The sequence below is a fragment of the Lentzea flaviverrucosa genome (assembly GCF_003350445.1).
Lineage (GTDB): Bacteria > Actinomycetota > Actinomycetes > Mycobacteriales > Pseudonocardiaceae > Lentzea > Lentzea californiensis.
Window position 1 is genome coordinate 1,077,396 of record NZ_QQAU01000001.1, and the last position, 115,343, is coordinate 1,192,738.

The following is a 115,343-nucleotide window of genomic DNA, read 5'->3' on the forward strand; positions in this document are numbered from 1 at the left end:
CTTGGGGCCGAACGGGATCGGCAGCGTGAACGACGTCTGGATCATGCCGTCGCCGGTGGTGTCGCCGTAGGGCCGCACGTACCTCTTCGCGTCAGACACCCTGGGCCTCCAGCATCTCGCTCGCGGGGTTGAAGTACTCGGCCGCCTTCTCGACGACGCCGTCCGCGCCCTTGCCCTTGTGCGCCGGACGCTTCATCAGGCCGAACGTGCCGTCCGCGATGGCGTTGAGCAGACCGTCGTCGACGATGCGCGCCAGCAGGTCGACGGCCTCGCCGAGCACCTGGTGCGCGCGCTTGACGATGAGACCGTCCGGCGCGGGCCGGAAGTCCTCGGCGAGGCTGCCCGCCGCGTTCAGCACGTACCGGACGTTCTTCAGGGCCAGGTCGCGGTCCGACAGGAACGGCGTCACGACGGCCTCGGTCATCATGCCGACGAGCAGGATGGACTGTCCTGTCAGGACACCGGCGAGGTTGAAGAACCCGTCCAGCAGATAGCCGTCGAAGACGTCGCCGGTCATGTGCTTGGTCGGCGGCATCCACTTCAGCGGTGCGTCCGGGAAGAGTTCGCGGGCCAGCAACGCGTGCGCGAGCTCGAGCCGGAACGAGTCGGGCACCTTCGGGTTGATCTCGAAGGCGTGACCGAGGCCCAGCAGGTGGTCGGGCAGGCCGGCCTCGTGGGCGAAGTGCTCGTTGAGGAGCTGGGAGACCGTGACGGTGTGCGCGGCGTCGACGGCGTCCGCGGTGGTGAGGTAGTTGTCCTCGCCGGTGTTGATGATGATGCCGGCACGGGCGTGCACCTGACGCGAGAAGCGCTGGTCGACGAACGTGCGGATCGGGTTGATGTCGCGGAACAGGATGCCGTACATCGAGTCGTTCAGCATCATGTCGAGGCGCTGAAGTCCTGCCAGGACAGCGATCTCCGGCATGCAGAGGCCGGACGCGTAGTTGGTCAGCCGCACGTACCGGCCGACCTCCTTCGACACGTCGTCGAGGGCCGCGCGCATGATCCGGAAGTTCTCCTGCGTGGCGTACGTGCCCGCGAACCCGTGGTGCGTGGCGCCTTCCGGGACGTAGTCGAGCAGCGACTGCCCGGTCGAGCGGATCACCGCGATGATGTCGGCGCCCGCGCGGGCCGCGTTCTGGGCCTGGACGACGTCCTCGTCGATGTCGCCGGTCGCGACGATCAGGTAGATCCACGGGCGTTGCGCGGGGTCGCCCCACTTGGTGATCAGCTTGTCGCGCTGGGCCCGGTTGCGGTCGACCGCCTTGAGCCCCTTCGCCACCGCGGACGTGGACGCCTTGCGCGCCGCCGTCAGGTCCTTGCCGGTGGGGATCCTGAACTGGATCTGGCCCGCCGCCGTGGCCTCGGCGAGTTCGGTGAGGGTGCCGAGGTTGTTCTCGCGCAACGCGTGGAACGCCGGCAGCACGACGCCGTGCTCCAGCCCGCACTGCTCGCGCACCGTGTCGATCACTCGGTTCACCCACGGGACGTCACCGGCGCGGTGCGTGGAGTCCGCGCCGGTGATGCCCGCCAGGCGGAGTGTGGCGCGCTCGACGGCGACGGTGGTGTGCGCCTTCGCGAGGGACACCACCGGTTCCGCCGCCCGCGCGGCGAGCTTGCGCGCGGTGGCGACCACCGAGGGGTCGAGGTCGAGCAACGCCATGAGTCACTTCCTCTCGTAAATCGTCCGGCCGTTCAGGACGGTGCGCACGCAGACCGGCGCCGGGCCGGTGAGGTCGGGCAGTCCGGGCACGCCCGAACGGGGGTCGGTGGACCAGCGCTGCACCCGCGCGTCGCTGCCCGCGACGACCAGGTCACCGGTCTCCCACACCGCGTACGTCGCGGGCGCACCGGGCTGCAGGGTGCCGGTCAGGCCGTCGTTCACGCCCGCCGCACGCCAGCCACCACGCGTGTGCGCGGTGAAGGCGGCACGCGGGGAGACGCCGTGGCCGTCGGTCTTGTGGTGGACGGCGGCTTTCACAGCGGCCCACGGGTCGATGGCGGTCACCGGCGTGTCCGAGCCGAAGGCGAGCACGACGCCCGCGGCGGCCAGCCGCGAAAAGGGGTTCAGCCCCACACCGCGCTCGTCGCCGAGTCGCTGGACGTACATGCCGGTGGGTCCACCCCACTCCGCGTCGAACAGCGGCTGGACGGAGGCGACGACGCCCCACCCGGCCAGTTTCTCCGCCTGCTCCTTCGACACCATCTCGACGTGTTCGAGGCGGTGGCGGGCCGACGCGAGCTCAGGCGTGCCGAGTGCCTTCTCCGCGAGGGAGAAGCCCTCGATCACGGCGGTCATCGCGGCGTCGCCGATGACGTGGAACCCCGCCTGGATGCCCAGTTCGGTGCACTTGACCAGGTGGTCGGCGATCTGCCGTGCGTCGAGGTAGAGCGCACCGGACGTGCCGGCGTCGGCGTAGGGCTCGGTCAGCGCGGCGGTGCGGGAGCCGATGGCGCCGTCGACGAAGTGGTCGCCCGCGAGTCCGCGCACCGGAACGTCGGGCAGCTCGTGGGCACCCCAGTAGGCCACCACCTCGGGGCCTTCGGTGAGTGCGAGGAGTTCGCGCAGGTCGTCCTCGCCGGAGATGTCCGGACCGGCGCACTCGTGCACGGACGCGATGCCTTTTGACGCCGCGTGGTTCAGGAACGCGAGTTGCGCGGCCTGGCGTTGTTCGGGCGTGATGGCGGCCTTCGCCGTGCCACGCGCGTGGTGGTGTGCGGCGCGCGAGAGAGGGCCGTCGGCGGAGAAACCGTCGGCGGCACGGGCCTCGTCGCTGATCAGGTCGGAGGAGACCAGGGCGGAGTGCACGTCGATGCGCGACAGGTACACCGTCTTGCCCTGGGCGGCCTCGTCGATCTCGGCGCGCGTCGGCGGGCGGTTCTCCGGCCAGCGCGTCTCGTCCCACCCGTGACCCCACACCAGGGGGCCCTCTGCGGAGCGCACCCGGTCGAGCAGTTCGTCCACAGAGGACGTCTTCGTCAGGTCGAGGCCGGTCAGGAGCAGGCCTGCGGACGTGGCGTGCACGTGCGCGTCGACGAACGCGGGCGCGACGAAGGCGCCTTCGAGCTCGACGACCTCGGCGTCCGGGTGCAGCGCGTGCCCGACCGAGTCCTGTCCGATCCACACGACGACACCGTCCGTGACGGCCATCGCCGTCGCATCCGGTGCGTAGATGCGGCCGCCGACCAAAAGTTGCGTACTCACGTCACGCAGTCTGCCGTTGTTCGAACAGCGCCCGCACACCCGCCCGGGTTCGGACCAGGTCCAACGCGAACTGGGCGTGACCAGGCACATACCCGTTGCCCACGATCATCTCCACGTCCGCCGCAAGACCCTCCGCACCGAGGGCGGCCGCGCTGAACGAGGTCGCCATCGAGAAGAAGATCACGGTGCCGCCGTCCGCGGTCGCGAGGATGGCGCCGTGCTCGCACCCCGGCACGTCCACGCACACGACCGTGACGTCGACCTGCTTGCCCACGGCCTCGGCGACAGCGACCGGGTTGCGTGCGTCCGCGATCACGACCTCGTCCGCGAGGCCGGACTCCAGCACCTGCGCTGCCTCACGTTCCGTCGGCACCAACGCGACGAGGCGCGACGCACCGGCCTGACGTGCGGCCGCGAGAGAGAGGGATCCGGACTTGCCACCGCCGCCGAGCACCAGCACGGACCCACCGGCGTGCTTGCGCACGACACGGTCGGTCAGCGCCGGTGCACCGCACACGTCGAGCACGGACAGCGCCAGCTCGTTCGGCATGTCGTCCGGCAGCACGGCCGCGATCGAGCGTCCGAACAGCACCGCGGTCCCCCGGCACGGCACCTGCTCGTCCTCGCCGTCCCAGTCCTGCAGGCCGTCGTTGATGCGCAGCGGCGTCAGCGTGAGGCTGACCAGCGTCGCGATCCGGTCACCGGCCTCGAGCCCGAGCGGCGACTCCGGCCCGACCTCGAGCACGGTGCCGAGCAGCATGCCGCCCGAGCCGGTGACCGGGTTCTGCATCTTGCCGCGCTCGCCGACGATGTCCAGCACGGCCTGCCGGACCGCCGCGCCGCTGCCGTGCTGCTCCCTGAGCTGCCGGAACGACGCCGCGTCCAGGTTGAGCCGCTCGACCGCGACGATCACCTCGTCGGGGGCGGGCACGGGTTCCGCGTCGAGCCGCCAGGCCTGCTGCGGCAGAACGCCGGCGGGCTCGATGACGCGGTGCAGTCCGTACGCGCTCACGCGAAAATCCTTCGGTCGACGACGCTGTCTCGAAGATATCTTCACGTGAGGCGTCAAGATTGCGCAAGTATCACTCAGACTTCAGGCGGAACCAACGGCAGTCGTAGGGCGCGAGGTCGACCTTGGCACCGATCTTCGCGGGCTTCAGGTCACGACCGGTGAACACGTCCGTGAGCTTCCCCTCGCCGGGGACCCGCACGGTGACCTCCTGGTCCGTGAAGTTGTGCACGGCGATGACCGCGCCGCCGTCGCACTCGGCGCGATGGGCGAACACGGTCGGATCGCCGACGTCGAGCACCTGGACCGCGCCCCAGGCCAGTTCGGGGCACTCGCGGTAGCACTCGACCAGTCGCCGCATCCACGTCAGCAGCGAGTCGGGGTCGTGGCGCTGCTCCCCTGCCGCGTCCCAGTCCATCGGCACCCGGACCGCCATCCTGCCCTCGAGCGACAGGTCCTCCTCCAGGCCGATCTCCTCGCCGTAGAACAGCACCGGCGTGCCCGGCAGGGTGAACAGCAGGCTGTAGACCATGCGGATGCGGCGCTGGTCGCCGTCGAGCATGCCGGGCAGCCGCCGGCGCAGGCCTCGGCCGAAGAGCTGCATGTCAGGGTCAGGGCCGAATGCGTCGAAGACCTCCTGGCGTTCGTCCAGCGGCAGCTTGTCCAGGGTCAGTTCGTCGTGGTTGCGCACGAACGTGGCCCAGTGACCGTCACGCGGCGGATCCGGGCGTTCCTGCAGGGCCTTGGCCAGCGGTCCGGACGACTTCCGGGCCAGGGCCAGGTACATGGCCTGCATGCCGACGAAGTCGAAGCACATGGTCAGCTCGTCGCCGACGCCCTGGCCGTAGAAGGCCATCGTGTCCTTGTACGGCAGGTTCACCTCGCCCAGCAGCACGCCCTCGCCGTTGCGGCGGTTGAGGAACGCCCGCAGGTCGGTGAGGTAGTCGTGCGGGTCGGGCAGCGAAGCCGCGTCCATGGGGTCGTTCTGCTCCAGCAGGAACGGCACGGCGTCCACGCGGAAGCCGCTCAGGCCCAGTTCCATCCAGAAGCCCATGATGCGGGCGATCTCGTCGCGCACCTCGGGGTTGGTCACGTTGAGGTCGGGCTGGTGCTTGTAGAAGCGGTGCAGGTAGTACTTCCCGACCTCCTCCGAGTACTCCCAGAGGCTGTTCTCCTTGTCGGGGAACGTGATGCCCTGCGGACCGTCCTCCTGGGGCTCGTCCGCCCACACGTACCAGTCGCGTTTCGACGGGTCGTGGAACCACGGGTGCTCGTCGGAGGTGTGGTTCACGACCAGGTCGGCGATCACGCGCATGCCGCGGTCGCGTGCGGCCCGCACGAACTCCACGAAGTCGCCCAGCGATCCGAGGCGGGGGTCCACGCCGTAGAAGTCGGTGATGTCGTAGCCGTCGTCACGTTCGGGCGTCGGGTAGAACGGCATCAGCCACACGCACGTCACACCCAAGGCGTGGAGGTGGTCGATGCGTTCGGTGGCGCCGCGGAAGCCCTGGTCGGAGAACGTCTCCACGTCGAGGCAGTAGAGCACGGCGTTCTTCCACCAGACGTCGGACGTGCGGATCACGCCTTCACCTCCGGCAGCACGTGCTCACCGAACGCGTCGATGAACGGGATCAGGTCCTGGCCGACGTGGTGCAGGTAGATCTCCTCGAACCCCAGCGACGCGTACTCGTACAGCCGCTCGGCGTACCACTTGAGGTCGGTGGACACGTCGACGACCTTGGCGACGTCTGCCGGAGTGACGTGCTCGGCGACGACGTCGAAGTGCTCGGCCAGTTCGAGGTCCCAGCACACGGGCGGCTGGAACACGTTGCTGCGCCACTGGTCGTGCGCGATCGCGATGGCCGTCTCCTCGTCCTCGGCCCAACTGAGGTGCATCTGCAGGTGGAGCTTGCCCTTACCGCCCGCGTCCCGGTAGGCGCCCGCGACCTCGCGCAGCCGTTCGGGCGGCGCGTTGACGGTGATCAGCCCGTCGGCCCACTCGGCGCACCAGCGGGCGGTCGCCGGGCTCACCGCGGCACCGATCAGCAGCGGTACCTCGTCGGGCAACGTCCACAGCTTGGCCCGGTCGACCGTGACCAGGCCGTCGTGGCTGACCTCCTCGCCGGACAACAGCGCGCGGATCACGTCGACGCACTCGCGCAACCGCGCTGTCCGCACGTCCTTGCGGGGCCAGCCGTCGCCGGTGATGTGCTCGTTGCTGGCCTCACCGGTGCCGAGCGCGGCCCAGAACCGGCCGGGGTTCATCGCGGCCAGCGTGCCGATCGCCTGAGCGGTGATCGCCGGGTGGTAACGCTGCCCCGGCGCTGTGACCACGCCGAACGGCAGTTCGGTGGCCTGCAGTGCCGCGCCGAGCCAGGACCAGGCGAACCCGGACTGCCCCTGGCGCGCGCTCCAGGGTGAGAAGTGGTCTGAGCTCATCGCCGCGCCGAACCCCGCCTCTTCAGCCCTGCGCACGGCGGTCAGCAGGTCTGCGGGGTGTATCTGCTCGTGTGACGCATGGATGCCATAGACCGTCATGGCACTTCAGGTACCCAGTCGAAAACTTCGGGAAAGCTTTGAACCGGCTCCGGACGGCGGCCGTGTTGGATGCAGCACCCTCACCGCGGAGGAGGAACGGCGATGTTCAACGAGACCCGGGTCGGCACTGCCACCGTCGTTGAGTTCATTCGGCCGGACGGCTCGGTCGAGCCGATGAACGTCGACTTCCAGTACCGATCAGACGATCCGCATGCCGTGACCATGCGTTTTCAGGCGCGGGACCAGGAGTCGACGTGGCTCGTCGGCCGCGAACTGCTCGCGGACGGCCTGCTGTCGCCGACCGGGCTCGGGGACGTGCGACTGCGGCCGGGCGACGGCGACGTGCTCGTGCTGGAACTGCTGACCGAGGACTCGCACGCGGTGTTCCACCTGTCCGCGGCCGAACTGCAGCGGTTCCTCGACTCGACCTACGCCGCGGTCCCGGCCGGGCGTGAGGTCCTCGACTTCGAACTGCTGATGAAGGACCTCCTCGGCTAAAGGCGCAGCCCCAGGACCAGCTTTTCCGCGGAGTCGACCACGCGGAAGCCCATGTGCTCCCAGAAGCCGACCGCGTGTGTGTTGTGGTGCCGCACGTGCACATGGACGCCCTTCTCCAGGCGTTCGAGCAGGCTGCGGACGAGCGCGCCGCCGAACCCCTGGCCCTTCGCGCGGGGCAGCAGGTTCGCGTGCAGGTGCGCCGGGTAGTCCCTCGCGAGCATCAGATCGGCACGGGCCGGGTGGTGGATCTGCTGCACGATCCGGTTCGCGTTCGGCGTCAACGGGTAGCGGACGCGCAGGTCAGGCCACCAGTCGCGGTCGCAGCGGTCCTCGAAGGCCTCCGTGTCGGACGCCGCGAGCGCGTACCCGCAGATCCCCTCGTCGTCCTCCGCCACGAAGACCAGATCGGGTTCGAACGCCGCGTACGGGCCGACGTAGGCGTGGCCCATCAGGCGTGGATCGTCGAACAGGTGACGCGCGCCGAGGCCACCGTTGCCGGTGTCGAGGCAGATGTCGTACAGCGCGTCCAGGTCGGCGGACCGGTACGCGCGGATCACCTGAGCTCGCGCCGCTCCGTGATGACGACCGGGCCGGCGTCGACGTCGATCACTTCGCCCTCGACGACCTGACCGGCGCCGAAGCGGCGTTCGTGCTCGAACTTGAGCGCGGCCGCCTCCGCCTTGCGGGCGATCCGCCGGCTCACGAGCCTGCGCGTGGGCGGGAAGAGCAGGAACAACGCGGCGACGTCGCTGATGAAGCCGGGCACCATGATCAACGCGCCGGCCGCCGCGATCAGCACGCCGTCCGCCATCTCCTGGTGGGGCTGCTGGCGCTGGAACACCGACTCGCGGAACGCGGCCATCGTCTGCGCGCCCTGGCGGCGCACCAGCGACAGTCCGACGAGGGTGCCGAGCAGGAGCAACGCGATCATCCAGAGCCCGCCGATGGCGTTGCCGACGGCGACCATGACCGCGATCTCGGCGAACATCCCGAGCAGCAGCAGCGCGAAGAGGGGCATATCCGCTCAACGCACAACAGGCCGTCTTTGCTCCCGACCAGCCCTCCACCAGGCCTTGAGCAGAAATATTTACGGCAGCCTAGCGGTATGACAGGATATCTTCACGCGACCTCGACGCTGAGGAGTACGGATGACCGCGCTGCACGACGCCACCACGGCGCTGGAGCGGCTGGACCGCCAGCCGTACACGTACGTCCGCCGTGAGCTGGTCGAACCAGACTGGCGACGCTTCCCCGGCTGGTCGCACGTGACCGAGACGCAGTGGCGCGACGCCCAGTGGCAGCGCGTGAACTGCGTGAAGAACGTGAAGCAGCTCCGCAAGGTCGCGGGCGACCTGCTGACCGACAGGTTCTACGACGACCTCGCCAAGGACATGGACGCCTTCGCGACGATGTCGATGCTGATCCCGCCGCAGATGTTCAACACGATGGCGGTCGACGCGGACCTCTCCCCCGACGCCTTCACCGAGGCGTTCCTGAACGACCCGGTCCGCCGCTACATGCTGCCGGTCTCCTCGGACCGCGACCCGAAGTGGCCGTCGCACCCGCACTCCCAGCGCGACTCGCTGCACGAGGCGGAGATGTGGGTGGTGGAGGGCCTCACCCACCGCTACCCGACCAAGGTCCTGGCCGAGATGGTGTCGACCTGCCCGCAGTACTGCGGCCACTGCACCCGCATGGACCTCGTCGGCAACTCCACCCCGCTGATCGACAAGCACAAGCTCACGCTGAAGCCCGTGGACCGCCAGGACCAGATGATCGAGTACCTGAAGAAGACCCCGGGCGTCCGCGACGTGGTCGTCTCCGGCGGCGACGTGGCGAACGTGCCGTGGCCACAGCTCGAGTCGTTCCTCATGCGCCTGCTGGACATCGAAACGGTCCGCGACGTCCGCCTGGCCACCAAGGCCCTGGCAGGCCTCCCCCAGCACTGGCTCCAGCCACGAGTGGTCGAAGGCCTGGAGCGCGTCGCGCGCACCGCGTCCCGGCGCGGCGTGAACCTCGCGATCCACACCCACGTGAACCACGCGCAGTCCGTAACCCCCCTCGTCGCCGAGGCCGCCCGCACCGCCCTGGAGGTCGGCGTACGGGACGTGCGCAACCAAGGCGTTCTGATGAAGGGCGTCAACGCGACGTCGGACGACCTGCTGGACCTTTGCTTTGCACTGCAAGGGGAAGCGAACATCCTGCCGTACTACTTCTACATGTGCGACATGATCCCCAACGCAGAACATTGGAGGGTGTCGGTCTGGGAAGCCCAGGAACTTCAGCACGCGATCATGGGCTACTTGCCCGGCTACGCGACGCCGCGGATCGTCTGCGACGTTCCGTACGTGGGCAAGCGGTGGGTCCACCAGCTCGCCGAATACGACCGTGAGCTGGGCATTTCCTACTGGACGAAGAACTACCGCACCGGGATCGAGCTCGAAGACGCGGAGGCGTTGGATCGCCGCTACCCCTACTACGACCCGATCTCCACGCTCGGCGCGGCCAGCCAGAAGTGGTGGACCGACCAGACCTGACAGGTCACGATGGGGCCGTTTCCGGGACGCATTCCGGAGGCGGCCCTGTCGGCATGTTTTGCCTGTTCAGACCCGTCGTGACCCATTAGGTCTCGACGAGAAGGGGCCCAGAAGGGGCCCCAGAAGTCCATAGTGGACACTATGGCAGGTGCACAGTGGACACTGCTAGTCAGCGAATGGTCTAGTACGCGGTGACCCGCGCGTCTGCCATCAAGCAGGGCTCGTTCTCCTGCGATGGACGATCCCGCCCACGGCGAAGCCAGCCAAGATCCCCAACGTCTGACCCATCCGACTACCGCTCATCGCTGCTGTAGGTGCACCAGATCAGCAGCACGGCACAATGGACCAGGTGCTGAAAGCCGTGGGCGAAGGCAGCCAGAAGTTCATCGTGGAGCTGCTCTCCTCCGCAGCGGCGAAAGTGGTCACGGGTGGCTGATGCCGCGTTGCGACCCATTCATTGGTGAACGCAATGAGTGCTCGTATAGCAGCTCAGTCGACAAGCGTCCTGATCTCTATTGAAGACCGTTCAAGCGGTCAGCTGCGTTATTAAGCTGAGTGACCAAGTCCGGGAGGCCGACGAGCTGTTCTGCAGCCTCGCTCAACATGCCTGCACTGTCAGGCAAGCCCCGTAACTGGAACGCAGCGTCGCTGAGCATCGCCGCAGTATCGGGGTCGACGACAGCCCCAGTGCGACGGATCGCCGCCAACTCCTCCTGAAGCTCACGCAGTAGCCGAGCCGCTTCGAGGTCAGTTTGCGCGAGCCGCGCAAGCGTCTCTTTGATCTGGTCGTCACGCCGCTCCATGGCCTCCACGATCACCGTTTCGAAGAGCTCGACGGTGACCGGCGACTGCGCCTGCAAGCTCCGCTGGCCACTCGTCTCCCGATCTGCCTTCCAGTCGAGAAGAAGCTCCACGGAATAGGCATCACCACCGTCTTCGTCCACTACACGGTGGTGAAGGCGGCACAGGTAGATCAGGTTCGGAAAGTCGTTCCGTTCCTTGTCGGTCATCGTGGGGTCGTAACGGGGACCGTCTGGGTTCAGCGCACAGACATGAGCGATGTCGAGCGCCATCCGATACTTGCCGTTGACCAGCCGGAGCAGCTGTTCACCGCAGCCCGGCCAGTAGCACTTTCCGGCGCTGAAGGCGGTCAGTGCTGCCCTCACTGCGGGCGAATAGTCACGGGTGGCCACGCCAAGCCTCCTTCAAGACCGCCACAGCATGCGAGTCAACACACACACCAGCCTGCCAGGCACCATCACAGCATCAAGGGATTCAGCGCTAGGTCACCCATCCGGACGTAACCGCAGATCTACGTTGGAGGCGTTGAAGGGTCCGCCGAGGCAGCCTGTTGCGACTGCGGGAAGCGCTGCCTGTCCCCGCAACGATCGGCCGCATTCAGCGCAGGATTCAGCCCCAGATTCCCGCTGTTTTCGCCGGTCCAGCCTTGGCTGGGCACGCTGGAAGCCCTGCCAAGGTGGCGGATCCCCACCTGTACCAGGCGGGGTCCCAACACAACCTTCATGCCTGTGTTCGCTCAGGGACCTCCTGGAACATCCATGAATCGAGCTCTCCCAGCGTCACGAACGCGATCGGTGATTGCAACGCATACGCGACAGGGCTGGGCCTTCTCGTGACGAAAATCCCCCGGACAACTCTCGGCGGAGGTACTCGCAGAGACGCCGCGACCGCTGAAGATCCCGCTGCCACGGCGTCGACCTTCGACTGCAGCTTCGCGAACTCGCCCTTCGGCTTGGAGAACTGATGTACGGAGCGAGCAATCTCAGCCGACGTGAACACTTCTGCGAGGTCTTTGTCGTCGATGACCCACATCGTGTCGCTGTCGGGATGCATTGCGATGTGATCGATTTCGCCGGGGAGACTTGGCAATCCGATCGTGTGCGCATGGTGAGCCTTGATGCGGCTGCGCACAATGAACCCGTGCTCACGCAACCATTCGTCCACCTCGTCCTCTAGAACCCTGGTGCGTTGCAGTCGCACCTGGTCCAGGGCACTGCGAAGCCTCGGGTACCGCTCCAGTCGGCTGGTCGGCCATGGAAGCAAGCCGTCACTGAGATAGCCGCCGGTCACCCGTCCTGTGGTAGAGGAGTTCCACGGCAGAACGAGCACCGTGTCGTCAGACAGTTGGATCAGTGGTCGCACAAGCAGGCGATGGTCTCGGGCACGGCCCTTCCAGGGCTGGACGCGCTCAGCGGTCAGGTCAGCACGAGTCAGCGTCAACGCGGCAAGAGCTGCGCTCGCCTCGGAGTGATCGACGCCGAGTTGTTCGACCAGGTCGGCCTCCACCTCGGTCAACGACACCACGGCAGTAGGGCTCTCATCGCTTACGGGCCATGCGCTGAGCGCCCTGCACGCGTTCAACAGCGTGGTTGCCGAACAGCCAAGATCGTTGTGCATCGCGGGATCCACTTGAGCAAGAACATCGCTGAAGCTCGGGCCTCGCTCCGCTTCGTTGGCAGGTCGTTGGTTCCTCGCCGAATAGTGCCGGAGACGGGCTGCGTTGAACGCGTCCATGTCGATGGCGGTCGATTCCTGCGGCTGCAGGGTGACCTCGAACCGATCGGACACGTCGGTCACCTCGTTGCTCATTTCGTGCAGCAGCGCGTCGGACCTCGTGGTGGAGTCGACGAAGAGACCCGCCAGTGCAAGCAGGTGAGCCCATTCGATGTCGTCAGGTTCGATCTCGCCTTGCTGCTCTGCGACCAAGGCCAACTCGATCAGTGTGGCGAAAATCGCCGACTGCTGGGCGAGTTCGCTGTCTGCTTCTGGCTCAGGTTCTCCTGCTTCGTTCAATCGGGGAGGCATCTGTGCCAGGTTGCTGCGCTGCCGGCGCTCCGCTTCCCGGGTGAAGGTGATCGCTTCCATCTCGACTGCGGCTCGGTTGAGCACCGCGCTCGCGGAGAAGCGCACGAACTTCTCAGCCATCTGTTCGCGGAGCCACGACAGGATGATTCCGAGTTCGAGCGTTCTGGACTCAGCTCTGTCACGTCGCCCAGGCGCCTGGCCCGAGCCGGCAAGGTGGACACCGAGCATCCTGTTGGCTTGCGACACCGCCCACTCGGCCACGGGTGCCGGCCGTTCCAAGTCGCGTGCCTGGTTCAGCACTGTTTCGGCGGAAATGACGAGGACCCTGTCAGCACCAGGCCATGCTGCGGCCAACGCAGCGACTGCCTGCTGCTTGCCATCGCAGGCTCGCGACCACGCTTCTGTGATCAGCACGCCAAGTCGTTGTTGGATGTATCCGGGATTCTCGACCTCGTGGGCCTGCAACCCCGGAGACCACAGGACGACAAGGTCATCTTCTTGATCGGCGAGCACCATGGGTTCGCCGTCGAACTCCGCGTACTTGTGCAGAACGACTACCTGATTGAGGCCGCAAGCCTTGAGCGCATCGACCGTCTCGACACGCAGTTGCAACATCACGCGGCACGCTGTCCCGAGCATGTTGAGTGCGAATCCGAGAAGATCTGCAGGCACAGCTCCCTGCAAACCCTCTACGACCACAGGTCCGCATCTGGGATCGGCAGGGTCGAGCAGAGCGAGCGCCCCAGCAGTTCTGCCCTGCGCGGAGAAGCTCACCAGGCCGCTCGTCTCGGACGCGATGGACTTCAGCTTCGTCGTTGGTGGAAGTTCGAGCCTGTGCAACGCCCATTCAAGAGGGGCCTGCTCACCCGCGAGTTCCCACTCCTCGTCACCAACTTGATGTGGCGCGACCATGATCCCGGTCGGAGGCAGCCCAGCACGGTGCAAGGCCTGTCCGGTGGCTCTCCACGTCTGCCAGGTGTTGACGAGTTCCCAGCCGAGCATCTCGACCTCAGCGTTCGTCACGACCTGTTCGTGGAAGAATGCCCACAACTCGTCAGCTCGCTCGCAGGTCTTGACCATCCACGCCAAGTCCTCCATCGTCACGAGCCCGACCTGCTCGGTCACACCCAAGAACGTCGCTCCCACCGACGCCGTGACAACGACACGAAGCACCTCCGCATCCGCGGACAGAGTCAGTTCACCAGCATCCGTTCCAACCGTTGCTCCCGGTGCGATCGCGCACAACGCAGCTTCTGCCGCTTGCGTGTCACACATAGGACCGATGTGTGCAGCGACCGCGAACGCCAGCACATGACGTTCACCGAAGTGAATCAACATCACCGGACCTGCCGGCCCTTGGACTACATGCGCTGGGGGCAGGTCCGGCAGAGAGTGCATCAGCTTGCCGAGTTGGGATCGCGCGATCTGCAACCACTTCTGCTGTGCTCGGTAGGACTGCGCGGCGGCATGAACTGCCAGCCGGGTGACCCCGGCTTCGCACGCTTCGGTCACATAGGGCAGTGGGAGTGCATAGCGCACGCCGGCTGGACCAGACACTGCGATCGCTGTCCCGAAGCAAGTCGACGTCATCCCGAGGTCTACTTCGAGCTGTCCAAGGGTGACAGTGCCCCACTCAAGCGCTTTGCGATGTGCCTCAGTCGCTTCCGCCCCAAGAGGTGTCCACGTCAGCACGTCGCGGGCGGCGCGGATTTCGTCAGCGCTCACCTGGGGAAGATCTCCAACTTCCGGCTCACCGCCTGCAGGCCATACCGGCGCAAGACGTTCGACAACGTGTTCGGTGTGCGCCAGGCACACTTCAACCCAGTCGGCAACGCCGAACCCCAGCAAGCGCTCAAGGGTCGGATCGACCGCCTGCGCCACAAGTTCAGCCGTCCACAAAGACGTCACCGGCCGCTCCATCATCCCGGGGTAGAGCCGATACGGCTTATCTCGAAACGTCCTGGTTGCAGGTACCCGCGGATCCCACGGGACCGCATCTTCCAAAGCCGCGAGCGAACCCGCCTGCGCTTCGAGCAGCCTCATCAGGTCCCGCATGTCCCCTGCTGCCTTGCCAGGAGCTCGTCCCTGAAACGTTGCACGCAGCGCCAGCCTCACCGCATGCGCCAGGGTGAGATGCCGGTGCATCCCCAACGGGGACGTCACAATCGCATGCGCTACAGCCAAAGGATCACCGAAGCCGGACAGTGCAGCCACCACCGAACGCTCGCTGTCGCGACGCAAGCGAAGCCGCTCCTTCTCGCCAGACTTCGCCTTGGACCTACTGACAGCCATAAGGCTCGCACTCCAGGTTAGTTTCAGCTAGGACAACGCACTCACGTGCGAACTTCGATTCGAGGCCTGAGGCTCAGGGGCCGGCGGCAGCTTGTTCGGCGGTCCAGCTGCAGCGATGATGTCCGCTGCCTCATCGCTTTCGTCTAGACCGCAGCTAGTCCCCTGGTTCCGTCCGCGGACTCCTTGTAACGCGGTTCCTCGCCGAAGAACTCTCGCCAGCCCTTCGCCGTCTTCAAGTGTCGGACCAGCTTGTGCACGAACGCCTTCGTGTAGCCGTAGTCCTTGTGCATCTCGTCGTACAAGCAGTAGCGCTCGTCTGTGCGCTCGGGGTGTTCCGAGCCAACAGGCGGTCTCACTTCGAGTTTCTGCCAAGCCTTGATGAAGTGGCCACGGTGGAAGATGAACGGCAGTTCGGCAGCAACCTCTTGGACCACGACATTAGGCTTCATGAGTTCCAGGTTGATCACCCCGCGGCGTTGCTCGCGAACAACGACCAGCCCCTTCCTGCCGAGCGTCTCCACCGCGCTTTTTTGATCTTCGGTCATGTCGTCGTACCTGGTGAACTGCACCGGCAACGCGTCTGGGTCACGAGGCACGAGCTCGTTCACGAGCCGGAGCCGCAGCTCGTAGCGGCGGTCGTTGACGATCTCTTCCGACAGGCCCGAGTGGTACTCGGCCATGAATGTCCTCAGCTGTGCTGGCAGCGCGGCTCGCAGCCGGAGAAGCGTGGACTCGCCGGGGTCGGTGAAGCTGCCGATGAACACCGGGAACCGCAAGCTGGTCGCCAGAGTTGTCTGCGGCCCGAACTGCGCCACGAGCTCTTCCTCGTAGTTGAGCAAGTGTGCTTGAGCGAGCCCGCCAAGAGCAGCCTGCAGGCTCAGCTGCGACCGCGACGCATACCGGTGCTCGATCTTGTTGCGCAGCGCGATGAAGAACTCGATGTTGCTGCGCACCGGATCAATCTGCGGCCAACGTTCCGCGACGCACCGAGCCAGCTCCCAGCGCTTCGGTTCACCGTCCACTTTCTCCAGACGCTTCGGCAGGTCGCGTCTCCAGTAGCGGAAGTCGATGTCGTCACGGGTGAAGACGGCGTGCAGCAGATACAGGTAGGCAAGATGCATATGCACGACGAAGCCTTCGAAGGCACGTGCCTCAGCTGGATCGTTGTAAAGCCTGGCGGCCAGGCACGCCTCGGATCGCGAGGCCTCGATCATGGGCCAGAACTTCTTCGGTCGAGGCATCCACGCCTCCCTCGCTCAGCGCTGCCTGTGCTTGAACAGCGCTGGACGAAGCCGGCGCGTTACTCCACACGCCGAGCCGGTGAACAATTCCACCCGATCGGGTCACGACTGGACCCTGCTGCAACTCGCTGGCCGATGGCCCTCATCCGCCACACCGAGTTCATAGTCCTTCGTCGCACGCCCGGAACCTTCTGTCCTGGTACGGAAATGGTGTGAGGAACCTCGTCACCAGATCTAACATCAGGTCTCATGGTGATCTATTCGGATCGAAGCCGAACGGATGCGTCCCCCAAGCGGGAGAGCGAGCCCGAGGCAGAGTTCTACGACCGGATCGCTGGTCCGTACTGGGACCAGGTGCGGGAAGTGATCAACGAATGGTCATCGCACCTGCCAGTGGACGCTCAACCAGGCATCCGTAGCAGGCTTCGGGATCGGAACAACGACTCGAACGTCTTCTCGGCCCTGTGGGAGTTGTACCTGCACGAGATGCTGATCGGCTCCGGTTGCACCGTAGAGGTCGAGCAAGCCGCTGGTGACCGCGGCAAGTACCCGGACTTCCTCGTGACACACGAGGACGGACAATTCGTCCTGGAGGCGGTCTGGACAGTCCAGCGCCTGAAGGGATCGGCGTACAACCCGTTGATCGCATCGCTGCTCGATGCGATCAACACGGTCCCCAGCCCGAACTTCTACCTGGCTGTCACGATCAACAGAACCGGCGCGAAGAAGCCCTCGCAGAAACGCCTCAAGGCAGACCTCGCTCGATGGCTCGAAGAGCTGGATCCGGACGAGTTCATCGCCGACCGCGAGCTGCGCGACGGGGCACGAGCACGCCACACGTGGGCAGAGGCCGACTGGTCCATCTCGTTCGAGGCAATCCCGCGAAGCCCCGAAAGTCGAGGTCTTCCGGGACGAACCATCGGGTTCTATCCAACGATTGCGTGGTTCGGCGGCGAGAGCGAGCTGGTGCTCGACACGGTCAAGAGGAAGGGCACCAAGTACGGCGAGCTGAATTTGCCCTTCATCGTGGCAGTCGGGCACGCTGGCTTCTTGCCCGAGGAGGAGGACGTCAAGACCGCGCTGTACGGAAGCTCTCACGGGCACGCCCGTCGAGACGGCGCTTCGACCTACACCCGACTGGCCAACGGGTATTGGACGGCTCCCCGTGACAACGGCCATGAGCGGGTGAGCGGCGTACTCGTCGTCGACAACCCAGCGCCGCCGACCTGGGCGACCAAGTCCCCCACTCTCTGGCACAGCTCCCATCAGAACTCGATCAGCGCACCGGTGCTCCCAACCTGGAAAGCGGCACGGCTCGTCGACGGCCAAGTTGAACGCGAGCCCTCTGTGACCGAAGTCCACACTGCACTCGGTCTCCCCGCACAATGGCCTTCCGGAGACCCGTTTCCGAGGCCACAACGCCAATGAGCTGACGTTCTACAAGCTGTTGTTCGGCAGGCGGCGTGTGGGTGACGCGCTGTGCGAGGCCCGGCTGACTGCGCGGCTGCGCAGCGGGGATGCCACAACCTGGGCGGCCTATTGCCCATGTACGGCGAGCCAGCCTACCAGCTGCGCGGGAGCAAGCCGCCTTCGGAGGTGCCGTCGACGTTGAGGAACCACGGCTTTGACCATCCACATCGGACTTTAGTCGAGCGGTTTGAAGGACCAGGGTTCGGCAGTGCTCCCTCCCACCTCGATGCCGTACAGGTCAACCTGGTTCGCCTCGGCGTCGCGGCCCCTTGTACGCAGGAACGCGACAAGTTGGTTGAGTGACTCGTCGCCGCGTTCGACGGACGCGCGGAGCAGTCGTTCTGCTTCGTCGTTCTGCCCCAGCGCGACGAGCGCCTCGCGTAGCAGAGCTTCGGTGGGCTGGTCTCGTGAAGGCACGCTGCGCAGGAGGCGTTCAGCGGCCAAGGCTCTTCCCTCTGCCAGGTCTGTGCGCGCGAGGTCGTGGGCGATGTCGACCGCACCGGCACGGGCCATACGGTGCTTCCACTTGGTGGCCTCAGGCTCGCTCATCACGTCTGTCAGCAAGCGCATTGCCGCGAGCGAGCCTTCTTCTGCCAGCTCGATCACTTGGGCCATGGCTTCGTCCGCGCGGCCGGCACGGATCAGGGCGTCGAAGCGGTGGCGCAGGTGGTCTGGATCGTCGAGCAGAGCCGGTTCGTTCCACATCCGCAGGGCTTCGGGCAGGCGTTCGGTGCTGGCCAGGAACGAAGCCAGCGCATCCCGGTAGCGCGGTTCACCGGTTTGGGCGGCCGCTCGGAACCACCGTTCGGCTTCCTCGGACTCACCGTTGTTCATCCGCAACTCAGCAAGACTGTGCTGAGCGTGGCCGTCACCAAGTTCGGCGTCTTCCTGCCACACTGCGGCAGCAGCCACGACATCTCCGTGTTTGACGAGCTGCCTCGCGGTCTTCAAGCGATCGTGCTTCCTCCGCGTTTCCCTATATCGCCTTAGTCCTAGGGGAAACAACCTTCTCCTGAGGGCGAGTTCGTTCTTCGCCGCAACCGTCCCTTCCGCTCTCCACCTCCGCGATTCGTCTGGCTCGTCGACACGAAGAAGGCGTGCCAGCAACAACATCGCACGCCAATCCCCGGCTTCTGCCCATCTCCTCAGGACAGCCGTAGCCTTCGCGTTTTCACCCTTCGCCTGGTACAGGTCCGAGAGCCAGAAGTACTGCAACGGATCGTCGCCAAAGGGCAATGCGAGCTCAACGGCCTCGTCGTACCTCTTCAAGGCGACGAGGAGGCGGAGAGTCGCGGTCAGGGCCTCCGGGTTGCCCGCGTCTCGGGCAGGGCCGAGCCACTGGAGGGCGTGCTCCAACAACCCTCTTTTCTTCAACTGGAGAAGCTGCTCGTGCATGTGGAGAGCCTCTGTTCGCTGCACAAGCCGTTGCCACCACACGATGTCCTCTGGACTCTGCTGCATGGCGAGTGCATGCATGCTCGTGATGGAGCCGAGTGCGGCTGCAGCACGCAGCCATGTCAGGTGATCAGGATGATCGCGTTGGACGACCTTCCACGTCATGAGCTCCGCGCCTTCGAGTTCGCGGGTCACGGGGTGGATGGTCCTGGCCGCGAGGCGCAACAATCCTCGGTGGGTAGCGGAACTGGCGAGCCCGGCACGTTCGCCGGTGGGGCCGAGGTGCGTGAGCATCGCCTCCCACAGCGCGGCCGGCACCACCCGCGAGGGCAGAGACCTGAAGTGCTGCACCAGAAACTCGTGCGCCCGGTAGTGGTCCGCCTCACCCATGTCCAGTTGTTCGCGCGACTTGGTGAGCGCGCTGATGCCGTGCACCGGTGCGGCGGCCAGGGCATCCGCGTCAGCGAACCAGGACGCGCCTGAGGCCCGGTCGTGGCTGTCGAGGTAGGCGGGCGCCGCCTCGCGGACTACGGCCACCGGGACCGGCCCGCCGCCCAGCAGGAGGCTCGCCTGGATAGTGGTGGTGACCAGGGCGTTGGCGACGGCGTTGGCCGGGTCTCGGTAGGCGCGCACCAGTTCCGGGCCGCCCGCGAGTGCCTGAATGACCTTGCCGTCCGTTGCGGCTTTGGCGGCGTAGGCGAGTCGCGGGTCGTGGCGGCCTGCGTCGTGCAGCCGGGTCAGGGCGTCGCCGTCGAACGACTCCGGCACCTCGACTGGGTAGGCGGCGACGAGCAGTTCCCGGGCTGCGGGGTACGGGCCGTTCTTCTCGTTCAGTTCGGACCACCGGTCGGTGAGAGTGGTGCCCACCACGACCAGGCCGCGGATGTGCAGGACCGCGTCCAACGCCTCGACGGCGGCGTCCTCGACGAGGTAGTGGTGGATCTCGTTTAGCCACACCACGGCCGGGTGGTCTGGCATGTGGCGGACCAGATCGTTCGCACTGAGCGGGCGGAACAACGGCAGGTCGGCCAGTTCCGCCCTTACGGCTTCGAACGCGGTCCTGGTTTTGCCGGTGCACGACGTGCCCGTCAGCACGACGAACGGTTCCTTCCCTCGTAGCGCCTTGCGCACATTGTGGTCGTGCGCGCGGATCACATATGGGGGAAGCTTCGTCCGATCCGCGGCCCCGGACACCTCGACAGCCTGGTGGACGCCGAGCCGGGCGGGGCTCCAACCGGAGATCGAGGGTCCGGTCACAGCAACCTCCTGGACAGGGCGGCGAGCAGGTGCGAGTCCTGTTCGGTGAGCAGTTCGCGCAACGACTTCGCCGCTTCCTTGTCCCGTTTCGGGTCGAGCCCGACCTTGGCCGCCGCGCGCGCCCACTCGACGTCGTCGCGTGGTGCCGCGGCACGCAGCCGGGTGACCCCTTGTTCGCCGTCGACCACGCCGAAGAGCTGGGCGGACAACGCCGGCCAGCGCACGACGAGTTCAGCGAGCAGCACCACCGCCTTGGCCTGCACCACCTGGTCCGTACCGCCGGCGGGCGATCCGCCGGCGGACAACACCCTCAGGTAGAACTGCCAGACGGTGAGCAGCCGCTTCGCCTCGCGCGCGGACTGCACCGGCAGGGTGTCCAACCTCTCCTGGACGCGTTGCCGGACGGCCGGGTGGCGTTCAAGCTTCGCGAGGTCGACCGGCGCTTCGCCGGGCTCCTCCTGCCCAGTCGCGGGCTGTGCCGGCATCAGCTGTTGTCGTTGTGGCGCCGCGCCGGTTCTGACCTCGGTGGCGCGAGGTTCGGCCGGTGGCGGTGCCGGAGCAGCCGGTTCCTCGGCGACGGGGATCACGGTGCCGAGGAACCGGGTGACCATGCTCTCCATCGTCGAACGCTCGATCCGCGGCAGCAGCACGGGAAGCTGCACGAGCTTGCGCAGGAACGTCCACCCTGGGGACGGATCGTCGAAGTAGCGGCGCGTCTTCTCCAGCGTGAAGTCCTTCATCACCTGGTCGATCTGCGCGGCGACCACACCCATGTCCAGCCCGAGCACGAACTTCGTCGCCGGGAAGTCCTCCGACAGGAACAGGTTGACCGCTTCCAGCACCTCGCACGCGGTCTTCGGGTTGCACCGGTCGAGGTCGTCGACGAATACCACGACAGAGTGCCGCTTCGCCGCCGCGTCCTGCAGCAACTCGTGGATGTCGTGCTGCAGCAGGTAGAGGTAGCCGGATCGGGCGTGGTAGAGCGGGTCGCGCAACACCGAGTCCGCGCCGGGCTGGGCCAGTGCGCCGCTCAGCACCGGACCGTCCAGCAGCCCGGCCGGGCACCAGTTGGCGGCACGTCCGAAGAAGAACCGCCGCAGGGTGTCCACCACCGCCGCGGCAACCAGGACCGCCGCAACCCACTTCGCCAGCGTCGCACCGCTAGCGACGTGCACACCTAGCACGTCGATCGACCGGTCGTACCGCAGCAGCGCCGCGCCGACGGGCACGGCCACCGACAGAACCGCAAGCTTCACCAGCGGCGACAACGCATTGCGCAGCAACGACCGGCGCAACCGTCCCCGGTCCAGTCTGCTTCCGTTGCGCCGCAACCAGTATCGGGCACGTTCGTGCTCAGTAGCGAACAGCTTTTCGCTCACCGCGTCCAGGATCGACCGTGCCATGCCCGCCCAGACTTGGTCGCTCGACTGGTGCGCCCATGGGTTGAACCACACGGTGATCGGCGAGACTGGAGCGGGAAAGTCTTGGTCTCCACTGCTATTTTCGGGCTTGCGCCACAACAGGTATATCGCGCCCGCCAACGTCAGCCAACGCTTCGCCCAGAGCCGCCGGATCCGTCTCCGCCGCTGCTCCGATGCGGGTGGTGCGGGCAGGTCGTCGAGCCGCTTGCGCACGATGCCCATCAACGACGTCTTGCCCGCTCCCCACGGACCGTCGACCGCGATGACGGACGGGCCCGTGCCGTCCCGGTCGAGCGGCTTCGCCGCAGGTGGCTTCACCATCGTGACCAGTGCGTTGATCCACGCGCCCCGGTTGAGGGCGTCCTCCCGCGCCCACTGGTCGCCGGTGCCTAGGAAGTCGACCGTCGACGCGCTCTCCACCTCGCCGATCTGGTTGCGCCATTCTTCGGCGAGTTCCGGGGAGATCGTCGGGGCGACGACAGAGATGCACATCGAGAGCGCATAGGTCAGCTCTGCACGATTCTGCTGGGCCGCTAACGGCCACAGGTTGAAGGCCCTGCCGAGCAGTTCGACCAGCGGCTTTCGCAACGGTGGCCGAGCGAGGGCCGCGGCCGCCATCCGTTCGAGGAAAGGGGCGAGTCGCCCCGGCGACCCCAGGGCCCAGTTGAACGCCTCGCGCAGCCCCTCCGGATTGTCATGCGCTGCGTGCCCCACGACGAGCTCGTGTTCCAGCAGAGTGGTGCCGTCAGGCGCGGGCAGGACGCTCCACCCGGTGGGCATCGCCCCGTGCAGGCGCAGGTTCGTCAACTCGGCGGTGACGCTTCCCAGTTCGTTGGGCCGCAGCCCGGCCATCGCCGCGATCCACACGATTCGCGCAGCGGGTTTTTCCGGCAAATCCTCGACCTCGACGAGCCTGGTGCGCCAATACCTGGTGACCGCCGCGAAGTAGGCTGCGGGCCAAGCTCCCCACTCCCAATCCCGATCCTCACCACGGTGCAGGCTCGCGGCGAGCAGGTGTTCCAGCGGTGTCTCGGCCCTGGTGAGCGGCGTGCCGTGGTGCGAGCCCTCCAGGTCCCGGAGGTCACGAGGGCTGAGCCGGCGCTGGTTGAGCGACATGATCACCGGCGGTCGTTCCGGAAAGGCGTCGGGCTCGGCCTGCAGGACCTGGTCCCACAGGGTCGACGGCGCCTCGTCCTGTCCCAGGAGCAACACGCGCGTCCGGTCGTGTGCCGAGACGTCCAGGAGCGCGAGAACACGGGCGATCGGAGCGATGTCAGCATGGTCGATCACGACGAGCGTCCGCGAGGCCGAGGACGACAGCACACCAGGGTCTCCGTTAAACCCCGCGTTCCACCCGTCCGCACGCATCTGCGCGCACAGCTCGTTCGCCAGCCTGGTCCGGCCGGTTCCGGGAAGGCCGAACACCATCGCTCCCGAATGCCTGGCCGCAGACCCGCACCAGTCGACGAGCGTCCGCAGTTCTTCGGCCCTGCCGATGAACGGGGCGGGCTGCCTGGTCAGCTCTGGCATCTCACGCGGTCCGGCCACGCTCACTATCCCGCCGATAACCTCGCGCCCGACCGGCCTCGTGAACGGCACCGACGGGTAGCGCCGCAACCGATCAGGGACCGAATCCTCAGCCACCAGCAAGACGATCGACAACCCTTTGTCGCGCCTCGCGATGTCCTCCGCCACCGAGAGCTCGTGGCGGGACGTCTCGTCGCCCAGGTAGTCCGGCGTGACGATGACGATGACGATCGTCGCCAGCCCGATCCTGACGAATAGGTCGTCCGAGGTGGAAGCGGAGATCACCCGCACGGCGTCGTTGCTCTTCTCCACCAGCTGGGTCAACGCCTCGGCGTCCTCCGCGCCGTCCGGCGCGTGGCTGATGAAGATCTCGATGCTCATTGCCCGCCCTCGTGCGATCGCCGCTACAGAAGCTTGATCGCACGGCGGCGGCAGGATGTTGCACGGCCGGACGTCGACCCGCATTCGATTCCACGAGGACGCCTGCGTGCCCACAGGCAACAGTTGGAGGTCCTGGACGATCCGCGCGCCGCGACACGCTGCGCTCCCGCAACCGCCTACGCCTACCGGGTCGCAGGAGACGTGGGCAGGGCGATCCCGTTGTACGAAGCCACCCTCGCCAACAGTGAACACGTCTCCGGGCCCGACCGCCCCACCACCAAGGTCGTACGGCAGAACCTGGACCACACCCGCCGAACCTGATCAACAATCCCGCCATCGCTACTGACGATCTCTGCCTTCGCGAGCATCCGCTCATCGGCTACGAGAGGACACGTCACGGCATCTAGGTGGACCAGTGCCGGTTCTCAGACCGGCGTACGACTACACCCATCGGGCCCGAAGCTGCGAGAGGAGCCTGAGATCCCTGACCTGCGACGATCCAGGACGGCACATCACGACAGGAGTGGCCTGCACTTCTTGTAAGTGCAGAAACGGTACTCACCGACATCACCCGACACCACCGTCGGGGTCCACCCGAGGACTCTTAATCAGCGGGTTGAGATGACCAAATTCCCTGCGACCGCGACACCTCACGCGAATTGCATGCACCGCAGGGCCCAGATCGCCGGATCACAGCATCCCCAATCGCAACCCAAGATCAAGACAAGGCCTGAGACCAGCTAACGTTCATGATCGAACCGCGTTACCAAAAAGGGGCCCGAAGGGGCCCCATGATCAGGATTTGCACCGTTTGCGACGCGTTGCCGCAGGTCACGCTGCCGCCGGGAGTGTCGCCGAATCATGTGCAACATGATCCCCAACGCGGAGCACTGGCGGGTGTCGGTGTGGGAGGCGCAGGAGCTGCAGCACGCGATCATGGGCTACCTGCCCGGCTACGCGACGCCGCGCATCGTCTGCGACGTGCCGTACGTCGGCAAGCGGTGGGTGCACCAGCTCGCCGAATATGACCGTGAGCTGGGCATTTCCTACTGGACCAAGAACTACCGGACCGGGATCGAACTCGAAGACCCCGAGGCGCTCGACCGCCGCTACCCCTACTACGACCCGATCTCGACCCTCGGCGCGGCCGGACAGAAGTGGTGGGCCGACCAGACCTGACAGGCCACGATGGGGCCGTTCTCGGGACATCTTCCGAAGGCGGCCCCATCGGGATGTTTTGCCTGTTCAGACCCATCGTGACTCGTTGGGTCTCGACGAGCAGGGGCCCAGAAGGGGCCCGGCAGGTCCACTGTAGACATACATTGACGTCCACAGTGGACCTCTCTTGCCAGCCAATGGTCTAGCGCACGGCAACGTTCGTCCATGCGGCCGAGACTGCGCCCATCTCGTGCCACGACCGGTCCCACTTGGCGAAGCAAGCGAATGTGCCCGCGACATCTGGCATGGCTGACTCACGTTCAGAGATGCAGAAAACTCGTACCATGAAGGACACCGGCAGGCGGCGTCAGATGCTTGCTCATGCGAGACGCTGACGACCAGCGGGCTTGCTTGCACAAAATGCCCAAGCCCGCGAAGTACCATTCTTGGAACGTTCGAAGCACGTCTATCTAGGACCGGAGGCTTCTCGGTGGTTGGTGTGCGCTGGGAAAACTTCGAAGACAGGCCGGCCGACTTCGAGAAGCTGGCCAAGATGTTGATCATTCGCGAACATCCTGATGCGATCCCCATCGACGGCCGAGGCGGGGACGGCGGAGTAGATCTCCGCTGGGAGAGCCCGGACGGGCTCGTGGTGTTCGAGTGCAAGAAGTTCACAAGGATCACGAGCACGCAGAAGCGCAATATCAAGCGTTCACTCAGCAACGCGGCAAGGCATGACCCGATTCGCTGGGTTCTGGTCGCGCCTGTCGATCCGACACCGGCTCTCTGCGATTGGTTTTCGAACCAACTCGCCGCCGAAGTGCCTTTCCCGCTCCAGTGGCTCGGTCGCACCTGGCTGGACCAGCGAATCGCGGCAAACCCGGACATCCGCCGTGCGACGCTCGACGGCGCACAAGTCGAGGTTTTCAGGGCAGTCGCTGAGGCACGCGCCGAGACCGACTACATGTTGACCGCCTCAGACTTCGTGAGCCGGGCAATGACATTGCAGAACCGAGCTAACGAGCTCTCCCCCAGCTGGAACATCAGGTGGGACACCGAGACGCAACAGCTGATCGCCGCCCCGAAAACAGGAGCCGCTCCTGATGAAGTCCACATCGACTACGAGCTCGATTTCCCGGTCGATGAAGACGCCCAAGCAACCCGTCGGAAGTACGAGGAGGTTGTCGCGTTTGGAGGCACGATCACCATCCCGCCTCGATACGTCACGAGTATCAGCATCGCGGGCCTTGAGGCTCTCGGGCTGGAGCCAGGGCCAGGCTCTCTGACCATCAGCTCGGACGGAGACGATGCAGGACTACCGATGCCAGCAACCTTGCGTATCACTGGCGGCGGCCAGCCATCCACACGCCCGCTTCAGATCTCATTGACCCACAGAGAGAAAGGCACCGAGGGCATAACGCTGCGCGGCATGGACAGCACCGGCCTGTTGACTACTCGGATACTCCTGCGGCGCAGGCGTGGACAGCAGGCAGAGTTCTCGGTACATCTCAACATCGACGACGGCAGCGGCAGCAAGGTCCCGTTGTCAACGATCGACCCGTCGGGGTTGCACCGGCTGTACGAGTTGGCTGCAGGGATTGATGCCGACCGAACGATGGAGATCTGCTTCCCGACCGATCGACTGAGCATTCCCATCACCATGCCGGCTGAGCCCGAGTTCGTGAACTTGCGGAACCTGGTGGGTGACCTGCTTGCCGTGCGCGACGCTCTCGGGCTGGTACTGCCCGTTCCGCATCGGTGGACGCGCTCAGACGAGCGCAACATCCGCTTCGCCGCCCAACTGTTGCGTGACGAACCGGCACCACTGCCGTTCCCCCCGCAGTTACGCTTCACCCAGAACCCAAGTGACCACCTGGAGCTGTCCGACAAGTTGAAGACGGACGGCGTCAGCATGCAGATCAGCGACGAGTCACTCCCCCTCACCTTCAACGGAGTCAGCTTCGAGATCGGCCCTCTCTGGATTCGACTCACCAAGTTGCACCTTGAGGGCCCAGAAGCGTGCCGGGAGACAGCCTTGGCCGGCCGCGAGGTCGAGTGCGTCTTCACGCCGGGCCCTGACTCAGCCGCAGTGGCGTCGCTCTCGCCCTTCAGCCCTTAGAAGCAACGTCTCACGTGATCGATGAGCCAACAGCGAGCCAAGCACGATCAGGTAGCCGAGGCCCAGCACGTTGGTACCGTTGATCGTGCCCGGCAGGCCCTCTGCCAGGAACCGCACGGACAGCAACACCAGTCCGCCGACGGTGAGCTGCCAGTCGATGAGCATCAGGACGTTGACCCCTCTGAACGCCACCGCTTCGTGAGCGAGACGCCAGACGCCATGCTGACCGCTCCCCCGATCGCGGCGAGCACACCGACGAGATCCAGCTGCACCGTGGGCCTTTCAGCTCCAGCAAATCAGCCAGCCATCGAAACGTGACAGCATCGCCTCAGCGTTCGCTGATTGAGGCATGGCAGGTGAATAGGCGGTGCCAGCGTCACTGGCCTGCCAATGGATCACCTCGTGGTCACGCTTCACGGAGTGCCGCCACCATGTCATCTCATCGAGTCAAACCAGCGTGCACCACGTGCGTGATCTGCCAGATTCGTCTGCCTCACAGTTGTTGAGTACTGCGCTTCTGCCCTCCGCAACCACGGCGCAGGCACGTCTGCAGGTGCCGTGAGGACATCACGCACGAGGTCATCCGGCAGCTCTCCCGCTACCTCACCAGATATGAGATTGTTCGGTCCACCAGCGCGAAGAAGTTCGCAGCGCGCAATAGACGGGGTGGACAGCATGCGCCCATGAACGGCATGTGTCGCCGGCCAAGAACACAACTCCAAATCGATCATCTTTCCGAGGAACTCCTCAGAAAGCCCGCTCAGGCGGTCGAAGCTGCTCGGGGCGATGGTGTTGTGCAGCACGAGCAACGCCGTGTCTGCAGAGTGCCTGCTGAGCCGATCCAGAATTGTTCGATCAAGGCGCCGTACGAGATCGATGGCGCCAGTCCTGCTAGATGCGAGCCGGACAGCGTGCAGGTCGGGTCCGGGCAAAGATTTCGTGACTGCGTCGATGTGCTCGAGACACTCCGCCACCACGGTGGTGTCCGCGACAGCCAGCAAACTCAACAGCCAGGTGGCGCGTGACAGGTGGTCGGGGTACCTCTCGAACGCGGAGACCCACCACGAGCGATTGCGCCTGTGGTGACGAACATCGTTGAGGAGCCGACCGTAGTCAGCCTCGTCACCGAGAGGCTCTGAGTCTTTGGTGAGGTCCCCTCCGGTCATGATCCGATCTGCTGGCAGCGCGGCGCCAATGACGGTGATCTCGGCGGCGAAAAGGGACGGGCCATGGATCACCGCCAGCTCCCTGGCGGTGTTACTCCACGCGGAGGTGGTCCCCTTCTGCCCTTTGCCGGTCTTCGAGGCCTCGTACACGCGCTCGTAACGAGCGTCCAGGGCGAACAATTGCTTGGCGTGGCGCAGTCGCGAGTCTGAACCCTGCTGAAGGTGGCGGCGCACGTTGCGGGAAGAGGAGAGCGATGCCTCTTCAACGGCTTTGCGGTGAAAGTGGCGCGGTGCCCAAAGCAACAACAACCAAGCTGCTTCACCACCTCCAACCGTCGGCCTGGCGTCGCTGCAATGTCCATTGAGTACTGCGCGAAGGAGCCGTTGAGACTGAACAGAACCAGTAGCGGCTTGCATCCCTGATTCCAAGGCCGCATGAGCGGCACCAGGCTCATCAAGTGCAAGCGTTGACCAAATCGCGCCGGGGAGGTGCGCTGCGTTCTTCATAGGGCCGCCGAGCGCCAACCATGTGGATTCTTCATCTGAGCCCGCCGCTGCATGGAGGTTCGATTGCCACCACGTGCGCCATAGCTCGTCTTCATCAACTTCGTTCTGGATCAACACATGGGCGACTAGTTCCGCACGTATGCGATTGATTGGTTGCTGAGGGTCGGCAGCGATGGCCTCCCGCAGAGCCTTCACGAGAGCGGATCCACCTCGGTCTGCGGCCATGTCAGGAAGATCGTGCGCCTTGTCCAGCGCGTCGGCGATCAGCCGGACACCCAGATCATCGCTGATCAGGCGAGCAACACGCGCTTGAGTCCGAGGACGGGCGGCAAACACACCGTCCGCCAGCAATGTCCAGATGACCATTCGCGTGTGCGCGATGTGGACGCTAGGTGTAGAGACATCGAAGGGAGGCGAAGACCGCTCGATCTCTTCCTCCAGAACCTCCGCGAGTGCAGCCAGTTCGTTGACAGAGGCGAAACCCGCGTAGAAGCGACACGTGTTGAACCAGTACGGACGTCGCACCAGAGCGCGGAAGACCTCAGAGCCGTCGAACCGTGCCTGCGCTGCTCCGGCGAAGTGGTATAGGTAGCTGGCAGCGAAGTACTCCTGCACTGGTTGGACGTCAAACCGAAAGCTGCCCTGCTCCTTGCTCGTGAGCGCCCAGACTCGATCGGTTACGGCGGTGAACAATGCCTCCACCAGATGTGTGTCTTTGTCGGCGTCGTACAGGTATGCGACGATGGACTGCTTGATCTCCTTGATCGGGAGCTGCCCACTGGCACCGGATGACTCGGCGAGCGATTGAAACTGCCAGCCGAGGTAGGCGGTGACCTCTTCCAAATCGTCGCGGTGCGTCTGCACCGCTGGGCTCTTCGCCGCCTCGCGGTCGAGGAACGTCTGCATGTATGACCGGTACAGGTCCGTCCTGGAGTGCGGAATCGAGTCTCCGCGCTTCTGAATCAGGTAGAGCAAGATCGTGAGCTGCATGGGGTTCTCGGCCAGCTGCGCGATGTGCGGTTCGGCCGACCGTGCTTCGAAGATGCGTTGCAGCGTGGCTCGATCACCCGCGGGCAGCCGGCGTGAGTCCGCCCACTTTCCAAGGTATTTACGACGCAGAGCGGGGCCGAGCGGTTTCAACGCGATGGTTTCAAAACGGTCGGGTGACGGCTCCGCCAGCCCGGAAGAGTTCGGCCTGGTCGTCACGACGACCTGCGGCGCCCACTGGCTACGGGCCAGGCGTGCAGTCAGTTCGTCGATGCGCGCCACGACGTCCTGGCGCACGTCGGCTGATGCCACTTCGTCAAGTCCGTCGAGGACGATGAGAAGGGGGAACCGCGCGATGAGCTCGTGGACATCTTCGACACGGACAGGCATCTCGCCGCTCTTCACCTGCATCAGACGCGCGAGGAACGACTCCAGGGACCGGGCCGTTGCCTTGTTCTTCGTCGGCCGAGCGTCAGGATGAGCGATGTCGAACGGGTCGTACCCAAGAAGCCAGGACGCGTAGTCGCGCAGGTCGACCCTGAGCGGGAGACGAGGCTTGAAATCTGGAAACTTCTCATTCGAGTGAACGGCCCCGTCCTCAGCGCTGGAAAGGAACACCTCGCGATGCAGTTGACACAGGTACTGAGTAAGGGTCGACTTTCCCTGCCCCGGTGCTCCGCGGACCAAGGTCAAAGGCAACTTGGCCTGAAGCAGGTACCTGGCAACACCTCCCAGCTCGCCGCCTTCGCGAAGCTCAATTTCTAGTTCGATGTCCTCAAGCCTTCGAGGCTGTGCGAGACGTTCGGCCTCGACATCGACGTAGAGGTCCTCGAGCGCGTAGGAGTCAAGGTCGACCTGTTTGAACTTGACTTTCGAGTCTTCCTCCCACTGGGTCGCTACGACCTTCCTCACTATGTCGCGCAACCGCTCGTCACGTTCGTGCAGTCGGCTAGCAGTCGTCAGGTAGCGGATCAGGTCCCAACCAGCGAGCATTTCAGCGTAGGACCACAACAACTCCTGCGGTGCCAGATTGACACGAGCGTCGATGTCAGCACGCCACCAGCAGCGCATAGGTATCCCGAACTCGGACGAGTAGTCCATCAGCAGTTCGGCGAGCTGATCCATGCTTCCACTGCCTGGGAAGCTAGTTCCTGCCACCGACGTCATGAGGTAGTACTCGGTCGCACCTCCCCTGACCAGGCGCCGGATGTTGTCGGCTTCCTTCTTCAGCGCGGCCTTCAACCAGGCGACAGGAGACTTAATCGAGTTCGCCGACCACTTGACCTGGTAGATGACCCGGCCACCGTCGGGGTTCTCACGCACCACATCCCGGCCACCATCGGACTGCCCCACAGGCATGCAGGTGACACCGGGGAACTCGTGGGCCACCAGCGCACCGCACATCTGTTGGAAGAGCTTCTCCCCAAGCCTCTCGTAGAGGTAGCGGCCTTGAGCCGCCTCTGGTTTCGACTCGCTCCTCACCGCAGGCGAGTCATACGTCCGGCTGCTGGCACCGAACTGCGGCGCCTCGAACGGATTGGTTTGCAGACGTCGCTGCGGTCGCTGGGGCGGTCTACTTGGCACGAAGGCACCGTATCGCGCCACCCCGACAACGTTTGGCGGCGCCACGGCGGTTCCGTCGAACCTCGCAGAGGACGGGACCTCGCTGCGGTTCGACCTTCCCTGAGACGGTGAGAGCATGCGCAGCGAGAAGGCCGGTGGCTCTTCGCCGTGTTGAACGCCAGCGACTCGGGACCGGCCGTCTGCGCCCGCTCGAAAGCATCCGCGATCGACCACCAGCGCCAGCTTCTCTAATAAATGGCGCTACTACGCGGCAGATGTAAATCTCGCGAACGAAACCCCGGAGGTGGCGAGGCATGCTCCAACGTTGGAAGCCCTGATTTCAGAACTGTTGTCAGCGGCTCCTGGCGTACGAAGGGCGAGTCGGGTTTGATGGTGGGGCGTTCGATCTCAGCTTCGAAGTGTGCTTCCGCGTGGTTGATCGCCTCGAGCAACCCGCTCGTCGTAGCATCCTCGGATGCAGATCGCGGTCGTGGTTCGCGACGCGGACCCGGCGCCGATCGGGTATTACCGCACATCCGGGAGGCATGAGCCACGTGAAGGTCCGACGAGTCAGTCTGCACAACTTCCGTGGCGTCCAGCACGGCACGGTCATGCTTGAGGGGCACTCGCTGTTGGTCGGACGTAACAGCGTCGGAAAGTCCACGATCTGTGAGGCGCTCGACCTGGTGCTCGGACCAGAGCGCCTGTTCCGGCGGCCGGTGATCGACGAGTACGACTTCTACGCCGCGCGGTACCAGGAAGTCGACGCGGTCCTTCCCGAAGTGCGTGTCGAGGTCGTCCTCACGGAACTATCACCTGAAGCGCGCAGGCGTTTCAACGGGCGTGTCCGACGTTGGTCGACCACGACCGCTGACTTCGTCGACACCACCCCTGGTGCCCTCGAAGTCGCCGATGAGGAAGGCATCGAGTGGTGCCTGCCGGTGGTGTTTCTGGGCCGCTTCGATCCAGCGGAGGACGACTTCGTCGGCGGCACCTTCTTCGCTCACCCGCAAGTCGTCACCGACGATCTCACCGACGAACCGGCACAGCTCGGCGGCGGCCTCAAGCCATTCACGCGGGAAGACAAGTGGCTGTGCGGGTTTTTGTACTTGCGGGCCAACCGCACCGGTAGCCGGGCTCTGAGCTTCCAGCGTGGCTCCCTGATCGACACGATCGTCCGCCTCGAGTCGCGCACCGAAGGCTCGCTGTGGGAAAAGGCGCTGCGCGACGTCGGAGCGGTCACCATCGCCGACGACGACTCCGGTTTCGCCAAGATCCGCACCGAGGTACGCCGCCGGGTAGGCCGGTTCCTCACTCTCACCGACGATCCCGACGCCGTAGACCTGCAGGTGTCGGAGCTGACCCGTGAACACCTCCGCGAGGTCTTGCGGCTTTTCGTGGCGACACAGCCCGGCGCGCACGGCGTCCCGTTCACCCGCTTGAGCACTGGCTCGCTGAACCTGCTCGTCTTCGCGCTGCTGACCTACATCGCGGAACTCAAGGGCGACGACACCGTCATCTTCGCCATGGAGGAACCCGAGATCGCGCTGCCGCCCCACGCGCAACGGCGTCTTGTCGACTTCGTGCTCAAACGCATGGGCCAGGCGATCGTCACCTCCCACTCGCCGTATGTGATCGAGAAGTTCACGCCCGAGCAGCTCGTCGTGCTCTCCAGAAACACCGACGGAGCGCTCACCAGCACCAACGTGGTCCTTCCCGCGGACTTCAAACGCAAGAAGTACGGGGACAACCGACGCCAGTTCGCCGAAGCGGTGCTCGCCCGCGCCGTTCTGGTTGTGGAGGGCGCCACCGAAGCAGCGGCGTTCCCGCTTATCGCCGACGTGCTCGACCAGGACGCCACCCTCGACTACCAGCACATCGACCTCGCGGGGGTTTCGCTCTTCGACGCCGGCGGCGACGCCGCGGTGCCTCTGTTCGCGCCGGTGTTCGCCGCGATGGGCAAACCGGTCTACGGCATCCACGACACACCGACCTCGCCGCTGAGCGCCGACGCGACAGCCAAGGCTACGGATTTCACCCTCTATGAGGTCATCCCGCACGCCGGTGTGGAGAAGCTGCTCGTACAAGAGGTCCCCGTCGAGGTTCTGCGGCGCTTCGCCGCGCAGATCCCGGCGCGCGCGGACTTCGACCCAGCTTGGGGGGCGCTCGACCCTGCAGCGACTGACGACGACGTCCGTAAGTACGTGTTCACCGCCCTCAAGGGCCGCAAAGGCACTGAGGGCTACGTCCCGCTGCTGCTCGCCCAGTGCTCGGGTGTCGCGGAGCTTCCAGCGTCGATGGCCGGGTTCCTGCAACGCATCGACACTGACCTGCGCGACGACCCGCCGCCAGCAGACCCAGGTGCCCAGCCCGATGCACCTTGACGACACCCGCAAGGAGATCCTGGCCGCCCACGGGCATCTGCTCATCGAGGGCGGGCCAGGCTGCGGCAAGACCACGATCGCCCTGCTCACAGCTCGCGAGACCGTCCTGACGCTGGCGCCTGAGCAACGCGTGCTGTTCCTGAGCTTTTCCCGGGCCGCGGTCCGACAGATCTCCGACCGCATGCGCGGCTTGCTCGGCAGCTCAGCCCGCGACAAGCTGGAGATCAGGACCTTCCACGCGTTCTTCCTCGATCTCGTGCGCAGCCACGGACGCCTGCTCACCGGCACCCCGTCGTCGTTCATTACCCCCGACCGGGAAGGGCTACTCAAAGCCGACTTCGCGGGCGACTGGGAACAGGAAACACATCGGCTCGCACTCGAGGAGGGCCGGTACGTGTTCGACCGGCTCGCCGGGACCGCGGCGAGCCTGCTGGAACGATCTGCCGCCGTGCGGGTGCTCTACAGCGACACCTACCCGCTGATCATCGTCGACGAGTTCCAGGACACCAACACAGACCAGTGGCGCGCCGTGCAGGCACTGAGTACGAGCTCGCGCATCATCTGCCTGGCCGATCCGGACCAGAGGATCTTCGACCACATCCCCGGCGTGGACGAAACTCGTGTCCAGCACGCCATCGAGTACCTGAAACCGCGCCGCTTCGACCTGTCCAAGGACAATCATCGCAGCCCCGGCGCAGGACTGCTCGACTACGCCAACGCCGTGCTGCGCAACGATCAGGCACAGCCGAGACCTGACAACGTCAAGTCCTACGAGTACTGGTGGCCGTACACATGTGAGACCCGAGTCCATCAACTCCTTGTCGCCCTGCGTACCTACCTGGAACGCACGCTCGGCCGCACGCCCACGATCGCCGTGCTTGCGCCGGCGAACTTTCTGGTCGGCAAGATCTCCGAAACGATCTCCACCGACACCGGGACACCCGAGGGCACCGTGCCCGCAGTCGAGCACGAGCTCAACTGGGACCCCGAACTCGCCGCCGCGGCTGGCTATGTGGTCGCCACGATCATGGAATGGCCCGGACTCGACCGAGCAAGCGCGATCACGCGCACTCTGCGCGCGGTCACCGACTTTTACCGGGTCAAACTTGCCGGCGGCGTCGAAGGCGCCCGCACCACAATCCGGACGATCGAGCGGGCCATCACCGCCTTCGAGGCCGGCGGCACCATCCGCGCCAAGGCGGCGACGAGCATCGTCTCCGCGTTCGACGCCGGAGTCGACTTCGACGGCGCCCCTGTTCCCGACTGGCAGACCGCGCGAGCACGCCTGCAAGGATCCGCAGAACTCCAAGAACTGTTCACCAAAGCAAGGCAACTGCGTCTGTTCAAAGCCACCGACGCGCTGGCGTGGGCGCTACTGGACGCCTGGGACGGCCGCCGCACGTATATCGACGCGGCCGCAACGGTGCAGCGGGTACTAGCCAACGAAACATTGGAAGCATCCCAGCAGGACATCGCACCGGTGAGCTTGATGAGCATGCACAAGTCGAAAGGCAAGGAGTTCGACGGGGTCATCATCGCCGAAGGCCAGTACGGCGCACGCCTGCTGGACACCACATGGGACAGCAAACGGATACACGCAAACCGGCGCTTGCTCCGCGTCGCCATCACGCGTGCCCGGCACATGGTCGTCTTTGTACGGCCAGTCAACGCGGTCCCCCTGATCGGAGATATGTGGGTCGACGACCAGACCACCTAGCCACACAGATACCGTCACAGCCGTTCACGAGGGAGAACTCGGGCACCCGATGTCAGCGGATGTCGCCGAGCAGCGCACGCAACCTGGTGTCCGGTTGTGCAGCCGCGAAATTCACGGGCGGCAGGTCGTCGAAGCGCTTCGTCCTCTCCGGTCCGTGACCCGCTCAACACGGTGGTCATTGGTACTCGACGCGTCTCACGCCGATCATGCAGGGGCCGCGCCTCATCGCCTGTGCCACCGCACCGCAAGCATGATCAGGCTTGGCACGCCTGGGGGTTGTTCAGGAACAGAGCCGCGAGACCAGGTCGGGAAGCGCGACAACCTCGGCGTCGCTGGTCACGTACGCCGGCGGTATGGGTCTTCTTGTGACGAAGAGGGCTGCAACCGTGTAGGGCGGGACGGGTCGCCTGGTCGACCTGACCGGATCCGCCGCACCGGTCGTGCTGGATCGCCCGCTACGCGGACCGGTCGACGAAGTCTACGAACTCGCGTTCCGCCCGACTAGGGATGAACTGGGCGTGACAGCGTCGACGGCACGATCCGACTGTGGGACCTCACCGCACCCAGCGAGCCCGCTGCGATCGGGATTCTCGACGCCGGCGACGGCCTGCCAACCGTGGCAATCACAGCGGACGGCCGCGCCCGGCGGCGGGAGGCCGCAGCGGAACCACCCGTCTGTGGCACACCGAGCCAGACGAGGTGGCCGCGCTGATCTGCACCACCGCCGGCGCACCCGTCACTCTCAGTGCAAGCAACGACGGTGGTGATATGGGCTTGGTTTCGGCGAGCTACTGACCCTGTAGCGGGGGTGAGGGTTCACCCTCGGAAGGTGAAGACGACCGATGCGAATTCTGATGCGCCGAACGTGGAGCTGCACAAGGCCTGGGCAACCATGGAACTCTCCCCGGCGGGCACGAGTCCTGCACCAGCTGGTGCAGGAGGTATACACACGAACTGGGCGAGCACCGGCCCGATCCGATCGGAGCAAGCAGCTCGCGACCGCGGTACCGACCCCGGCACCACGCTGTCTGAGTTGACCGCGCGGAATGTCGTCGCCCTCGGCGAGCAGGGCGAGATCCGCGCCGCCTACCCGTTCTCGCCTCTCCCGACGCGTCACCGGCTCACGTGGAAGGGCGGATCAGGTGCCTTGCGATTTGCGCCATCGACGCATTCGGCATTTCGGCGATGCTCGGCGCGCCGGTCACGATCTCCAGCAGCGAGCACGGCACCGAGCGCACCGTGACCGTGGACGTCGACTATGACGTCGCGCGCTGGCAGGCAGACTCGACCGTCGTGTTCGCCGGCAACCCGAGCGCGCCCCGCCGATAGCTGGTCCGCTGGGCCACCCTCGAAGGCGTTGCCGACCGCGCCACGCCGCAACAGTCACGACCTTCGTGCCCGGTTCCTGCTCAGCCAGTTCTCCCAGAGCCACCAACGAGGTGAGAGCCGAGTGGCCACTTCCAGCGACCGCGATTCGCTTGCTCGCGTACCGCGCCCGTTCGGCGCGAGGTCCGGCACGCGGTAGCTGATCCGAGCGGCCGCCGCCTTCTCCCCCACCCCAGGCACGCCGTCACCGCCCAGCGGGTTAGGCCACTCCAGTTAGGCGATCCCCAGGTGCCGGACGCTTCGATCACCGTCCTAGCCCTCTGCTTAGATGTCGCCACCGATGCGAGGTCATCGTGTACGCCCGCCACTCCACGAACTCGCCGTACTTGCGCGGCGTCATCTACCTCGTCACGCTGGAAGTCCACATTCCTTATTGGACTGTTGCCGACAGCTTCGCGAGGTCCCCACCGCCGCCGAACTTCTGGCGTAGCGTCACCCACCGCACAAAGCCGGAGTTCGCTCCAGGATAGGTCAGCAATCGGTGGACTGAGCGCCACAACCCGATGCGGCTGTCGCTACCTCCGACCACTCGTGCAGCTGGTTCGCGAGCCTTCGTCGTGTTTCCGCACCCCCACAGTCGAACAAGATGGGCGCTGGCATCGCCGACTCTGCACCACGATGTTCACACAGTCGCAGTCTAGGTGTCCCGATCTACTAGGTTCGGTAGAAGTTGAGCAATCGGCCGTGAGAGCTACCACCAGCCTTGCCGACTACGCAGTGCACGCAACGCCGGGTATGCACGCCAGGGACAGTCCATCCACTTCAGACAGCAGGCACGCAACTCCTCTGCGAAACCGCTGGTAAGACCACGTATTACGCGTCCCTTGTAATTCGACTATACGAAGGCTCCATATCCATCTGGTGTACTTCATGAACTTGCGAACTACAGGAGCTGTTGATGCACATAGACTCTTGCGCAACAGATACGCTAGGGAGGTATGGTATTCTGGCCAGTAACGGACACAAGTCCGCCGTCGGCCGGGGGGCGACATGCGAACAAGCACGAACATCATCTATGGGGTCGCGGGATTCACAGCGGGATCGACGACCGGCCTTTTCATCCCTCCGGCGGTGACGCACCGTGCACCACCGGGGTGAAACCGAGCGCTCGTCCGTAGAAGCCCAGTTCAGCCTCCAGGCACGCTCGAATTGTGTCCGCTCGGCGGAAACCGTGCGATTCACCCGCGAACGCGAGATAGACGTGGTCGACACCGCTGTCGGCCAACTCGCCGAGCAAGGCCACTGCCTGAGCCGGCGGGACGACCGGGTCACGCAGTCCTTGCAAGAGCAGCACAGGACAGGTCTCGGCGGAGATGCTGCCGCGGGGCGACCGAGCACGATAGACCTCGGCGCTGCTCTCCAGCGGTCCGATCAGCGCATCGAAGTATCCAGCCTCGAAGTCGTGGGTGTGCTCGGCGAGCGTGACCACGTCCGTGACTCCGAAGTACGCGGTTGCCGCACGGAACACCGCGCCCACGCGCGGGATCGCACTCGTGACGGCGACCAGCGCGGTCCATCCACCTGCAGAGCCGCCTCGCACGGCCAGCCTCTCCCCGTCGGCCAGCCCGAGATCGGCAAGTGCCCGGGCAGCGGCCACGACGTCGTCGGCATCGGTGACCCCCCAGTTCCCGAGCAGCCGGTTCCGGTACGTGCGACCGTAACCGCTCGATCCTCCGTAGTTGACGTCCAGCACACCGATGCCGCGACTGGTGAAGAACGCTTTGGTGAGATCAAGGTCGCTCGTACCGTGACCGGTGGGCCCGCCGTGTGCCCACACCACGTAGGGCGGCGCCTCCCCATCCGGCCCTCGGAACTCGGGGTTTGTGGGCGGATACCGGAACGCGTGCACTGGTTGCCCGTCCGCGTCGATGAACTCCACGGCCTCAGGCACTGGCAGGTACGACACCGGTGGCACGTGATCGGACTCGACTCGGATCAGGTCGTGATCACCGGAGCCGAGGTCGACCACAACGACGCCTCCAGGCTTGTCAGGTGCGTGCGCAATGGCGCACACCGTTCCACCTTCGGCAGAAAGTGCAGGACCGAACGACGTCCAGGTCGTGGGCACGTCCACCAGCTCATTCGCCTTCGCGTCGAGCACGCCCAGACCGAGCTGTCCTCTGCCGTGCAGAACCGCGAGTCTGCCGTCGGACAGTTGTGTGAACGGTCGGCCGCCGAGGCCCCAGAGCGGTTCCGCGAACTCCTCTTCGATCTCGTACACGTGCTCCACGCGACCAGCCAGGTCGACCAGGCACAAGTTCCACCAGCCCGAACGGTCGGACACCACGTAGAGCGACCCGTCGTCTCGCCACACCGGGGCGAGCACCGATTCCCGGGGTCCTCCGAGCAGGATCGACGCTCCGCCGCCGTCGAGGCGGGCCACGTACAACGCGCTGCGGTCCCAAGGCATGTCGGGCCGATCCCAGCCGATCCACGCGAGGTGCGTTCCGTCGGGCGACGGGGTGGGGTAAGCGAGGAAGTCGCTGCCACACATCAGTTCTCGCACTGCCTCGGGCGCCTCCGCGGCAGAACCGTCCAGCGGCACGGCCACAAGCGCCCGACGCGGTGGCCCCTGCGGAAGGTGGCTTTCCCGCACACACCACAACTCCGTCGCGTCGGGGCTGAGCACGAAATCCGCGTAGCGGAGCCCAGCCGGAACCGGGGGCGACGGAGTCAGCGGCACCGCCACATCGGCGGCCGCACTGCGGACGAGGTGAAGCCGCTGAGTCGCGTGGTCAGCGAACGCCACGCTCCACTCGCCAGGCTTGTCACCAGCAAGCGGAAAGTAGGAGAGGCCACCGTACTCATGCACTCGTGTCCGCGCCTCGAATCCGGCCGGCAGCACAGATGCACACACCCCGTCGGGTGTCCTGCGCATCACGGCGGTGCGTCCACCGTCTTCTGGACGGTTCTCCTGCCACCACACGACCCCGCTTCGGAGCGTGGGGTGCGCAAGACGCAGGCGGGAGCGCGCAACTTCGGCTGCTCCGATCGGCGACTCCCACTCGCCATGCGGTCTGATCGATTTCAAGGCCGTGCACCTCTCGCTTCCTCAGCTGCGCAACGTCGAAACCATCGAGATCACGGACGTTCGGTCCAAGGGGAATGGAATGGAAATGAGTCCGCGTCAGGTGGAGATCGTGGAACTGATCGCCGATGGGCTGCAGGACAGAGACATCGCAGAGCGGCTGGGCGTTTCGCCGCGGACGGTGGACTCCCACCTCCAGCGTCTCTACCAGCGCTACGACCTGCACAGCCGGGCCGCCGTAGTCGCCAAATGGTTACGGGAAGGCGGCCAAGCGCAGCCAGGTGGATGAGGACGCGCAGGAAGGCGGACCGGTCCCGGGCCCACCGCTCGGGTGGGTCCAGGACCGGCCAGTCACTAGCGGGCTCAGCAGAGCGCCATCACCGTTGCCTGCACGAACTTGTCACTGGAGAACGAAGCGAGGATCGGGCCAAACGCCTCCGCTGCGGTCTTCGGTGCCGGTGCCGGTGCGCCGACCTGGAAGTCGTGCTGTTCCTCCAGGTTGGCCTTGACCTGCTCACCGGGGCAGTGCGCGCCGCCGTTGCCGATCAGCACCTCGGTCAGCCGGGTCACCATGTCGCCCAGCTTGTGGTCGGACCAGGTGGCCACGGTGCCCTCGTTGTCCTCGAACGCGAAGCGCTCGTAGAGGTGGGCCTCCGCGCGGTCGGTGCCCTGCACCATGAGCATGTACACGCGCCGCTCGACGATGTCGGCCGGCACGGCCGCGAGGTTCGCTGCCACGTTCGCGGGCGAACCCAGGTAGGTGTGCATCTGACAGTCCCACGCCGCCGGGGCGCAGGCCGCGACCGCGGTGGTGAGCGGCGCAGGCTTGGTCTGAGTGGTCAAGGCGGATTCCTCCTTGTGGAATTTCCCAAGACCCGAATTCACGAGCCACAACCGATGCTAGGGACGCCATTTCACATTTGTCGATTGGAGAAAATCCCTGTAGGTAGTTCACCGGTCATCCAGATGCGCCATCCACGAGGGATTCAATTCCACCTCGGTCGCGCATTGACTGTGCATCAGGTCGACTATTAGCGTGCGAATCACGGTTCGCACCGACCAGCGGAGGCGGAATGCGCTCCATGCTCAACCGATATCGAACCGCACTGGTAATCCCGGGTATGCCCCGCGTGATTGCCGCCGCGTTCACGGCGTACCTGCTGTCCGGGATGATGAATCTGAGCCTGTTGCTGGCGGCTCAGCGCATCACGGGCAGCTTCGCCGCAGCCGGGCTCGTTGCGGGCGCTTACGCGGCAGCGTTGGCCTTCGCTGCGCCGTTCTGGGGTCGCCTGGTAGACCGCAAAGGGCCCCGCGGTCCGTTGCTGTGGGCTGTCGGGGCACAGGCCACGATGGTCGCGGTGTTCGTGGTAGCAGGCACGTCGACCTCCGACACCGCGGTGCTCCTCATCGCTGCAGGACTGACGGGCGCATGCACACCGCCGACGTCGACCGTGGCACGACGGGTGATGGCCGCAGTGCCCGATGAGGCGGCGCAGCGCACGTTGTTCGCGTTGTCCGGGTTCATCACCGAGGCCGTCTTCATCATCGGACCGCTGGTCGTGGCCGTCATCGTTCTCGTGGTCCACCCGCTGTGGGCGATCGGGGTCGCAGCTGTTGCGTCGGGCGCAGGTGCGTTGATTTTGCGCGGCTCGACCGCCGCGCGCCGACTCGATCTGGAGATCGTGCAGCGCCCGGCCACCGGCAGCAGCCGCACCGCAGGGTGGAACGCCGCCCAGATCCGGGTTCTCGGAGTGATCGCCCTTGGGGCGGTCGCCATCGGCGGTGTTCAGGTGTCGGTGGTCGCCCACGCACAGGTGCTGGGTACGAGTGAAGGCGTGTTCGTCGCAGCCCTGGCCGTGGGCGGCGTCGTGGCCAGTTTTCTCTACGGCGGAATGGCGGTGCCCGGCTCTCTGCCCGTGCAGCTCGCAACGTTCCTGGCCCTGTACGGCGCGCTGATCCTCACGCTGGCGCTCGCACCGGTCTTCGCGATCAGCATCGTGCTGATGTTGCTGATCGGAGCGGCCACCGGCCCGGCGGACGGCATCGAAGCGATGCTGATCGGGCAGTACACCCCTCCTGCCGGCCAGTCTCAGGCTTTTGCGGTTCTGGTGACAGCGAACTGGATCGGCTTCGCGCTCGGTAGCGCATCGGCCGGTGCGGTCATCGAACGGGTGGGTCCGGCGGCCGGCGTGGTGCTCGCCGGGGCGGCTGCCCTCGTCGCCGCAGCCCTGGCCTTGTTCTCACGTGCACCTCGTGACGCGGCAGCCGCCGCTTGAGTTGCAACCTCAGGAGGTTCACCACATGTTGACCTATCAAGGGTTCTTCGGCGCCCCCAGGGATGTCGCCAAGCTGCTCTACGAACTGCCCAAGGCTGTGGTGGCGAAGCCGTACTACGCCCTGCTGCTGGAGAGCGACGCGGGAGCGGACATCCGGGTGTTCGTGCGCGAGCAGCCGGAGGACGCAGACGGCTCGGTGCGGGACTGGAAAGGTGATCGGTTGGGCGACCTGCCCGAACGGATCGTCCGTGCCTGCTGGGACGACCCCCAGCAGGTGTTTGACATGCTCGACGGGTTCGCGGAGTACGAGGTCCGCACCGGATTGACATGCCCGCCGACCGCGCGTGGGGCGTTCGGGCACCAGGTGCGGCGTCACGAGCCGCAGCCGCAAGTCCGGGCATACGTGATCTCATGACGGAGACCGCCGCCGCGTGGCGGATGCACGTCTTCAGCGGAGCTTCCAGGCCTGTCGCGATGGCGTTGTTCGGCCTGCCCCGGTCCGTTGTGGACAGTGAGTGGTACCTGCTGTTGCTGGACAACGGGGACAAGGTCGGCGTGCACCTGTTCACCAGGCACCAGGACCGAGCGCAGGTCCTGTCTCACGAATGGACGGCGTCGCGCTTGGGCGACTTGCCCACCGCAGTGGAACAGGTGGCACGCGGGAACGGCACGACTGCGGATGTCGAGGCCGTGTTATGGAAGTGGTCCGACCCGGTCACCTCCGGGCCTTCGCTCGCACCCATCTCCGCGCGTGGGGCATTCGGGCGTCCGTTCGACAACCTGCGCGGGGAAACGATGCGAGCAGTCGTCCTAGTCAGGTGACTGGGCGTCGGGAACTCGGCACCGTCAAATTCACGGCCGCCATTGGTCAGTCACCGTGAATCGGTGATGTGGATCGGGCGGCTCGGATCGAGCCGCGAATGTCCGGCCCGTGCGCGATGAGCGGGTCCGCCCGATCCACAGTCTGCGATCAGACCGGCACGGCGGTGATGACCGATTCACTGTCGGGGAAGTTCGCCATTCCCGCTGCCTTGAACCCGGCTTCGCCCAGCAGCACTTCGTATTCGTTGTAATCCCTCAGCCGAGCGCTCAGCAGGGCGAACATGTACAGATCGAGCTGGCGCGGGTAATTGGTGCGGTCCGCTGGGCTCGGCACGTTGCCAACGATCACCAGCCGGCCATCGTCCGGAATGGCTTCGCGGACGCGGAGCAGGATGCGCACGGCGTCCTCGTCGTTCCAGTTCCCGACCACGCGGGACAGGAGGTAGTGGTCAGCTCCGGAGGGCAGCGGTTCGAAGAAGCTCCCCGGCACGACGGTCGCCCGCTCCGCGACGCCCGCGTCGGCGAGCACCGCTCCGGCGGCCTCGGCCACGTGCGGTAGTTCCACCAGGATGCCCCGCAGGTGCGGGTTGCCGGCCAGAACCGCGGAGAGCATCTTCCCCCGGCCACCGCCGACGTCCACCACGTGCCGGGCCTCGGCGAAGGAATACCCGCTCAGCAGGTTGTCGACCGCGGCCGAGGAGGTCATGGCCCGGTCGAACAACGATGCGAAGTCCGGGTTGCTCTTCATGTAGTCGAAGAAGGGCACGCCGTGCGGCACGGCGAACGAGGGCTCCCCGGTCCGCGCGCTGTGGATGGAGTGCGCCCAGGTGCGGTGGAACTCCTCGCGCCCGGTCAACGAGCAAAGCAGTCGGACGCTTTCCGGGTGGTCCTCGCGCAGGACCGCGCCGAGATCGGTCAGCGCGAACACCTTGGGCTGGGATTCCTCGACGACCCCGGCCGCACAGGCGGCACGCAGGAACGGTACGAGCGCCTCGGGGTCAGCGTCGACCTCCTTGGCGATGTCCGCGACGCTGCGCGGGGCGGACAGCACCTCGGGGATTCCCAGGTCGCACAGCACGGTCACGGCCTGGGCGAGCAGGCCGGTGGTCATCAGCTCGCGCACGCGCAGCCAGGCTGGCACAGCGTCGGAGTGGGGAGCCTGGGTCACTTGGTCTTCTCCTCCAGGATCGCGGCGATGCCCGCCACGGTGAGCCGGTCGTGGACGTAGAGCTGGCGGATGGACAGGGTCACGACGAATTGGTCGCGCAGTGCGGACACGATTCCCATGAGCAGCAGCGACTCGCCGCCGAGCTCGAAGAAGTTGTCATCTACGCCGATGCCGTCGACACCCAACGTGTCTCGCCAGATGGCCGCGACGCGCCGTTCGAAATCGGTGCGCGGTGCTACGAAGGGGGTGCTGAGCGGTGGTCTGGTTCGTCCGCTCTCAGTGGGAAGATCCTCGCCTTCCTCTGCGGATCGGACAGGCCTGGACGCTCGCACCGCAACGACGGAGTGGCCGAGTGCGCCGGCGAGGACGTCGCCAAGCGGGGGTGCCGCAACGGTCTCCTCCCAGCGGACGAACCGCCAGGGCAGGCCTGAGCTCGCCGCTGCTTCGACGGCTGCCTGCGCCACGGTCGCAGCGGCTGCCTGCTCGTCGGAGCGTCGGCCTGGAACGTCGACCACGAGCACGGTGCCGTTGGGGCGTCGCTGGTCAACCAGACGTGCGACGTGCTCAAGGTTTCCTGCGATCACCAGCAGACCGGTGTCGTCGTCGGCCGGTGCTTCGAGCTCCTCGACGCCTATCGGCACCAGCGTGCAGCGCTCGGGTCCGAGAGCGGTGGCAAGCGCCTCCACCACCTCTTGCTCGAGGGGCCGATCACTGGGTATGAACCGCCAGTTCCCAGGCAGGTCCGCCGGTGAGGCATCGACAGCGGTGGCGGTGCGAATCCAACGGCAGTCGTCGCGCCAGGCGACCACGCGCTCGGGCCTTCGCGCGGCGAGTTCGAAGACCAACGCCGTCTCGTCCGAGAGGTCGAGATCGACGACGGACAGTCCGATGCGATCCGGACGTTCCGCCAGACCCTGCCAGGCACGAGCCCAGAGTCCTGCAGCACTCTGCGGTTTCGTCACGCCGGACGTCGCGATGACGACCCGCACGGGGCGATCTGGAAAAGACTCCGCTATCCCGTCGAGCAGAGCCGCCGTATCCCGGACGGCGGACAGCTCGTCGCCCGGTGTGCTCGCCATCGGACTCAAGTCCAGCACGGTGAGCGGGCCTTCTGGTACACGCTCAGCCAGCCACGGACCGAGTTTTCCCGCGTCCTGCGGCTCGACGCGGTGGATTCCGTCGCGGTCATCTTCGCCCACGCCGACCAGCAAGAGGTCGTTGGCGGCGGAGCGCACCGCCTCCGGCACGAGATCAGGTTTTCCCTTGCGGCCCAGGAAGATCGCGATCGTGTCTGCGAGCCGAGCCGATTCGGCATGCTGGGCGGGGATTCCGGTTCCCGTCCACACCGGCGTCGTCAAGGGCCCGGCTTCGGCCGTGCCGTGGTTCGCACGGGGAACCCAGAAGCGCCGCCGCTGGAACGGGTAGCCGGGCAGCGGAACCCGGTCGAACGGCTTGCCGCCGCGAGCGGCTCGCCAGTCCACGGAGGTTCCGTGCACCCAGAGCCGCGCCACAGCGTTGCGAAGCACGGTGTCGTCGTCTTGTTCGGCATAAGCGTGGCGGATCGCCTGCACTGCGGGGACATCCGCGCCGAGCGTGTGCTCGACGAGTTTGGTGAGGCCACCGCTGGGGCCGGCTTCCAGCAGGACGACTGGGCCGCGTGCGGCGACAGCATGCAGTCCATCGGCGAACCGCACCGTCCGGCGGGTGTGAGCGACCCAGTACTCCGGATCAACGACCTGCGCGGCAGCCAGCCAGTCGCCGGTGAGGTTGGAGACGATCGCCAGTTGCGGCGGTGCGAAGGTGTACCGGTCCAGAACGCTTCGGAACTCGTCCAGCACGGGATCCAGGGCCACCGAGTGCACGGCGCCGGGTACTCGCAGCCGGTGATGGTCGACGCCCTCACGCGCGAGCGCCCTTTCCAGCTCGAGCACAGCCTCCCTGGACCCGGACATCGTGCACAGGCCAGGACCGTTGATGCCGGACAAGGAGATGCCGTCGGTCAGGAACGGTTCGGCGTCCGCAGCGGACAGGCGCACGCTCAGAGTCGTTCCACCTGCCTTGCGGATCAGCCGCTCCCGTTCGCGCACTAGTGGCAGAACGTCTTCGAGCCGCAAGACTCCGGCGACGCACGCGGCGGTGTACTCACCCAGGCTGTGACCCATGAGCACGTCAGGGGTGATGCCCCACGACGCGAGCAGCCTGGTCAACGCCCACTCGGTGGCGACGATCGCCGGGTAGCCGCACGTGGGCAGGTCGACGTTGCCCCGGTCGCGCTCGCCGCCGGGAGGGTACAGCGCGCCGAGCAGGTCCTCACCGAACTCGTGATCGATGATCTTGGCGCACCGGTCCATCTCCGCGCGGAACACCGGCTGGGTCTCGTAGAGGCGCTGGCCCATGCTCCGGTACTGGGAACCCGCTCCGGGGTAGAGGAACACCAGCTCCGCATTGGTGGCGGTGGCGTGGTGTCCGGCTCCGGTCGACAGTGCTTCCGCCAGTTGGGCCGTGCTGTTCGCAACCACGGCGTGGCGCACGGAGAAGACTCGGCGCCCTTCCTGGAGGGTCGCCGCCGCGCTCGCCAGATCAAGCTGCGGGTCGGAGGTCATGTGGTCGGCGACTCTGCGGCGCAGCTCGTCCAGGGCGCGGTTGGTCGTCGCGGACAGCACGACGATTGACGGTTCCTCAGCAGGAGACGAAGCGCGTGGACGCGGTGCTTCCCCGAGGACGACGTGAGCGTTGGTGCCGCCGACGCCGAACGAGCTGACGCCGGCGTAACGAGGAACGTCTGTTCGTGGCCACGCCACCGCCTCTCCGGCGACGAAGAACGGCGATCGCTCGAAGTCGATCAGCTCGTTAGGCCTGGTGAAGTGGAGCGTTTTGGGGATCAGCTCGTTTTCCAGTGCCAGGACGGCCTTGATGAACCCGGCAACGCCCGCGGCCGCGTCGAGGTGGCCGATGTTGGACTTCACGGATCCCAACGCGCAGTAGCCGGTTTCGGACGTGCCACCGGCGAACGCCTTGGTCAGTGCGCTGACCTCGATCGGATCGCCGACAGGCGTAGCGGTCCCGTGGCCCTCGACGTAGCCGATGTCGCGAGGAACGACGCCGGCCAGTGTCTGGGCGGTGACGATGACGTCACGCTGCCCCTTCACGCTTGGCGCGGTGAACCCGACTTTGCGAGCACCGTCGTTGTTCACCGCCGAGCCGTGCACCACCGCCCGGATGCGATCGCCGTCCCGTAGTGCCTCGGACAGCCGCTTGAGCAGAACGACCCCCACTCCGTCACCGGGCGACATCCCCGCCGCGTCGGCGGAGTACGGCCGGCAGTGGCCGTCGGGCGAGAACGGGCCGTCTGGAACGTGGCGGTACCCCAGCCGGGCACCGGGGTTGATCGACGCGCCGCCGGCCAGGGCCATGTCACAGCGGTACTCCAAGAGGTCCTGGCACGCCGCGTGAACGGCGACCAGCGAGGTGGAGCACGCCGTCTGGACCGCGACACTGGGCCCGGTCAGGTCCATCAGGTAGGAGACCCGGCTGACCAACGCGCTGCTCGCGTTCGCCACCGAGGCGACATACGCGTCGACCGAGCCGTAGCGACGGGCGACCAGCGGGTGGATGTGATCGAGGTAGTAGGCGCTCTGCGAAGCCCCGGCGTACACGCCGACGGATCCGTCGTACCCGCCCGGCCGGTAGCCGGCCTGCTCCAGCGCGTGGTGAGCGCACTCAAGGAAGATCCGCTGCTGCGGGTCGAGCAGTTCGGCCTCGGCAGGTTGGATCCGGAAGAACTCGGCGTCGAACAGGTCGATGTCGTCGAGGACTGACTCGACCCGCACCAGGTAGGGGTCGGTGAGGCCTTCCGGCGCGCCCCCGGCACGCAAGTAGTCCTCGGCTGTGACCGGACGGATGGCGTCGCGGCCTTCCACGAGCATCGTCCAGAACTCGGCGACGGAGGGCGCGGTGGGGAACCGGCCTTCCATCGCGATCACGGCGACCGCCTCGACGGCCTCTTCGCCCGTCATCGACCCTCCCCCGCTGCCACGGGCTGTGACCGGCCGCGGCGTTGGCGCACCGCGCGGTCACGCACCTTCGCCAGTTCTTTGCGTTCTTCGTCGTCCACGTCCGCGCCACCGCCGATGAGGTCCGCGACCAGCCGGACGGTCGGTCGTTCGAACAGCTGCACCACCGGCACGTCCTTACCCAGCTCTCGCCGGATCTCCGCCTGGAGCCGCAGCACCAGCATGGAATGACCGCCCAGGTCGAAGAAGTTGTCGTCCACGCCGACCTGCTCGGTCTCCAGCAACCGCGCCCAGATCGCCGCCACGGCTCGTTGCGCGCCGTCAGCGGGTGCGGTGAAGGCCGTGACTGTCCGATCAGGACCGGCGAGTTCGACCTCGGCGAGAGCCTCGCGGTCGACCTTGCCCGATGCCTTCACCGGTAGCGCCGGCCGAGGCTGCACCACGGACGGCACCATGTGCCCCGGCAACCGGCGACCCAGCCACTCGGCGATCTCAACACCGCCGACGACCGCGTCGCCCACGGCCACATGGGCGACCAAGGTGCCGCCGCGGAACAGCACGACCGCCTGCCGCACCACCGGGTGGCCGGCCAGCTTCGCCTCGATCTCCTCCAGTTCGACTCGGCGACCGCCGATCTTGACCTGGTTGTCCGCGCGTCCGACGAACACGATCTGCCCGTCGGAGCGGTAGCGGGCGAGGTCGCCCGACCGGTACAGCGTGCCGCCGGGCCGGAACGGGTCCGGCACGAACTTCTCCGCGGTGCGCTCCGGGTCGTTCAGGTAGCCCTTCGCGACCTGGACCCCACCGATGTGCAGCTCACCCACGACACCGATCGGGACCGGTGATCCCTGAGCGTCCAGCACGTACACGCGGTTGTTGGGATTGGGGCGGCCGATGGTCATGTGACGCACGTCTTCGGCGCCGTCGAGCACTCGGCAAGTGACGCCGATGGTGGTCTCCGCCGGGCCGTAACCGTGGTACATGCGGGCCGCACAGCGCTGCCGGAACCGGCGGTACAGCTCGACGGTGAGCACCTCGCCGCCACACCACACGTGACGCAGCGCCGTGAACGCCGCTGAGGCATCCTCGCGGTCCACCATCAGGTCGAGCAGTGACGACACCAGGTAGATAAAGGTGACGCCGTGGCGGGCGATCGTGTCCAGCAGCGCTGTCACGTCACCTTCCGCTCCTGGTGGAGCGAGCACGAGACGCGCACCGGCGGCCAGCGGCAGGAAGATCTCGTTGATGGAGATGTCGAAACTCATCGGGGCCTTGTGCAACACCCCGTCCTGGTCGGTGAGCCCGAGCAGGTCGATCTGCCACGGCAGGCGGTTGACTATCGCGCCGTGGGTGATCATCACGCCCTTGGGAGTGCCGGTCGAGCCGGAGGTGTAGACGACGTAGGCGGTGTCGTCGAGCGCAATCGTCACATCAGGTGCAGTGACAGGCCGGTCGTTGACCGGGATCGCGATGTCCACGACGACAGGCGGGCGGCACGTGCCGTACAGGGCATGTGAACGGTCGGCGGTGGTGATGACGACGGCCAAATCGGCGTCGCTGACGATCTCGCTGATCCGCAACGGCGGCCAGTCGGCATCAAGCGCGATGAAGCCGCAGCCTGCCTTCAGCGTGGCGATCATCGCCACGATCGACTCGGGCGAGCGGGGCAGCAGAACACCCACGAGCCCGCCCGGCTTCGCGCCCTGCGCGACGAGTTCGTGAGCGAGCTGGTTGGCTCGCACGTCCAACTCGCCGTAGGACAGTCGCCCGCCGTCCCACACCAGCGCTATCGCCTCGGGTGTGCGCTCGGTCTGCTCAGCCAGCAGCGCGGTGAGCGTCTTGGCTGGAAGGTAGCCGCTGTGATCGGTGGCGTTCCATTGCTCGACGACCGTGCTTCGCTCGGCGTCGGTGAGCACCGGAAGCTCTGACACGACCCGCTCGGGTGCGGCGACCGCCGCGGTCAGCAGCGTGGTCAGATGCCCCAGCAGCCGGTCGAGCGAGTGCTCGTGGAACAGCCGCCCGGACCCGGTCGCGGTGACAACAGGCCCGGACGGCCGGGTCAGCAGTTCGATCGCCAGGTCGAAGCGGGCGGTGCCGTTGAAGACGGTGAACTCGCTCCAGTTCAGTCCGGGGAACTCGACGCCGCGCAAGATGTCACCGCGCTGCGTGAACATCACGCTGAACAGGCCGGTGCCGTCGGTGGGGCGCGCGGGCCGCAGTTCCTCGACCACCGCGTCGAACGGGACTTCCTGGTGGTCGAAGGCATCCAGGCACGACTGGCGCACGCGCTGGAGCACGTCCAGGAACGTCGGGTCACCATCGATTTCAGTGTGGACGAGAACCGTGTTCCCGAAGTTGCCGACCAGGCCTTCCAATTCCCGCTGGGACTTCGGGACGACGATGGTGCCCACGGCGGGGTCGCGGTCGGGCGCGTACCGGTGCAGCAGTGCTCGCAACGCGGCTAGAACGACCATGAACGTCGTGGTGCCGGTGTTCTCGGCCAATGCGGTGACCGCCGTGCCCACATCGGCGGGTAGCGCGATGCGACGTCGGACACCAGTGGCCGAAGGGTCGCCGCGCACTCCGTCGGTCGGCAGCAAAGCCGGGCCGGGCCACGGTCGAAGCGCGCGTCGCCAGTGCCTGAGCGAGTCGGCGAAGTCGCCGGTCTGCTCGCGTTCCCGCTCCCACGAGGCGAATTCGACGAATCGGGTCGCGGGCGGCCTGCTCGTCGAGTCACCGGCGTAATGGCGTGCCGCAGCGCTCAGCAACGGCTCCCAGCTCAAGTCGTCCAGGGCGATGTGGTGCGCTATGAGAACCAGGACGTGGTCACCTGGCCCGATCCGCACGAGCAGCAGGCGCAACGGGCACTCGGTGGTCAGGTCGAACGCTTCTCCGCCGTGCCGGCGCACAAGATCGTCCACTGCGGCAGCGAGGTCCTCTGCGCCACGGGACAAGGCCACCGCGGTGAGCGTGACCTCGGTCGACGGCAGGACGGTCTGCACCGGCAGGCCTTCCGCGTCCGCGTGGTAAACGGTGCGCAGCACCTCCTGCTCGGCCGCGACGGCCTGGAAGGAGTCGCGCAGCCGGGCGGCGTCCAGCTCGCCCTCGATCCTGAATCCCGCGCAGATGTTGTAGCCGGCGCCGTCAGGCATGTGCTGCTGCGCGAACCACATCCGCCGTTGTCCTGAGGACAGCGGGTGTGGTCCGGGGCCGGTGAGTTTCGGGAACGGCCGGGTGCCCGCGCCACCCGCCATGCCCAGCGCCGCCAGCCGTGCCCGGATCACATCACGCCGGGCACCGGCGGAATCCCGCCCGGTCTCGCCCACGATCTCGCTCACCGTGTCTCCTCGCCTGTCAGCGGTGCTGGAAGGGACAACGCGGTTCTCCGGCCGGGTCCGGATCCACATCGGACAGGAAGTACTGTCGCCATTCCTTGTTCTCCGGATCGCCGTAGTCACCGAGGTTGGGCGAAGGCTCCGCGCCGTCGTAGGCACGAAGGCGGTTCCGGATCACCTTGCGGGCGGCAGCCCCGCGCGGGGACAGCGCGCTGATCTCCTCGAAGACCCACCGGGGCTGAAAGGTGATCATGAAGTGAGGGCTGGACCGACTCCGCCGGCTGGCATGAGCCGGGGTGTTGCACACAACAAAGATCGGTGTACCGGCGAAGCTGAACTCCCAGTACGGGTCATCGGTGTCCTTCGGGACGTCCGGCGGCCAGTCCTGCGGATCGTGGTCGTGCAGGTACTGCAACACCTCCCAGAACCGGCGGCGGTGGTGCTCCATCGCCGCCGACTCGTCGGTGCCACCGAACAGCACCACCAGCGACGTCTCCCGCCCGAGGCTCTGGTACTCCTCCAAATAGCCGGTGAGAATGCCCGGGAGGGTCGACCAGGTTCCGCTGTCCTCGGCGTCGTTGACGAACCCGAAGCGCAGCGCGGACTTGCGAGCCGCGGTGACTGCGAAGGTGCAGGGGAACGGGGCGGTCCGGTCCATCAGGGTGGCCGTGAAGTCCGCGATCGCCGACACGCCCCACTCGGGGAGGTCGCCGATCACCGTGGACGTGGTCTTGTCATCGGCGGTGGCGGTGTTGCTCGGCAACATCGGTGCTCCATATCGGGAGGCAGAGGACCGTGTGGGCTCAGGCGAACCGCTGGTACATGTCCTCGGGAATGATCGGCTGGTGGTAGGTGCACTCTCCGGAAAGGACGGTGGAGCCGTGCAGCCGTGAGACCGGGATGAGCAGCTTGTCGCCCTCGTTGAGCTCGATCCGGTGCGTGCTGTTGTTCCAGAAGTGCATCCGGCCGGACTCGACCATCACCAGCCGGTGTTCGTTGTGGACGTGCGTCGTCGAGGTCTCCTCCTCCGACTCCACGAAGGTGTCGAGGTCGACTGTGATGTCCTCGTCGACGAGGTAGCGCTGGATCTTCTCGGCCTTCTCCTGGTACTCCTCGATCCGATCCGCCCACGCGACCTGGGTGGCGAGGTCCTCGTCCCACAGCCGCTCGAACCTCGCCGCGTCGGTGAACCCGCGGTGGAAGTCGGTGACGACGACATCACCGAAGCGCTCGGTGAGCGGGGCGAGCAGATCGTTCAGCAAGCCGGGCACGGTCGCCTCCGACAGCGGGACGGGGCCGCGCAGGTGCGCGGTGTCCGCGCCGAGCCCTTCCTCCAGCACATCGGCGAGCCGGCCGCGGGTCGCGGTCTCGTCGACCAGCGTGTGCACGAAGGCACCGAGGAAGGCGAAGAAGTGCTCACGGTTGACCGCGAGGTGGTGCAGGTGGTTGCCACGGGCGAGGGACGTGCCGAGGTAGAGCTGCCAGTAGGACGTCGGTCCCGTCTTCAGCCCTGCGGACTCCAACAGCTTCGCGTAGGAAGGCACGGAGTCGACCCAGGCCAAGTGCTGGGCGGCCAGGAGACGTGCCAGCGTGGCGTGGGCCCGGTCGTACTCGCCGAGCCCGGCGCGTGCGATGGCCGTCTGCTGCGCCGGGCGGAACGCGCTTATCTGCAACAGCAGGAAGTTGGCGGCTTCGCGGCGCCCCTTGGTGGCGGTCACGGCGGCGGTCGCCGCGCCCGGCTCGGCCACCCGGCGCTCCAGGTGTTCGATCACGTAGTCCTGCAGACCGGCCACAGTCGGCGTGGCGAGCGGTTCGCGATCAGTGTCGAGGAAGGAGAACAGGTGGCGTTCGAGGATCGGCTTGGCCAGCGCGCTCAGCACCCGGTTGTCGTCGTGGAGGAACACGGCGCGGTCGGTGTCGGCCGCCTCGTTCCGGGAGGGCGGCAGGTGCAGTGCGTCGAGGTCGTAGACGTTGCGCAGCATGCGGTGGCCCAGCAGAGCCGACAGCTTGAGCGCTTTCTCGGCTGGCATCGGCTTCGAGTAGTCGAGCCACGCCAGGTCGTCTGGGCGCACCGGGCGCCGGTACGGGTTGTCCTCCGTGGTCAGCTCGGACCAATCAGCGGCGCGGAACGCGGGGTTGGCCGCGAAAACGCGCAGGACGGTGTTCGGGTCCTCCCGGAGCGCGTCGAGCGGCGTGGCTGCGGACATCACTGGCCTCCTTCGGCCTCGGCGAGCACTTCCTGGTCTGTCATGGCCGCGACCTCGAGGTAGATGCGCGCGGCTGCTTCGACGCGGCCGGGCGTGGCCTGCCTTGCGACCAGCCGCGTGGCGAGGTCGCGAACGGTTCGGTGGGTGAAGAGGTCGGTGACGGTGGCCTCGGTGGTGTCCAGCCAGTCGCGAATCCGTGCGATGGCCGTGGTGGCCAGGACCGAGTCGCCGCCCGCGGTGAAGAAGTCCTCGGTGACACCGATGCGTGCGGTGCCGAGCACCGACGCGACGATGTCGGCCAGCACAGCTTCCAGGTCGTTCTCGGGGGCAACCTGCGCGCGGTCGGTGTCGGTGTCCCGGCGCAGCGCCCGAACGGCGGAGCGACGGTCGAGCTTCCCGTTGGAGGTCAACGGAAAGCTGTCGAGGACCTGGAGCCGTTCGGGGATCATGTGGGCGGGCAGGACGTCGGCCAAAGCGGTCAGCAAGGCGGCCTGTCCAGTGGTGCTGCCGTCGTGGAAGGCGACAGCGGCTACGAGTACGCGCCGGTCTCCCACCACGTCCGCGATCGCTTGCCGCACGCCGGGCAATCCGCGCAGCGCTGCCTCGACCTCGCCCAGTTCGACGCGGTGGCCTCGGATCTTGACCTGGTGGTCGCGCCGGCCCAGGAATTCCAGGTCACCGTCGGGCCGGTAACGAGCGAGGTCTCCGGTGCGGTACCAGCGGATGCCGTCGTGCTCAACGAACCGGTCGGCGGTCCGCTCGGGATCGCCGCGGTAGCCGCGTCCCGGTGCCAAGCCGCCGATCCACAGTTCGCCCGGCACCCAGTCAGGACAGTCACGGCCGGTCTCATCCACAACGCGGCACCGCACTCCCCCCATGGGCTGGCCGTAAGGCACCGCGTGCCAGTTCGCGGGCACCTCTGCGGGTACCTCGCACACCGTGGAGTGGATGGCGGTCTCCGTGGTCCCGCCCAGGCCGGCGAACCGGCACCTGGGCACGAGCGCGCGCAGGCGGCGCGGCAACTCGACGCCGACCCAGTCGCCGCCCAGCACGACGGTGCTCAGGCTGTCACCCAGTCCCTCGGCCTCACCAGCGGTGAGGATCATCTCCAGCAACGCGGGCGCGCAGTTCAGGACGGTGACCCGATGGGTGCGCACCAACTCGGCACAGCGGTGCCCGTCCCTTCGGTCCACGTCGGTGACCGCCACCAGCGAGCCGCCGGCCGCGAACAGTCCGAACATGTCGTAGACGGAGAGATCGAACTCCAGCGCCGACAACGCGAGCGCTCGGTCACCCGGGCTGATGTGGAAGTGGTCGTTCAACCGCTCCAGTGTGTTCACCGCGCTCGTGTGCGGGATCTCCACTCCCTTGGGCTCGCCCGTCGAACCGGAGGTGAACAGCACGTAGGCGATGTCGCCGGGGTCCACGGCGACGGGCTCGGTCATGGGCATCCCGAACGCGGAGGCCTCCGCGATGCCGACCTCGTTGCTGCCTTTTGAAGCAGTCTCGACGATCGTCGCCCGAGTACCGGCGATCTCCTGCATGCGGACGCGGCGCGATTCGGGCTGATCCACGCCGATGGGTACGTAGGTCGCTCCGGCGGCGAGCACACCGAGTGCGGCGACGATCTGGTCCGGGCCCTTGGGCAGGTGGATGGCGACGGAGTCTCCTCGCCGCACCCCTTTCTCCGCGAGGCAGGCCGCGACCCGCAACGCGCTGTCGCGCAGTTGGCCGTAGGTGAACGTGCCGCCGTCCCAGAGCACTGCAGGCGCGTGCGGTCGGGATACGGCGTTCGCGAAGAACCCGGTGTGCAGCAACGCCCCTGAAGTCGGCAGATCGGTGTCGTTGACCAGGCGACGCACCTCGGCCTGATCCGCGGGCAACGCGTCGGACAGCGGACAGGTCCAGTCCGCGTCGTCGGCTACCAGCGTTTCGATGATCTGCCGGTGCCTGGTGAACATCGCGTCCATCAAGCCTGCCGGGAAGGCGTGCTCCCGCACGTCCCAGTTGAGGAGCATTCCGCCCTTCAGCTCGACGATCTGTGCGTCCAGCACGACCTGGGGCCCCTGCGAGATGATCCACACCGGGTCGCCGAAAGTCTCCAGCACGAAGTCGCGGAACAGTTCGCCCAGGTTGAGCCCGCTGGTGTAGACGACTGAGGCGAGAACGGGTTCCCCGCGCAACCGACTCAGGTCGCGAAGCACGTCCAGACCGGGGTACTCGGCGTGCGCGACCTTGTCGTGCAGCGTGCGCTGCAGCACCCGAGCACGGTCCACAATGGATTCGCCGGGCCCGACCTCGACGTCCACCAGCACAGAGCTGCTGAAGTCGCCGACGAGCAGTTCTACCTGAGGGTGCAGCGGCTCGCGGTTGAACAGCGGCAGGTTCAGCAGGAAACGCTTCTCACCCGACCAACGGCCCACCACATCCGCGAAGACGGCGGCGAGGACGACGGCAGGCGTGACGCCGTGCCGGTGAGCGCGCTCGATGAGCCGCTGCTTGGCGCTTTCATCGAGCCAGTGGTCGTAACGCACGGACCGAAGCGGGTCGAAGCGGTCACGTTCAGGGACCAGCGGCAGGCGCGGCGGGTCCGGCAGACGAGGGATCTCCTCGCGCCACCATGCTCGAGCGCGCTCGACCGGCGCCACCGGCGCCTTCGCCCGGTCCGCCAGGTAGCTGCGGTAGTCATAGGCGAGCGGTTCGAGCTCGTCGTCCCCGTCGTGCATGTAGAACTCGGCGAGATCTGCGACAAGGACGCGGTAGCTGAGCGCGTCGGCGGACAGCATGTCGACGTCGATGTGCAGCCGCGTGCTTCCACCTGGGAGCAGCGTGAGTGAGACGTCGAAGACCTTTCCCTGCTCTGCCGGCATCCGCTGGTGGGTCTTCTCGTCCCGGATCGCGGTCAGCAGGCGCTCGACCTCGTCGGCCGGTTCGAGTCGCAGGTCGGTGAACGACCACACCGGCAGACCTGGGCGGTCGAGGACCCGTTGCGTGCCGTCCTCCAAGAAGTGGCTGCGCAGCATGGGGTGTCGCCGCACGAGCTTCGCGACCGCACGTTCCATCCGTTGCACTTCCAGGCCGGCTCCGTCGAACTCGGCGTAGAGGTGGGCGGCCACACCACCCAGTTCCTGACCGTCACGGCGGCCGATCCAGTAGCCGTGCTGCATCGTGGCGAGCGCGAAGGGCTCGTCGTCGTCCGACATTTCGGCTTCGCCGGAGTGCACGTTCGGAATTCCGCATCGCGCGGTGATCAAGTCGTGCCAGGCACGGACGGACGGCTGCCGTGCCAGGTCGCCGAAGTTGACGTCGATCCCCTTGCGGCGCCAGCCGGCCGCGATCCGGATCATGCGCAGCGAGTGCAGGCCCAGCTCGACCAGGTCGTCGTCCAGGCCGATCCGCCCAGGCTCCAGCTCCAGGTGGTCGGCGAGCAGCGACCGGATCTCGTCCTGGTCAGGTGCGACGTGCTCCACGAACACTCCTCACGACAGGTTCGTCTGACATCGGCAGCGGTTTGTCCACCGATGTCGAAGGTGGATACAGGCGTACCCCGGACGGAAAATTAGAAATGGTCACCAGTGACAACAACGGGGAGCGCCACAACAATCTCGACCCGTTCGGAAGCCCCCGGTCAACCGCCCTTTCGCAAGCTACGGGGAAAGTCGCAGACGTGTCAAACGACTGATCGGCAAACACGCGCATCCACTACATACCGAACCTTCACCCAAACTTCCCTCTTCGGGTTCCACCTGCACCTATGCCTGTTCCAGTAACCCACTGTCACTGGACCGAAGACCCCGGAGCACCGGTTTGGGTTAAGGGATTTCCCCTTCAGTAATTTTCCTTCCGCCTCCCGTCGGAATATGTTCCGCCGGACCACACAGGAAGCACTTGCACTTATCGATATTGCTGTTGACGCTCCTCAACGGGTGCGGTAGGAAAGCAATGGGCGGCCCGCCCGAATTGGCGCACACCGGTCGCCCGGCGCACTTCGCCCCGGTGGTTCGTCGCCCGGCCACCCGTTAATCAGCGACTCCGCACGGGCGGTGGTGCGCGATCGAAGACATGACACCGGCTAGTGGGGGAAGGAGTCACCAGATGACGTCCGACGTAGTCACCTGGCCGGCCGAGGACGCGGCGCGGTACCGAGCGCGGGGGTACTGGGGCGAGGAGACGTTCGCCGGGTTCCTGGCCGACCGCACCGCCCGCTTCGGCGACCGGACCGCGGTCGTGGACGACCGAGTCCGCCTGACCTATGCCGAGCTCGACTCGCTCACCGACCGAGTTGCCGGCGGGCTGCGGGCATTGGGGATCGGCACGGGCGACCGCGTACTGGTTCAACTGCCCAACCGCGCCGAGTTCCTTGTCGCCTGGTTCGCGCTGCAGAAGCTCGGCGCGGTTCCGGTGCACACCCAGCCCGGTCACCGCTCCAGCGAGATCACCCACCTGAGCCGGCTGTCCGAAGCGGTCGCCTACCTCATCCCTGACGTGCACAACCGGTTCGACCACCGCGAGCTGGCCGCGGCGGTGCGCGCCGAAGTGCCCACGCTCAAGCATGTGCTGGTGGTCGGAGATCCCGGTGAGCACTCGGAGTTCACGGCCTTCGCAGACCTTGCATCCGCGCAACCGCTGGAGCGCCGCACCACTCCTTCGCCGCAGGACGTCGCTCTGTTGCTGTTGTCCGGCGGCACGACAGGCCTGCCGAAGCTGATTCCCCGCACCCACGCGGACTACCTGTACAACGGACGCGCTGCGGGCGAGGTGTGCGGGCACACCGGCGAAACGGTCTATCTGGCGGCGCTGCCGGTGGCGTTCAACTACACGATGAACTGTCCCGGAGTGCTCGGAGCACTGGCCGTGGGCGGCACGGCGGTGCTGGCCTCGAACCCTGACCCGTCCTACTGCTTCGACCTGGTCGAACGTGAACGGGTGACCATCTCCGCGATCAACCCGCAGCTCGCTCCGTTGTGGCTGGCCGAACGAGAGGTCACCACGGCGGACCTGTCGAGTCTGCGGGTGCTGCAGATCGGGAGCGCGCGGCTCTCCGACGACGTGGCGCGGAAGGTCATCTCCGACTTCCCCGGCACCACGCTCCAGCAAGTGTTCGGCATGGCCGAAGGCCTGTTGTGCCTGACCAGGATCGACGACGAGCCGGAGATCATCGCCACCACGCAGGGGCGGCCGATCTCACCCGCCGACGAAGTGCGCGTGACCGATGATGACGACCGGGACGTCCCCGACGGCGAGGTCGGCGAGCTGCTGACCCGCGGCCCGTACACGCTGCGTGGCTACTACCGGGCGCCAGAGCACAACGCCAGGACGTTCACCGAGGACGGCTTCTACCGCACCGGCGACCGGGTGCGGCGGCTGCGATCCGGCCACCTGGTGGTGGTCGGGCGCAGCAAGGACCAGATCAACCGAGGCGGCGAAAAGATCCCGGCGACCGAGGTGGAGAACCACCTCCAAGCACATCCCGGCATCGAATCCATCGCCCTGCTCCCTGCTCCCGACGAAGAGCTCGGTGAGCGATCAGTGGCCTTCGTCGTGCCCACCGGGGAGAAGACCCCGACGCGGCGCGAACTCGCCGCGTTCCTCACCGAGCGCGGTGTCGCCGCGTACAAGGCTCCGGACGAGGTGCGGACGCTGGAGACGATGCCGCTGACGCCTGTCGGCAAGATGGACAAGAAGGTGCTGGCCACGCTGCTGGCGGAGGGACCGACGGCATGACCCTCGACCGGTTGCTCCCCGACGCCGCGTGGCGGTACCCGGAACGACCCGCGATCAGCGACGGGGTCACCACACTGTCCTATGAGGACCTGAGCACCACCGTCGACGCGCTCGCAGGAGAACTGGCCGCCCGCGGAGTCCAACGCGGCGACCATGTCGGCGTATCGCTGCCCAGGGGCATCCCTGCTGTGAGCGCGATTCACGCGGTTCTGCGCTTGGGCGCCGTGGCCGCACCGTTGGATCCGCTCGATCCAGATGAACGACTGTCCCGCATGGCCCGCAACGCCGGCCTGGCATTCCTCCTCGGCCGGAGCTCGGTCCAAGGCTTTCACGAACGCGGCGAGCCGTTGCCGGACGGATCGTTGCTCTACTCCACTCCGGACATTCGCGCACACACCGCGGACGGCGGCTACCTGCTGTTCACGTCCGGCAGTACAGGCTGGCCCAAGGGTGTGCTGCTCTCACACGAGAACGTGCTGCATTTCGTGCGTTGGATCGTCGCTGAGTTCGGCGTCGGTCCGGAGGACCGAATCGGCGCACAGTCAGCATTCACCTTCGACCTGAGCACGTTCGATCTCTTCGGCGCGGCGATGGCCGGCGCGTGCACGGTCTTGTTACCTGATGTGCTGCGCGGATTCCCGCACGACGTCGTGTCGTGGCTGGAGCGGGAGCGGATCTCGTTGTTCTACGCGGTGCCCACGCTCTACGAGTCCCTGCTGCGCGGCGGCATCGAGAAGACCGCTCTACCAGCTCTCCGAGTGCTGGCCTACGCGGGCGAGCCGTTTCGCCCTCGGCCGCTCGAGCGGTACTTGCGCCGTTTTCCACACAGCCGGATATACAACCTCTACGGACCGACCGAGACGAACGTGTGCACGTTCGAACGGGTTCCCGCGAATTGGACGGCGGAACAGCCGTTGTCCATCGGCCGCGCTCTTCCCGGGCTGAGTGTTGACCTGGTGGACGAGGACGGTGTGGCCGGAAACGAGGGAGAGATCGCGGTCAGCGGCCCAGCGGTCTTCTGCGGCTACTACCAGGACGGCGTGCTGCGGTCGCGACTGTCCACGATCGTTCGCGACGGTGTGCGGCTGGCCGCATATCGGACTGGTGACCTGGCCGTCCGAGCGGCCGACGGCCGCATACATCTCCGGGGCCGCCGGGACCACCAGGTGAAACGGCGAGGCCACCGCATCGAACTGGGCGACGTCGAAAGCGTTGTGGGCGAGCTGTCCGGTGTGCACGGTTGTGCAGCCGTGTGGCGGCCTGCCGAAGACGGTGGCCAGATTTGGGTCTACGTCGTGTGTGACGACGGCGTGGACATCGACCGGGTGGTGCAGGACGTGCACACCGCCCTGCCTCGGCGCATGGCGCCCGACCGGGTCGTGCTGACCCCCGAACTACCCCTCACCGACCGCGGCAAGATCGACCGCGAGGCACTCGCCTCGGCGGGGAACTAGGCGGAGGCCATGAACAACGTCCATGAGCTGTGTGCGCTGATCCGGGGCGTTCTCGCCGAGTCTTCGGCACCGGTCGACGCGGAGATCGAGCCGACGACGCAGCTGCTGGTCTCAGGACTGCTCGACTCACTGACGATCATGATGATCGTCACGCGTGTCGAACAGAACGCCGGCGTCGAGTTCCCCGAAGGCGAGGTGGTCGCGGCGAACTTCCGCACCCCCTCCGCGTTGTGGGATCTCGTCGTGTCGCTGCGCAAGCAGGAAAGCGTGGCGCGATGAACACCGGAGCCACAGACTTCACCGCACGCTGGGCCGGCATCGCGAGCTCAGCGCTCGCCGGACTCAGCACTGCGGACTTCCGCACTCGGTGGAAAGCGTTGGCGGACAGCGGCGTGCTCGCCGGCGTTAGGGACGGTCCGCGAGGCGTCGTGACCGACACCCTCGCAGCGATCGAGGGGCTTGGGATCGGCGGCACATCACCGGGACTCTGCTACGCACTGACCTCCCAGCATTTTGGTGTGCAGTCCCCGCTGCGGGCCGCGGGGTCAGCCGCGTGGGCGGCGTTGTCAGAGGGCGTCGAACGCGGGGACACGCTGATGTGCCACGCGTTGACTGAGGAAGGCGGCGGCAGCGACCCGTTGTCGATGGCGACTCGCGCCGAGCCCGCGAACGGCGGATGGGTACTGACCGGGCGCAAGGCGTTCGTGACCGCGGCGCCGATCGCGGACCACGCACTGGTGTTCGCCCGCACCGATGTGGAGCGGACGCCGTTTGCGCTGTCGGCCTTTCTGGTCGACCTGTCGTCCGCCGGTGTGAGCCGCAGCGAGCCGTTCCCGAAGAAGGCTCTCACCGACGTGCCGATGGGCGCGATCGACTTCGACAGCGTCCGCCTGGGCCCAGAACAGCTGGTCGGTCGGGAGGGAGCTGGACTTGCCCTGTTGACCACCACCACTTCGTGGGAACGGGGCCTGCTGCTCGGCTACGCGCTCGGCCCGATGCGACTGGTGCTGGACCGGACAGTCGAGTGGGCACGGCGGCGCAAGCAGTTCGGGCGGCCGATGGGCGCGAGCCACCTCGTCGCGGGCCGGCTGGCGGACATGGCCACGCTGCTGCACCGGTCGCGGACGCTGATCTTCGCGATGGCTCAACGGTTCGACAGTGGGGAACCCGCTCGGCGGCTCGCATCAGAGGCCGCGATGACCAAGGTCTCCGTGTCAGAAGACCTGCTCAGCTTCACCCAGCACGCGGCGGCACTGGGCGGTGTCCGCTCGTTCGTCTCGGACACCGGCCTGACCGCGGACCTCACCGACGCGATGGCCGCCGCGGTCTACGCGGGACCCAACGACCTGCTGCGCGTCTCGGTCGCCCGCGAGCTCGGCCTGCCGGTGGAGAACTGACCCAGCACCTCGACCAGGACGGGATCACATGCGCACCATCGACGTGCACGACATGGGCGTCACCCTGCGGCAGGTCGCCGAGGTCGCCGACGAACTGCGACTGCTGGCCGCCGAGGTCGATGACGGAAGGGTTCCGGCTTCGCGCGGCTATGCCGCCGTCCGCAATGCCGGTCTGCTGCGCCTGCTCCTCCCCCAGTCCGCCGGAGGCTCGGGGTTGTCCTACCTGGACTACACGCGTGTGCTGGAAGAACTCGCGCTCGGCGACGCTTCAGCAGCACTGGGTTACAACATGCACAACGTTGCCATCGGCGGTCTTTGTGAGAGCGCCGAACGTGACCTTCCGCCGTCAGCTGCGGCGTTTCGCCGTTGGGTGTTCGACGAGGTGGCGCATCGAGACCGCATGTTCGCCTCGGCGACGTCGGAGGTGGGAGGTGGCGCGAAGCTCACCGCCGTCAAAGCCACCTATCGCCGGACCGCGGACGGGTTCGTCCTCAACGGACGGAAGTCGTTCGTCTCACTGGCGGGGATCGCCGACTACTACATCACCACGGCACGCCGCGAGGATTCCGATGCGGCAGACGAGGTGTCGCACTTCGTCGTCGCCAAGGATGACGCTGGCGTGTCTTTCGACGGGCTGTGGGACGGCGCCGCTCTCGCCGGTACGGCCACCTCGGCGATGACGCTGTCCAACGTTCACCTGGGCACCGATCGGTTGTTCCTCGGAATCGAGGGCATGTCTCTGTTCAAACTCGTGCGCGAGCCTCACTGGATGGTCTCCGGCTACATGGGTGCCTACCTCGGGGTTGCCGAGTCGATCCTGCGGCACGTCACCACTTTCGTGACCGCGGATGCCAAACGGCGCGATTCGGCTGTCGTCCGCGCCGAGGTGGGACGGATGGCCGTGGACCTCGCTGCGACCCGCGCACTGGTTCACGCCGCCGCACGACTGGTGGACGAGCGCAAAGGCAGTGTGGAAGCCAACAGCGCTGTGCACGCGGCGAAGTACCGTGTCGGCGAGTCGACCACAACGCTGGCGCAGGCGGCTGTGCGCATCTGCGGCTCGACCGCGCTACGGCGGTCCAACCCGTTGGAACGGCTGCTGCGCGAGGCGTCGTTCTGCTCGGTGATGCCGGCGAAGCCCGACGAGTGCCTGGAGTACGTGGGCAAGGCGAGGCTGGGGTTCAACATGTTCGACTCAACGACGGTCGAGTGGTGAGCGCCGTGATCCAACTCTCCGGCGGCCCGGTCGAGTACCGCCTCATCTCAGGCTCCACGGTCCTGCAACCGCTGGTGTTCCTGCACGAAGGGCTGGGCTGCGCGGCGTCGTGGTCCCGCTTTCCGGACCGGCTCGCAGGGCACACCGGTCGTGCCGCTCTGGTGTACTCCCGGCACGGCTACGGTGCTTCCGGTCCAGCAGGCCCACGAACCCCCGACTACCTGCACCACGAGGCTCTGCAGGTGCTGCCCGAACTGCTGGGTCGCCTGGAGATCCGCAGCCCCGTGTTGATCGGGCACAGCGAAGGCGCCAGCATCGCCCTCCTGCACGCTTCGCGGTTTCCGGTCGACCGCGTCGTAGCCATCGCACCGCACGCCTTCGTCGAATCGTCGACGCTGGACGGCATCCGCGACACCGTGACGGCCTTCGAAGAAGGCACGTTGCGCAATGGGCTGGCCCGCCTGCACGACGACCCGGACACCGCGTTCTCTGCCTGGAGCGACACCTGGCTGTCCGCGTCGTTCCGGCAGTGGAACATCACTGCGGAGTTGCGCCGTGTCACCGTGCCTGTGCTGGTGATGCAGGGCCTCGACGACCCGTACGGCTCCCGCGCGCAGCCCGACGCGGTCGAGCACGCCGTCCGAGGGCTGACATGGCGCGCAGATTTGCCGGGCTGCGGTCACGTCCCGCATGCGGAGTGTCCGGACGATGTGTTCGACCTGGTGGATCGTTTTCTGGTCGTCAACGCCGACGCGGCCCAGCACGGGCTTGGTCTGCTGGGCCGTTAGGCGGTAACCCGGCTCCCTGGACGGTTCACGTCGAGCTCGCTCAGTCGTTCACCTTTGTGCCGAACGCAGCCGCCAGTTCCGCACCCGATCACGTTCTTCCCAGAACTGGAAGTACAACCCGTCCAACGCCATGAGCTCGGCGTGAGTCCCACTCTCGCGAACTCGTCCGTCCTGCAGGACGACGATCCGATCGGCGTTCATGACGGTGGCGAGCTGGTGCGCGATGACCAGGACAGTGCGCCTGCCCGCCAGAGCCCGGACTGTTTCGGTGACCGCGGCCTCGTTCACCGCGTCCAGCGCAGCGGTGGCTTCGTCCAGGACCATCACCGGAGCATCCTTGAGGATCGCGCGCGCCAGAGACACGCGCTGACGCTCGCCGCCGGAAAGGGCAGCGCCGCCCTCACCGACCCGAGTCGCCCAACCGTCAGGGAGTCGTCCCAGGATCTCGTCCATGCGCGCGAGCCGCGCCGCCCAGGCGAGTTCCTCCGCGGTGGCATCGGGTTTCCCCAGGCGGACGTTGTCCTCGATGGTGCCGTCGAACAGGTACACGTTCTGGAACACCGGCGCCACCAGGGCGGCCCGGTCGTCCGCGGACAGGTCCCGCACGTCCACACCGCCGATGCGCACCGCGCCCGAGTCGACGTCCCAGAACCGGGCGACCAGCCGGGTCATCGTCGTTTTGCCGGATCCGGACGGCCCGACCAGTGCGGTGACACCGTTCGGGGGCAACTCGAGATCGACGCCGTCGAGCTGGGGGCCGGCGGCGCCCTCGTACTGGAACCGGACGTCGGAGAACTCGATGCCGTTGCCCTGAGGCCTGCGCGGCGCCGACGGTTCGGGTAGCGGGTCGACGTCGAGAATCTCGCGCACCTGGTCCAACCGGGCGCGCACAGTGCGCAACGAGCCGCCGAGATCGCCCATCGCCATGACGGGCTCGGCGAATCTGACGACCAATACGGCCACAGCAATCAACTGTGCGACATCCGCGGTGCCGGCCACGGCGAGGAAGGCTCCGACGGCGAGCACGAAAGTCACTGCGAGCTGGACGGCTGCACCGAAGAGGCCGCGCGCCAAGGAGTTGCGGCGCAGCTGGCGCCGCCCGGCCTCGTGCTGGGCCTCGATCGTCTTCTCCAGCAGGGCTGCGCGTTCCCTCCCTCCGGGGAACGCGCGAAGTACCGGCTGGCGTTGTGCGAACTCGATGATCTGGTCGTTGGACCGTCCGACGGCCGCATCCACGTCGGCGTCGGTCTCTGCGATGGTCCGCGTGGACCGTCGGTATGCCAGCACCAGCATCGGCACGGTCGCGAGCATTGCCACCGCAAGCCGCCAGTCGAACACCACCATGCCGATCAAGACCGTCATGGGAGTCACCACGGCCGTCACCAACGGTCCCAGGAGATGTGCGAACACGACGGTGACCTCGCCGACGCCTGCGGTGGCCAGGCGGGTGAGCGAGCCGAGCTTGACCGACGCGAACCACCCGAGTGGCAAGTCGCCGAGGTGATCGCCCAGCCGCCTGTACAGCGCCCCGGTCGCGGCGACAGCTGTGCGGAAACCCAGCAACGCCTGCACGAAGTACGCGACCCCGGTGACCACGGCGGCGACGGCCAGGGGAACCAACCATAGGAGAGCCCGTTCCGGCTCGCCGCTCAACAACGCCTGCAGCAGAGGTACCAGCAAGATGAAGACAACGCCTTGAGCCACGGCGTGGCACACGACCGCGAGCAGATGTGCCCGGATGCGCCCGGACTGGCCGGGGCCGATCACCCCGATCAGGTCGCGCAGCATCAGCGCTCACCTCCCGTGAGAACCTCGGGGCCCCGGCTGGCCCGCCACAGCTGCGCGTAGAGCCCGTCACGCGCCGACAGTTCGGCGTGGGTACCGCGTTCGGCGAGCACGCCGTTGTCCAGTACCAGGATCTGGTCGGCGTCCACCACCGTGTACAGACGATGGGCGATGAAAAGCACCGTGCGGCCGGCGACCAGTGTCGACAACGCGTCGTAGATCGACGCCTCGGACTCCGGATCCACGAAGGCAGTGGCCTCGTCGAGCACGAGCACCGGCGTGTCGGCGAGCAGCGCACGAGCGATGGCGATGCGTTGCGCCTCCCCTCCCGACAACAGCGCGTCCTCGCCGACGACCGAGTCGTAGCCGCGTGGCAGAGACAGGACGACTTCGTGGCAGCGGGCCGCCATCGCCGCGGCGTGCACCTCGCTGACCGTAGCGTCAGGCCTGCCCAACCGGATGTTGTCCGCGACGCTGGCGTTGAGGAGTCCCGCGTCCTGCAGCACGAACGAGACCGTTGCGTACAAGGTGGCCGTGTCCATGTCTCGCAGGTCAACCCCACCGATTCGCACCTCGCCCTCCCACGGATCCGCGAAGCGGGCGACCAGTCCCGCCGCAGTGGACTTGCCAGCGCCGGACGGCCCCACCAGTGCGGTCACGGTTCCCGGTTCGAGGCTGAAGTTCAGATCCCGCAACGCCGCAACGCCGGCCTGGTGGCCGAACGTCACGCCATCGAAGTCGACCCGGCTACCGTCCGGGACCTTCGGTTCCGCGGGCTGGGGCAGTTCGGGCGTGGCGAGCAACTCCTCCACCCTCGATGCCGCCGCCCGCGCGGCCGCGAACGCTTGCGGACCGTAGGTGATGATCACCAGTGGCGCCGTGAGTGCCAGGCCCAGCAACACGAACGGCAGGACCTCGACCGGCTCCACGAGCCCCCAGAAGACGAAGAGGGTGCCGGCCGTTGTGGTGGCCAGCAGCATCATGGCAGGACTGACCAGCGCGTAGGCAGCCGAGCTGAACTTGAGCACCGGTCCCTTCACCGCCGAGAACGCGGTCATGTAGTCGTCGACCGCGCGGTGGAAGCGGTTGTCCGCGCGAGTGCGGCCGCCGAAGGACTTGATCACTGCGATGCCTTGGACGAACTCGATTACCGCCTTGGTGATCCCACCGACCGCACTTGCGAGCCGTTCGCCCTGTCTGCCACCACGACGCGCGGCGACGCGGAACAGCAGCGCGAACGGCACGAGGATCACCAGCGAGGCCACCGTCAGTCGCCAGTCCAGCACCACCAGGACCGCCAGAGCAGTCAACGGTGTGACGATCGCGGCGGTCAAGTCGGGCAGTGCGTGGGCTACGAGGTAGTGCACCGCCTCGATGTCGTCCGCCAACGCCTTCTTCACCGAGGCACTGTTGCGCTGGCCGAACCAGCCCAGCGGAACCCTGCCGAGCTTGGCCACCACCTTCTTCCGCACTGCGAGCTGGAAGTCGATGTCCGCGTCGTGCATCAGCTGATAGCCCACGGCCTGGGCGATGAAACGAACCACCAGTGATGCGACTGCGAAGAACACGACCGCTCGTACTGCTTCGGCGGCCACAGTGGACCTCATGAGCTCCGCCGCGAGCAAGGCGACCGCGGCGAAGGTGGCCAACGAGGCCACCGCCGCCACCGCTTGCAGCACGACGCCGCCCGCGACCCGTCCTCGGACGGGTCGCAGCAACACGCGCAGCCCGGTCACACCTGTTCCGCTGACTTGGCGGCGAAAGCCGTCAGCAGAGCCGCGACCGCCAGTACCGCCGCACTGACCACGAACGCCACGGCGTACCCGTCGGTGAGCGAGCTGTCGTCGATGACACCGGACGCGGCCGTCACGGAGATGGCCACCACGTTGAGTGCGGAAATGCCGACCGCGCCACCGATCTCGCGCATCGCGTTGGTCAACGCGCTGGCCACACCTGCGTCGTTGTGGTCAACACCATCGAGGGTCAGCTTCATGACGGTGGTCAGCGCGGCGCCGATACCCAGGCCGACGATCAACTGCGCGGGCATCACCACAGTCCAGAAGCCCGTATCCGGCTGCAGCAACCCCAGCCACCCGATGCCGAGCACGCCGGCGCCGAGACCCGTGAGCACCACGCCCTTCGCGCTCATCTTGCCGAGCAGGCGCCCGGCCACCATGGAGCCGATGAAGATGCCCACGCCGATCGGAACAAACGCGAGACCGGTGCGCAACGGCGAGTAGTCCTGCACGACCTGCAGGTAGTAAGTCAGGAAGAGGTAGAACGCATACAGTGCGCCGCCGATGAGGAACACGACCGCGTAACCGGTGCCGCGCACACGGTCGCGAACGATGCGCAGCGGCATCATCGGCGCCTTGGAGCGCTTCTCGATCAGCACGAACGCGATCAGCAGCACGATGCCCAGCGCAATGAACGAGATCGTCCAGGGGCTGTCCCAACCACTCTCGACCGCGAGTGAGATGCCGTAGATCAGGGAGCCGACGCCGAACGTGGCCGTGAGTGTGCCAGGCAGGTCGTATCGGACCGGACCGGAGATCTTGCTTTCTCCCAACAGCTTCAGAGCCGCGATGACGATGACCGCGACAACGGGCACGTTGATCAGCAGACACCACCTCCACGACCCGAGATCCGTCAGCACGCCGCCGAGCACCATGCCGACGACACCGCCGGTACCCACTGCCGCGCCGAAGATGCCGAACGCCCGGCCGCGCTCGCCTGGGTCGGTGAAGGTCGTTACCAGCAGCGCCAGGCCCGCAGGTGCGAGGAAGGCAGCGAACGCTCCTTGTGCGGCACGGGCCGTGAGCAGAGTCGCGGTGTTCTCCGCGAGACCGCCGACCGCCGACGCGACCGCGAACCCGACGAGCCCACCGATGAACATGCGCTTGCGGCCGTGAAGGTCGGCCATGCGACCGCCCAGCAGCAGTAAGCCGCCGAAGGCGAGCGAGTACCCGGTGACCACCCATTGCTTGGCAACGTCGCTCATGCCGAGCGCCTGCTGCGCGGACGGCAGGGCGATGTTCACCACTGACGCATCCAGCACAACGAGGAGTTGAGCGGCGGCGATGACGGCCAGGGCCGCCCAACGACGTGGGTCGGCCGTGGTACCGCCCGAGTTCGTCACTGCGGCGGCGGAACTCTCTGTCATGAAGGTACCCCTACTTTTCAACAGTGTGTCATAAAGTAACGCGAGCAGAAGGCCGTTGAGGCTCAAGCGGAAATCAGACGGCGACGGGCTCCTTGCGGGGCGCGGTCGCGACCAGGGCAACGACGGCCGCCACCGCAAGCAACGCCGCACCCACGAGGAAGGCGGCGACGTACCCGTCGGTGAGCGCCTGCGGGCCATCGCCACGCGTCGCGGCGATCGCAACGGAGTTGAGCGTCGCGACTCCGGCAGCGCCACCGACTTGGCGCATCGCGTTGGTCAACGCACTCGCCACACCTGCGTCCTGCCCCGGAACACCGTCCAGCGTCGCCTTGGTGACCGTGGTCAGCGCAGCGCCGATGCCCAACCCACCGATGAATTGCGCCGGCACGATGAGCGACCAGATGCCGCTGCTGGGCTCAAGCGCTCCGAACGCCGCGAGGCCCGCCGCGCCCAGCGCCAGCCCGATCACGAGCACCACACGTGGAGTCGTGCGCGGCAACAAACGCCCCGCGGCCAACGATCCGAGGAAGATTCCCAGTCCACTTGGCACGAAGAGCAATCCGGTGACCAGAGGCGAGAACTCGCGCACTGACTGGAGGTAGTAGGCCAGCAACAGGTAGAAGGCCAGCAACGCGGCACCGGCGCAGAACACGATCACATATCCGGCACCGCGCACCCGGTCCGAGACGATGCGCAGCGGCATCATCGGCCTCTTCGACCGCTTCTCGATCACCAGGAACGCAGCGAGCAGGAGCAAGCCGACGACAACGAAAGCCAGCGTCGCGAGGTCGCCCCAGCCGGTCTTCTCAGCTTCTCCGATGCCGTAGATCAGCGAGCCGAGGCCGAGCACAACGGTCACCGCCCCCGGCAGGTCGTAGCCAGGCTCCGCGCTGCCGCGGCTGTCATCGAGCAAACGCAAGGCCGGCACGAGAATGACGGCAGCGAGCGGAAGGTTGATGAGCAGGCACCACCGCCAGGAACCGAGCTCTGTCAGCACGCCGCCCAGCACCATGCCGACCGCCATGCCCGAGCCAACCGCAGCACCGAACACGCCAAACGCCTTGGCCCGCTCCTTCGGCTCGGTGAACGCCGTCGCCAGCAGAGCAAGTCCGGCGGGTGCCATCAGGGCCGCGAACACCCCTTGTGCGGCTCGAGCGGCAGGCAGCATCCACGGCCCGGCCGCGAGCCCTCCGATCAGCGACGTGAGCGCAAATCCCACCACACCGATGACAAAAATCCTCTTGCGCCCCACGACGTCCGCGAGCCGGCCGCCGATCAACAGGAACCCGCCGAAGGTCAGCGTGTAGGCGGCGACCACCCAGTGCCGTGCCGCGTCGCCCATGCCCAGCTCAGCCTGAGCGGACGGCAGCGCGATGTTGACCACCGACGAGTCCAGCACGATCAGCAACTGGGCGGCCGCGACCACGGCCAGCACACCCCAGCGCCTTGCGTCGACCTCCACGTGTTCCCCCGATCAGTGATGATCCCGTGGCGGCGACTTTACAACAGCCTGTCAGAAAGTCGTACCCCTACCCGAGACGAGCGGCCACCCCGTCCAGGAAGAGAGCGAGCTTCCGGTCAAACCACGAGGTCGCGGGGCCGCTGACCGCCTCGACGAGCACCGGCCGCAACCGGGCGTCGTACAGATCGAGCCACGGGTCGACCAGTTCACGCCGGCGACGTTGGGCAGCCTCGAGCGAGGCACTGCCGTCCTCGGCGGGCAAAGCCAAGAACTCCTGCACGACCAACTCCGCCAACATGTCCACGACGAGCATCGCGTCGGCTGGCGCGAAGCCGAATCCCAACAGGTGAAGGCCGGTCTCGTTGTCCCGCCTGACCAGCGCTGGACTAGTGATGCGCAGCGTTGTGATCTCCCGCGCGAGTCCCAGGTGCGCCGCGTGCAGCCGCCAGTGGGCGCGGGCCATCTCCATCAGGAACTCGCGCCATCCGTTGACGGGTACCGGCCAGTCGATCGCCTCCACCGCGTGGTCCACAGTCGCGGCGGCCAGGTCGTCCCGGTTGGCGAAGTACCGGTAGAGCGTGGAATGCGAGATCCCCAGCCGCTCCCCCACCGCCGACATCGTCAGTTTCGAGAACCCGATCTCCAGCGCCGCACGCAGAATGGTCTCCCGGTCCGCGACGGGCGGCCTGCCCATCCTCGCCGCCGCCTTCGCCACCCCGCCGCTTCGTCCCACGCCAGCACCCCGCATCTCCAGTCCGTGTTCATGGCAATGGTACGAAGGCGCTCAGCCACGCACCCGCCGTCGAGCTGAAGCCAGCAGGTCCGCGGCCAATTCGTCGACAGCAGCCAGGCGTGGCAGATGTTCCGCCTCGGTCATGATCGCCCGGAACGCCAGCCCTACCGTCACCCCGTGGTCCGGACGGTGAACCACCGAAACGGCGTCACCTGCCCGCACCTGTCCGGGACTGACGACTCGCAGGTAGGCACCAGGTACTCCGCGCCGGGTGAACGTGAGGATCCATCGTTCGCGCTCCATCCACGCGGCGAACGTGCGGCACGGCGTCCGGGGAGCGCTCACCTCAAGCACCAACTCCGGCCCGACGCTCCACCGCTCGCCGATCACAGCCCTGGTCACATCGACCCCGACCAGTGTCAGGTTCTCGCCGAAGATCCCGGAGCGCAGCGGCCGGCCCAGTTCTGCCTGCCACCAGTCGAGATCCTCGCGGGCGTAGGCGTAGACCGCGCGGTCGTGACCGCCGTGGTCTTCCGGCTCCCCGATGGAATCGTCTTCAAGCCCGGACCTCCCGTACTCAGGTACCTCAACCCTCACGGCACCGTCGACCGGCCGCTTGTCGATGCCGCTGTGCCCCGTCCGGGCCAGCATGGGTCTGAGGGGGCCGGCATTCACCGACAGAACGTGCCCAAGCGCAACCACGTTCCCAACATAGCGAGGAATCAAACCTAGAAACCGGTACAGGTCTGCCACCGTCATGAACTCGCGGAAGAACGGGCCCACCGAGTCGGGTACTGCATGCCCCTTCACCAGGCTGCTCTCGTCTTCCCGATCAAAGCGCCGATGCAACGCCGCGATGGTGCAGTCACACAGCACCACCGTCGCCCCACGGGGCATGACGCTGCCGTCGAGCCACGAGCCGACGAAGTTGACCGCGTCGAAGGGTTTCGTGTCGGCGTTGAGCAGCCGCGCCCAGCCACGACCCACCCAGTCCTGCAGCGGCGCGGTTCCTCGAAGCCATACCTCCCGTAGAGGTGGCGTGCGTCGCCGTCGGCGATGAGCGAGATGTAGGCCGTGCGCGGTGCTCGTTGCCGCAGGTGTTCCATCAGGGCGGTCATGATCTGCTTGCCAAGCCCGCGTTCCTGATGTTCGGGTAGGACGCACATGTCGACGATCTGGAAAGCAGTGCCGCCGTCACCGATGACGCGCCCCATACCCACCTGGTCGTCGCGGTAGGCGACGACCGCGTGCCACGTGCCGGCCCTTGCTGCCGCAATTGACTTTGGGCTCAAGCCTGTGGCGACCCGCAGGTGCTGGTACCTCAACCGCTGGCGTTACGGCTCGCACGGGGTAGGACACGACACTCCTGTGGTTGCGCGGAACTGCTTCGTACCGGGCACCGCCCCGAGCTGCCGTGTCAGCGGGTGGCGTGCGGGCCGTGGTCGCTGACCTGAGCGTCGAACCAGGCGTGCAGGGCGTTGCGAAGCTCGGTGCCGGTCGTGATGTAGGTGGCGCGTGCTCCGTCGCGGGTGTTTTCGTAGTCGATGGTGATTTGTCCGCCGTGGGCGCGGAGCGTTTCCAAGCCGGGCATCTCGTTGCCGTGGATGCGGGCGGGATCGGTGAAGTCGCCGCGCCGGAAGCGGTCGACCTCCGCGGTCAGGTGTTGCTGGATGAGGGTGATCTGGGCCGTGTCCTGCGGGTCGTCGGCGATGACGGTCTGCACGCCGCCGGTGTCGGTCTTGGTGAACTGGTGGGTGGTGCGTTCCAGGTCGAACGGCATGACCGACGCGCCACGTTCGGCGACCTCGGCCTCCCGGTCGGAGGGCGCCGGCGTGGATGGGGCGTCGGCACAGCCGCTGCTCAGCGTGACGGCAGCGACGGCAACCACCAGAAGCAGGGCTCGACGGACTTGGGGGCGTTCACGACGGTTCAACAGCGGCCTCCGCGAGGATCTGGAGCGCGCGCACCACGGCGGCGCGTTGCTCTTCGGGTACGCGATCGAGTAGGGCTGCGAGCCGGTCTCGGCGAGTGTCGGCCTGCCGAGCGGCAGCGGTAGCACCCGCGTCGGTGAGTACGAGCAGCACGCCGCGGCCATCGCCATCTGCGGCCTCCCGATGCACCCACCCCCTGCTGGCCAGGTTCGTGACCAGGCGGCTGACTGTGCTCTTCTCCAACCGCAACCGGCGAGCCAGTTCCACCTGGCGGATCCGCCCCTCTCGGGCGATTTCCACCATGGCGTGCGCCTCCGAGACCGGGAGCGGCTGCCCGCACGGCGTGCGGTCGGGCTGATGGAGGCCGAAGTTGCGAACGAACCGCATCAGGGCTTCCTGTGCCGCGTCCGTCTCCCCACTCTGCATGGTTCGACCGTACAACCAGATGGTTCGATGATGCAACCAGTTGATCCTGCGCCGTTCACAGGCGGCACTGTTGGCCGACCTCTGCCGCGAGAAGCTGTACTGGTCGACGTGCTCGACCGTGTCGTCGAGCACGGTGACCTGTTCAGGGTGTTGCTCGAAGGACCAGCGACTCTGTGCCCTAACGACAAGCGGACTTGACGCAGGCGGCGACGCGGTCGGGGTCGATCTTGTTCCGTTCCAGGAGCCGGCGCACGCCGTCGTTCTCCAGCAGGCAAAGCAGGAACGCGCAGCCGTCCAGATCGCGACCGGGCCGGGGCCGGGGGGCGATCACCAGCGGAGGCGCTTCGTCTCCTCGCGCCCAGACGGCGAAGGTCCGGAGCTCCTCGCGGGTGAACGCCGTGCCGCGCAGATCCGCACCGCTCGCACGAACCAGCACGCGATACACCCCTGACTCGGCGGTCGGAATCGAGACAGCGAACACCCCGGGCTCCTGCCCGGACAGCGGCATGGTCGCCTGACCTCCGCTGGGACCGGTCACCACCGCACTCACGGCCGCGGAGGAAAAGGGGATCCCGCTGTCCGTCAGCGTCGCCGTCAGCTGTGCTGGGGTGCCAGGCAGTCGGGAGCCCTGGCTCAGCACCACGCCGAGCCGCAGCGCGCTGCGGGCCTGGACGCTCAGCGTGAACGGCACGCCGTGCGCCTTGATCCCTGTCACGATCTGCTCGAACAGCTGCCCGCCACGTTTGCGGTCGGCGAGACGTTTGCGCAGTTCGGTGATCCAGTTGCTGAGCTGGCGGTTGTCCACGGACAACACCGCCTGCCACGCCCCCGCCTGACCTGTCACGCGCAGCACGCGGTAGGCCTCGCCGACGACCTCCACCGGGCTCGCGGCGGAGCCGTCCGGCGCTATGAGCTCCACGCGCAGAGCCCGCGCGTTCTCGCCGAGCACCAGCACGTCCGCGCGGATGTCTGCGGCGGTGAGCAGGAACGGGACGACGACCTTGCCGCCGACCGGGACGAAGCCGTCCGGGTCGACCACGATGGCGGCGTTGGTCGCTCCGGCCAGGACCTGCGCGAAGTACTTCTGCAGCAGGACCTGGTCGTCCACGCCGGGATTGCCGGTCAGCAGGAGGTAGCCGCCGGTGCCGTTGGCGATGTCGGACAGGGCACCGGGGTTAAGTTGATCGGCGGTGCCGAGGCCGATGGCGAAGACGCGGCTGTTCACCGACGACGCTGCGGCGGCGATGGTCTTGTCGGCTGTTTCGTGGCCGTCGGTGAACACGACGGTGGCGGTGTGGTCGTAGTCCATCGCGACCGGTGCGAGCTGTGCGGCGGCGCTTTCCAGGCCGTCACCGATGGCGGTGAGGCCGGCGGGGTCGGTGAGCGTTGCGGTGATCGCGGTGGAAGCGGCGAGCCTGCCTGTTCCGCCGATCATGGGACCGGCATCGTCGACCGGGGCAGCTTCGGCTGCGTCGGTGTCGAAGCGAACGACGCCGATGCCGTCGTTGTCGTCGAGCAACGTGACGAACAGCGGCGCGGAGCTGTGCAGCACATCCATGCGGGTCTTGCCCAGCAGGCCCGAGGGGAGACTCATGCTGCCGGACTGATCCAGGACCAGCGACGTGCCGACGGTCGGGTTCGGCACGACGGTCGCGGTCACCGGGACCGTGAACACGTCGCCTGTCTCGGTGATGGTGACGGTCAGCGTGCCGGAATCCGCCGAGCCCGCGGCACCCGGCGTGTAGAGCACCCAGATCAGCAGGTCGGTGGCCTCGAAGCCGTTCGGGGGCGGCGAGGTGACCGAGGCGGACAGGACGGTGAACGGGGCCGTCACCGACGCGGTGGCGGTCACCTCGGTGCAGCCGCGGACACGCAGCCGCAGCGCACGAGCGGTCGGCAGGTGTTCGATCACGTCGAGGAACCGGACCGGGTCGCCGACCGCGGGCGAGACCTGTTCCACAGTCAGCGGAAGAGTGTCGTAGCACGGTGGGCGGACCACGGACGGGTGGCGGCAGTTTTTGCTCTCGACCGCAGGCGATGCGCCGATCCACGGGTCGATCGGTGAGCCGAACTGGACGGTGCCGTTCCAGGGCTGCATCGGGTCCAGGATGCTGCCGGGTCCGGTGGTGCTCGACTGATCGCCGTACACCTGGTCCGGATCGAGCCGCCAGCCCTGTCCCGGCTGCGTCTGCCACATCGCGAACAACCGGTCGACGTTGCTGTGCAACAGGAACACGAACGGATCCTCGAACGCCTGGTGCTGGCCGCCGATGTCGCCGCCGACGTAGCCGTGCGCGCTGCCGTGCCACCCCTCCAGTTCGTTGCGGAACGCTTGCCATTGCTGGGCTTGGGGCAGGGCGTCGGCGCTTCCGATGATCGACGCGTCAGAGCTGATCCCTGGCGCTCCGGGGTCGGCGTCCCGCTCGACGGACTGGGGAGGATCGGCCGCGCCTCCGGTCTGTTCGCGGCTGCCCGCGAGCACGCCGCCGTTGTGCAGCGCGGCGAGCGGCCCGTCGACCATTCCGTTCATCGTGCCGAAGACGGTGCTGGAGGAGAGGTCGACGGTGCCGCCCTGGCCGTCGGACGCGGCGCGCGGGTCCTGCGTCCAGTCCCAGTAGTGCAAGGCGACGTCCGGGTTCGACTGCTGCAGCAACGCCTCGAAGCGGTTGCAGAGCTCGCGGTGCCACGGCAGGAAGGAGTTGCCGCCGTGGTTGTGAGTCGACTGGTGGATCTCGTCCTGCTTGTCCCAGTAGGACACTCCTCCGGGGAAGGCGTGCAGGTCGGCCTGCAGCAGGGCGTCGATGAACGCCTGCCGCTCGGCGGGTGTGAGGTGGGCGATGTTGCGTCTGACCGGTCCAGCCATCGTGGGCCCCCTTTGAGCGGATAACTCGAAGAGAGCGGGTAGCGCGCCTAAATACACCACACGCCACGGTATTTGCACCCCGAATGGGTCAGGACCTGCCGCTGAAGTGCGGAAGGGCCTCGCGACTGACGTTGCCGTCGGGGAGAAGGTTCGGTACAGATGGGACCCGCCCGACCGACCCTGCCGAACCTAGCCGTCGAGCCCCAAGATGAGGGTCGTACCGTCGACGAAGCCGATCTCCAACCGCAGCAGGCCCGTAGTTCCAGGCACGGCGCTCAGGCCACGGGGCATTCCTCCGCACCACCGTCGAATGTCGTCGACCGGGCCTGCCACGTCGATGCGGGTGATACCGACGGGCTGGTGCCGGTGTGCGGCGCTGAGCACAGGCGGGCCCTCTGGCCAATGAATGAGACAGGGCAAGCAACGCCGGTCGAAGTTCGCGCCGAAGCCCGCGAGCATGTACGGCGGGAAACCGGGGCCTTCCGCGGGTACCTCGAGCACGGACATGTCGTTCGTGGCGGCGAGCTCGCGCAGACGCCGCTCTTCCTCCATCAACACCAGCCACGCCATCGGGACCAACGCTGCCGATGGGTGTATGGCGAGAGCCTCCTTGTCGAAGTCGAGCAGCGGCGGGGATCCCGGCGCGACAGGCTCACCGTTCGGGTAGTGAATTTCCAGCAGCCCCTGCCCCAGTGGTACGACGAGGTTGGACAGCCCGAGACCCGGAATGACTCGGCCGCGGGCGACACCCAGTCCAGCCTGGCTGAGCACCTCCTCGGCATCGGCCTTCGTCCGGGCGGCCAGCACCACGTGGTCAATCTCCATCGATGACTCAGCTCTCCGAACGGGACCGGCGGGATCGGGACAGCAACAGCACGGCGACTCCGCCGGCGAGGAGCAGCGTGCCGGTGCCGATCACCAGGCCGAGCGGTCCAGCCCCCGTGCTGGCGAGACCGGAGGACGCGGCTCGTGGTGAGGTGGTGGTGACGGGTGGGGTGTGCGTCGTACCGGTGGTCGTCGCCGTTGTGGGAGTGGGTGATGTGCACTGACGGCCGGATGCGGGCTTCGGGTCCACCGCTCCCACTGCGATCGTGAACACGTCGGTGTCCACAGCGGACTGCCCATCGGCGCGGGTGGCGGCCACCTCGATTGTCAGCTTGTAGATTCCCTCGCGGGTGAAAGCCCAGTTTGCGTGGGCGTGGGTGCCGGGCGGCACGGTCAGGGTGTCGGGCAGGCCATCGCCGGTGTGGACAAGCACGTTCGGGGTGAGCCCGGTGAGGAACACGGCGACCTGTCCGGGGCCGTCCACCGCGGTGAGCTTGATGGCGATGTCGCCGGTGACGTCCTGAGGGCGCAGTGATTCGGTGTTCCAGCCGGCCCAGACGATGCCGGGGATCTGGGTTTGCGGGATGAGCCACACCGGCTGGCCGCCTGTGCCGAGAAACGCGTACGCGGGATCGGCGGGAATCGTGTTGCGCGCCTGGGGCACAACGTGGATCACGGTGTCGGCCGGCTCGCGCCAGACCGCCTTGTCGGGGCCCGCGGTGCCGTCCTTGACCCTGGTGCGCAGCGCACCGTCAACCAGGGCGGGGGCGATGAGGTCGACGTGTCCGTCGGCGAGGACCGCGCACGATGCCGGTGCAGGGCTGGTGGACGTGGTGGTCGACGAGCTGGCCGTCGTCGTGGTTGTAGTGGTCGTCGTTGTGGTGGTGGTGGTTGTTGTCGTGGTGGTCGAGGTCGGGGGTGTGCCGTCACCGGGGATCACCGTGGTGGGGTCGATTGCGCCGACGGCAATGGCGTAGGTGGCGGTGTCCTCGAGTGCCTTGCCCGTTGTGGTGGTGGCTTGCAGGGAGAACGTCAAGCGGTAGACGCCCTCGGCGGAGAAGGTCCAGTTGGCGTGGGCGTGGATGCCGAGGTCCAGGGGGTGGGTTTGCGGCAGCGGCTGGGCGGTGTCGAAGATTCTTGGTAGCGGTGCACCGAAGGAGTCGGTCTGGAAGACGGTGACGTTGCCAGGCGCTTTCGCATCGGGTGTGGTGCCGGCAACCGCGTTGAGGCTCCACTTCACCGAGCCGGGGGTGATTTCCGCGGCCGGTAGGGACTCGGTGTTCCAGCCGGCCCAGACGAGGTTGGGGTCCTGCACCTCGGGGCTGACCCAGATGTCGCTGCCGGCCGGTCCGAGGAAGGCGTACTCGGGCAAGTCGGGGATCTGCAGACGGGCTTCCGGTTTGAGGTGCGTGACCACCGTTTCAGGGTCGCGCAGCACGGGTGGTTCGACGTTGCCGTCCTTGAACCGCATGGCGAGTTTGCCGTCGATGAGGACGCCGGCCATGAGGTCGACGTGGCCCTGATCGACTACCGTGGTGGCGTTCTGGGCAGATGCTGGTGCGAACGACACCGCGGCGAGCCCGACCAGCGTGGTGACGGCGGCGAGGGCGAGGCCGCTGCGGTACGGGGTCACGGTGTCTCCTTGGCGGTGCGGCGGCGGGTGAGGACCATGACGCCCGCACCGGTGGCGATCAGCGCCAGGGCGAGCGCGGTGGCGGCAACCGGGGAGCCGGTGGGGCCGGTCGAGGCGAGGGTGGTGTTTCGCCTGCCGTCGCGCGTGGTGTTGTCCGGTTTGGTGTTGTCCGGGGTAGTGGTCGCGGTCGCGTTGCCGACGAGGAAGGTGTAGCTCTCGGTGTCGCTGATCGTGCCGCCGCCGGCCTTGGTGGCGGAGACGGTGAACTTCAGCTGGTAGCGGCCGGGCTTGCCGAACGCCCAGTTGGCGTGTGCGTGTGTGCCCAGGGCGACGGAGTGCGTGTCGGGCACGCCGTCTGTGCTGTTGAAGATGACCGAATGCGCGCCGAACGAACCCGTGGTGAACAGACCAAAGGGGCCGGGACCGGTGACGGATGTGAGCGTCCACGTGACGGGACCGGTGATGTCGGCGGGCTTGAGTTCCTCGGTCGACCAGCCGATCCAGAGGATGCCGGGTTGTTCCTGTTGGGGCAGCAGGTGGATCTGCCCGCCAGCGGCGCCGAGGAACGACAGCGCGGACGCGTCCGGCAGGGCCACGCGAGCTGCGTCGGTGATCTTGAACTCGACGTCGGCAGGCTCGCGCCAGGTCACCGTGCCCACGTTGCTGCCGTCCTTGACGTGCACCCGCAGACCGCCGTCGATCAGCCGCGGCGCGAGCGCGTCGACATGGCCGCGTTCCACAGTGACCTTGCCACTCGCCACCGGAGGCTGTGTCACGGCGGCGACCGCGGGGGCTTGTCGCACGGCCGGGGGCGCTGGCGCCTCCGCTACCGCGAGCGGTGCGGCGACCTCTGACAGTTGCGCTGGTTGTTCTTGCCTGGCTTGGACTTCCACCATCTGGTGCCACTGCGCTTGCACCGGTGTGCCGTCCAGCAGGTACGCCTCGGCGTCCAGCCGGACGGTGTGCACTCCCCCGGTGGCGAACACCCATTCCGTGGTCATGCTGTCCGAGACGGGCACGGTTGCGGACTCGGCACCCACCACGGTGGTGCGCAGACGCACCACGTCGCCGAACAGCGTCCCCGGTGCGATCTCCTTGGTGTTCAACCGAACGTGAACGGGCGCACCGGCCAAGACGGTCAGCGGCTGTTCCGGTGGCGTCACCTGCAGCGCATGGTCGCGAACAGCCAACTCGACGGTTGCGGGCTCCGGTTCGGCCGTCGCCGCCGGTGCGGACACGAGCAACAGCGAGAAGACCACACCGGCCATCGCGCTGGATCGCAGGCGGTTCACGACTTCACCTCCACGAGAGCGCCGACCGCACCGTCCGTTGTGGACTCCGGTCGGCCTGGACGCCTCAACAGGCCATGGCGTGGCGCGAACAACCAGCACAGGACGAAGACCCCGGTCAGGCTGAGCACGATCAGGCCACCCGCGGCCAGGTCGAAGGCGTAGGACAAGTACAGGCCCAGCACGCTGCCGCCAGCGCCGATGGCCGGGGCGAGCAGCGTCATCACGCCGAGCCGGTCGGTGAGCAGCCGCGCTGCGGCGGCCGGAGTAACGAGCAGCGCGAGGACCAGCACGTTGCCCACCGCCTGCAGGGAGATCACGATCGCGAGCGTGACCATCACGTAGAGCGCGAGGTCCAGCCAGAACACCGGCAGGCCGACGGCGCGAGCCTGTTCACGGTCCAGGGTCGCGGCGACCAGCCTGCCGTTGAGCAAGCCGGTGGTCAGCAGCAGGATCGCGCCGATCACCGCGACCGAGACCACGTCCCCGTCGCTGATGCCCAGGATGGAGCCGAACAGGAACGACTCCAGCGAGCCGCCGTACCCCGGCGCCGCACTGAGAATGACGATGCCCAGGCCGAACGCCGCCGCGAAGAAGATCCCGATGACGGAGTCCTCCTTGAGCCGGCGGTTCTGCGCCACCACGGCGATCAGCAGCGCGGTGACCACGCCAGCGACGGCGCCGCCGATCACGAGGTTGGTGCCGAGCACGAAGGCCGTCGCGATGCCGGGGAACACCGCGTGGGCGACAGCGTCGCCGATGAACGCCATGCCGCGCAGCACGACGTGTGTCCCGACGACCCCGCACACCAGACCCGACAGCAACGCGACCAGCAGGGCTCGCCGCCAGAAGTCGTACTCCCACGGTCCGGCCAGCACGTCGATGACCGCGTTCATGAAATCACTCCCAGAGATCGCAGCAGCTGCTCGGCGCGGTCGAGACCGAAGGTGCGCAGCCAGATGTCGGTGTCGGCCAGCGCCGCTGGCTCTCCGTCGGCCACGACCGTGCGGTTGAGCAGGCACAGCCGCGAACAGAGGGTGGTCGCGGCGGCGAGGTCGTGTGTGGTCAGGAGCACGGCGACGCCTTCGTCGCGCAGCTCGGTGAGGAGACCACTGAGCAGTTCCTGGGTTGGTGCGTCGATGCCGGTGAACGGCTCGTCCAGCAGCAGCAGCCGGGGCCGCAGTGCAAGTGCTCGGGCGACCAAGACGCGTTGCCGCTGCCCGCCGGACAGCTCGCCCACCGGCCGCGTTCGCAGATCGTCCATGCCCACACGGGTGATCGCCTCGTCTGCGGCGGCGCGGTCCTCCTGGGTGCGCCTGCCGAGCAGACCGGTCAGGTGCGTGCGACCGGTGGCCACCGCTTTCGCCACCGAGATCGGGAAGTCCCACGCGAACTCGTGGCGTTGTGGCACGTAACCAACCATGCCTTGCGCCTGCTTGGCCGCGCGGCCGTGAACGCTCACCGTGCCGCGCCGCGAGGGGATCAAGCCCAAAGCCGTGCGCAACAGCGTGGTCTTGCCCGCTCCGTTGGGTCCGATCAAGCCCACCAGCTCACCCGGTCGGAGCTGGAGGTCCACTTCGGACAGCACCTCGCGGCCGCCCAGGTCGACGGCGAGGTCTCGGATGTCGAGGACCGGCTCGTTCATCGCTCTCCCCTGCGTCTGCGCACCACAACCACGAGGGCGACGACCACCAGTGCCAAGCCGCCCAGTCCAATCCACTGCCAAGGGAATCCGGCCGACTGTGCCAGCGGCTGTGCGGTTTGTTGCTCGGGCTGGGCCGCTGCAACGTCGAAGGCGGTGCGTGGATCCGTGTTGCCGACGTGGATGCGCAGCGCCTGCCGATCGGTGAGCTCACGGCGGTCCTTGGCGCGGGTGCTCATCTCGATGTCGAGCAGATAGGTGCCGGGGGCGCCGAACACCCAGTTGCCGTGCACGTGCGTGCCGACCTCGACACCGGTCTCCTGCGGAGCGGAGTCGGTGCTGGTGAAGATCTGCTGCGGGGCACCGAAGTTCCCGGTGAGGAAGAGCGCGAACCGGCCTGGCCCGCGCACACCGTGCAGCCGCCACGTGACCTCGCGGTCGACGGTTTTCGCCACCTCGGGGTCCTGGGTGTTCCAGCCAGGCCACACAACACCGCTCTGCTCCACCTGCGGAAGCACCCACACTCCGCTGCCCCGGTCGCCGAGGAAGCTATAGGCCTGGTCGTCCGGCACGGTGGTCTTGGCTGTGTCGGGCACGTGCAGCACGACATCGGAGAGCGCCCGCCACTGCGGCGAGTCACCCGTGTCATCGCGCAGTTGGACGGTCCACTTGCCCTCCACGAACCGCGGTCCGAGGTCGACGTGCCCATCTTCGATCACGACTCGCTCGGCTTCTTGGGCGACGGCTGCAGGCTGCGCGGCCAGCAGCATCGCGAGCACGGGTACCAGCATCAGACGAGACAACGGTGCACCTCATCGGCGTTGTGCCGCATCATGTCCACATAGGAGCGGACCTTGTCGTCGAAGGAATCGCCGTACAGCACGCAGACATCGACCGACTGGTCCTTGGCGACCTGGTTGAGCACGGAGGCGCGCTGCGCGAGATTGGGTTCCATGAACACCGCAGGGACTTTGAGGTTGCGCACCGTCTCGCTGAGCTTTCGCACGTCCTCGACGCTGGGATCCTGAGCAGGATTGGGCACGACGAACCCCGCGACGGTCATCTCGTAAGCGGCGGCGAAGTAGCCGAACCCGTCGTGAGTGGTGATCAGCTGACGACGCTCACGCGGGATGCGGGCGACCGTCTCGCGCACGTGCGCGTCCAGCTCGTCAAGCCGGTCGAGGTAGGCACGGGCGTTGCGGTCGTAGACCTCAGCACCGGCCGGGTCCGCACCGCGCATCGTGTCCCGGATCAGCTCGACGTAGGCCCGTCCGTTGCGCACGTTCTGCCACAGGTGCGGATCGATCTCTCCGTGCACGTGCTTGCCCAGCACCGCCTGCGGGAGCTGGTGCACCGTGCCGCCCGCCTGCCCCAGGAAGGAGAAACGCGGATCATCCGGCACGGTCACGATGGCCTTGTTCGGCACCTCGATCACCGCGTCGGCCGCGGCAACGACGTTCTGCTTCCCGCCACCCGGCACGTCGTTGAGCGTGTAGAGCTCACCGGTGTCCAGGTCGATCGTGAGGTCGGTGTGCCCGTCAGCGAGCACCGTCTTGGCGATACCGGCGGGATTGACGCCGACGGCGAAGGTGAACGTGCTCGTGCCCAGCGATGTCGGCGCGGCGCCCTCACTGCGGATGAGAGACGCTGCCAGAGTCAGCTTGTACACGCCTGGTTTCGTGAACGCCCAGTTGATGTGCGTGTGGGCAGCCGGCGGCAAGGTCGTGGCATCGGCCTCGGACAGGCCGTCCCGCGAGTCGAAGTACATCACCGGCTTGCCAAGCGTCTCGGTGAGGTAGGCGACCAGCGCGCCAGGTCCTTCCACCGCGGTCGCCGTCAGCCGGATGTCGGACGTGCGCGTTGCGCCCTTGTCCTTGCCGTCGCCCCGCACGCGCAGGCCGAGCCACAAGACGTCGAGCCCGATGTTCTCCACCAACGGGATCACATGGGCCCCATAGGTTTCTGACGCCTCGGCCAGCGACGCGTTGGGCATGCCCGGACGGAGGTTGGCGTCGATGGCCTTGATCAGGCGTTGCTCCTCGAGCAGCAGGTGGTTGGTGAAGGCGACGTCGGCCTTGGCGACCTTCTTGGCATCGGCGGGAACAGGCTCGTAGGAGTGCGGGTCGCCACCCGGCGGTACCAGCGAGTCCACCCGAACCCGCTCACCCCCGACGTTGCGCACGAGGTCCGCCAGGATCTCGGTGGTCGTCACCACCGTCACGCCGTCCGACACGCCGCCGTCAGCGGCGCCGCACCCGGCCAACAGGACGACGAGCACCGCCCCGATCGCGCGCGAGAACGCACGCACCTGCATGGGATCCCCCTTCAGACACTCGCCAACCGGCGAGGCACGAGGAGCCTAACCGGAACGAAAATCATTTCCAACAACCGAATGGAGCAGCACGTTGGCGGCCGTTCAGTCTCTATTGAACATGATTGTCATATGCAACGCTCATCCTGGCCTACCAGGGCCCCACGTCCTCACGAACGGAGCACCACACCGTGCGCACCAGAGCGCGTCTCGCCCTACTGCCGCTGGCAGCGGCGATGCTGATCGGCGTCGCCGCCGGCCCCGCCACCGCGGCCACCACCGTCACCCTCGACACCGGGCATGTGGACGTCATCGGCATCGCCTTCGAGGACAACCAGTTCGACGTCCACGTCCACGACGAGGGCACCGACACCGAATACGCGCCGTCCCAGGTGCGGATCGCCGTCAAGCCCGAGGCTCGCACCGAGGCCCCCAACGACCCGGCGTACGCGTTCCTCGGCGCCCCTGGCAGTCCGGTCTGGGTCCTCCCGCAGGTGGAGGACCCGCAGCTGCTGTGGCCGGGCATCGCCACCGAAGAGATCCAGCCGGGCCTCTTCGCCGGCGACACGCTGACCGTCAAGATCGAGTGCGTCTCCGGCCCGGCCGGCTTCAGCATCTTCACCACCGACCCGGTCGGCGCCCCGACCGTGCTGGTCGACAGCGGCAACGGCCTGCCCGACTCGATCTCGGTACCGGCCGCGAGCCACCTGCACGCCAACTGGGCCTTCGAAGCCGCCGGCAACTACACCGTCACCGTCCGGGTCAGCGGCACCCTCGCCGCCACCGGCAAGAAGGTCACATCCGCCCTCGCCACCTACCGCTTCAAGGTGATCGCATGAGAATCCGCGCCCTCGCCGCCGCGACGCTCGCCACGGCTCTGACGCTGCTCGCCACCGGCACGGCGCAGGCCGCCGTGACCATCTCCCAGGGCCACGTCGACGCCCTCGACATCGACTGGACCGGCAGCTCGCTCACGCTGGACATCCGCGACCACACCGTGTCCCCGGCCATCGACCGCGACCCCTCCACCGTGACGTTGAACGCGGTGACGGCGAGCAAGACAACCGTGCCGTCCAGCTCCGCCTACGCCTTCCTCGGCTCCCCCGGCTCGCCCGTGTGGATCCTGCCGCAGAGCCAGGCCAGCGGAATCCTGTGGCCCGGGTTCAGCACCGAGGGCGTGCCCACCGGCGCGTTGCAGGGCAACAGCGTGACCGCCAAGCTGATCTCGGTCACCGGCCCCGCTCACTTCAGCACCTACACCACCAACGCCTTCGGCACCCCCACCGTGTGGTTCGACAGCGGCAACGGCCTGCCCGACAGCCGCGCCCTCACCATCAACACCCACTCCCACGCCAACTGGGCGTTCGAGGCAGCCGGTACCTACACGCTGGTCTTCGAGGTGACCGCGACCACGAGCGCCGGGGCCGCCGTCTCCGCCGGCCAGAAGTCCTACACGGTCACGGTCCAACCCTGACCACAGCCGTGGCGCCACACTCCCCGGTGGCGCCACGGCCTTCCGGTCGCCCACCACGGAGTTCCTTCAGATGAGCCAGGACCAGCAGAGCGGCAACACACGGTTATTGCTGGCTGTCCTCGGACGCGACGGCACGTTCATCACGGCGCGCGAGCTGCATCAGCGGGTCCACCGTCTCGGACGTCCCATGGGAGTGTCCACTGTGTACCGGGCTCTCAGGGACCTTGTGAGGTGGGAACTCGTCGACGTGTTGGTCGGCGAGCGCAACCAGCGCTGGTACCGCCACTGCTCCAGCTGGCCCCACCACCACCTCGTCTGCTCGGTGTGCCACGCAACAGTCGAGATCCCGGCTCACACGTCGGCTCTGCCGACCTGGGTGCCCGAGGAGACAATGGGCTTCACCGACGTGGTCGTGCGCGTGACCATCACCGGAGTCTGCGCCGAGTGCGAGCAGCCTCGCTCGTGCTGCGGCTGACGATCAGTGCTCGTCGTAGTGGTCCTCGTGGACAGCGTGGCGGTGAGCGTCGTGCACGTAGTCCATGTGGTCGCCGTGCGGCACCGCGACGTGGCCGCACCCTTCGCCGTGGGCGTGGTCGTGCGTCTCGTGGGCGGCGTGTCCACTCGGCTCGCACTCGTCGTAGTGGTCCTCGTGGACAGCGTGGCGGTGAGCGTCGTGCACGTAGTCCATGTGGTCGCCGTGCGGCACCGCGACGTGGCCGCACCCTTCGCCGTGGGCGTGGTCGTGCGTCTCGTGGGCGGCGTGTCCACTCGGCTCGCACTCGTCGTAGTGGTCCTCGTGGACAGCGTGGCGGTGAGCGTCGTGCACGTAGTCCATGTGGTCGCCGTGCGGCACCGCGACGTGGCCGCACCCTTCGCCGTGGGCGTGGTCGTGCGTCTCGTGGGCGGCGTGTCCACTCGGCTCGCACTCGTCGTAGTGGTCGTCGTGAGCACGGTGCAGGTGACCGTCGTGGGCATAGTCGACGTGATCGCCGTGCGGGAGGGCGACGTGGCCGCAGCCGTCGCCGTGGGCGTGGTCGTGAGTGGGATGTTCGACGTGAGCTGTCGTCATCTGATACCTGCCTCCTCGGACTGGCGGCGAATGCCCGATTTGTCAGAGCAACCGCTGATCAAGCAGTACACGGCCAAACGGGTGAACGCCACGATAGTTCAGATCCGTCGACGGCGTAGGTGGCCGCGCAGTCCCTGGAACGGCAGAAGCCTCTAACGACTACGGGTCGTGGCTTGGCGGATGCTGCGCGTGTTGATTGCACTCGTTCCTGTCCCACGTTCTGCCCCGATGTGCACTCCGTCGTGGCCTCCTGAACGGAAACTGGTAGCCAGAGAAACGCATCGCCGCCGCAGAACGACCAACTGAGCGTGCGGAGCACTGTCGCGAAGTTCCGTCGATCGGAGCGGTCACCATGGTCCAAACCGGACGGGTCTTGGCGGTGTTCGTCGCCGGACTGCTCCTGCTGGGCACGGCGCCTGCCGTCGCTCAGCCCGTGGTGTCGCTCGGCGGGATCATGGTCAATTATCTGGAGCTCAGGAGACAGGCCCAGCTGACGCACAAGAGGGTCTCGGCAGCTGAGTCCGCACACGCTGCATTGGTGGCGGCCGCCGCCAGCGCCTCAGAGGTAGAGCGCGCGGCGGACGCCGAGTGGCGGAACCAGGCTGTTCGATTCAACCAAGTGATCACGGATGCTGTGCAGGGCTTCACAGCCGAGCTTCTGCAAGTCAGCGGCACGAGCGATCGCGAAGAGGCGGTCGCTCCCGATTTGGTCACGGAGAGCAGCCGAAGCTTCGAGGCCGCAGGCACTGCGCGTAACACGGCACGCAGCAAGTCCGACGCCGCGGACAAGGCAGTTGAGGATGCCGCCGCAGACCTGCGGCGGCGGCGCGACGAACTGGCGAAGCGGCTCACAGAAGTGCGCACAGCGCTCGACTGGATGACTCCCGATCAGAGAGACACGCTCGGATTGGAAGCGGCGAAGCGCCCAGAGCTGGCCACTTCCGGTGGTGCTGCGAGGTCGGGAAGTTCAATGGTGTTCGCTCCGACGCGGGGCGTTGTCACATCGAACTTCGGGCCGCGTTGGGGCGCGATGCACAACGGTCTCGACATCGCCAACCGCATCGGCACGCCCGTTGTGTCCGCGATGGACGGTGTCGTGGCAGAAGCAGGGCCCGCCAGCGGTTTCGGGCTGTGGGTGAAGATCGTGCACACCGACAGGACAACGGCGATCTACGGACACATCAACAGCTATTCGGTACGTGCTGGGCAGCGAGTGAGCGCTGGCCAGGTCATCGCCGCGATGGGCAACCGCGGCGAGTCGACTGGTCCGCACCTTCACTACGAGATCTGGGACAGCAGTGGCCGCAAGGTCGATCCTCTGGTGTGGTTGCGAGGGAAGGGAATCATGGCCTGGTGATGGAGGGTTCGATGCCCGCGACGAGGTTGAACGCGCCGGTGAGCAGGTTGAGGGCCACCACCCCGACCACGTCGGCGATGACTCGGTCGCTCCAGCCGTGCTTCCGAAGCCCAGCGACGTCGTCGTCTGAGATTCCGGACGGATCGGCGAGAACGCTCACGGCAAAGGCGATCAGCGCCGCCTCACGCGCATCGACGGCGGTTCCCTGGCGTGCGAGAACGATGTCGCTGTCGCTGACCCCGTTCGCACGGGCAGCCTCAGTGTGAGCTGCCAAGCAGGTGCCGCAACCGATCCACTCCTGCGCAGCGAGGGAGATCTTCTCGCTGAGGGCACGCGGCAGCTTGACGCGCTTGAGGGCCCTCGAAAAGTCCAGGTAGCCCTGCACCAGCGCGGGTGAGTGCGCCATGGTGCTCACCATGTCGCCGACCGAACCGTGTCGCCTGACGATCTCGGTCAGCAGTTCGCGAGACTTGTCCGGGGCGTCTGCAGGGACGAGGGCGGAGATTCGTCGCATCTGGGTCTCCTGAAGCAGGTGGATTGCCGCCCGCCTCGGTGAGGCGGGCGGCTACAGGGTGGGTGGTCAGACGTTGGCCGGTTCACGCCCGGCGTCCGGGGCGGCCGCCCGGTTGCCGCGCAACGTGCCGGCCGCGACGAGCGCACCGACGATCGCGATGCCTGCGGCGCCGACGAACGCGGCGGACACGCCAGTGGTGAGCGCGTCGGCATCGCCGAGCTGGCCGGCGCCGTACGAGGCGGCCAGCGCGGTCATCGCGGCCAGGCCAAGCGCGGACCCGATCTGGTAGCTGGTGTTGACGATGCCCGACGCGAGGCCACCCTCCTCCGGGCGCGCGCTGGAGATGGCGGTACCGAGCGAGGGGATGAACGCCAGGGCCATACCGGTCGCGGCCACGAGCGACGCGGGCAGCACGTCGACCCAGTAGTTGCCGTCCGGGCGCACCAGCGCCAGCCATCCCAGACCGGCGGCGAGCACGACGAGCCCGGTCACCACCATCGGCTTGACGCCGAACCGCGCGGTCAGCCGAGGCGCCACGACCACCATCAGCACCATGATCGCGGTGGTCATCGGCAGTAGCGCCGAGCCACTGGCGAAGGCACCCAGACCCAGCACCTGCTGCAGGTAGAGGTTCAGGAAGAACCACATCGGGATCCACGCGCCGCCAAGCAACAGCTGCGCGATGTTCGCAGCCCCGAGCCGGGGCGTGCGGAAGATGCCGAGCCGCACGAGCGGAGCCTTCCGCTTGGCCTGGATGAGCAGGAACGCGCCCAGCAGCACCACGGCGGCGATCAAGCCGACGATCGTCTCGACTGAGGCCCATCCCGCTTCGGGAGCCCGCACGACGGCGTAGACCGCCACGGCGAGTCCCGCGGTCACCGTGATCGCGCCGAGCAGGTCGGTGGAGCCGCGCTGAGCGGCGCCGGCGGGCATCAGGGCCGGAATGGCGATCAGTGCGATCACCGCGATCGGCACGTTGATGTAGAAGACCCAGGGCCAGCTCAGGTACTCGGTGATCACACCACCGAGGAAGACACCGGCGGTGCCACCGGCCGGAGCGGCGGCCCCGTAGACCGCGAGCGCCTTGCCGAGCTGTGCGGGTTCGCTGCCGAAGAGCATCATCAGCAGGGTCAGCGCAGACGGTGCGATGAGCGCGGCTCCGGCGCCCTGCACCGCGCGGCCGAGCAGCTCGACCCAGATCTCACCTGCCGCGCCGGCGACGACGGAGCCCACAAGGAGCACCAGCCAGCCGGTGGTGAACATGCGGCGGGCACCGAGCAGGTCGGACAGCTTGCCGCCGAGCAGGAGCAGTCCACCGAAGGCGACGACATAGGCGTTGAAGACCCAGGACAGGTTCTCTTGAGAGAAGCCGAGATCCGCCTGGATCCGCGGCAGGGCCACCCCGATGATCGAGGTGTCCATGATGACCATGAACTGTGCCGCGGCGATGAGGGCGAGCGCCCACCACCTGCGCCGGGCGGACTTATCCACACTGGACATTTCAGGTACTCCATACCGGTAGGGGGTATCGACCGGACAGACTTCTGCCTTGTCCTGTGAGCGGGTACCCCTGCGAAACGGAAGATCTTGACAGACCGTGGCCGCGAAGTCCTCGCGGCCACGGTTCACTCAATGCTGGTGATGACCTTCGTGGTCGCCGCTGTGGTACTGGTGCACCACCGCATGCCCCTTGCCACGCGAGATCAGCCAGCGGTTCACCGGGACCGTGATCACGAACGCCACCGCCAGCGCGAACGCGAGGCTCGCCCAGAACACCCAGCTGCCGAGGCCCGCTTCCATCGCGCCCGGCACGGCGAGCATCACGCCGTTGTCCACGATCTCCATCACGGCGATCGACACGGTGTCGGCGGCGAACGCGACGCCGATGGCGGCACGGAGAGGCAGTCCAGACTTGAGCACCGGACGGATGGTGAGCGCATAGCCGAACACGAAGGCAAGGGCAACGGCGAGTGCGATGGTCGCCAGGTTCGACCAGCCCAGCGCGGTGCCAATGACCATGCCGAGCACCTCACCGATCGCACAGCCGGTGAGGCAGTGCAGCGTCGCAGATATGGCGAGCTTCGTCAGACTCGATTGCGCACCAGCGTGATCCATGACCATCCCCTTGCCTCACCTCGCGGCTCACATACCCTAGCGGGGTATGCAGTGGCGAAGATACGCTTATACCCCCTAGGGGTGTCAAGGCCTCACTTGCAAGCTTTGCCACGTTGCGGATGCGTGAACACGCTGCCGCGGCGTACGCGCTGTGCTCCGTTGACGAGCTCGGGATCAAAAGGCGCTGGTCAAGACCTGATTGACGGCCGTTTCCTGGACGACTCGCGCTCCGTACCAGTAGCCGCATCACGCAGCCTGATCCTGCGGGCATGGACGACTCACGTTGAGTCAGACCCCCGAGCCTTCGGCCATGACGGCATCTTTGTCCGCGCGAACGCTAAATGTCGCGCACCGCGAGCAGTTCGACCGCTGCCCCGGACGACTCCAGCAGTGGCGCAGCAGCAGAACGCCGGGGATCCGCCCGGTAGGCGGCGAGATCCTCGCTGTTGGGGAACGTTATGAGGTGGGCCTCGACCTGATCGTCCAAAGTGCGCAGCCGGCGCTCAAGACACCCTCCGTACTCGGCGAGGAGGGGCAGGACGGCACTCTCGTAGGCGTCGAAGTCCCCCAAGCCCTCTTCAGGTACCCGCGCGAGCATCAAGTAAGTGACGGCCATGGTTCCCTCATAGCGGTGTGCACATCAGTGATCTTCCGAGCCCAACTGGAGTACACCCCTCAATGCCCTAGCGGCCGCCTGTCTACGCGGGCTCACTGGATCGATTGCCAGCGACAGTTCACTTCAGTGCCTGGCGAATCGTGAATGTGCTCCCGCTGTCGGTGGATGCGTGGACGGCAGACTCCGTTGCGATGTACACCTCGGAGCCCTTGGTGGCGAGCGCTGCGGGCGTACCGGCGATCCGGCCCCTAGCCGTCCACGTCGCCGCGGAATCGCCACTCACGTGCACAATTCCATCCGGTGCCACACCGATGACAACGTCGCCCTCAGACCAGTCGAGGAGCGTAAGGCGCGGGCTGCCGGCCGCGGGCGCGAACGTCCGGCCTCCGTCCGCGCTGCGGACCACACCTTGTTGCGTCGCGGCGAGGATGACGTCCGGATCAGTCGAACTGATCGTGAAGTCGACCATCGCGACACGGCCGCGGGTGTCCCAGTCGCGCTGGTTCTCGCTGACCATGATCTGGCCGTTCTGGCTGTTGTAGCCGTACACGCGGTTGTGCTTGACCTCCAACGAGTGGAAGTCCGCCGCACCCTTCAACGAAAGCGTCTGCCACGTCCGGCCCGCGTCCTTGCTCTCGATCAGGCCGAGGTGCGGCGGGGTGCCCGAATCGAGCCGATCGGGGTGGCCGCTGCCGAGAAAGTGGTTGGCGCCCGCCACCACGAACCCCATGGTGTCTTGTGCGCGATCACCCACGCGCTCGGGTGCCTTGTCTGCAGGCACGGTGAAGACACCGAAGTGACTTGCTGCGTACAGCATGCCGTCTGCGGGGTTGATGCCGAGACCGTGCACGTGCGCGAGAGTTGACGGAGGGGCGGGCGGATCCTGAGCTGGTGGCGTGCTGGTGTTCGCACATGCGGTGGTGAACAACAGAATTGGGACGGCCAGCTTCCACATGCGGCTCATGCGATCTGCACTCCGTGTTCTTGCAACCATGCCAACGGATCGAGCTTTCGTCCGGCTCGATCCCAGATCTCGAAGTGAAGATGCGGTCCGGTGGAGATGCCGCGGTTCCCGACCTCGGCGATCACCTGACCGGCGCTCACCTTCTGCCCTTCGCGCACGGCGTAGCTGTTGATGTGGCCGTACACGGCCGTGCTGCCGTCCGTGTGCTCGATCTTGACCCAGAGCCCGAAGCCGCTGGCCGGTCCCGCGTCCGTGACGACGCCGTCCATGACGGATCGGATCGGCGTTCCGATGCGGTTGGCGATGTCGAGGCCGTAATGCGTCGTTCCCCATCGGGGACCGTAGTTGGAGGTGATGGTGCCCTGCGTCGGTGCGAAGACCTTGATCCTCCGCGCCTGCTCCGCCTCGTACTCGGCCTTACGCCGTGCCGCCGCTTCCGCCTCTCGCTGTTCGGTGATGCGCAGGCTCGTGTTGAGCCGCTCCACCTCGTCGTGGCCGGGCCGGCGAACCTGCAGCAGGTTCGGCCCGGCGTTGTCGCCGCCTACACCATCCACACCGGACAGGTTGGCAGACAGCAGGACTTGGTCCTGCGCCTGGACAGGCGCGTCCTGTGGTGGGACGTCGAGCTGAAAGGCCGCCGCGGCGGCTCCAGCGGCAACTCCCGCGATGAACACGTGGGTCGACAGGCGCGTGGAGCGGTGCGATGCGGTTCTTATATGTCGGGACATCGAGTCAGCCGACGATCCGCCGAGCGCCGATGTAGTGGCCGTCACCGCGGATCGCCCGCACGTCCACGAGCTGACCCTCAGTCGGTGCGTCCACCATCTTGCCTTCGCCCACGTACATGGCGACGTGGTGGATCGTGGCCGGGTTGCCCGTGCCGTCGTCGTAGAACACCAGGTCACCCGGCTGGAGCTCGTTCTGGGCCACCGGCCTGCCGACCCGGTACTGGTCCACCGCCACGCGCGGAAGCGTGACTCCGGCGGACGCATAGGCCCACTTCGTCAAACCGGAGCAGTCGAAGGCGTTCGGGCCGTTGCCACCCCACTGATACTGGGAGCCGCGCTTCGACAAGGCCGCCTGCAGGGCCGTGTTGGCCGCACCGGGAGGCCCCAGGTACGTGCCGGTGTCCTTGACCTGACCGAATCCAAGCCCGGTCTTCTGAGCCGAACTGAGATTGTTCACCGCCTTGCGGAGTTCACCGATGCGGCCGTCCAGCTCGGACTTGCGCTTCTTGAAGTCGTCCGCAATGGCTGCCGCCTCGTTGGCGGCCTTCTCTGCACGCTGTTGAGCGTCACTGGCCTGTGCCACCGCAGCGGACAGCCTGTCCATCGCCTCGGCGTTGTCGGCCGCCAGCATCTCCAGCGCGGACATGCGATTGAGGAAGTCTTGCTGGGAGTCACTGACGAGCAGCGCAGCGAGCCCGTTGAACCGTGCGCCCTGGAAAGTGGACTCGGTGAGCACGTCGACCTGACCGCGCAGCTGTTCCTCGGCCTGCTTGGCCTGGTTCAGTTCCGCGCCGGCCTTGGTCAGCTCGGCCTTCTTGGCGTCGAGGTTTTCCTGAGCCTTGAGCACGTCGTCGTTGAGCTTCTCCGCCTGCTGGCTCAGCTCCTCGTACTTCTCGACCGGATCACCCGCGGGCTGGGCACCAGCCGCACCAGGGCTGCTGCCGATGACTGCCATGACCGCCGCAGCCGCCAGTGCACCTCGGGTGCCGCGCTTGAATCGTTGCGACGTCACGTCGCGCTACCTCCGTAGTCGGAAACAGGCCTCCCCCGATGCCTTGGCGCAAGTTACGGCAACATCACGGCGTTGTCTACTAGTCGACTTAGTAGGTCCTGGCATGTGACCCGGAACACGACCGGCCCACGACTCCCTGCGCGACCTCGGCATTCACGTTTGACAGCGACACGGTGACACTTGGCCACACCAGATGGATCAACCAGGGCAAACACAGCGTTACAAGTGATCAAATGTCCACAATGGACACGATTGAGCGATTCCCGTCCGTGTCGCGATCGCGATATGTTCGTAACCGTGCGGATCCAGACGACAACACTCCGTGGCGTTCGTTCGACGGCGTTGGCCGTCGTGTTCGCCGTGCTGTCGTTCTTCATCCTGAGCGCGCTCTGCTCCGCAGAAGGTCATGCTTCGGCCGCTGAGCACCACGAACACACGACCAATTCGGCGTACGGCCCCAGTCACGCGCATGCCGCGGATCATGCGCCTTCCGAGCATTGTCACCACGACCGCGGGCCTGTCTACCGCAAGGCCGCGCTCGACCGTGCCCTGCATCGTCCGGACGACACCGCCTGGGACGCGCAATCGTCCACCCACGACGTTCCGGCCAGCCTCGGCGCCGAGACCTTCACCGTCCCCAGCGGACTCGGCACGGATTTCTGGGCAGGCGCAAACGGCCCTCCCAGACCTGGTCGCCAGCTCCTGGTCCTCCTCAGCGTCGCGCGGAACTGATCAGCGCGCAGCAGTGCAGGCGAAATCCCGGCAACAACACCGGTTTCGCCAGTTCGTGCTGCCCACGATCACCTCTTCCGAACCACGCGCACAACCTTGAGGACCACCATGCTCGTCACCCAAGGCCAGCCCGGCACGCTGACCGTTCCTCCCGCACGCATGCTCACGTCGTCGTCCGCACCGCTCTGCCACACCCCGGCATCGGTCGTCGGCAACACCCCGGTCCAGTGGATCGACGACCTGTCTGGTCTGTCGCCGCACGGGTTCTGGGCCAAGCTCGAAGGCTTCAACCCCGGCGGCATGAAGGACCGCCCGGCGCTGCACATGATCGCCAAGGCTCGGCAACGCGGTGAGCTGGCACCCGGTGGCACCATCGTGGAGTCGACCAGCGGCACCCTCGGCCTGGGTCTCGCGCTCGCGGGCATCGTCTACGGCCACCCGGTCACGCTGGTCACCGATCCCGGCATGGAGCCGATCGTGCAGCAGATGCTGCAGGCGCATGGCGCCCAGGTCGATCTCGTCCCGGCTCCCCACCCGACCGGCGGCTGGCAGCAGGCCAGGCGCGACCGCGTCGAACAGATCCTCGCGGCGACGCCTGGCTCGTACTGCCCGGACCAGTACAACAACCCGGACAACGTGGCTGGGTACGAGTCACTCGCACTGGAACTCGTCGCACAGCTCGGCCGCGTCGACGTTCTCGTGTGCTCCGTGGGCACCGGCGGGCACTCGGCGGGAGTGTCGCGAGTGCTGCGGGAGTACTTCCCCGACCTGCGGCTGGTCGGCGTCGACACGATCGGCTCGACGATCTTCGGCCAGCCCGCACGGCCGCGCCTCATGCGCGGCCTGGGGTCCAGCATCTTCCCGCGCAACGTCGACTACGCGGCGTTCGACGAGGTGCACTGGGTCAACCCCGCCGAGTCCGTGTGGGCCTGCCGCAGACTCGCCTCCCGGCACCACGCCAGCGGTGGGTGGAGCGTCGGCGCGGTGGCGGTGGTGTCCAGCTGGCTGGCCCGCACTCACGACCCCGATGTGCGCATCGCGGCGGTCTTCCCGGACGGTTCGCACCGGTACTTCGACACGATCTACAACGACACCTACTGCGCCGCGAACGAGCTGCTCGTGACGGCTCCGAATCCTGATCCGGAGGAGATCCTCGCAACGGGCGACCGCGAAGTCACCGCGTGGACGCGCTGCCGGAGTGTCGCGGACCCGATGAGGCATCAGTCGTGACGAACATCCTCCGGCAGTTCCGGTCGTTCGACCGGCCGGTACAACTGCTGCTGCTCAACCAGTTCAGCATCAACGTCGGCTTCTACATGCTGATGCCCTACCTCGCCGTCTATCTGTCCGGCGAGCTCGCGCTCGCCGGCTGGGCGATCGGGCTCGTTCTGGGCGTGCGGAACTTCTCCCAGCAGGGCATGTTCCTCATCGGCGGGACGCTCGCGGACCGGTTGGGGTACAAACCGCTGATCGTCGCCGGCTGCGCCCTGCGGACAGCCGGTTTCGGCCTGCTCGGCTTCGTGGACACGCTGCCCGCGCTCATCATCGCCTCGGCGGCCACCGGATTCGCTGGCGCTCTGTTCAACCCGGCGGTGCGCGCCTACGTGGCGAACGACGCCGGACCACGGCGCGTCGAGGCGTTCGCCTTGTTCAACGTCTTCTACCAGACCGGAATCCTGGTCGGTCCGCTCATCGGGTTGGTGCTGACCGGCGTCGACTTCTCGCTGACCTGCGCGGTCGCTGCCGTTGTGTTCGCTGTGCTCACCGTGTTGCAGATCAGGTCACTCCCAGCACGCAAGGCCGCTACTCGCACCGACAGTTCTGTGCTTCAGGACTGGCGTGGCGTGTTCGGGAACCGCCGGTTCGTCCTGTTCGCCGCCGCGATGATCGGTTCGTACGTGCTGTCCTTCCAGATCTATCTGGCGCTCCCGCTGGAGGCACGCCGCATCGCGGGTGACGGTGTCGGCGGCACCGTGCTGGTCGCCGCGCTGTTCGCGGTTTCCGGCGTGCTGGCGATCGCCGGACAGCTGCGCGTCACCGGGTGGTTCAGGCAACGTTTCGGCACCGACAGATCGCTGGTGATCGGGATGTTGCTGCTGGCTGTGGCCTTTCTACCGTTGGCACTGCCCACACCGTCCAGTGGGCCGCTGCTGTTCGTGCCGGTGTTGTTGTCCGCGACACTGATCGCATTCGGCACCATGGTCGTGTTTCCGTTCGAGATGGACACGATCGTGGCGCTGTCGGGCGATCGGCTGGTCGCCACCCACTACGGGCTTTACAACACGGTGGTGGGCGTTGGCATCCTCGCCGGAAACCTCTTCACCGGCACCGCGCTCGACCTCGCCCGTGGAGCCGGGGTGCCTGCGTTGCCGTGGCTGGCTCTGACGGCGCTTGGGTTGTTCTGCGCCTGGAGTCTGCGCGCACTCAACCGCGTGCCGACTGCTGTTGAACCGGTGGGAGCGCTGACCCGTACAAAGCAGTGATGCGACCTACTAGGTACGGTAGTTACATGGCTCCGGGCACGCACGGCAGGACGACCCAATGGGTCCTGCTGTGCGCACTGTTCCTCGGTGTCGTCGGAATGCACCACGTCAACGTGAGCAACGACATGTCGCCCGCGCACGGGTCCATGTCCACGAGCGCTCACCACGCGCCGCCTTCCGGAGACCCCACACCGCAGCCGACGCACGAGATGCTGCACCTGTGCGTCGCCGTGCTCTGCGCCGTCGTATCACTGCTCCTGCTCGCGTGGCTGCTGCTGCGCACTGCACGGCCGATCGCGGATCGCATCCTTGCGTCGGCGGCGTGGCCACGCGCTCCCGACCGACCACCGCCCAGAGGCGGTCGAGCCTTGCTCAGTTCGCTGTGCGTGTTGAGGTTGTGATCAGCCCGGTCCTCAGAGGCAAGTCACTTTCCCAGCACAGAAGGAAGAACCACCAATGAGGAAGTCTCTGATCGTCGCCGGCTTCGCGACTGTCGCGCTGGTCACCGGATGCGGCAGCAGCAACGACATGGGGGGCATGCAGCACAACTCGACCGCTGCCTCGACCCCGGCCTCGGGCCAACAGGCGGCGGACCACAACGATCACGACGTGCAGTTCGCCCAGGAAATGATCGCCCACCACCAGCAGGCGGTGGACATGGCCAAGATGGTGCCGGGCAAGAGCACGAACCCGAAGGTCACCGATCTCGCCAAGCGCATCGAGGGCGCGCAGGACCCTGAGATCAAGACTATGACGGCGTGGCTCTCGAAGTGGGGCGCCTCCCCGACCGCGTCGTCGATGCCGGGGATGGACCACGGCTCGATGGGCAGCGGCAACGGCATGATGACCGCCGAGGAGATGACCAAGCTCGGGCAGGCCACGGGTGCTGCGTTCGACAAGATGTGGATGGAAATGATGATCAAGCACCATGAAGGTGCGATCGCCATGGCCAAGACCCACATCGAGAAGGGCAGCAACGCCGACAGCAAGAAGCTCGCGCAGGAGATCATCACCGCGCAGCAGGCTGAGATCACCGAGATGCAGGGGCTGCTGAAGCAGGGCTGACCCGCGAAGGACGGTCAGGCCGGGGCGAACCGAGTTCGCCCCGGCCTGAACGCTCTTCTCACCGAGTCTGGGGGATTTCCTCGGTGAGTCTGATGGCTGGATGGGGAATGCCAGCCATCACCTACTATAGCGAATCGTAGACAGATCCGGTTCTTCCTGCCGTATCCTCTCCACCAGGAGGAACGATGCACGGACTTGGTGAGTTGGAAGCCGCGGTGATGAACGTCCTGTGGGATGAGCAGCCGCTCAAGGTGCGCGATGTGCTCGACCGGCTCGAAACGGGAAAGAAGCTCGCGTACACCACCGTGATGACCGTGCTCGACAACCTGCACCGCAAGGGCTGGGTTGTTCGCGAGCTTGAAGGCAAGGCGTACCGGTACGAGCCGGCGCTGAGTCGCGCCGAGGCGGCGGCCCGGACTGTCCGAGATGTGCTCGTCTCGTCGGGTGATCCCGAAGCCGTGCTGATGCACTTCGCGCAGTCGGCGACGGAGCGCGAGTCCGAGCTCCTGCGCCGAGCCCTGCCGAAGAAGAAGAGGTCGTCCGCCTCATGACGGTCGCTGTCTCGCTGCTGATCGGCGCGGCGCTGATGAGCTGGCTCGCGCCCACGGTCCTGGCTCGCCGGGTCGTCAACGGTGGCGATCCGCTGGTCGCGGTGGTCGCGTGGCTGACGTCGGCAGCGGCGGTGGTTCTCACCACGCTCGGTGGCGTGGTCCTCCTCCTTCTCCCGGACCACGGGTTCGGGGAGACCCTGCTCGCCGCGCTGGGCGACTGCTGGTCTTCGGTCCAGCACGGCACGCCGCCCAGCGTCGAGGCGGTCAGCGGCGTCGTGGGCGCCTTGCTGCTGCTCGGCCTGAGTGTGCGATTGGTCGTGGGCGCGGTGGGTAGTGCGCGGCGACGAGCGCGCAGGCGTGCCGACCACCTCGCAGTCCTGCGCATCGCCGCACGTCGCGACGGCCAGACGTTGTGGCTCGAGCACGACGAACCGATGGCCTTCAGCCTTACCGGACGCCCTGGCGTCATCGTCGCCACAGACGGCCTGGCCAAGCAGCTCACCGCTCCCCAGGTGGACGCCGTACTCGCGCACGAACGTGCCCACCTGACCGGGCGCCACCACCTGATCGTCGCGGTCGGCGAGGCGATGGCCAGCGCTTTCCCGTTCCTGCCGCTGTTCAAGCTGGCACCTGGCATGCTGCGTGAGCTGGTGGAACTGGTCGCGGACGCAGCAGCTGTCCGCGAATGCGGCGCGGACGCGGTGCGCAGCGCTCTGCTCAAGGTGTCTCGCCACGGTGCGCCGGGCACGGCCTTGGCGATGAGCGGCACCTCCATGGACGTGCGCGTCGAGCGCCTGCTCGACGGACCCGCTCCGGCAAGCAGGCGCCGTCAGCTGTTCTCCTGCGGGCTCGCGGGCGTCACCGCCATGGTTCTCCCCGCCCTGGTCGCGGCGGGAGCGATGCTCGCCGTCGTAACCGTGGCCTGCCCAGCCTGACCAGGCGGTTCACCGGTCGGCAGGCTGCAGCCGTGCCATCTCGGCCGTGACGAGCCAGCGCCCATCAGCTTGACGGCGCAGCGTGACGAACGTTTCGCGGGATTGACCGTCGCCTGATCGCCACGTCGCCTTCGTGGTGGCCGCCGACTGCTCCTCGTTGCCGACAGCCACCTCCACGCTGATCACGACCGCCTTGCCGGTCGCATCGACGACCAGCGAACCACGCGGGTTGTCGGGGTTCTCGGGCGCGAGATACGGCAGCACCCGGCGGTTTGCACGGCCGATCTCGGCCGGCTCAGCCGAGTGTGCGGCCTCGATGTAGGCCTTCGCCACGGACCGGGGATCGGCGAAGTTCGTGCCCGCCGCCGCTGACGGCGTGCCCGAGAGCGGTGGCGGCAGCGTTTCGCCTATCGCGGATCGGGCTGCGGGCCCGAGAGGTTCCTCGGTCGGCGACGGCGACTGAGACGGCGGCGAAGCGGCGGTGGTGGATACCGGTGCTTGCTCACCGTTGGTGTCCCTGCCGATCGACACGGACACCAGCAACAGGCCTCCGGCAGCCAGCACGGCTAGCAGAATGCCTCTCGGACTACCGGCTGCCATCGCGTCGCTCCTCGATCACGCGGTGAAGCTGATGTGCAGGTGGTCGTAGTGACCGCCGGTGGGGTTGCTGACGTCGTACACCCCTGCGCCGGTGTACTTCTCGCCCCACCCTCCCTGGTCGCCGGTGGTCGGATCCCAGTAGCGCCCCTGCCAGATGATGTAGCGAATCTTCAGCGGGCCCGCGTAGGCCCGCGTCCAGGAGGCCATTCGCCAGCCCGCCGCGAGCCGCTCGCCGACCGGGAACACGCCGAAGCGGTCCGGGAACACGTCGCACGCTTTGCCGGTCGGATGGTCGCTGAACGGTGTCTCCGGTCGCGCGCCGTAGCAGGTGACCGAGGCGATCTGTGGCCCGAAGGCGCTGCGGATCTGTTCCAGCGCGTGCGCGGTGGCTGCGGTGAGGCATCCCGCTGTCGTGGGATCGTCGACGACACATCCTGTCGGCGGCCCGGTGTAGGGCACCGGAGCGGGCAGCCCGGCCAGGTCCGCGCCGCCTGGCACAGGTCCCCCGTCACCGGCAGGTGCGGTCTCGGCTGCAGCCCAATCGCGTTCGTACTTGCGGATGTTGTCGAGATAGCGCCGGATGAGCGACACGCACGTGTCGCCACATCCTGCTTCGCCTGACTGAGGAATACCGGTGCGACTCAACAACACCCGGCCGCAGCCAGCGATGTGGCACACGCTCATCGCGTCGTGAGGGTCGAGTGGTTTACGCGTCTGCTTGATGTGTGCGGTCATCCCGCGCAAGTTGCTGCACAGGAACTTGAGTCCGAGTCGCATGTGGATCGCCGGATCGAAGATGTCCGCTCCGGAGGGAGGAGGAACGCTCGCCCATGCCTGTCCACCGAGGTTTTTCCAGTTCGCTTGGTTGATCTGGAGCAGGCCCGCCGCACCGCCGTTGCTGTCGTTGCTCCACGCGGTCGGCCGCCATCCTGACTCGGCCTGCACTTCGGCGATGACCCGCAACGGGTTGAGCTCCGGGCAGTCGGTGGCGACGAACGACGTGATGATCGGAGCCATTTCCCGCGCCAGTGGTGGAATCTTGGTGATGTCGAAGGTGGCTTGCCCGGTTGTCGCGCCGGCGACAGCGCCCTGGTTGCCGTTGCGCACCATGAAAGGCAGCACGAAGACGAACTGAATCGCCAGAAAGGCCGCCAAGGCGACCACGCACACCGCCAGCACCAGGTGCGGCACCCTCATGAAGCCTCCTGCCGGACAACAACCCGTGACTTACTATCACGAGTAGTACATCCGGTCCACTAGGCCCCTACGGGTGAACAAGCGACAGTCGTGCACTCGCGCCGTCGCCATCGCACGACCACCGCAGTTGCGAGCACGGCCAACGACGCCACGCCGAGCAGAGGCTGCAGAGGAGCCCAAACACCGAGCGCCCCGGACACTCCCAGCAACGCCATGACGATCTTGTTGCAGACGGGGCACCCGACCGCGAGTGCACTGAGCAGTGAGCCGCCGTAAACGCGGGCAGATCCAGCACGGTCGCGCTGAACCCCAGGCCGGATACCAGCCCACACGGCCGTGAGGATCGCCGTGAGCACGAGCACAGGCAGTTCCCACCACCGAACCGGGGTCATGCGCGTGAACATCGAGTTGTCGATGACATCAGTCGGCACACCGACCACGGCAGCGCTCAGCGCCGCACCCGTGAGCGCGCGAGCCCAACTCCACGACCAGGCCTGCACCTGAGCGCCGTCCATCGACACCCCCGCCGCATCTACTATCGGAAATAGTAACCTACGCGGTCCCGCCAGCACGACGAAGAAGATTCCTGCCCCACAACACGCCGGCCGCGCCGAGCACCAGCCAGGCTGCCAGAGCGGCGATCGAGCGCGGTGATCCGAGGTCCAGCACGGCATCCCCCAGCAGCGCGGCGACCAGGGTGGTGGGCACGAGCCCGAGAGCGGTGCCGAGCGCGAACAACACCGGACGCACGGCCGTCACGCCGGCGCCGTAGTTCGACGCGGCGAACGGGATCACCGGCAACAACCGCAGCACGAGTGTCGCGGCCAGACCGTTCTTCGCGAACACCACGTCCAGCGTGCGCAGACGACTGCCGCCGAGCCACCGCGCCACAGCCTCCCGCCCGAGCAACCTGCCGATGACGAAGGAGATCAACGCGCCGGCGGTGAAGCCGGCAATGGCGAGAGCTGCTCCGGGCAGCACACCGAAGAGCAGGCCGGAGGCGGTGGCGAGCACGGGCTTCGGGAAGAACGCGGCGGTTCCCCCAGCGCACAGCAACAGGAACGCGGCTGGCGCCCACGCGCCTGCCCCGCGGATCCAGGAACGGATCTCGTCCACGCCGGGCAGATCCACCACGAACGAAACGACGACCAGGGCGACGACCAGCGCCCCAAGTGCGATCGCACGCACGTCACGCATGAACAACCTGCACTTCCGTTTGGTTCGGTTGTTCGATGGTAAGCGGAAGCGCTCATCACCTACGAATGCATGTAGTAGGAGGCGGCGCGGTAGCCGACCGTTGACCGGTCGCGGATGATCGGATCACGTCCTACCCTCCAAGAGTGATCAGCCGGCGACCGAGGCAGGAGGAACCATGATCGGCGCAGTGGTGGTCCTGGTCGCGGTAGCAGGCGTGGTGGCCGCGGTGTTCGGCCTGACCGTCCTGGTTCGACTCGGCCGCACGATCACCGACGTGCGACCGTTCCTGTCCGGCCACCAGCCCTCCGAGCACGCCGTCTCCCGGTACCACGTGCGCTGGTACACGATCACGATGATCTTCTTGGCGTTCGACATGGAGATGGTGTTCATGTACCCGTGGACACTCGTGGTCGCCAAGATGGGGACGCCCGCCGTGGTGGAGATGTTCATCTTCCTTGCGATCCTCGTGGCGGGTGTGTGGTACGCGTGGCGGGAAGGGGCACTGCGGTGGACCTGACGTCCTGGCTGCTGCGCCGCACACCGGTCCGCCCGCTGATCGCCGCCATGCCTGGGGGTACCAGGGCGCGGATAGCCGTCGAGCAGTTCGCGCGGCAGAACGGATGGCGGCTTGCGCTCGCCCCGGCTGAGGCCAACGTGTTGGTCGTCGCGGGCGCTACGACGGCGGAGATCAGCCCGTACGTCGATCTGGTCTGGAGCAGCATCCCTGCTCCTCGGGTGCGCGTGCATGTGACTGACGGAACGGACGCCGAGCGGGTGCTGTCGTCGGTGACGGAGACGCTGTACGACGCCGAGTTGCAACGCGGCGAGGCACAGCAGGCGCTGCGCACGGAAGCACTCCCGCAGTCACGGCAAGAGCAGCACTCGCCCGCGCACTCCTGCGGCGCCGCGATGCACGACGGTCACGCTTCGGAGATGTCATGCGGTGGCACGATGGCGGACGAGCATGGCGGGCACGAGGGGCACGGCGGCCATCAGGGCGGCCACCACGGGCACGACATGGGTTCGATGGAGTTGCCCGGCGGCCTGCCGATGGCGGATCGCGGTGTGGACCGGGACGGCCTCACTCTCGACCGGCTGCACGTGCCGCTCGGGCCCGTGCTGCCGGACTGGCCCGAAGGGCTCGTCGTGCACACGGTCCTGCAGGGCGACGTGATCCAGCAGGCACACGTCGAGGTCATCGGCGCCACCCAGCCGCACGATCGGCTGCCGCTCGTCGCCCGGCGGCTCGACAGCTCGGCGCGGCTGCTGTCGATCGCCGGATGGGCCGACGCAGCGGCACGGGCACGTGTCCTGCGCGACGAGGCCCTGGGCGGGCGTGCCGGCGCTGACGACCTGGAACGCTGGGCCCGGCGGGTACACCGGTCCAGGTTGTTGCGGTGGTCGTTGCGCGGAATCGGGGATGTGCTGCCCCGCCTGCACCAGTGGCTCGACGATGTCGTGTCCGGCCACGAGACCGCCGGCAAAGCCGAGCCGACAACGGACGAGCTGGTGGAGTTGCTCACGGGAGCGGAGTTCGCCGCCGCGCGGTTGATCGTGGCGAGTGTGGACCCGGACACGACGACGCGCGAGGTGGCGCACCATGCTTGAGGTGGCGCCGTGGTGGGGAGCACTGCTGTTGCCAATGGTGCTTGCCCTGTTCGCCCTTAGTGCGGCGGCGTTCGACTCGGTGCTCACGACCGGCCGTGGAGCTCTTGCCGAACCACTGCGAGCAACGGCGGGCTTGCTCGTTCAGCAGCGGCGGCGCACGCTGGCAGCGGATTCCTTGCTGTGGCGGGGTGGTGCGGTTGCGCTGCTCGTCGCGGGGGTCATGGCGGCGCTGGTGATCCCGCTGGGTTCGTGGGTTGTCGCCGATTTCTCGGTCGGCGTCGTGTGGTTCAACGCGATGGAGGTTGTCGCCTGGGCGGCGGTGTGGCTGGTCGGCTGGGGCGCGAACTCGGCGTTCGGCCTGATCGGTGGTTACCGCTTCATCGCGCAAGGACTGGCCTATGAGCTGCCGCACATGTTCGCGTTGATCACCGCGGCGTTGGGTGCCGGTTCGTTGCGGGTCGCCGATATCGTTGCCGCGCAACAAGATCTGTGGTTCGTCGTGTGGATGCCGGTCGCGTTTGCCGTGTACTTGTTGTCGGTGCTGGGGATGGCGTTCTTCCGGCCGTTCGACCATGCAGTGAGCGGCGACGCGGCCGGTGGCGTGCTCGCTGAACTGTCCGGTGTGGATCGTTTGGTCTTCGTCGCAGGTCGGTGGCTACTGCTGGTGGCCGGTGCGGCGATGGCCGTGCCGCTGTTTCTCGGCGGCGGGCAGGGTCCGCTGTTGCCGGGCTGGTTGTGGTCGGTGCTCAAGACGGCAGCGGTGCTCGGCTTCCTCGTGTGGGCGAGCCGGCGTGGTCCCACCGTCCGGATGGAGCGGTTCCACGAGATCGCGTGGATCGTGCTGATCCCCGCGACCCTGGTGCAGGCGCTTGTTGTGTCGATCGTGGTGATCTCGTGATGGCGCAGGTGCTGTTCTGGCTGTGCGGGGTCGCGGCCGTGGTGACCGGCATCGCGGTGTTCCGCGTGGACTCCATGGCGCGCGCGACGTTCGCGCTGCTCGCTTCGTTCATCTTCACCGCGGTCACGATCCTGCTGCTTGACCTGGCTTACCTGGGTGTGCTGGTCATCCTCATGATGATCATGGAGATGGTCGTCATGGCCGTGTTCATGGTCATGTACATGATGAACCCCGCCGGCCTGATGCCCATGACCATGGTGCACAACCAGAAGGGCTCCCTGGCGATCGCAATCGGCACGTTCGTCGTGCTCGCCACCGGCGTCGTGCTCGTGCCCTGGCCGGGGTCGGATCGTGCCCGCCCGGACGATCCGACGATGCAGCTGGGCGAGGCCCTGATGGGCTCGAAGATGCTCGTGATGATCGTCCTGGGCCTCGCGCTGTTCGCCACGATGGTCGCCACCGTCGTGCTCGCCACCCATCGGGGTCGATACGACCGGTACGGCGACCGGCTGGACCGCAAGCGCCCCGACGACCCGGTGCCGGGAGGGATCGACCGATGAGCCTCCAGGCGTTCCTGCTGCTCGCCTCGGCGCTGTTCAGCGTGGGGTTGTACGGAGCACTGTCACAGCAGTCCATCGTGATGATCATGATGGGGCTGGAACTGATGATCAATGCGGTGATCGTGGGCGCTTCGGCCTTCTGGTACTTCGTCTCCCCCGATCGTCCGGACGGGCAGGTGGTCGTACTGCTCGCGGTGACCGCGATGGCGGTGGAAATGGCCGTCGGGTTCGCCGTGACGACGGCGATCTTCCGCAGCCGGGACGTGGACATGACCGACATGGCCGCGGACCTCAAGGGCTGAGCGATGACCTTGTGGCTGCTGGTCTCCGTCCCGCTGGTCCTGGGCTCTGCGTTGCTGGTCGCCGGCCGTCGCGCTGATCGGTTCGCGCCGGTGACCGCGATCGCGGCGGCGGTCGCCTGCCTACTGCTCGCGTCGTTCGCCGCCTACACCCGGCCGGCCGTCTCGGCACCGTTTCTCGAGGGGATTTCGTTCGGTCTCGAGGTGGACGGCTTGTCCGCGGTCATGGTGCTCACTGTGGCCGTGGTGCTGGTCGCGGTGTTGGTGTTCGCCGCAGGCGAAATGGGACGGCAAGCGCGGTTCTTCGGGCTGATGCTGTTGTTCGCGGGCGCGATGCTGGTCACCGTCACGGCCACGACGATGGTGTCGCTCCTGATGGCCTGGGAGGTCATGGGTGCGACGTCGTACGCGTTGATCGCTTACTGGTGGCGCGACGAGCACCGGGTCGAGTCCGGCAACATCGCCTTCCTCACCACGCGCGCGGCTGATCTTGGCCTGTACCTGGCCGCCGGTGCGGTGCTCGCGGGCGGAGCCGGAGGACTGGCGCTCGCCGATCTTCCGCAGCTCACGCCTGGATGGCGTGACGTGGCCGCCGCCGGCATCGTGCTGGCCGCGCTGGGCAAGTCGGCGCAGCTGCCGTTCAGCTTCTGGTTGTCACGAGCGATGGACGGCCCGAGCCCGGTGTCGGCGTTGCTGCACTCGGCCACGATGGTGGCCGCCGGGGCGTATCTGCTGCTACGGCTGGAGCCGCTGCTCGCCGCGACGGCATGGGCAGCGGTCGTGGTGGCCTGGGTGGGTGCGGTGACCGCGCTGCTGCTCGGCGCCGTGGCCGTGGTGCAGCGAGATCTGAAGCAGTTGCTTGCAGCCTCGACGTGCGCACAGGTCGGGTTCATGGTGCTGGCAGCGGGCGTCGGCGGAGTCACCGCGGGCTCTGCACACCTCATGGCGCACGCGGCCACGAAGAGCCTGCTGTTCCTCTGCGCGGGCGCGTGGCTCACCGCGCTCGGCACCAAGGACCTCTCGGCGCTGCGCGGAGCCGCTCGGCGTTACCGCGTCGTCGGACTGAGTTTTGCGGTAGGCGCACTCACCTTGGCCGGAGCACCGCCGTTGTCGATCTGGGTGACGAAGGACGCCGTGCTCGCCGATGCGTTGCGCGCTTCCCTGCCGCTATACCTCGCCGGGCTCGCCGCGGCGGTCATGAGCGGGCTGTACGCGGGACGTGCGCTGTGGCTGGTGTGGACCGGTGACAGCGCGAGCGACGCTCCATCTGTTCCACGTGCGCTGGTGTGGCCGCTGCCCGTGCTGGCAGCAGCTGCCGCGGTGCTCGGCATCCCCCTGCTGGGCCGGGCAGTGGCCTGGGAACTCGCGGTGTCGGGTGTGTTGGCGGTGCTGGCCGTCGCCCTGGCGATCAAGCTGACACAGCAAGGCGACCGGCTCGCGAGCTCGACAGGAGTGCTGGCGGACTGGCTGGGACTCGAGCTTTTTGCACGCCGTGCCGTGGTCATGCCGACGCTCGCTGTGGCGGGATGGCTGGCGAGGTTCGACGATCACGTCGTGGCGGGGAGCGTACGAACCTCAGCCGCCATCGGAAGCGCCACCGCACGCGTGGCCAGCTTGCGTATCGACGTCTCGCTGGACCGGGTCGTCACCGGCGTCACCGAGAACGCCAGGCGGCTCGGCCGGCTGGCCCGACGCCCTCAGACCGGCCAGCTGCACCACTACTACGCCCAGGCAGTCGTCGTCCTCGCACTGCTCGCGACGCTGCTGATCATTGCCGGACGAGGGTGAGGTGAACGTGCTCAGCATCGTGGTCTTCCTACCCATCGCCGCAGCCGTGGCTCTGCTGCTGTTCCCGCGGATGAGCGACTCGGCGGTCAGGTGGACGTGGATCACTGTCACCGCCGTTGATCTCCTGCTCGTACTCGGGTTGTGGATCGCGTCGCCTCCGCCGGGTGACGGCTTCGCCTACGAGGTCGACCTGCAGTGGATCCCGAGCGTCGATTCCGGCTACCACATCGGTGTCGACGGGCTGAGCATGCCGCTCGTGGCGCTGACCTCCGTTTTGTTCTTCGCCTGCGCGATCTACTCGGCGCGGGAAACGCGACGCGTTCGCTCGTTCGCGGCGCTGTTCCTGTTCTTGCAGACGGTGTGCCTGGGGCTGTTCGTCTCGCTCGATCTGATCCTGTTCTTCGTCTTCTTCGACCTGTCGATCGTCGGTATGTACTTCGTGATCGCGGGCTGGGGGCACCGGAACGCGGCCCGTGCAGCGCTGCAGTTCTTCCTGTACACCTTCCTCGGATCGCTCGCGCTGCTGCTCGGGTTCATCGGGCTGTACCTCGCGGCCACGCCGCACACGTTCGACATCGTGGAGTTGACCCGGCAGAACCCGCTGGCGGGTAAGGGAGTCGCCGGCGCGCTGATCCTTCTCGCGCTCGGCATCGGTCTGGCCATCAAGACGCCCACGGTGCCGTTCCACACCTGGCTGCCACCCGCACACACCGAGGCTCCGGCGGCCGGATCGGCGATCCTGGCCGGGGTGCTGCTGAAGATGGGCACCTACGGCTTCATCCGCATCGTCATGCCCGTGCTGCCCGATGCGTGGCGGCAGTACGCCCTGGTATTCGTGATCGTAGGCGTGGTGAGCGTCATCTACGGTGCGCTGGTCGCGCTGGCGCAGCGTGACTTCAAACGGATGATCGCCTACACCTCGGTCAACCACATGGGATACGTGATCCTGGCCGTCGGCGCCGCAGGACTCGTCGCCTCCTCCGAGTCGCAGGCACGGCATCTCGCCATCACCGGGTCAGTGACCCAGATGGTCAGCCACGGCCTCATCACCGGTGCGCTGTTCCTACTGGCTGGCGCGATGTGGGACCGCGGTGGCACCTATGACATGGACAGCTACGGAGGTCTGGCGGCGCAGGCGCCGCGGTTCGCCGGACTAACCGGGCTGGCCGCGTTCGCTTCGCTCGGGCTGCCTGGGTTCTCCGGGTTCATCGCCGAATTCCAGATCTTCACCGGATCGCTCGGCGGTGCGCCGATCGCGACCGCGTTGGCGTTCCTCGGAATCCTGATCACGGCAGCACTCTTCCTGCGTGCTTTGCAGCAAGTGCTGCTCGGTTCGCAGCGGTCGCCGTCCGGAGAGTTCGGTGACCTGACGTGGCCTGAGTCCGCCTCGATCGGGCCGCTGATCGCGCTGTCCGTCCTCATCGGACTGTTCCCGCGTCCGCTGCTGGACGCGATCGAACCGGCCGCCCGCACCGTCAGCGCGATCTTCGGCGGGTGACCGCGTGGAGACGATGAACGAGAACCCGGTCGCGCTGCTGCCGGAGATCTTCCTCGCCGTAGCCGCCGTCGTCGGCCTGCTGCTCGGGTCATACCTGCCGCGGCACCGCCAGTGGCTGGTCCGGGTGCTCTCCGCGATCGCCTGCCTCGCGGGCATCGCGGTCACGGTGACGATGTGGCCCGGGATGGACCAAGCGGTGTTCGGCGACAGCTTCGTGATCGATGTCGCCACCAACGCGACGCGGGTGATCGTGCTGCTGGCGACGCTGATCGTGACCGGCCTGGCCGGTGAGGTCGCCGGATGGGCCAGGGAGGCCGAGTTCCACGTGCTCGTGCTGCTCGCGGCGCTGGGCACCGTGGTGCTGGCCGGTGCGGCGGACCTGATGCTGCTCGCGGCCGGGTATCTGCTCGCGAGCATCCCGCTGTACGCGCTGGCAGGGTTCGCGAAGGACAAGGCGGGCACTGAGGCGTCGCTGAAGTTCTACCTGCTGGGGGCGTTGCTCGGGGTAGTCACGCTCATCGGGGTCACGCTGCTGTTCGGTGTAGGCGGGGCGACTGGGTACATGGAACTGCGGCTGGCCGAGGCGCCGCCGGCCGCCGTGGCGGTGGGCACCGTTGCGGTGCTGGCTGGTCTGTTGTTCAAGATCGGTGCGGTCCCCGCTCACTTCTGGGTGCCGGACGTGACCGAAGGCTCCAGGCCGGTGGTGGCGGCGTTCGTCACGACCGTGCCGAAGATCGGCGCAGTGGTCGCGACCTACCGTTTGGTGGCCGTGCCTCTACGGGACGCCGGTGTCGACTGGAGCCTGTTGATCGCGGTCATCGCCGCGGCCACCATGACGCTGGGCAACCTCGCGGCGTTCTTCCAGGACAACGTCCGGCGACTGCTCGCCTACTCGACGATCAGCCAGGTCGGGTACCTGCTCATGGCGGTCGCGGTGGCCGAGCGCGCTGACTTGGCGCTGCCGAGCGTGCTGCTGTACCTGGCCGCGTACGCGATCACGAACCTGGGCGCGTTCGCGGTCGTGTGCGCGCTGCCTTCAGCGGTGACGCTCGAGGACTACCGCGGTCTTGTGCGTGAGCGGCCCTGGCTCGCCGTCAGCCTGGTCGTCTGTCTGCTGGGTCTGGTCGGCACCCCGCCGACCGCGGTGTTCGCCGGCAAGTTGACCGTGTTCACCGCCGCCCTCGACGGTGGGCTGCTCTGGCTGGCGGTACTCGGCGCGCTCAACACGGTCGCCAGCTTGTTCTACTACCTGCGATGGGTGGTTCCGGCCGTACGGGGTGAAGCCGCAGGCATCACCGACATCCGCCCTTCGGCGGTACGCGTGGCGTACGCGCTGGCCGTGATTTCGCTAGTCGGTGGCGTCCTGTCGGGGGCAGTGCTGCCGATGTTCGACGGCGATCTTCTCCAGTGACTATCCTCTCTCCCTACTACGTATCTTCGTAGGTGCTGTGACATGCTGTTGCGCGATGAAGCAGCAGCTGCGCGAACGACCGGCCGGAAGGCCGCTGGTCGCCAGGCTGGATCCGGTCGGCGGCCGTTCAGCCCGGCGCTCTCGTCAACGTCCCGCACGAGACTGGATCGTGGCGGTGGCCGCTGTACTCGCCCTCTTCGGACTCAGCGCCGTGGCCGTACGTGACACATTGACGCCCCCGCCTGCCGAGACAGCGGCCCCGACGCCGAAGCTCGACCAGCCCAGTGCCGTCGCGCATGACGAGGCCGGGCACGCGCTCACGAACCGAACACCTCCCGCACCGAATCCCGATCCGAAGGTCTTCGATGCGGTGAAGGCATCCGCCGAACTCCCACCCGGTGGTGACTTCACCGTTCAAGGCACGAAGAAGTGGACGGTCGTGCCCGGAACCAGTCCCGCAGTGGGCGGGCCGAACCGGGTCACCTACACCGTCGAGATCGAGGACGGCGTGCAACTCGTCGGCGGCCCCGAGACCTTCGCCACCGACGTCAGCACGATCCTCGCCGACCCGCGCGGATGGATCGGCGACAAGCAGCACGGTTTCCAGCGCCTCGACTCCGGCAAGCCCGACTTGAGGATCAGGCTCACCTCGCAGATGACCACGCGCGACGTGTGCGGGTTCGCGATCCCGTTCGAGGGCTCGTGCGTCAACGGGGACAACGTGACGATCAACGTCGCCCGCTGGGTGCGAGGCGCGGTCTCGTTCCAAGGCGCTCTGGTGGAGTACAAGCAGTACGTGGTCAACCACGAGGTCGGCCACGGTCTGGGGTACGACCACAAGTCCTGTCAGGAGAATGGCGCGCTAGCGCCCATCATGATGCAGCAGTCATGGGGCATCTCGAACGACTACCTCGCCACGTTGGGCACTGACCGGGTGAACAAGGACGGCAAGGTGTGCAAACCCAACGCCTGGCCCTACCCCACCGGCCAGTAACCGTCACTCCACATAGGACAGCATGGCCATCATTCCCGCCTCACCGTGGTACACGTTGTGGCAGTGGATGAGCCATTGGCCGGGATTGTCGGCATCGAAGTCCACGATCAGTTCCCTGCCGGGCAACACGATCGCGGTGTCCCGGCGAGGACCGATCTTGCCGTTCGCCCGCACCTGGAACGTGTGTCCGTGCACGTGCATGGGATGGAACATCTTCGACTTGTTCTGCATCCGCAGCCGCACGACCTGTCCCGAACGGATCGGCAGGCCGTCGGTTGGGTCGTAGGCCTTGCCGTTGATCGTCCAGGAGTACTTGTCGCCAGGGCCTTCCAGGACGAGATCGTGCGTGACGTCCGGCTCACGCAACGGCAGGGCAACACTGTCTGCCGCCCGCAGTGCGTTCATCTCCGGCACCACCAGCTTCGCCAGTTCCGCGGTGAGTGATTCGCTGTCCGCTGACGCCGCCGCTCCGGTGGACAGCAGCACCTGGGCGAACAAACCGCGACCCTCGGCGAGAGCGAGCACGGGCACCGTCCGATCAGGCACGGTCACGACGCAGTCGAGCCGCTCCCCCATCCCCAGCAGAACGACGTCCAGCTCCACCGGCACCACGGGGAAGCCGTCCGCGTGGGTCACGGTCATCGGCACCCCTGGCACGCCGACCCGAAACACCGTGTCCGCCGCCGCGTTGATCAGCCTCAACCGGATGCGCTGCCCCGGCTTGGTGGCGAACGTCTGCGGAGCCTTCCACACCTTGCCGTTGGCGAGCACGTGCGGATAGATGACATCGCCTGCGTCGCCACCGAGCAGATCGGACTTCGGCATCGCGGGCATGCCGGGCATCGAGCCGTGGTCCATACCGGGCATGCCGTTGGTGCGCAGCTCGTCGAACACGGCATCCGGTGTCTGGCCGAGTCCGTCGAGCCAGTCGTCGAGCAGGACGACCAGTTCAGTGTCGTAGTTCCCGCCGTCCTCCGGGTTCTCCACGATCAGCGGCGCGTAGAGGCCGCGGTCGAGTTGCACCCCCGAGTGCGGATGAAACCAGTAGGTTCCGGGGTCCGGCGCGGTGAACTCGTAGGTGAAGGAACCACCGGGCACGATCTCGCTCTGAGTGAGGTCCGGGACGCCGTCCATGTCATTGCGCAGTGCGAGGCCGTGCCAGTGGATGCTCGTCGGCTTCGGCAGCTGATTGCGCAGTTCGACGTTCAACAGGTCGCCACGCCTGATCCTGATCTCTTTGCCGGGGACGTCTCCGTATGACCAGGTGTTCGCCGTGATCCCGCCCAGGTCGACCTCGGCCTGGACTGCGGCAAGCTTGATCGACGTCCGGCGCGCACCCGCGATCTGACGGGCGCGCTCGGCGGCGGCCACCTCCGGCGAGTTGGGCCCGATCAGGGTTCCACCGCCGGAAGAGCCACCGTTGTTCGCACAGCCCGCAACGCCTGTGGCCACCGCGAGGCCGAAGCCGAGCCGGAAGAGGTCCCGGCGGCCGAAGGATGCGGGCTGAGCGGGCATGATGTCCTCCAGAGTCTTCTACTAGGATGAATAGTAGCTATCTCCGATTTAGTGGTCATCCATAACTACGCTCCGGCACGTGCTCCGCGCCACATGAGATACCCCTACCCCGTATGACCACGGACACTTGCACACCCATACCCCCCTTAGGTATAAAGGTGACAAGCGCCCGTCGTTCCCCCGGTCAGTTGCGACCGGCCGCGCGGCGGACCGATCGACAGGAGCGGTAGATGCACGGCTACACCGACAACAAGGAAGCCCACCTGCGCCGCCTGAAGCGCATCGAGGGCCAGGTGCGCGGTCTGCAGCGGATGATCGAGAACGACGACTACTGCATCGACGTGCTCACCCAGATCTCCGCGGCAACGCGCGCGCTCCAGGCTGTCTCACTGGGACTGCTCGACGAGCACCTGAAGCACTGTGTCAGCGAGGCCATCACCGAGGGCGGCACCAAGGCGGACGAAAAGATCGCCGAGGCCAGCAACGCCATCGCCCGTCTCGTCCGCTCCTGATTCCCCAAGTCACACCCGTACACGAGGAGTTTCCCATGGCCGAGTCCACCTACACCGTCACCGGCATGACCTGCGGACACTGCGTCAGCTCGGTGACCGAGGAGATCAGCCAGATCGGTGGCGTGCAGAAGGTCGACGTCGAGCTGGCCAGCGGCAAGGTGACCGTCACCAGCGACCAGCCGGTGGCGGAGGACGACGTCCGGACCGCGGTCACCGAGGCCGGCTACACGCTCGTCGCGAGCTGAAAGGATCCGAGATGAACACCGCCACGAAGGTGACCGCCTACGCGGGCGTGCTGGCGATCGTCTTCGGCGGCGCCTGGGCTGCCGGCGCCGCTGTCGGCCCGTCCGGTGGCGCGAGCGCGCCGGCCGCGATGGACCACGGCGCCGCGCAGTCCACCTCGAGCAACACCGGGGACAAGCTGCCGCCCGGTCTGTCCGTCGCTGAGAACGGCTACGTGTTGAAGCCGTTGCGGACCACCGCGACCGCCGGTGAGCAGCAGCCTTTCCAGTTCACGATCGGCACCGCCGACGGCGGCACGGTCACCAAGTTCGACGTGGAGCACGAGAAGCAGCTGCACCTCGTGCTGGTGCGCCGGGACGGTTCCGGTTTCCAGCACGTGCACCCTGAGATGGCCGCGGACGGAACGTGGTCGGTACCGCTGATCCTGCCCGCCGCCGGCAGCTACCGGGTCTTCGCCGACTTCAAGCCGGAGAACGGCACCAAGACCACGCTCGGCACGGACATCCAGGTCTCCGGCAGCTACGAGCCGAAGCAGTACGACACCGACACACGTGAATTCACAGTGGACGGCTACACCGTGCGCCTCGATGGGGATCTCAAATCCGGCGCGGAGTCCCTGGTAACCACGACCGTGACGAAGGACGGCAAGCCGGTCACCGACCTGCAGCCCTACCTAGGCGCGAACGGCCACCTCGTGGCACTGCGCTCAGCCGACCTCGCCTACCTGCACGTCCACCCGATGGAGGCACCAGGCGCCGGTCCTGAGGTGAAGTTCATGGTCGAGGTGCCGACCTCCGGTCGCTACCGCCTGTTCCTGGACTTCCAGCACGAGGGCAAGGTCCGTACCGCCGAGTTCACCCTCGGCACCACGGGATCCGCTCCCGCACCGTCCACACCTTCCACGTCCACGTCCGCTCCGGCCACCCCGCCTGCCGACGACCACGGCGGTCACGGTGGCTGAGCCCAGCACCATCGAAGAGGAGGCGCGCTCCATGAGTTCACCGACCAGTGAGATCGAGCTGTCGATCGGCGGCATGACCTGCGCCTCCTGCGCCGCGCGGATCGAGCGCAAGCTGAACAAGCTCGACGGCGTCCAGGCCAGCGTCAACTACGCCACCGAGAAGGCCAGGGTCAGCTTCCCCGAGTCGCTGACGGCCGAAGACCTGGTGAAGGTTGTCGAGGCCACCGGCTACAAGGCCGAACTGCCCGCTCCCCCGCAGGTCGGCGAGAGCGCGGCACAGGCCGAACAGGATCCGGCGCGGTCGTTGCGACAGCGGTTGATCACCTCGGTGGTGCTCACCGTGCCGGTGATCGCGCTCGCCATGATCCCGGC

At 66.9% G+C, this 115,343-nt stretch carries 92 protein-coding genes and 3 pseudogenes (2 of these 95 cut by a window edge); 42 read left to right on the forward strand and 53 right to left on the reverse strand.

Annotated features, from left to right (window positions below; genetic code table 11):
• From kamE to DFR72_RS04910, 6 genes are all read right to left on the reverse strand, one after another.
• Window positions 1–99, reverse strand: the start of a protein-coding gene (kamE, locus tag DFR72_RS04885; RefSeq protein WP_090063834.1) for a lysine 5,6-aminomutase subunit beta. 654 nt of this gene lie to the left of the window's left edge; only the first 99 of its 753 coding nucleotides appear in the window; the start codon lies at window positions 97–99; its stop codon lies off the left edge, out of view.
• The gene (gene kamD, locus DFR72_RS04890) at window positions 92–1,663 is read right to left on the reverse strand and encodes a lysine 5,6-aminomutase subunit alpha (RefSeq protein WP_090063833.1); all 1,572 of its coding nucleotides are present in this window, start codon (window positions 1,661–1,663) and stop codon (window positions 92–94) included. Before kamD ends, kamE begins: the two co-directional genes overlap by 8 nt.
• 3 nt (window positions 1,664–1,666) lie before the next feature.
• The gene (locus DFR72_RS04895; protein WP_211335346.1) at window positions 1,667–3,214 is read right to left on the reverse strand and encodes an amidohydrolase; all 1,548 of its coding nucleotides are present in this window, start codon (window positions 3,212–3,214) and stop codon (window positions 1,667–1,669) included.
• Window positions 3,207–4,217, reverse strand: a complete 1,011-nt coding sequence (gene kdd, locus DFR72_RS04900; protein ID WP_090063831.1) for an L-erythro-3,5-diaminohexanoate dehydrogenase — start codon at window positions 4,215–4,217, stop codon at window positions 3,207–3,209. The genes DFR72_RS04895 and kdd overlap by 8 nt, the downstream gene beginning before the upstream one ends.
• 70 nt (window positions 4,218–4,287) lie before the next feature.
• The gene (locus tag DFR72_RS04905; protein ID WP_090063830.1) at window positions 4,288–5,796 is read right to left on the reverse strand and encodes an alpha-amylase family protein; all 1,509 of its coding nucleotides are present in this window, start codon (window positions 5,794–5,796) and stop codon (window positions 4,288–4,290) included.
• A complete protein-coding gene (locus DFR72_RS04910) occupies window positions 5,793–6,752 on the reverse strand; it encodes a TIGR03885 family FMN-dependent LLM class oxidoreductase (protein ID WP_090063829.1) in 960 nt (319 codons plus the stop codon). Before DFR72_RS04910 ends, DFR72_RS04905 begins: the two co-directional genes overlap by 4 nt.
• A gap of 102 nt (window positions 6,753–6,854) precedes the next feature.
• Here DFR72_RS04910 and DFR72_RS04915 point away from each other — a divergent pair, with 102 nt between their 5' ends.
• Window positions 6,855–7,250 carry an SsgA family sporulation/cell division regulator gene (locus tag DFR72_RS04915; RefSeq protein ID WP_170176122.1) on the forward strand — a complete coding sequence of 132 codons (396 nt, stop codon included), beginning with the start codon at window positions 6,855–6,857 and terminating at the stop codon, window positions 7,248–7,250.
• Here DFR72_RS04915 and DFR72_RS04920 read toward each other — a convergent pair.
• On the reverse strand, window positions 7,247–7,807 hold the full coding sequence (locus tag DFR72_RS04920; protein WP_211335304.1) for a GNAT family N-acetyltransferase: 561 nt from the start codon (window positions 7,805–7,807) through the stop codon (window positions 7,247–7,249). The genes DFR72_RS04915 and DFR72_RS04920 overlap by 4 nt on opposite strands.
• Window positions 7,804–8,268 (reverse strand): FxsA family protein, encoded by a 465-nt coding sequence (locus DFR72_RS04925; protein WP_090063827.1) that lies wholly within the window; start codon window positions 8,266–8,268, stop codon window positions 7,804–7,806. Before DFR72_RS04925 ends, DFR72_RS04920 begins: the two co-directional genes overlap by 4 nt.
• Window positions 8,269–8,398: 130 nt before the next feature.
• Here DFR72_RS04925 and DFR72_RS04930 point away from each other — a divergent pair, with 130 nt between their 5' ends.
• Window positions 8,399–9,787: a KamA family radical SAM protein gene (locus tag DFR72_RS04930; protein ID WP_090063826.1), complete on the forward strand. Its 1,389-nt coding sequence runs from the start codon at window positions 8,399–8,401 to the stop codon at window positions 9,785–9,787.
• A gap of 512 nt (window positions 9,788–10,299) precedes the next feature.
• Here the strand turns inward: DFR72_RS04930 and DFR72_RS04935 are convergent.
• The 3 genes from DFR72_RS04935 to DFR72_RS04945 all read right to left on the reverse strand — a co-directional run bounded on the left by DFR72_RS04935 (window position 10,300) and on the right by DFR72_RS04945 (window position 16,146).
• A complete protein-coding gene (locus tag DFR72_RS04935; protein ID WP_143086644.1) occupies window positions 10,300–10,980 on the reverse strand; it encodes an ATP synthase subunit B family protein in 681 nt (226 codons plus the stop codon).
• Between the two features lie 328 nt (window positions 10,981–11,308).
• Complete coding sequence (locus DFR72_RS04940) at window positions 11,309–14,854, reverse strand: hypothetical protein (RefSeq protein WP_143086643.1); 3,546 nt, start codon at window positions 14,852–14,854, stop codon at window positions 11,309–11,311.
• Between the two features lie 194 nt (window positions 14,855–15,048).
• Window positions 15,049–16,146, reverse strand: a complete 1,098-nt coding sequence (locus DFR72_RS04945) for a DUF3644 domain-containing protein (RefSeq protein WP_170176123.1) — start codon at window positions 16,144–16,146, stop codon at window positions 15,049–15,051.
• A 249-nt stretch (window positions 16,147–16,395) separates the two neighbouring features.
• On the opposite strand from DFR72_RS04945, the gene DFR72_RS04950 reads away from it, so the two are divergent.
• A complete protein-coding gene (locus tag DFR72_RS04950; protein WP_211335305.1) occupies window positions 16,396–17,574 on the forward strand; it encodes a hypothetical protein in 1,179 nt (392 codons plus the stop codon).
• A gap of 216 nt (window positions 17,575–17,790) precedes the next feature.
• On the opposite strand, the gene DFR72_RS04955 is transcribed toward DFR72_RS04950, so the two are convergent.
• Entirely contained in the window at window positions 17,791–20,268 is a 2,478-nt protein-coding gene (locus DFR72_RS04955; RefSeq protein ID WP_090063822.1) for a tetratricopeptide repeat protein, read from the reverse strand.
• Window positions 20,265–23,597, reverse strand: a complete 3,333-nt coding sequence (locus DFR72_RS04960) for a P-loop NTPase fold protein (protein ID WP_170176124.1) — start codon at window positions 23,595–23,597, stop codon at window positions 20,265–20,267. The genes DFR72_RS04955 and DFR72_RS04960 overlap by 4 nt, the downstream gene beginning before the upstream one ends.
• Before the next feature lie 861 nt (window positions 23,598–24,458).
• Here DFR72_RS04960 and DFR72_RS04970 point away from each other — a divergent pair.
• Together DFR72_RS04970 and DFR72_RS04975 are read left to right on the forward strand one after the other, a co-directional pair.
• A pseudogene (locus DFR72_RS04970) lies at window positions 24,459–24,776 on the forward strand (lysine 2,3-aminomutase); the annotation flags it as partial.
• 478 nt (window positions 24,777–25,254) lie between these two features.
• Window positions 25,255–26,874 (forward strand): hypothetical protein, encoded by a 1,620-nt coding sequence (locus tag DFR72_RS04975; protein WP_114773601.1) that lies wholly within the window; start codon window positions 25,255–25,257, stop codon window positions 26,872–26,874.
• Here the strand turns inward: DFR72_RS04975 and DFR72_RS44850 are convergent.
• Window positions 26,836–27,039, reverse strand: a complete 204-nt coding sequence (locus DFR72_RS44850) for a hypothetical protein (RefSeq protein ID WP_143086642.1) — start codon at window positions 27,037–27,039, stop codon at window positions 26,836–26,838. The two genes, DFR72_RS04975 and DFR72_RS44850, sit on opposite strands and share 39 nt — an antisense overlap.
• 269 nt (window positions 27,040–27,308) lie before the next feature.
• Window positions 27,309–31,118: an NACHT domain-containing protein gene (locus tag DFR72_RS04980; RefSeq protein WP_143086641.1), complete on the reverse strand. Its 3,810-nt coding sequence runs from the start codon at window positions 31,116–31,118 to the stop codon at window positions 27,309–27,311.
• A gap of 524 nt (window positions 31,119–31,642) precedes the next feature.
• On the opposite strand from DFR72_RS04980, the gene DFR72_RS04985 reads away from it, so the two are divergent.
• The 3 genes from DFR72_RS04985 (at window position 31,643) to merB (ending at window position 36,527) form a co-directional block, all read left to right on the forward strand.
• A complete protein-coding gene (locus DFR72_RS04985; protein WP_211335306.1) occupies window positions 31,643–33,481 on the forward strand; it encodes an ATP-dependent nuclease in 1,839 nt (612 codons plus the stop codon).
• Complete coding sequence (locus tag DFR72_RS04990; protein ID WP_090064502.1) at window positions 33,471–35,198, forward strand: UvrD-helicase domain-containing protein; 1,728 nt, start codon at window positions 33,471–33,473, stop codon at window positions 35,196–35,198. The genes DFR72_RS04985 and DFR72_RS04990 overlap by 11 nt, the downstream gene beginning before the upstream one ends.
• 1,125 nt (window positions 35,199–36,323) lie before the next feature.
• Window positions 36,324–36,527: an organomercurial lyase gene (merB, locus tag DFR72_RS04995; RefSeq protein ID WP_143086640.1), complete on the forward strand. Its 204-nt coding sequence runs from the start codon at window positions 36,324–36,326 to the stop codon at window positions 36,525–36,527.
• A 1,114-nt stretch (window positions 36,528–37,641) separates the two neighbouring features.
• On the opposite strand, the gene DFR72_RS05005 is transcribed toward merB, so the two are convergent.
• Complete coding sequence (locus DFR72_RS05005) at window positions 37,642–38,994, reverse strand: S9 family peptidase (protein ID WP_211335307.1); 1,353 nt, start codon at window positions 38,992–38,994, stop codon at window positions 37,642–37,644.
• Between the two features lie 625 nt (window positions 38,995–39,619).
• Between DFR72_RS05005 and DFR72_RS05010 the strand changes: the two genes are divergently transcribed.
• Window positions 39,620–39,901 carry a response regulator transcription factor gene (locus tag DFR72_RS05010; protein WP_211335308.1) on the forward strand — a complete coding sequence of 94 codons (282 nt, stop codon included), beginning with the start codon at window positions 39,620–39,622 and terminating at the stop codon, window positions 39,899–39,901.
• Between the two features lie 74 nt (window positions 39,902–39,975).
• Here DFR72_RS05010 and DFR72_RS05015 read toward each other — a convergent pair whose 3' ends face one another.
• A complete protein-coding gene (locus DFR72_RS05015; protein WP_090063815.1) occupies window positions 39,976–40,455 on the reverse strand; it encodes a hypothetical protein in 480 nt (159 codons plus the stop codon).
• Window positions 40,456–40,685: 230 nt separating this feature from the next.
• On the opposite strand from DFR72_RS05015, the gene DFR72_RS05020 reads away from it, so the two are divergent.
• The 3 genes from DFR72_RS05020 to DFR72_RS05030 are packed head-to-tail and all read left to right on the forward strand — an operon-like array spanning window position 40,686 to window position 42,710.
• Window positions 40,686–41,888 (forward strand): MFS transporter, encoded by a 1,203-nt coding sequence (locus DFR72_RS05020; RefSeq protein ID WP_090063814.1) that lies wholly within the window; start codon window positions 40,686–40,688, stop codon window positions 41,886–41,888.
• 25 nt (window positions 41,889–41,913) lie between these two features.
• Window positions 41,914–42,303, forward strand: a complete 390-nt coding sequence (locus tag DFR72_RS05025) for a hypothetical protein (protein ID WP_143086639.1) — start codon at window positions 41,914–41,916, stop codon at window positions 42,301–42,303.
• Window positions 42,300–42,710 (forward strand): hypothetical protein, encoded by a 411-nt coding sequence (locus tag DFR72_RS05030; protein WP_090063812.1) that lies wholly within the window; start codon window positions 42,300–42,302, stop codon window positions 42,708–42,710. The genes DFR72_RS05025 and DFR72_RS05030 overlap by 4 nt, the downstream gene beginning before the upstream one ends.
• A 148-nt stretch (window positions 42,711–42,858) precedes the next feature.
• On the opposite strand, the gene DFR72_RS05035 is transcribed toward DFR72_RS05030, so the two are convergent.
• From DFR72_RS05035 to DFR72_RS05060, 6 genes are read right to left on the reverse strand one after another with little or no spacing between them, the layout of a single operon-like run.
• Window positions 42,859–43,878 (reverse strand): methyltransferase, encoded by a 1,020-nt coding sequence (locus DFR72_RS05035; RefSeq protein ID WP_090063811.1) that lies wholly within the window; start codon window positions 43,876–43,878, stop codon window positions 42,859–42,861.
• Window positions 43,875–47,894, reverse strand: coding sequence for a type I polyketide synthase (locus DFR72_RS05040; RefSeq protein ID WP_090063810.1), 4,020 nt, complete (start codon window positions 47,892–47,894; stop codon window positions 43,875–43,877). Before DFR72_RS05040 ends, DFR72_RS05035 begins: the two co-directional genes overlap by 4 nt.
• Complete coding sequence (locus DFR72_RS05045) at window positions 47,891–51,229, reverse strand: non-ribosomal peptide synthetase (protein WP_170176125.1); 3,339 nt, start codon at window positions 51,227–51,229, stop codon at window positions 47,891–47,893. The genes DFR72_RS05040 and DFR72_RS05045 overlap by 4 nt, the downstream gene beginning before the upstream one ends.
• Before the next feature lie 16 nt (window positions 51,230–51,245).
• Entirely contained in the window at window positions 51,246–51,992 is a 747-nt protein-coding gene (locus DFR72_RS05050) for a YqcI/YcgG family protein (protein WP_090063808.1), read from the reverse strand.
• 37 nt (window positions 51,993–52,029) lie between these two features.
• Window positions 52,030–53,433, reverse strand: a complete 1,404-nt coding sequence (locus tag DFR72_RS05055; protein ID WP_090063807.1) for a cupin domain-containing protein — start codon at window positions 53,431–53,433, stop codon at window positions 52,030–52,032.
• Window positions 53,433–56,903, reverse strand: a complete 3,471-nt coding sequence (locus DFR72_RS05060) for a non-ribosomal peptide synthetase (protein WP_090064500.1) — start codon at window positions 56,901–56,903, stop codon at window positions 53,433–53,435. The genes DFR72_RS05055 and DFR72_RS05060 overlap by 1 nt, the downstream gene beginning before the upstream one ends.
• Before the next feature lie 625 nt (window positions 56,904–57,528).
• Between DFR72_RS05060 and DFR72_RS05065 the strand changes: the two genes are divergently transcribed.
• The 6 genes from DFR72_RS05065 to DFR72_RS05090 are packed head-to-tail and all read left to right on the forward strand — an operon-like array spanning window position 57,529 to window position 64,012.
• Entirely contained in the window at window positions 57,529–59,157 is a 1,629-nt protein-coding gene (locus tag DFR72_RS05065; RefSeq protein WP_090063806.1) for a (2,3-dihydroxybenzoyl)adenylate synthase, read from the forward strand.
• Window positions 59,154–60,611: an amino acid adenylation domain-containing protein gene (locus tag DFR72_RS05070; protein WP_090063805.1), complete on the forward strand. Its 1,458-nt coding sequence runs from the start codon at window positions 59,154–59,156 to the stop codon at window positions 60,609–60,611. Before DFR72_RS05065 ends, DFR72_RS05070 begins: the two co-directional genes overlap by 4 nt.
• 9 nt (window positions 60,612–60,620) lie before the next feature.
• The gene (locus tag DFR72_RS05075; RefSeq protein ID WP_090063804.1) at window positions 60,621–60,890 is read left to right on the forward strand and encodes an acyl carrier protein; all 270 of its coding nucleotides are present in this window, start codon (window positions 60,621–60,623) and stop codon (window positions 60,888–60,890) included.
• A complete protein-coding gene (locus DFR72_RS05080) occupies window positions 60,887–62,008 on the forward strand; it encodes an acyl-CoA dehydrogenase family protein (protein ID WP_090063803.1) in 1,122 nt (373 codons plus the stop codon). Before DFR72_RS05075 ends, DFR72_RS05080 begins: the two co-directional genes overlap by 4 nt.
• Before the next feature lie 28 nt (window positions 62,009–62,036).
• Window positions 62,037–63,224, forward strand: coding sequence for an acyl-CoA dehydrogenase family protein (locus DFR72_RS05085; RefSeq protein ID WP_211335309.1), 1,188 nt, complete (start codon window positions 62,037–62,039; stop codon window positions 63,222–63,224).
• Window positions 63,221–64,012, forward strand: a complete 792-nt coding sequence (locus tag DFR72_RS05090; RefSeq protein WP_245982521.1) for an alpha/beta fold hydrolase — start codon at window positions 63,221–63,223, stop codon at window positions 64,010–64,012. The genes DFR72_RS05085 and DFR72_RS05090 overlap by 4 nt, the downstream gene beginning before the upstream one ends.
• A gap of 48 nt (window positions 64,013–64,060) precedes the next feature.
• On the opposite strand, the gene DFR72_RS05095 is transcribed toward DFR72_RS05090, so the two are convergent.
• The 17 genes and pseudogenes from DFR72_RS05095 to DFR72_RS05175 form a co-directional block, all read right to left on the reverse strand.
• Entirely contained in the window at window positions 64,061–65,800 is a 1,740-nt protein-coding gene (locus DFR72_RS05095; protein WP_090063802.1) for an ABC transporter ATP-binding protein, read from the reverse strand.
• Window positions 65,800–67,533 carry an ABC transporter ATP-binding protein gene (locus DFR72_RS05100; protein WP_090063801.1) on the reverse strand — a complete coding sequence of 578 codons (1,734 nt, stop codon included), beginning with the start codon at window positions 67,531–67,533 and terminating at the stop codon, window positions 65,800–65,802. Before DFR72_RS05100 ends, DFR72_RS05095 begins: the two co-directional genes overlap by 1 nt.
• Window positions 67,530–69,026 (reverse strand): MFS transporter, encoded by a 1,497-nt coding sequence (locus DFR72_RS05105; protein ID WP_170176126.1) that lies wholly within the window; start codon window positions 69,024–69,026, stop codon window positions 67,530–67,532. Before DFR72_RS05105 ends, DFR72_RS05100 begins: the two co-directional genes overlap by 4 nt.
• 7 nt (window positions 69,027–69,033) lie before the next feature.
• Entirely contained in the window at window positions 69,034–70,422 is a 1,389-nt protein-coding gene (locus tag DFR72_RS05110; protein WP_090063799.1) for an MFS transporter, read from the reverse strand.
• 67 nt (window positions 70,423–70,489) lie between these two features.
• Window positions 70,490–71,155: a TetR/AcrR family transcriptional regulator gene (locus DFR72_RS05115; RefSeq protein ID WP_211335310.1), complete on the reverse strand. Its 666-nt coding sequence runs from the start codon at window positions 71,153–71,155 to the stop codon at window positions 70,490–70,492.
• Window positions 71,156–71,206: 51 nt separating this feature from the next.
• On the reverse strand, window positions 71,207–72,142 hold the full coding sequence (locus DFR72_RS05120) for an MOSC domain-containing protein (protein WP_245982522.1): 936 nt from the start codon (window positions 72,140–72,142) through the stop codon (window positions 71,207–71,209).
• Window positions 72,143–72,216: 74 nt separating this feature from the next.
• A pseudogene (locus DFR72_RS46710) lies at window positions 72,217–72,369 on the reverse strand (GNAT family N-acetyltransferase); the annotation flags it as partial.
• A gap of 203 nt (window positions 72,370–72,572) precedes the next feature.
• A complete protein-coding gene (locus DFR72_RS05130) occupies window positions 72,573–73,043 on the reverse strand; it encodes a hypothetical protein (protein ID WP_211335311.1) in 471 nt (156 codons plus the stop codon).
• A 31-nt stretch (window positions 73,044–73,074) separates the two neighbouring features.
• Window positions 73,075–73,644 carry a MarR family winged helix-turn-helix transcriptional regulator gene (locus DFR72_RS05135; RefSeq protein ID WP_211335312.1) on the reverse strand — a complete coding sequence of 190 codons (570 nt, stop codon included), beginning with the start codon at window positions 73,642–73,644 and terminating at the stop codon, window positions 73,075–73,077.
• A 46-nt stretch (window positions 73,645–73,690) separates the two neighbouring features.
• Entirely contained in the window at window positions 73,691–76,375 is a 2,685-nt protein-coding gene (locus DFR72_RS05140; RefSeq protein WP_090063798.1) for a tyrosinase family protein, read from the reverse strand.
• Between the two features lie 189 nt (window positions 76,376–76,564).
• Window positions 76,565–77,200, reverse strand: coding sequence for a VOC family protein (locus tag DFR72_RS05145; RefSeq protein ID WP_090063797.1), 636 nt, complete (start codon window positions 77,198–77,200; stop codon window positions 76,565–76,567).
• Between the two features lie 7 nt (window positions 77,201–77,207).
• On the reverse strand, window positions 77,208–78,833 hold the full coding sequence (locus tag DFR72_RS05150) for a choice-of-anchor M domain-containing protein (protein WP_090063796.1): 1,626 nt from the start codon (window positions 78,831–78,833) through the stop codon (window positions 77,208–77,210).
• Entirely contained in the window at window positions 78,830–80,125 is a 1,296-nt protein-coding gene (locus DFR72_RS05155) for a choice-of-anchor M domain-containing protein (RefSeq protein ID WP_090063795.1), read from the reverse strand. Before DFR72_RS05155 ends, DFR72_RS05150 begins: the two co-directional genes overlap by 4 nt.
• A complete protein-coding gene (locus DFR72_RS05160) occupies window positions 80,122–81,018 on the reverse strand; it encodes an anchored repeat-type ABC transporter permease subunit (protein WP_090063794.1) in 897 nt (298 codons plus the stop codon). Before DFR72_RS05160 ends, DFR72_RS05155 begins: the two co-directional genes overlap by 4 nt.
• Window positions 81,015–81,767, reverse strand: a complete 753-nt coding sequence (locus DFR72_RS05165) for an anchored repeat-type ABC transporter ATP-binding subunit (RefSeq protein ID WP_090063793.1) — start codon at window positions 81,765–81,767, stop codon at window positions 81,015–81,017. Before DFR72_RS05165 ends, DFR72_RS05160 begins: the two co-directional genes overlap by 4 nt.
• Window positions 81,764–82,567, reverse strand: a complete 804-nt coding sequence (locus DFR72_RS05170) for a TIGR03773 family transporter-associated surface protein (protein WP_245982523.1) — start codon at window positions 82,565–82,567, stop codon at window positions 81,764–81,766. Before DFR72_RS05170 ends, DFR72_RS05165 begins: the two co-directional genes overlap by 4 nt.
• Window positions 82,555–84,078, reverse strand: a complete 1,524-nt coding sequence (locus DFR72_RS05175; protein ID WP_090063791.1) for an anchored repeat ABC transporter, substrate-binding protein — start codon at window positions 84,076–84,078, stop codon at window positions 82,555–82,557. The genes DFR72_RS05170 and DFR72_RS05175 overlap by 13 nt, the downstream gene beginning before the upstream one ends.
• Before the next feature lie 188 nt (window positions 84,079–84,266).
• Between DFR72_RS05175 and DFR72_RS05180 the strand changes: the two genes are divergently transcribed.
• The 3 genes from DFR72_RS05180 (at window position 84,267) to DFR72_RS05190 (ending at window position 86,024) form a co-directional block, all read left to right on the forward strand.
• Entirely contained in the window at window positions 84,267–84,914 is a 648-nt protein-coding gene (locus tag DFR72_RS05180; protein WP_090063790.1) for a choice-of-anchor M domain-containing protein, read from the forward strand.
• Window positions 84,911–85,549: a choice-of-anchor M domain-containing protein gene (locus DFR72_RS05185; RefSeq protein ID WP_090063789.1), complete on the forward strand. Its 639-nt coding sequence runs from the start codon at window positions 84,911–84,913 to the stop codon at window positions 85,547–85,549. Before DFR72_RS05180 ends, DFR72_RS05185 begins: the two co-directional genes overlap by 4 nt.
• 70 nt (window positions 85,550–85,619) lie before the next feature.
• Window positions 85,620–86,024: a Fur family transcriptional regulator gene (locus DFR72_RS05190; protein WP_090063788.1), complete on the forward strand. Its 405-nt coding sequence runs from the start codon at window positions 85,620–85,622 to the stop codon at window positions 86,022–86,024.
• 303 nt (window positions 86,025–86,327) lie between these two features.
• Here DFR72_RS05190 and DFR72_RS46230 read toward each other — a convergent pair.
• Window positions 86,328–86,618 (reverse strand): annotated as a pseudogene (locus DFR72_RS46230) (hypothetical protein); the annotation flags it as partial.
• Between the two features lie 379 nt (window positions 86,619–86,997).
• Between DFR72_RS46230 and DFR72_RS05200 the strand changes: the two are divergent.
• Entirely contained in the window at window positions 86,998–87,975 is a 978-nt protein-coding gene (locus DFR72_RS05200; protein WP_245982559.1) for a M23 family metallopeptidase, read from the forward strand.
• On the opposite strand, the gene DFR72_RS05205 is transcribed toward DFR72_RS05200, so the two are convergent.
• The 7 genes from DFR72_RS05205 to DFR72_RS05235 all read right to left on the reverse strand — a co-directional run bounded on the left by DFR72_RS05205 (window position 87,962) and on the right by DFR72_RS05235 (window position 93,924).
• On the reverse strand, window positions 87,962–88,393 hold the full coding sequence (locus tag DFR72_RS05205; RefSeq protein WP_245982524.1) for a carboxymuconolactone decarboxylase family protein: 432 nt from the start codon (window positions 88,391–88,393) through the stop codon (window positions 87,962–87,964). The genes DFR72_RS05200 and DFR72_RS05205 overlap by 14 nt on opposite strands.
• 162 nt (window positions 88,394–88,555) lie before the next feature.
• A complete protein-coding gene (locus DFR72_RS05210) occupies window positions 88,556–89,989 on the reverse strand; it encodes an MFS transporter (RefSeq protein WP_090063785.1) in 1,434 nt (477 codons plus the stop codon).
• A gap of 129 nt (window positions 89,990–90,118) precedes the next feature.
• Window positions 90,119–90,604 (reverse strand): DUF4396 domain-containing protein, encoded by a 486-nt coding sequence (locus tag DFR72_RS05215; RefSeq protein WP_245982526.1) that lies wholly within the window; start codon window positions 90,602–90,604, stop codon window positions 90,119–90,121.
• Window positions 90,605–90,941: 337 nt separating this feature from the next.
• Window positions 90,942–91,220 carry a hypothetical protein gene (locus DFR72_RS05220; RefSeq protein ID WP_090063783.1) on the reverse strand — a complete coding sequence of 93 codons (279 nt, stop codon included), beginning with the start codon at window positions 91,218–91,220 and terminating at the stop codon, window positions 90,942–90,944.
• A 118-nt stretch (window positions 91,221–91,338) separates the two neighbouring features.
• Window positions 91,339–92,070 (reverse strand): F510_1955 family glycosylhydrolase, encoded by a 732-nt coding sequence (locus tag DFR72_RS05225; protein ID WP_090063782.1) that lies wholly within the window; start codon window positions 92,068–92,070, stop codon window positions 91,339–91,341.
• 110 nt (window positions 92,071–92,180) lie between these two features.
• Entirely contained in the window at window positions 92,181–92,858 is a 678-nt protein-coding gene (locus DFR72_RS05230; RefSeq protein WP_245982527.1) for a M23 family metallopeptidase, read from the reverse strand.
• A 58-nt stretch (window positions 92,859–92,916) separates the two neighbouring features.
• Window positions 92,917–93,924 (reverse strand): NlpC/P60 family protein, encoded by a 1,008-nt coding sequence (locus DFR72_RS05235; RefSeq protein WP_245982530.1) that lies wholly within the window; start codon window positions 93,922–93,924, stop codon window positions 92,917–92,919.
• 297 nt (window positions 93,925–94,221) lie between these two features.
• Here DFR72_RS05235 and DFR72_RS05240 point away from each other — a divergent pair, with 297 nt between their 5' ends.
• From DFR72_RS05240 to DFR72_RS05270, 7 genes are all read left to right on the forward strand, one after another.
• Window positions 94,222–94,656 (forward strand): hypothetical protein, encoded by a 435-nt coding sequence (locus tag DFR72_RS05240; RefSeq protein WP_143086637.1) that lies wholly within the window; start codon window positions 94,222–94,224, stop codon window positions 94,654–94,656.
• A gap of 108 nt (window positions 94,657–94,764) precedes the next feature.
• Window positions 94,765–95,886, forward strand: a complete 1,122-nt coding sequence (locus DFR72_RS05245; protein WP_090063779.1) for a PLP-dependent cysteine synthase family protein — start codon at window positions 94,765–94,767, stop codon at window positions 95,884–95,886.
• A complete protein-coding gene (locus tag DFR72_RS05250) occupies window positions 95,883–97,139 on the forward strand; it encodes an MDR family MFS transporter (protein ID WP_090063778.1) in 1,257 nt (418 codons plus the stop codon). The genes DFR72_RS05245 and DFR72_RS05250 overlap by 4 nt, the downstream gene beginning before the upstream one ends.
• A gap of 26 nt (window positions 97,140–97,165) precedes the next feature.
• A complete protein-coding gene (locus DFR72_RS05255) occupies window positions 97,166–97,540 on the forward strand; it encodes a DUF6153 family protein (protein WP_090063777.1) in 375 nt (124 codons plus the stop codon).
• A gap of 55 nt (window positions 97,541–97,595) precedes the next feature.
• Window positions 97,596–98,204, forward strand: a complete 609-nt coding sequence (locus DFR72_RS05260; RefSeq protein ID WP_090063776.1) for a DUF305 domain-containing protein — start codon at window positions 97,596–97,598, stop codon at window positions 98,202–98,204.
• A 185-nt stretch (window positions 98,205–98,389) separates the two neighbouring features.
• The gene (locus DFR72_RS05265; RefSeq protein ID WP_090063775.1) at window positions 98,390–98,755 is read left to right on the forward strand and encodes a BlaI/MecI/CopY family transcriptional regulator; all 366 of its coding nucleotides are present in this window, start codon (window positions 98,390–98,392) and stop codon (window positions 98,753–98,755) included.
• Window positions 98,752–99,690 carry a M56 family metallopeptidase gene (locus tag DFR72_RS05270; RefSeq protein WP_090063774.1) on the forward strand — a complete coding sequence of 313 codons (939 nt, stop codon included), beginning with the start codon at window positions 98,752–98,754 and terminating at the stop codon, window positions 99,688–99,690. The genes DFR72_RS05265 and DFR72_RS05270 overlap by 4 nt, the downstream gene beginning before the upstream one ends.
• Window positions 99,691–99,699: 9 nt before the next feature.
• Here the strand turns inward: DFR72_RS05270 and DFR72_RS05275 are convergent, their stop codons facing one another.
• From DFR72_RS05275 to DFR72_RS05290, 4 genes are read right to left on the reverse strand one after another with little or no spacing between them, the layout of a single operon-like run.
• Window positions 99,700–100,254, reverse strand: a complete 555-nt coding sequence (locus DFR72_RS05275; protein ID WP_090063773.1) for a hypothetical protein — start codon at window positions 100,252–100,254, stop codon at window positions 99,700–99,702.
• Window positions 100,255–100,305: 51 nt separating this feature from the next.
• Window positions 100,306–101,487, reverse strand: coding sequence for a lytic transglycosylase domain-containing protein (locus tag DFR72_RS05280; RefSeq protein WP_090063772.1), 1,182 nt, complete (start codon window positions 101,485–101,487; stop codon window positions 100,306–100,308).
• 59 nt (window positions 101,488–101,546) lie between these two features.
• A complete protein-coding gene (locus tag DFR72_RS05285) occupies window positions 101,547–102,002 on the reverse strand; it encodes a hypothetical protein (RefSeq protein WP_090064490.1) in 456 nt (151 codons plus the stop codon).
• A gap of 37 nt (window positions 102,003–102,039) precedes the next feature.
• Window positions 102,040–102,684, reverse strand: a complete 645-nt coding sequence (locus tag DFR72_RS05290; protein ID WP_090063771.1) for a TVP38/TMEM64 family protein — start codon at window positions 102,682–102,684, stop codon at window positions 102,040–102,042.
• Between the two features lie 175 nt (window positions 102,685–102,859).
• Between DFR72_RS05290 and DFR72_RS05295 the strand changes: the two genes are divergently transcribed.
• The 9 genes from DFR72_RS05295 to DFR72_RS05335 are packed head-to-tail and all read left to right on the forward strand — an operon-like array spanning window position 102,860 to window position 111,740.
• Window positions 102,860–103,201, forward strand: coding sequence for an NADH-quinone oxidoreductase subunit A (locus DFR72_RS05295; RefSeq protein WP_090063770.1), 342 nt, complete (start codon window positions 102,860–102,862; stop codon window positions 103,199–103,201).
• Window positions 103,192–104,292, forward strand: a complete 1,101-nt coding sequence (locus DFR72_RS05300) for a hypothetical protein (protein ID WP_090063769.1) — start codon at window positions 103,192–103,194, stop codon at window positions 104,290–104,292. Before DFR72_RS05295 ends, DFR72_RS05300 begins: the two co-directional genes overlap by 10 nt.
• On the forward strand, window positions 104,285–105,190 hold the full coding sequence (locus tag DFR72_RS05305; RefSeq protein ID WP_090063768.1) for an NADH-quinone oxidoreductase subunit H: 906 nt from the start codon (window positions 104,285–104,287) through the stop codon (window positions 105,188–105,190). Before DFR72_RS05300 ends, DFR72_RS05305 begins: the two co-directional genes overlap by 8 nt.
• Window positions 105,190–105,750: an NADH-quinone oxidoreductase subunit J family protein gene (locus DFR72_RS05310; RefSeq protein WP_425459869.1), complete on the forward strand. Its 561-nt coding sequence runs from the start codon at window positions 105,190–105,192 to the stop codon at window positions 105,748–105,750. Before DFR72_RS05305 ends, DFR72_RS05310 begins: the two co-directional genes overlap by 1 nt.
• Window positions 105,747–106,052 carry an NADH-quinone oxidoreductase subunit NuoK gene (nuoK, locus tag DFR72_RS05315; protein WP_090063766.1) on the forward strand — a complete coding sequence of 102 codons (306 nt, stop codon included), beginning with the start codon at window positions 105,747–105,749 and terminating at the stop codon, window positions 106,050–106,052. Before DFR72_RS05310 ends, nuoK begins: the two co-directional genes overlap by 4 nt.
• Before the next feature lie 3 nt (window positions 106,053–106,055).
• On the forward strand, window positions 106,056–107,837 hold the full coding sequence (locus DFR72_RS05320) for a proton-conducting transporter transmembrane domain-containing protein (protein WP_090063765.1): 1,782 nt from the start codon (window positions 106,056–106,058) through the stop codon (window positions 107,835–107,837).
• Window positions 107,838–107,844: 7 nt separating this feature from the next.
• On the forward strand, window positions 107,845–109,335 hold the full coding sequence (locus DFR72_RS05325) for a complex I subunit 4 family protein (RefSeq protein WP_090064489.1): 1,491 nt from the start codon (window positions 107,845–107,847) through the stop codon (window positions 109,333–109,335).
• 13 nt (window positions 109,336–109,348) lie between these two features.
• Window positions 109,349–110,746, forward strand: a complete 1,398-nt coding sequence (locus DFR72_RS05330; protein WP_090064488.1) for an NADH-quinone oxidoreductase subunit N — start codon at window positions 109,349–109,351, stop codon at window positions 110,744–110,746.
• Between the two features lie 55 nt (window positions 110,747–110,801).
• Entirely contained in the window at window positions 110,802–111,740 is a 939-nt protein-coding gene (locus tag DFR72_RS05335; protein WP_090063764.1) for a DUF3152 domain-containing protein, read from the forward strand.
• 3 nt (window positions 111,741–111,743) lie between these two features.
• Here DFR72_RS05335 and DFR72_RS05340 read toward each other — a convergent pair whose 3' ends face one another.
• Window positions 111,744–113,255, reverse strand: a complete 1,512-nt coding sequence (locus DFR72_RS05340) for a multicopper oxidase family protein (RefSeq protein WP_090063763.1) — start codon at window positions 113,253–113,255, stop codon at window positions 111,744–111,746.
• 230 nt (window positions 113,256–113,485) lie between these two features.
• On the opposite strand from DFR72_RS05340, the gene DFR72_RS05345 reads away from it, so the two are divergent.
• The 4 genes in view from DFR72_RS05345 to DFR72_RS05360 are tightly spaced (at most 35 nt apart) and all read left to right on the forward strand, a layout consistent with a single transcriptional unit that may run on beyond the window.
• Window positions 113,486–113,767: a metal-sensitive transcriptional regulator gene (locus DFR72_RS05345; RefSeq protein WP_090063762.1), complete on the forward strand. Its 282-nt coding sequence runs from the start codon at window positions 113,486–113,488 to the stop codon at window positions 113,765–113,767.
• A 35-nt stretch (window positions 113,768–113,802) separates the two neighbouring features.
• The gene (locus DFR72_RS05350; RefSeq protein WP_090063761.1) at window positions 113,803–114,012 is read left to right on the forward strand and encodes a heavy-metal-associated domain-containing protein; all 210 of its coding nucleotides are present in this window, start codon (window positions 113,803–113,805) and stop codon (window positions 114,010–114,012) included.
• A gap of 11 nt (window positions 114,013–114,023) precedes the next feature.
• The gene (locus tag DFR72_RS05355; RefSeq protein WP_090063759.1) at window positions 114,024–114,971 is read left to right on the forward strand and encodes a hypothetical protein; all 948 of its coding nucleotides are present in this window, start codon (window positions 114,024–114,026) and stop codon (window positions 114,969–114,971) included.
• 31 nt (window positions 114,972–115,002) lie between these two features.
• Window positions 115,003–115,343 carry the start of a heavy metal translocating P-type ATPase gene (locus DFR72_RS05360; protein WP_090064487.1) on the forward strand. It continues 1,906 nt past the right edge of the window, so 341 of the gene's 2,247 nt are visible here — the first part of the coding sequence; it begins with the start codon at window positions 115,003–115,005; the stop codon falls past the right edge of the window.

Coding starts and splice junctions, on each gene's coding strand:
- kamD (WP_090063833.1), bottom strand. CDS start 1,663: ATGGCGTTGCTCGACCTCGACCCCTCGGTGGTCGCCACCGCGCGCAAG.
- DFR72_RS04910 (WP_090063829.1), bottom strand. CDS start 6,752: ATGACGGTCTATGGCATCCATGCGTCACACGAGCAGATACACCCCGCA.
- DFR72_RS04915 (WP_170176122.1), top strand. CDS start 6,855: ATGTTCAACGAGACCCGGGTCGGCACTGCCACCGTCGTTGAGTTCATT.
- DFR72_RS04925 (WP_090063827.1), bottom strand. CDS start 8,268: ATGCCCCTCTTCGCGCTGCTGCTGCTCGGGATGTTCGCCGAGATCGCG.
- DFR72_RS04930 (WP_090063826.1), top strand. CDS start 8,399: ATGACCGCGCTGCACGACGCCACCACGGCGCTGGAGCGGCTGGACCGC.
- DFR72_RS04945 (WP_170176123.1), bottom strand. CDS start 16,146: ATGCCTCGACCGAAGAAGTTCTGGCCCATGATCGAGGCCTCGCGATCC.
- DFR72_RS04950 (WP_211335305.1), top strand. CDS start 16,396: ATGGTGATCTATTCGGATCGAAGCCGAACGGATGCGTCCCCCAAGCGG.
- DFR72_RS04960 (WP_170176124.1), bottom strand. CDS start 23,597: ATGAGCATCGAGATCTTCATCAGCCACGCGCCGGACGGCGCGGAGGAC.
- DFR72_RS44850 (WP_143086642.1), bottom strand. CDS start 27,039: ATGCTCATCGACTGGCAGCTCACCGTCGGCGGACTGGTGTTGCTGTCC.
- DFR72_RS04985 (WP_211335306.1), top strand. CDS start 31,643: ATGAGCCACGTGAAGGTCCGACGAGTCAGTCTGCACAACTTCCGTGGC.
- DFR72_RS04990 (WP_090064502.1), top strand. CDS start 33,471: ATGCACCTTGACGACACCCGCAAGGAGATCCTGGCCGCCCACGGGCAT.
- DFR72_RS05005 (WP_211335307.1), bottom strand. CDS start 38,994: ATGCCTTGGGACCGCAGCGCGTTGTACGTGGCCCGCCTCGACGGCGGC.
- DFR72_RS05020 (WP_090063814.1), top strand. CDS start 40,686: ATGCGCTCCATGCTCAACCGATATCGAACCGCACTGGTAATCCCGGGT.
- DFR72_RS05025 (WP_143086639.1), top strand. CDS start 41,914: ATGTTGACCTATCAAGGGTTCTTCGGCGCCCCCAGGGATGTCGCCAAG.
- DFR72_RS05030 (WP_090063812.1), top strand. CDS start 42,300: ATGACGGAGACCGCCGCCGCGTGGCGGATGCACGTCTTCAGCGGAGCT.
- DFR72_RS05040 (WP_090063810.1), bottom strand. CDS start 47,894: ATGACGGGCGAAGAGGCCGTCGAGGCGGTCGCCGTGATCGCGATGGAA.
- DFR72_RS05050 (WP_090063808.1), bottom strand. CDS start 51,992: ATGTTGCCGAGCAACACCGCCACCGCCGATGACAAGACCACGTCCACG.
- DFR72_RS05055 (WP_090063807.1), bottom strand. CDS start 53,433: ATGTCCGCAGCCACGCCGCTCGACGCGCTCCGGGAGGACCCGAACACC.
- DFR72_RS05065 (WP_090063806.1), top strand. CDS start 57,529: ATGACGTCCGACGTAGTCACCTGGCCGGCCGAGGACGCGGCGCGGTAC.
- DFR72_RS05070 (WP_090063805.1), top strand. CDS start 59,154: ATGACCCTCGACCGGTTGCTCCCCGACGCCGCGTGGCGGTACCCGGAA.
- DFR72_RS05075 (WP_090063804.1), top strand. CDS start 60,621: ATGAACAACGTCCATGAGCTGTGTGCGCTGATCCGGGGCGTTCTCGCC.
- DFR72_RS05080 (WP_090063803.1), top strand. CDS start 60,887: ATGAACACCGGAGCCACAGACTTCACCGCACGCTGGGCCGGCATCGCG.
- DFR72_RS05085 (WP_211335309.1), top strand. CDS start 62,037: ATGCGCACCATCGACGTGCACGACATGGGCGTCACCCTGCGGCAGGTC.
- DFR72_RS05095 (WP_090063802.1), bottom strand. CDS start 65,800: ATGCTGCGCGACCTGATCGGGGTGATCGGCCCCGGCCAGTCCGGGCGC.
- DFR72_RS05140 (WP_090063798.1), bottom strand. CDS start 76,375: ATGGCTGGACCGGTCAGACGCAACATCGCCCACCTCACACCCGCCGAG.
- DFR72_RS05145 (WP_090063797.1), bottom strand. CDS start 77,200: ATGGAGATTGACCACGTGGTGCTGGCCGCCCGGACGAAGGCCGATGCC.
- DFR72_RS05160 (WP_090063794.1), bottom strand. CDS start 81,018: ATGAACGCGGTCATCGACGTGCTGGCCGGACCGTGGGAGTACGACTTC.
- DFR72_RS05165 (WP_090063793.1), bottom strand. CDS start 81,767: ATGAACGAGCCGGTCCTCGACATCCGAGACCTCGCCGTCGACCTGGGC.
- DFR72_RS05175 (WP_090063791.1), bottom strand. CDS start 84,078: ATGCAGGTGCGTGCGTTCTCGCGCGCGATCGGGGCGGTGCTCGTCGTC.
- DFR72_RS05185 (WP_090063789.1), top strand. CDS start 84,911: ATGAGAATCCGCGCCCTCGCCGCCGCGACGCTCGCCACGGCTCTGACG.
- DFR72_RS05190 (WP_090063788.1), top strand. CDS start 85,620: ATGAGCCAGGACCAGCAGAGCGGCAACACACGGTTATTGCTGGCTGTC.
- DFR72_RS05205 (WP_245982524.1), bottom strand. CDS start 88,393: ATGGTGAGCACCATGGCGCACTCACCCGCGCTGGTGCAGGGCTACCTG.
- DFR72_RS05210 (WP_090063785.1), bottom strand. CDS start 89,989: ATGTCCAGTGTGGATAAGTCCGCCCGGCGCAGGTGGTGGGCGCTCGCC.
- DFR72_RS05215 (WP_245982526.1), bottom strand. CDS start 90,604: ATGGATCACGCTGGTGCGCAATCGAGTCTGACGAAGCTCGCCATATCT.
- DFR72_RS05220 (WP_090063783.1), bottom strand. CDS start 91,220: ATGGCCGTCACTTACTTGATGCTCGCGCGGGTACCTGAAGAGGGCTTG.
- DFR72_RS05245 (WP_090063779.1), top strand. CDS start 94,765: ATGCTCGTCACCCAAGGCCAGCCCGGCACGCTGACCGTTCCTCCCGCA.
- DFR72_RS05255 (WP_090063777.1), top strand. CDS start 97,166: ATGGCTCCGGGCACGCACGGCAGGACGACCCAATGGGTCCTGCTGTGC.
- DFR72_RS05260 (WP_090063776.1), top strand. CDS start 97,596: ATGAGGAAGTCTCTGATCGTCGCCGGCTTCGCGACTGTCGCGCTGGTC.
- DFR72_RS05265 (WP_090063775.1), top strand. CDS start 98,390: ATGCACGGACTTGGTGAGTTGGAAGCCGCGGTGATGAACGTCCTGTGG.
- DFR72_RS05270 (WP_090063774.1), top strand. CDS start 98,752: ATGACGGTCGCTGTCTCGCTGCTGATCGGCGCGGCGCTGATGAGCTGG.
- DFR72_RS05280 (WP_090063772.1), bottom strand. CDS start 101,487: ATGAGGGTGCCGCACCTGGTGCTGGCGGTGTGCGTGGTCGCCTTGGCG.
- DFR72_RS05285 (WP_090064490.1), bottom strand. CDS start 102,002: ATGGACGGCGCTCAGGTGCAGGCCTGGTCGTGGAGTTGGGCTCGCGCG.
- DFR72_RS05290 (WP_090063771.1), bottom strand. CDS start 102,684: ATGCGTGACGTGCGTGCGATCGCACTTGGGGCGCTGGTCGTCGCCCTG.
- DFR72_RS05295 (WP_090063770.1), top strand. CDS start 102,860: ATGATCGGCGCAGTGGTGGTCCTGGTCGCGGTAGCAGGCGTGGTGGCC.
- DFR72_RS05305 (WP_090063768.1), top strand. CDS start 104,285: ATGCTTGAGGTGGCGCCGTGGTGGGGAGCACTGCTGTTGCCAATGGTG.
- DFR72_RS05310 (WP_425459869.1), top strand. CDS start 105,190: ATGGCGCAGGTGCTGTTCTGGCTGTGCGGGGTCGCGGCCGTGGTGACC.
- nuoK (WP_090063766.1), top strand. CDS start 105,747: ATGAGCCTCCAGGCGTTCCTGCTGCTCGCCTCGGCGCTGTTCAGCGTG.
- DFR72_RS05320 (WP_090063765.1), top strand. CDS start 106,056: ATGACCTTGTGGCTGCTGGTCTCCGTCCCGCTGGTCCTGGGCTCTGCG.
- DFR72_RS05330 (WP_090064488.1), top strand. CDS start 109,349: ATGAACGAGAACCCGGTCGCGCTGCTGCCGGAGATCTTCCTCGCCGTA.
- DFR72_RS05335 (WP_090063764.1), top strand. CDS start 110,802: ATGAAGCAGCAGCTGCGCGAACGACCGGCCGGAAGGCCGCTGGTCGCC.
- DFR72_RS05340 (WP_090063763.1), bottom strand. CDS start 113,255: ATGCCCGCTCAGCCCGCATCCTTCGGCCGCCGGGACCTCTTCCGGCTC.
- DFR72_RS05345 (WP_090063762.1), top strand. CDS start 113,486: ATGCACGGCTACACCGACAACAAGGAAGCCCACCTGCGCCGCCTGAAG.
- DFR72_RS05350 (WP_090063761.1), top strand. CDS start 113,803: ATGGCCGAGTCCACCTACACCGTCACCGGCATGACCTGCGGACACTGC.
- DFR72_RS05355 (WP_090063759.1), top strand. CDS start 114,024: ATGAACACCGCCACGAAGGTGACCGCCTACGCGGGCGTGCTGGCGATC.